The organism is Paenibacillus sp. J5C2022, assembly GCF_025567625.1.
In the GTDB taxonomy this organism is placed as follows: Bacteria; Bacillota; Bacilli; order Paenibacillales; family Paenibacillaceae; genus Pristimantibacillus.
Genome location: NZ_JAOQJC010000023.1, coordinates 1 through 115,343, shown reverse-complemented (window position 1 = coordinate 115,343; position 115,343 = coordinate 1). Strand labels below are relative to the sequence as shown.

General features: G+C 52.2%; 96 protein-coding genes, 1 rRNA gene and 1 other RNA gene. 73 read left to right on the top strand and 25 right to left on the bottom strand.

Going from position 1 to position 115,343, the window contains the following annotated elements; all coding sequences use genetic code 11:
* Window positions 1-65: 65 nt before the first annotated feature.
* The 4 genes from M6D81_RS18825 to M6D81_RS18810 are packed head-to-tail and all read left to right on the top strand — an operon-like array spanning window position 66 to window position 4,351.
* A complete protein-coding gene (locus M6D81_RS18825; RefSeq protein WP_262678465.1) occupies window positions 66-1,676 on the top strand; it encodes a spore germination protein in 1,611 nt (536 codons plus the stop codon).
* Window positions 1,677-1,712: 36 nt separating this feature from the next.
* Window positions 1,713-2,909 (top strand): Ger(x)C family spore germination protein, encoded by a 1,197-nt coding sequence (locus M6D81_RS18820; protein ID WP_262678464.1) that lies wholly within the window; start codon window positions 1,713-1,715, stop codon window positions 2,907-2,909.
* A 1-nt stretch (window position 2,910) separates the two neighbouring features.
* Complete coding sequence (locus M6D81_RS18815; protein ID WP_262678462.1) at window positions 2,911-3,144, top strand: hypothetical protein; 234 nt, start codon at window positions 2,911-2,913, stop codon at window positions 3,142-3,144.
* A gap of 31 nt (window positions 3,145-3,175) precedes the next feature.
* A complete protein-coding gene (locus M6D81_RS18810; RefSeq protein ID WP_262678461.1) occupies window positions 3,176-4,351 on the top strand; it encodes a GerAB/ArcD/ProY family transporter in 1,176 nt (391 codons plus the stop codon).
* A 37-nt stretch (window positions 4,352-4,388) separates the two neighbouring features.
* Here the strand turns inward: M6D81_RS18810 and M6D81_RS18805 are convergent, their stop codons facing one another.
* The 6 genes from M6D81_RS18805 to M6D81_RS18780 form a co-directional block, all read right to left on the bottom strand.
* On the bottom strand, window positions 4,389-4,955 hold the full coding sequence (locus M6D81_RS18805; RefSeq protein ID WP_262678475.1) for a beta-class carbonic anhydrase: 567 nt from the start codon (window positions 4,953-4,955) through the stop codon (window positions 4,389-4,391).
* A 134-nt stretch (window positions 4,956-5,089) separates the two neighbouring features.
* Window positions 5,090-5,938 carry a 1,4-dihydroxy-6-naphtoate synthase gene (locus tag M6D81_RS18800; RefSeq protein ID WP_262678460.1) on the bottom strand — a complete coding sequence of 283 codons (849 nt, stop codon included), beginning with the start codon at window positions 5,936-5,938 and terminating at the stop codon, window positions 5,090-5,092.
* Window positions 5,935-6,639 (bottom strand): futalosine hydrolase, encoded by a 705-nt coding sequence (locus M6D81_RS18795; RefSeq protein ID WP_262678459.1) that lies wholly within the window; start codon window positions 6,637-6,639, stop codon window positions 5,935-5,937. Before M6D81_RS18795 ends, M6D81_RS18800 begins: the two co-directional genes overlap by 4 nt.
* Window positions 6,640-6,690: 51 nt before the next feature.
* The gene (locus M6D81_RS18790; protein ID WP_262678458.1) at window positions 6,691-8,985 is read right to left on the bottom strand and encodes a PAS domain S-box protein; all 2,295 of its coding nucleotides are present in this window, start codon (window positions 8,983-8,985) and stop codon (window positions 6,691-6,693) included.
* Window positions 8,986-9,076: 91 nt separating this feature from the next.
* The gene (locus tag M6D81_RS18785) at window positions 9,077-9,580 is read right to left on the bottom strand and encodes a hypothetical protein (RefSeq protein ID WP_262678457.1); all 504 of its coding nucleotides are present in this window, start codon (window positions 9,578-9,580) and stop codon (window positions 9,077-9,079) included.
* The gene (locus M6D81_RS18780) at window positions 9,580-10,224 is read right to left on the bottom strand and encodes a hypothetical protein (RefSeq protein ID WP_262678456.1); all 645 of its coding nucleotides are present in this window, start codon (window positions 10,222-10,224) and stop codon (window positions 9,580-9,582) included. The genes M6D81_RS18785 and M6D81_RS18780 overlap by 1 nt, the downstream gene beginning before the upstream one ends.
* A gap of 495 nt (window positions 10,225-10,719) precedes the next feature.
* On the opposite strand from M6D81_RS18780, the gene serS reads away from it, so the two are divergent.
* Window positions 10,720-12,009 (top strand): serine--tRNA ligase, encoded by a 1,290-nt coding sequence (gene serS / locus M6D81_RS18775; RefSeq protein ID WP_262678455.1) that lies wholly within the window; start codon window positions 10,720-10,722, stop codon window positions 12,007-12,009.
* Window positions 12,010-12,401: 392 nt separating this feature from the next.
* The gene (gene yidC / locus M6D81_RS18770) at window positions 12,402-13,202 is read left to right on the top strand and encodes a membrane protein insertase YidC (protein WP_262678454.1); all 801 of its coding nucleotides are present in this window, start codon (window positions 12,402-12,404) and stop codon (window positions 13,200-13,202) included.
* A gap of 132 nt (window positions 13,203-13,334) precedes the next feature.
* Here the strand turns inward: yidC and M6D81_RS18765 are convergent, their stop codons facing one another.
* On the bottom strand, window positions 13,335-13,466 hold the full coding sequence (locus M6D81_RS18765; RefSeq protein ID WP_262678453.1) for a DUF4023 domain-containing protein: 132 nt from the start codon (window positions 13,464-13,466) through the stop codon (window positions 13,335-13,337).
* A gap of 179 nt (window positions 13,467-13,645) precedes the next feature.
* On the opposite strand from M6D81_RS18765, the gene M6D81_RS18760 reads away from it, so the two are divergent.
* From M6D81_RS18760 to M6D81_RS18745, 4 genes are all read left to right on the top strand, one after another.
* Window positions 13,646-13,852 (top strand): cold-shock protein, encoded by a 207-nt coding sequence (locus M6D81_RS18760; protein ID WP_262678452.1) that lies wholly within the window; start codon window positions 13,646-13,648, stop codon window positions 13,850-13,852.
* A gap of 142 nt (window positions 13,853-13,994) precedes the next feature.
* Window positions 13,995-16,349, top strand: a complete 2,355-nt coding sequence (locus tag M6D81_RS18755) for an ATP-dependent DNA helicase (RefSeq protein WP_317259145.1) — start codon at window positions 13,995-13,997, stop codon at window positions 16,347-16,349.
* A gap of 380 nt (window positions 16,350-16,729) precedes the next feature.
* Window positions 16,730-18,484, top strand: a complete 1,755-nt coding sequence (locus M6D81_RS18750; RefSeq protein ID WP_262678451.1) for an ABC transporter ATP-binding protein — start codon at window positions 16,730-16,732, stop codon at window positions 18,482-18,484.
* A 23-nt stretch (window positions 18,485-18,507) separates the two neighbouring features.
* Window positions 18,508-20,529 carry an ABC transporter ATP-binding protein gene (locus tag M6D81_RS18745; RefSeq protein WP_262678450.1) on the top strand — a complete coding sequence of 674 codons (2,022 nt, stop codon included), beginning with the start codon at window positions 18,508-18,510 and terminating at the stop codon, window positions 20,527-20,529.
* 79 nt (window positions 20,530-20,608) lie between these two features.
* Here the strand turns inward: M6D81_RS18745 and trpB are convergent, their stop codons facing one another.
* Together trpB and M6D81_RS18735 are read right to left on the bottom strand one after the other, a co-directional pair.
* A complete protein-coding gene (gene trpB, locus M6D81_RS18740) occupies window positions 20,609-21,778 on the bottom strand; it encodes a tryptophan synthase subunit beta (protein ID WP_262678449.1) in 1,170 nt (389 codons plus the stop codon).
* 54 nt (window positions 21,779-21,832) lie between these two features.
* On the bottom strand, window positions 21,833-24,454 hold the full coding sequence (locus tag M6D81_RS18735) for a putative bifunctional diguanylate cyclase/phosphodiesterase (RefSeq protein WP_262678448.1): 2,622 nt from the start codon (window positions 24,452-24,454) through the stop codon (window positions 21,833-21,835).
* Between the two features lie 168 nt (window positions 24,455-24,622).
* Between M6D81_RS18735 and M6D81_RS18730 the strand changes: the two genes are divergently transcribed.
* The 19 genes from M6D81_RS18730 to M6D81_RS18640 all read left to right on the top strand — a co-directional run bounded on the left by M6D81_RS18730 (window position 24,623) and on the right by M6D81_RS18640 (window position 51,410).
* A complete protein-coding gene (locus tag M6D81_RS18730) occupies window positions 24,623-25,063 on the top strand; it encodes a MarR family winged helix-turn-helix transcriptional regulator (RefSeq protein ID WP_262678447.1) in 441 nt (146 codons plus the stop codon).
* 21 nt (window positions 25,064-25,084) lie between these two features.
* Entirely contained in the window at window positions 25,085-28,246 is a 3,162-nt protein-coding gene (locus tag M6D81_RS18725; RefSeq protein ID WP_262678446.1) for an MMPL family transporter, read from the top strand.
* Between the two features lie 134 nt (window positions 28,247-28,380).
* Window positions 28,381-29,487 carry an asparaginase gene (locus tag M6D81_RS18720; RefSeq protein ID WP_262678445.1) on the top strand — a complete coding sequence of 369 codons (1,107 nt, stop codon included), beginning with the start codon at window positions 28,381-28,383 and terminating at the stop codon, window positions 29,485-29,487.
* 952 nt (window positions 29,488-30,439) lie between these two features.
* Window positions 30,440-31,657 carry an ROK family protein gene (locus tag M6D81_RS18715; protein ID WP_262678444.1) on the top strand — a complete coding sequence of 406 codons (1,218 nt, stop codon included), beginning with the start codon at window positions 30,440-30,442 and terminating at the stop codon, window positions 31,655-31,657.
* Window positions 31,658-31,833: 176 nt separating this feature from the next.
* Window positions 31,834-32,667, top strand: coding sequence for a carbohydrate ABC transporter permease (locus tag M6D81_RS18710; RefSeq protein WP_262678443.1), 834 nt, complete (start codon window positions 31,834-31,836; stop codon window positions 32,665-32,667).
* Window positions 32,664-33,926, top strand: coding sequence for a beta-galactosidase (locus tag M6D81_RS18705; protein ID WP_262678442.1), 1,263 nt, complete (start codon window positions 32,664-32,666; stop codon window positions 33,924-33,926). The genes M6D81_RS18710 and M6D81_RS18705 overlap by 4 nt, the downstream gene beginning before the upstream one ends.
* A 62-nt stretch (window positions 33,927-33,988) precedes the next feature.
* Complete coding sequence (locus tag M6D81_RS18700) at window positions 33,989-35,356, top strand: extracellular solute-binding protein (RefSeq protein WP_262678440.1); 1,368 nt, start codon at window positions 33,989-33,991, stop codon at window positions 35,354-35,356.
* A 102-nt stretch (window positions 35,357-35,458) separates the two neighbouring features.
* The gene (locus tag M6D81_RS18695; protein ID WP_262678439.1) at window positions 35,459-36,370 is read left to right on the top strand and encodes a carbohydrate ABC transporter permease; all 912 of its coding nucleotides are present in this window, start codon (window positions 35,459-35,461) and stop codon (window positions 36,368-36,370) included.
* A 32-nt stretch (window positions 36,371-36,402) separates the two neighbouring features.
* Window positions 36,403-37,452 carry an SGNH/GDSL hydrolase family protein gene (locus tag M6D81_RS18690; protein ID WP_262678437.1) on the top strand — a complete coding sequence of 350 codons (1,050 nt, stop codon included), beginning with the start codon at window positions 36,403-36,405 and terminating at the stop codon, window positions 37,450-37,452.
* Window positions 37,452-39,563: a beta-galactosidase gene (locus M6D81_RS18685; protein WP_262678472.1), complete on the top strand. Its 2,112-nt coding sequence runs from the start codon at window positions 37,452-37,454 to the stop codon at window positions 39,561-39,563. Before M6D81_RS18690 ends, M6D81_RS18685 begins: the two co-directional genes overlap by 1 nt.
* A gap of 237 nt (window positions 39,564-39,800) precedes the next feature.
* Window positions 39,801-40,550 (top strand): sugar phosphate isomerase/epimerase family protein, encoded by a 750-nt coding sequence (locus M6D81_RS18680; protein ID WP_262678436.1) that lies wholly within the window; start codon window positions 39,801-39,803, stop codon window positions 40,548-40,550.
* 3 nt (window positions 40,551-40,553) lie between these two features.
* The gene (locus M6D81_RS18675) at window positions 40,554-41,624 is read left to right on the top strand and encodes a Gfo/Idh/MocA family protein (RefSeq protein WP_262678435.1); all 1,071 of its coding nucleotides are present in this window, start codon (window positions 40,554-40,556) and stop codon (window positions 41,622-41,624) included.
* A gap of 40 nt (window positions 41,625-41,664) precedes the next feature.
* Window positions 41,665-42,960 (top strand): sulfatase family protein, encoded by a 1,296-nt coding sequence (locus M6D81_RS18670; RefSeq protein WP_262678434.1) that lies wholly within the window; start codon window positions 41,665-41,667, stop codon window positions 42,958-42,960.
* Window positions 42,961-43,020: 60 nt separating this feature from the next.
* Complete coding sequence (locus M6D81_RS18665) at window positions 43,021-44,172, top strand: Gfo/Idh/MocA family protein (protein ID WP_262678433.1); 1,152 nt, start codon at window positions 43,021-43,023, stop codon at window positions 44,170-44,172.
* Between the two features lie 190 nt (window positions 44,173-44,362).
* Window positions 44,363-45,292: an ABC transporter permease gene (locus tag M6D81_RS18660; RefSeq protein ID WP_410795759.1), complete on the top strand. Its 930-nt coding sequence runs from the start codon at window positions 44,363-44,365 to the stop codon at window positions 45,290-45,292.
* 13 nt (window positions 45,293-45,305) lie between these two features.
* Window positions 45,306-46,196 carry a carbohydrate ABC transporter permease gene (locus M6D81_RS18655; RefSeq protein ID WP_262678431.1) on the top strand — a complete coding sequence of 297 codons (891 nt, stop codon included), beginning with the start codon at window positions 45,306-45,308 and terminating at the stop codon, window positions 46,194-46,196.
* 76 nt (window positions 46,197-46,272) lie between these two features.
* Window positions 46,273-47,919, top strand: a complete 1,647-nt coding sequence (locus tag M6D81_RS18650) for an extracellular solute-binding protein (RefSeq protein ID WP_262678430.1) — start codon at window positions 46,273-46,275, stop codon at window positions 47,917-47,919.
* A 161-nt stretch (window positions 47,920-48,080) separates the two neighbouring features.
* Window positions 48,081-49,649 (top strand): response regulator, encoded by a 1,569-nt coding sequence (locus M6D81_RS18645; protein ID WP_262678429.1) that lies wholly within the window; start codon window positions 48,081-48,083, stop codon window positions 49,647-49,649.
* 9 nt (window positions 49,650-49,658) lie between these two features.
* A complete protein-coding gene (locus M6D81_RS18640; RefSeq protein ID WP_262678428.1) occupies window positions 49,659-51,410 on the top strand; it encodes a sensor histidine kinase in 1,752 nt (583 codons plus the stop codon).
* Between the two features lie 167 nt (window positions 51,411-51,577).
* Here M6D81_RS18640 and M6D81_RS18635 read toward each other — a convergent pair whose 3' ends face one another.
* Complete coding sequence (locus M6D81_RS18635) at window positions 51,578-52,444, bottom strand: AraC family transcriptional regulator (RefSeq protein ID WP_262678427.1); 867 nt, start codon at window positions 52,442-52,444, stop codon at window positions 51,578-51,580.
* A 184-nt stretch (window positions 52,445-52,628) separates the two neighbouring features.
* On the opposite strand from M6D81_RS18635, the gene M6D81_RS18630 reads away from it, so the two are divergent.
* The 3 genes from M6D81_RS18630 to ppdK all read left to right on the top strand — a co-directional run bounded on the left by M6D81_RS18630 (window position 52,629) and on the right by ppdK (window position 61,918).
* Entirely contained in the window at window positions 52,629-58,370 is a 5,742-nt protein-coding gene (locus tag M6D81_RS18630; protein WP_262678426.1) for a 3-keto-alpha-glucoside-1,2-lyase-like domain-containing protein, read from the top strand.
* 59 nt (window positions 58,371-58,429) lie between these two features.
* Window positions 58,430-58,630, top strand: a complete 201-nt coding sequence (locus M6D81_RS31865) for an SGNH/GDSL hydrolase family protein (RefSeq protein ID WP_410795757.1) — start codon at window positions 58,430-58,432, stop codon at window positions 58,628-58,630.
* Window positions 58,631-59,146: 516 nt separating this feature from the next.
* Window positions 59,147-61,918: a pyruvate, phosphate dikinase gene (gene ppdK / locus M6D81_RS18625; protein ID WP_262678425.1), complete on the top strand. Its 2,772-nt coding sequence runs from the start codon at window positions 59,147-59,149 to the stop codon at window positions 61,916-61,918.
* Window positions 61,919-61,920: 2 nt separating this feature from the next.
* Here the strand turns inward: ppdK and M6D81_RS18620 are convergent, their stop codons facing one another.
* The gene (locus tag M6D81_RS18620) at window positions 61,921-62,481 is read right to left on the bottom strand and encodes a hypothetical protein (protein ID WP_262678424.1); all 561 of its coding nucleotides are present in this window, start codon (window positions 62,479-62,481) and stop codon (window positions 61,921-61,923) included.
* A 211-nt stretch (window positions 62,482-62,692) separates the two neighbouring features.
* Complete coding sequence (locus M6D81_RS18615) at window positions 62,693-64,561, bottom strand: LTA synthase family protein (RefSeq protein ID WP_410795756.1); 1,869 nt, start codon at window positions 64,559-64,561, stop codon at window positions 62,693-62,695.
* A 254-nt stretch (window positions 64,562-64,815) separates the two neighbouring features.
* Here M6D81_RS18615 and M6D81_RS18610 point away from each other — a divergent pair, with 254 nt between their 5' ends.
* Window positions 64,816-65,808 carry a M15 family metallopeptidase gene (locus tag M6D81_RS18610; protein ID WP_262678423.1) on the top strand — a complete coding sequence of 331 codons (993 nt, stop codon included), beginning with the start codon at window positions 64,816-64,818 and terminating at the stop codon, window positions 65,806-65,808.
* Window positions 65,809-65,871: 63 nt separating this feature from the next.
* Here the strand turns inward: M6D81_RS18610 and M6D81_RS18605 are convergent, their stop codons facing one another.
* On the bottom strand, window positions 65,872-66,027 hold the full coding sequence (locus M6D81_RS18605; RefSeq protein WP_262678422.1) for a DUF1540 domain-containing protein: 156 nt from the start codon (window positions 66,025-66,027) through the stop codon (window positions 65,872-65,874).
* A 92-nt stretch (window positions 66,028-66,119) separates the two neighbouring features.
* Here M6D81_RS18605 and cls point away from each other — a divergent pair, with 92 nt between their 5' ends.
* The 4 genes from cls to M6D81_RS18585 all read left to right on the top strand — a co-directional run bounded on the left by cls (window position 66,120) and on the right by M6D81_RS18585 (window position 70,828).
* A complete protein-coding gene (cls, locus tag M6D81_RS18600) occupies window positions 66,120-67,568 on the top strand; it encodes a cardiolipin synthase (protein WP_262678421.1) in 1,449 nt (482 codons plus the stop codon).
* 509 nt (window positions 67,569-68,077) lie between these two features.
* Window positions 68,078-68,473: a Fur family transcriptional regulator gene (locus M6D81_RS18595; protein WP_262678420.1), complete on the top strand. Its 396-nt coding sequence runs from the start codon at window positions 68,078-68,080 to the stop codon at window positions 68,471-68,473.
* Window positions 68,452-69,201, top strand: a complete 750-nt coding sequence (locus M6D81_RS18590; RefSeq protein WP_262678419.1) for a response regulator transcription factor — start codon at window positions 68,452-68,454, stop codon at window positions 69,199-69,201. The genes M6D81_RS18595 and M6D81_RS18590 overlap by 22 nt, the downstream gene beginning before the upstream one ends.
* 166 nt (window positions 69,202-69,367) lie before the next feature.
* The gene (locus M6D81_RS18585; protein ID WP_262678418.1) at window positions 69,368-70,828 is read left to right on the top strand and encodes a catalase; all 1,461 of its coding nucleotides are present in this window, start codon (window positions 69,368-69,370) and stop codon (window positions 70,826-70,828) included.
* Window positions 70,829-71,051: 223 nt separating this feature from the next.
* Here the strand turns inward: M6D81_RS18585 and M6D81_RS18580 are convergent, their stop codons facing one another.
* A complete protein-coding gene (locus tag M6D81_RS18580; RefSeq protein WP_262678417.1) occupies window positions 71,052-71,864 on the bottom strand; it encodes a hypothetical protein in 813 nt (270 codons plus the stop codon).
* A gap of 43 nt (window positions 71,865-71,907) precedes the next feature.
* Window positions 71,908-73,914 (bottom strand): M1 family metallopeptidase, encoded by a 2,007-nt coding sequence (locus M6D81_RS18575; RefSeq protein ID WP_262678416.1) that lies wholly within the window; start codon window positions 73,912-73,914, stop codon window positions 71,908-71,910.
* 110 nt (window positions 73,915-74,024) lie between these two features.
* On the opposite strand from M6D81_RS18575, the gene M6D81_RS18570 reads away from it, so the two are divergent.
* The 4 genes from M6D81_RS18570 to M6D81_RS18555 all read left to right on the top strand — a co-directional run bounded on the left by M6D81_RS18570 (window position 74,025) and on the right by M6D81_RS18555 (window position 78,177).
* Entirely contained in the window at window positions 74,025-74,540 is a 516-nt protein-coding gene (locus M6D81_RS18570) for a YwhD family protein (RefSeq protein ID WP_262678415.1), read from the top strand.
* A gap of 1,224 nt (window positions 74,541-75,764) precedes the next feature.
* Window positions 75,765-76,319: an RNA polymerase sigma factor gene (locus M6D81_RS18565; RefSeq protein WP_262678414.1), complete on the top strand. Its 555-nt coding sequence runs from the start codon at window positions 75,765-75,767 to the stop codon at window positions 76,317-76,319.
* On the top strand, window positions 76,316-76,924 hold the full coding sequence (locus M6D81_RS18560; protein WP_262678413.1) for a hypothetical protein: 609 nt from the start codon (window positions 76,316-76,318) through the stop codon (window positions 76,922-76,924). Before M6D81_RS18565 ends, M6D81_RS18560 begins: the two co-directional genes overlap by 4 nt.
* An 11-nt stretch (window positions 76,925-76,935) precedes the next feature.
* Complete coding sequence (locus M6D81_RS18555; protein WP_262678412.1) at window positions 76,936-78,177, top strand: hypothetical protein; 1,242 nt, start codon at window positions 76,936-76,938, stop codon at window positions 78,175-78,177.
* A gap of 24 nt (window positions 78,178-78,201) precedes the next feature.
* Here the strand turns inward: M6D81_RS18555 and M6D81_RS18550 are convergent, their stop codons facing one another.
* A complete protein-coding gene (locus M6D81_RS18550; RefSeq protein ID WP_262678411.1) occupies window positions 78,202-78,366 on the bottom strand; it encodes a hypothetical protein in 165 nt (54 codons plus the stop codon).
* 62 nt (window positions 78,367-78,428) lie between these two features.
* Here M6D81_RS18550 and M6D81_RS18545 point away from each other — a divergent pair, with 62 nt between their 5' ends.
* The 7 genes from M6D81_RS18545 to M6D81_RS18515 all read left to right on the top strand — a co-directional run bounded on the left by M6D81_RS18545 (window position 78,429) and on the right by M6D81_RS18515 (window position 83,730).
* Window positions 78,429-78,623: a hypothetical protein gene (locus tag M6D81_RS18545; protein ID WP_262678410.1), complete on the top strand. Its 195-nt coding sequence runs from the start codon at window positions 78,429-78,431 to the stop codon at window positions 78,621-78,623.
* Complete coding sequence (locus M6D81_RS18540) at window positions 78,613-78,912, top strand: hypothetical protein (RefSeq protein WP_262678409.1); 300 nt, start codon at window positions 78,613-78,615, stop codon at window positions 78,910-78,912. The genes M6D81_RS18545 and M6D81_RS18540 overlap by 11 nt, the downstream gene beginning before the upstream one ends.
* Entirely contained in the window at window positions 78,909-79,841 is a 933-nt protein-coding gene (locus tag M6D81_RS18535) for an S-layer homology domain-containing protein (protein WP_262678408.1), read from the top strand. Before M6D81_RS18540 ends, M6D81_RS18535 begins: the two co-directional genes overlap by 4 nt.
* 279 nt (window positions 79,842-80,120) lie before the next feature.
* Window positions 80,121-81,584, top strand: coding sequence for an amino acid permease (locus tag M6D81_RS18530; RefSeq protein ID WP_262678407.1), 1,464 nt, complete (start codon window positions 80,121-80,123; stop codon window positions 81,582-81,584).
* 170 nt (window positions 81,585-81,754) lie between these two features.
* The gene (locus M6D81_RS18525; protein WP_262678406.1) at window positions 81,755-82,354 is read left to right on the top strand and encodes a TetR/AcrR family transcriptional regulator; all 600 of its coding nucleotides are present in this window, start codon (window positions 81,755-81,757) and stop codon (window positions 82,352-82,354) included.
* Window positions 82,355-82,519: 165 nt separating this feature from the next.
* Entirely contained in the window at window positions 82,520-83,089 is a 570-nt protein-coding gene (locus M6D81_RS18520) for a hypothetical protein (RefSeq protein WP_262678405.1), read from the top strand.
* Window positions 83,086-83,730, top strand: a complete 645-nt coding sequence (locus M6D81_RS18515) for a GNAT family N-acetyltransferase (RefSeq protein ID WP_262678404.1) — start codon at window positions 83,086-83,088, stop codon at window positions 83,728-83,730. The genes M6D81_RS18520 and M6D81_RS18515 overlap by 4 nt, the downstream gene beginning before the upstream one ends.
* A gap of 95 nt (window positions 83,731-83,825) precedes the next feature.
* Here the strand turns inward: M6D81_RS18515 and cyoD are convergent, their stop codons facing one another.
* From cyoD to cyoA, 4 genes are read right to left on the bottom strand one after another with little or no spacing between them, the layout of a single operon-like run.
* A complete protein-coding gene (gene cyoD / locus M6D81_RS18510) occupies window positions 83,826-84,167 on the bottom strand; it encodes a cytochrome o ubiquinol oxidase subunit IV (RefSeq protein WP_262678403.1) in 342 nt (113 codons plus the stop codon).
* A 1-nt stretch (window position 84,168) separates the two neighbouring features.
* Entirely contained in the window at window positions 84,169-84,813 is a 645-nt protein-coding gene (gene cyoC / locus M6D81_RS18505; RefSeq protein WP_262678402.1) for a cytochrome o ubiquinol oxidase subunit III, read from the bottom strand.
* The gene (locus tag M6D81_RS18500) at window positions 84,813-86,801 is read right to left on the bottom strand and encodes a cbb3-type cytochrome c oxidase subunit I (RefSeq protein ID WP_262678401.1); all 1,989 of its coding nucleotides are present in this window, start codon (window positions 86,799-86,801) and stop codon (window positions 84,813-84,815) included. The genes cyoC and M6D81_RS18500 overlap by 1 nt, the downstream gene beginning before the upstream one ends.
* Window positions 86,802-86,838: 37 nt before the next feature.
* Entirely contained in the window at window positions 86,839-87,723 is an 885-nt protein-coding gene (gene cyoA, locus M6D81_RS18495; protein WP_262678469.1) for a ubiquinol oxidase subunit II, read from the bottom strand.
* Window positions 87,724-88,136: 413 nt separating this feature from the next.
* On the opposite strand from cyoA, the gene M6D81_RS18490 reads away from it, so the two are divergent.
* Genes M6D81_RS18490 through M6D81_RS18480 form a run of 3 tightly spaced genes read left to right on the top strand, consistent with a single transcriptional unit; the run spans window position 88,137 to window position 91,241 of the window.
* Entirely contained in the window at window positions 88,137-89,192 is a 1,056-nt protein-coding gene (locus M6D81_RS18490; protein ID WP_262678400.1) for an ABC transporter substrate-binding protein, read from the top strand.
* Between the two features lie 34 nt (window positions 89,193-89,226).
* A complete protein-coding gene (locus tag M6D81_RS18485) occupies window positions 89,227-90,234 on the top strand; it encodes a FecCD family ABC transporter permease (RefSeq protein WP_262678399.1) in 1,008 nt (335 codons plus the stop codon).
* Entirely contained in the window at window positions 90,231-91,241 is a 1,011-nt protein-coding gene (locus M6D81_RS18480; protein WP_262678398.1) for a FecCD family ABC transporter permease, read from the top strand. Before M6D81_RS18485 ends, M6D81_RS18480 begins: the two co-directional genes overlap by 4 nt.
* Window positions 91,242-91,297: 56 nt before the next feature.
* Here the strand turns inward: M6D81_RS18480 and ytxJ are convergent, their stop codons facing one another.
* A complete protein-coding gene (gene ytxJ, locus M6D81_RS18475; protein WP_262678397.1) occupies window positions 91,298-91,660 on the bottom strand; it encodes a bacillithiol system redox-active protein YtxJ in 363 nt (120 codons plus the stop codon).
* Window positions 91,661-91,895: 235 nt separating this feature from the next.
* Here ytxJ and M6D81_RS18470 point away from each other — a divergent pair, with 235 nt between their 5' ends.
* Entirely contained in the window at window positions 91,896-92,243 is a 348-nt protein-coding gene (locus M6D81_RS18470; RefSeq protein ID WP_262678396.1) for a DUF1360 domain-containing protein, read from the top strand.
* Between the two features lie 74 nt (window positions 92,244-92,317).
* On the opposite strand, the gene M6D81_RS18465 is transcribed toward M6D81_RS18470, so the two are convergent.
* Window positions 92,318-92,608 carry a hypothetical protein gene (locus tag M6D81_RS18465; RefSeq protein WP_262678395.1) on the bottom strand — a complete coding sequence of 97 codons (291 nt, stop codon included), beginning with the start codon at window positions 92,606-92,608 and terminating at the stop codon, window positions 92,318-92,320.
* Window positions 92,609-92,719: 111 nt separating this feature from the next.
* The gene (locus M6D81_RS18460) at window positions 92,720-94,747 is read right to left on the bottom strand and encodes a transglycosylase domain-containing protein (RefSeq protein ID WP_410795758.1); all 2,028 of its coding nucleotides are present in this window, start codon (window positions 94,745-94,747) and stop codon (window positions 92,720-92,722) included.
* A 274-nt stretch (window positions 94,748-95,021) separates the two neighbouring features.
* On the opposite strand from M6D81_RS18460, the gene speE reads away from it, so the two are divergent.
* Together speE and speB are read left to right on the top strand one after the other, a co-directional pair.
* Window positions 95,022-95,849: a polyamine aminopropyltransferase gene (speE, locus tag M6D81_RS18455; protein ID WP_262678393.1), complete on the top strand. Its 828-nt coding sequence runs from the start codon at window positions 95,022-95,024 to the stop codon at window positions 95,847-95,849.
* Between the two features lie 19 nt (window positions 95,850-95,868).
* Window positions 95,869-96,738 (top strand): agmatinase, encoded by an 870-nt coding sequence (speB, locus tag M6D81_RS18450; protein WP_262678392.1) that lies wholly within the window; start codon window positions 95,869-95,871, stop codon window positions 96,736-96,738.
* 193 nt (window positions 96,739-96,931) lie between these two features.
* Here the strand turns inward: speB and M6D81_RS18445 are convergent, their stop codons facing one another.
* The gene (locus M6D81_RS18445) at window positions 96,932-97,282 is read right to left on the bottom strand and encodes a metal-sensitive transcriptional regulator (RefSeq protein WP_262678391.1); all 351 of its coding nucleotides are present in this window, start codon (window positions 97,280-97,282) and stop codon (window positions 96,932-96,934) included.
* Window positions 97,283-97,396: 114 nt separating this feature from the next.
* On the opposite strand from M6D81_RS18445, the gene M6D81_RS18440 reads away from it, so the two are divergent.
* Genes M6D81_RS18440 through argS form a run of 3 tightly spaced genes read left to right on the top strand, consistent with a single transcriptional unit; the run spans window position 97,397 to window position 100,123 of the window.
* Window positions 97,397-97,933, top strand: a complete 537-nt coding sequence (locus tag M6D81_RS18440) for a DNA-deoxyinosine glycosylase (RefSeq protein WP_262678390.1) — start codon at window positions 97,397-97,399, stop codon at window positions 97,931-97,933.
* A gap of 58 nt (window positions 97,934-97,991) precedes the next feature.
* Window positions 97,992-98,435: a YwiB family protein gene (locus M6D81_RS18435; protein WP_262678389.1), complete on the top strand. Its 444-nt coding sequence runs from the start codon at window positions 97,992-97,994 to the stop codon at window positions 98,433-98,435.
* On the top strand, window positions 98,432-100,123 hold the full coding sequence (gene argS / locus M6D81_RS18430; RefSeq protein WP_262678388.1) for an arginine--tRNA ligase: 1,692 nt from the start codon (window positions 98,432-98,434) through the stop codon (window positions 100,121-100,123). Before M6D81_RS18435 ends, argS begins: the two co-directional genes overlap by 4 nt.
* 40 nt (window positions 100,124-100,163) lie before the next feature.
* Here argS and M6D81_RS18425 read toward each other — a convergent pair whose 3' ends face one another.
* Window positions 100,164-101,294 carry a S8 family peptidase gene (locus M6D81_RS18425; RefSeq protein WP_262678468.1) on the bottom strand — a complete coding sequence of 377 codons (1,131 nt, stop codon included), beginning with the start codon at window positions 101,292-101,294 and terminating at the stop codon, window positions 100,164-100,166.
* Window positions 101,295-101,651: 357 nt separating this feature from the next.
* Between M6D81_RS18425 and rpoE the strand changes: the two genes are divergently transcribed.
* From rpoE to M6D81_RS18345, 16 genes are all read left to right on the top strand, one after another.
* Window positions 101,652-102,215: a DNA-directed RNA polymerase subunit delta gene (rpoE, locus tag M6D81_RS18420; protein ID WP_262678387.1), complete on the top strand. Its 564-nt coding sequence runs from the start codon at window positions 101,652-101,654 to the stop codon at window positions 102,213-102,215.
* A gap of 251 nt (window positions 102,216-102,466) precedes the next feature.
* Window positions 102,467-104,074: a CTP synthase gene (pyrG, locus tag M6D81_RS18415; protein WP_262678386.1), complete on the top strand. Its 1,608-nt coding sequence runs from the start codon at window positions 102,467-102,469 to the stop codon at window positions 104,072-104,074.
* A 178-nt stretch (window positions 104,075-104,252) separates the two neighbouring features.
* Entirely contained in the window at window positions 104,253-104,651 is a 399-nt protein-coding gene (locus tag M6D81_RS18410) for a response regulator (RefSeq protein WP_262678385.1), read from the top strand.
* A gap of 482 nt (window positions 104,652-105,133) precedes the next feature.
* Window positions 105,134-105,988 carry a class II fructose-1,6-bisphosphate aldolase gene (gene fba / locus M6D81_RS18405; RefSeq protein WP_262678384.1) on the top strand — a complete coding sequence of 285 codons (855 nt, stop codon included), beginning with the start codon at window positions 105,134-105,136 and terminating at the stop codon, window positions 105,986-105,988.
* A 118-nt stretch (window positions 105,989-106,106) separates the two neighbouring features.
* Window positions 106,107-107,360, top strand: a complete 1,254-nt coding sequence (locus M6D81_RS18400) for a UDP-N-acetylglucosamine 1-carboxyvinyltransferase (protein ID WP_262678467.1) — start codon at window positions 106,107-106,109, stop codon at window positions 107,358-107,360.
* Between the two features lie 113 nt (window positions 107,361-107,473).
* Window positions 107,474-108,811 carry a transcription termination factor Rho gene (gene rho, locus M6D81_RS18395; protein ID WP_262678383.1) on the top strand — a complete coding sequence of 446 codons (1,338 nt, stop codon included), beginning with the start codon at window positions 107,474-107,476 and terminating at the stop codon, window positions 108,809-108,811.
* A 21-nt stretch (window positions 108,812-108,832) separates the two neighbouring features.
* Window positions 108,833-110,074: a radical SAM family protein gene (locus M6D81_RS18390; protein ID WP_262678382.1), complete on the top strand. Its 1,242-nt coding sequence runs from the start codon at window positions 108,833-108,835 to the stop codon at window positions 110,072-110,074.
* Between the two features lie 108 nt (window positions 110,075-110,182).
* A complete protein-coding gene (gene rpmE / locus M6D81_RS18385) occupies window positions 110,183-110,380 on the top strand; it encodes a 50S ribosomal protein L31 (RefSeq protein WP_262678381.1) in 198 nt (65 codons plus the stop codon).
* A gap of 83 nt (window positions 110,381-110,463) precedes the next feature.
* The gene (locus M6D81_RS18380) at window positions 110,464-110,865 is read left to right on the top strand and encodes a hypothetical protein (RefSeq protein WP_262678380.1); all 402 of its coding nucleotides are present in this window, start codon (window positions 110,464-110,466) and stop codon (window positions 110,863-110,865) included.
* 85 nt (window positions 110,866-110,950) lie between these two features.
* Window positions 110,951-111,219, top strand: an RNA gene (gene ffs / locus M6D81_RS18375) — signal recognition particle sRNA large type.
* A gap of 201 nt (window positions 111,220-111,420) precedes the next feature.
* Window positions 111,421-113,208 carry a DNA polymerase III subunit gamma/tau gene (gene dnaX / locus M6D81_RS18370; RefSeq protein ID WP_262678379.1) on the top strand — a complete coding sequence of 596 codons (1,788 nt, stop codon included), beginning with the start codon at window positions 111,421-111,423 and terminating at the stop codon, window positions 113,206-113,208.
* A gap of 24 nt (window positions 113,209-113,232) precedes the next feature.
* On the top strand, window positions 113,233-113,544 hold the full coding sequence (locus tag M6D81_RS18365) for a YbaB/EbfC family nucleoid-associated protein (protein WP_262678378.1): 312 nt from the start codon (window positions 113,233-113,235) through the stop codon (window positions 113,542-113,544).
* Window positions 113,545-113,596: 52 nt separating this feature from the next.
* Window positions 113,597-114,196, top strand: coding sequence for a recombination mediator RecR (gene recR, locus M6D81_RS18360; protein ID WP_262678377.1), 600 nt, complete (start codon window positions 113,597-113,599; stop codon window positions 114,194-114,196).
* A 190-nt stretch (window positions 114,197-114,386) separates the two neighbouring features.
* Entirely contained in the window at window positions 114,387-114,632 is a 246-nt protein-coding gene (locus tag M6D81_RS18355; RefSeq protein ID WP_262678376.1) for a DUF2508 family protein, read from the top strand.
* The gene (locus M6D81_RS18350) at window positions 114,629-114,892 is read left to right on the top strand and encodes a pro-sigmaK processing inhibitor BofA family protein (RefSeq protein WP_262678375.1); all 264 of its coding nucleotides are present in this window, start codon (window positions 114,629-114,631) and stop codon (window positions 114,890-114,892) included. The genes M6D81_RS18355 and M6D81_RS18350 overlap by 4 nt, the downstream gene beginning before the upstream one ends.
* Before the next feature lie 305 nt (window positions 114,893-115,197).
* Window positions 115,198-115,343, top strand: a 16S ribosomal RNA gene (locus tag M6D81_RS18345); the annotation flags it as partial.

The window sequence follows — 115,343 nt, the reverse complement described above, 5'->3', positions numbered from 1 at the left end:
TGTCTAAACGTGTCGAATATGGACAATAATGGATAACTAGCAACTACAAGCCGGGGGAGACAGAGATGAGTTCCAATTCCAATGCCAATTCCAATGCCGGTTCCAATCCGGGTGCAAAGGGCGGGCAATCCGCAACAGCAACAGCCAAGCTGAACAGCAGTCTTGCCGCCAATGTGGACAGGATAAAGAAGACGCTGGGCAACAGCAGCGATATCGTTATCCGTGAAGTAGGCATAGGGAAGTCTGGCGAGCAGCGAATGGCTATCATCTATACAGATGGCTTGGCGGATAAGGACGCCGTAGCCAGCTTTATCATGGAATCGTCGATGCTGGACATAGAGCAGACGGATACGGCGGAGAGGTTGTCGGAAAGCGGGAGCGCCCTGCAATTTCTTCAGGACAGCACTCTGACGATAGGAGAAGTGAAGCCCATAGCCGACTTCGACGGTCTTCTTCACAGTCTGCTGTCGGGGGAAGCCATCATCTTGCTGGACGGGTATGCGGAAGGGATAGCTGCAGGCACTCGGGGGTGGAAGGACCGGGGGGTATCGGAGCCTGCCGCAGAGTCGGTCATTCGAGGGCCGAGAGAGTCGTTCTCGGAGACGCTGCGCACGAATACGGCATTGCTCCGGCGCAAGATCAAGGACCCCAATCTGTGGCTGGAGACAAGACAGATCGGCCGCGTGACGAAGACGGATGTATCGGTCATGTTCATTAATGGCATTGCGAACGACGGCGTCGTGGAGGAGGTGCGAAGCCGTCTGGACCGCATCGATATCGACGCGATATTGGAGAGCGGATATATCGAAGAGCTCATCCAGGACAAAACCTACACGCCATTCCCTACTGTATATAATTCCGAGCGGCCGGATGTGATCGCTGCAGAATTACTGGAGGGGAAAGTCGCGATACTTGTCGACGGTACCCCGTTCGTCCTGATTGTGCCGGCGCTGTTCGTATCGTTCCTGCATGCGGCGGAGGATTATTACCATCGGGCGGATATCAGTACGTTAGTCCGTATATTGCGCTATCTGGGCGTGTTCATTGCCCTGTTCGGTCCATCCCTGTATGTGGCGATTACGACGTATCATCAGGAGATGCTGCCGACACAATTATTGATCAGCTTGGCTGCCCAGCGCGAAGGTATCCCCTTCCCCGCGTTCATTGAAGCGATCATGATGGAAGTGTCCTTCGAAATATTGAGGGAGGCCGGATTGCGAATGCCGCGCTCGATCGGCTCGGCGGTATCGATTGTCGGCACGCTCGTTATCGGACAAGCGGCGGTGGAGGCGGGCATCGTATCCGCAGCTATGGTCATTGTCGTAGCGACGACGGCGATAGCCAGCTTCGTCTTCCCGGCCTACAGCCTGGCCAACACGATCAGGATGCTTCGCTTTCCGCTCATGGGACTGGCCGTATCCTTCGGACTGTTCGGCATTATTGTCGGCGTATTCGCGATTCTGCTGCATCTATGCAGCCTGCGCACATTCGGCGTTCCTTACTTGAGCCCCTTCGCACCCTTGATTCCGGAGGATCATAAAGACACGTTCTTCCGACTGCCGCAATGGGCGATGACGACGCGTCCCCGCCTGATTAGCCAGAAGAATATTAAGCGGGAGCAGAGCCCCGATCTGGCCAAGCCGCAGCCGCCACAGCCATCGCAGCCATCTTCATAATGTCGCGGATTTTTGGAGAAAGGAGCACAGCCTCTCATGAGCAGAATTTCGTCGCTTATCGCACTCTTGCTGGCTGTCGCCTTATTGTTAACGGGTTGCTGGAACCGCAGGGAGCTGAACGATTTGTCCATCGTAGCCGGTCTGGGAATCGACAAGAGGAAGGACAAGTATCTTCTCACCGTACAGGTGGTGGACCCCGGGGAAGTGGCGGCGAGGAAAGGGGCCAGCGGCCGTTCGCCAGTGACAACATATTCGGCCACGGGGGCAACCATGTTCGAAGCAGTACGGAAGATGACGACCGTCACATCACGCAAGCTCTACTTCTCCCATCTTCGCATTATCGTCATCGGTGAAGAGCTGGCCAAAGAAGGCATTGCGGAGACGATTGATCTGTGGTCGCGCGATCCAGAGACCCGAACCGACTTCTATCTGCTGGTCGCCAGAGGGACGAAGGCGCAGAAGGTGCTTGAAGTGCTGACTCCGATGGAGAAGATACCGGCGAACAAGCTGATGGCATCCCTGGAAGTATCGGAGAAAGCCTGGGCGCCGACGGTATCTATTCAACTGGATGAGCTGATCTCGGATATCGTGAGCGAAGGGAAGGAGCCTGTGCTGACGGGAGTAAGCATTCTGGGCAATCAGGAGGAAGGAACCAAGATGGACAATGTGCAGACGCCGAATCCTGCCGTCAATCTGAGCTATAAGGGGATAGCCGTATTCAAGGAAGACAAGCTCGTTGGCTGGTTGAATACCGAGGAAAGCAAGGGCTACAGCGATCTGACCGACAAGTTGGACAGCACGATCCTTGAGGTCGCCTGCCCGGAAGGGGGGAAGCTGGCCGTCGAAATCATTCGCGCCAAGACCAAAGTGAAAGGCAAGCTGAGAAACGGGGAGCCGGAAGTGGATGTCGCTATCCGGAGTGAGGCGAACGTAGGCGATGTGGAATGCAGAATCGATCTGATGCATATGGAGACGATTGCCTATCTGGAGATGAAAGTGGAGGAAGCGGTCAAAAATCATGCGGGTTATGCATTGAAGAAGGCAAGAAAGCTGAAGAGTGACATTTTTGGCTTTGGCGAGGCTATTCATCGCGCCGCTCCAAAGTATTGGAGCACGCATAAACAGAACTGGACGGAGATATTTCAAGATCTGCCTGTAAATATGAAGGTTGAGGTCAGAATCAGGCGGCTCGGAACGATTGGCGATACCTTTATTAATAAAATGAAGGAGTAGGATGATGGCCATCTTCGGGATTGTATCGGCTATTGCGCTATTGGCAGTCATTGAGGTGCCCTTCTTGTGGAAGAAGCGCATGAGTAAGGAATTAACCATTTATACGGGCTTGATGATATTCGGAATGGTGCTGGCGATTATGAAGAGTATGGATCTGCCCTTGCCCAATCCGCTGGATTGGGTCGCGTATATTTACGGGCCGGCCAGCAAGCTGGTGGACAAGGTTCTTCCATAACGCATAGCGGCGCAGAACGGGAGCGATGCACATGAACAGGGAGCAAAAAGTAAGTCCAAGGCAGTTCGGCATACTTGCCGTCTTATACTCGATCGGCACCACGATTCTCATTAGCCCGGCTGTTCTGACTGCTGAAGCAAAGCAGGACGCATGGCTCGCGGCAACGCTCGGTGTGGGATTCGGGTTGCTGCTGGTATTGCTATACAATAAGGTAGGCAGCCTCTACACGGCGAAAAATTTGGTGGAATTGATGGAGACGCTGCTTGGCAAGTGGCTGGGGAAAGCCATTGCGGTTACGTTTGTTTTTTTCGCATTCGTGACTTCTGCGGAACTGCTCTACCTCTTCGGTAACTTTATAACAACGCAAATTATGCCGGAGACGCCAATTCAGGCCGTAAACATCCTGTTCGCCAGCATTATCGTCATCGGTTCCCGTCTGGGCATTGAAGTACTTGCCCGGTTCGCGGAGTTGCTGTTCCCTGTGTTTATCGGTCTCTTTCTCGTGCTGGTCGTCTTCGTATCCCCGAAGATCCACACCGACAATCTGCTGCCCATGATGGAGTCAAGCGTCGGCACTATCGTAGGTACCGCGATATACTTTACGAGCATATTCTCCTTGTCTATAGTCGTGATGCTGATGATCTTCCCGGAATCCATCAGCCGTCCGGGAGCGGCGCGGAAAGCATTCTTCAGAGGGACGCTTATCGGCGGCATCATCTTGCTGGTCGTCATTCTGCTGAGCCTGCTTGTGCTCGGTGTGGATGCAACAGCCAGGCAGATCTATCCCAGCTATTCGCTGGCCAAGAAGATTAATGTGGGCAATTTCCTGCAGCGCATTGAAATTATAATGGCCATGATGTGGTTCATCTCCATCTACTTCCGGCTGTCCTGCTACTTCCACGCTGCCGTCAAGGGGCTGGCTCAAGTGCTGAATGTGAAGGATTACCGCTTCCTGGTCGTGCCGATGGGCATAACCATGATTACATTATCGTTAATCGTGCATCCCAATATATTGCATTCCGCCATGTACAACCGTGAGACTTGGCTTGTCTACGCCTCCACATACGGTCTGTTGTTGCCCCTGTTGCTGTTGGCCGTGCATGCGGTGCGGCAGAAGTTCGGGAAGGGAGGAAGCGGCGGCGCTGGCAGCGGGCCGCAGCAGCAGTTGGAGCAGGGCGATGCCGCTTCCGGCGGCAACGAGCAATAGCGGAGCCTGCGGCTCCGCTATAGAAAGGGATCTGCGATTATTCTTCCCGGTAGTCCTCTACCAGCACCTCAAGCTCGCCCGTATCGGGATGCATGACGAAGCCGTGAACCGGAATAGACTGCGGGAACAGCGGGTGGTTGCGAATCAGCTTGACGCTGTGCATGACGCCTTCCTCCGGGCTTCTGAAGCCGCGCAGGAACTTGTCCATGCGAATGCCGGACTTCTCCAGCGTCTTCACGACGATAGGATCGATGCCGTGGTCGCCGAACTTGTCCACGATGCTCTGCGTGTTCAGGTTGGTCATGCCGCAGCCGTGATGGCCGATGACGAGCACTTCGCGGGCTCCCAGCTCATAGACGGCGACCAGTATGCTGCGCATGGCGCTTCCGAACGGCTGGGTCAGTATGGCTCCCGCGTTTTTAATGAACTTGGCGTCGCCGTTGCGCAGATTGAGCGCCTTGGGCAGGAGCTCCATCAGACGTGTATCCATGCAAGTGAGAATGGCAAGCTTCTTCTCGGGGAATTTATCGGTTAAGTAGGCTTCGTATTGCTTCTCCTCGACAAACTTCTTATTGAATTCTATCAACTCTGATACGGTAGACATCATTCATTCCTCCTCTGGCTGCGCTATCGCTCTCTCCTTGGCGCTCATCATTATACGTACTCGATAAAAGGTCTTCTAAATAATTATTCACACAATGACCCCATACGTCAATGCGGTGAATGATGGAGTAATCGTTAAGACCGAAGTAGAGTCGGATCGAAGGAAGGGACCAGCCCTTCATCGGCCGCACGCAACAGCAGCGATTCCACGGCGGCATAGCCTTCCTCTCCAAGATTATGGCTAAAGGTATTGACGTAGAGCGCGATATGCGACTTGGCGACGTCAGGCGACATCTCCTGCGCATGCTCCATCACGTAGGTTCGGGATGCGTCGGGATTGGCCCAGGCATAGACCAGCGAAGCCTGAATCCAGCTGCTGACGCCGGTTGCCTCCACCGTTCTGCGAGCGATAATGGCGCCGAGCGGAATGGGGAGTCCGGTATCCGACTCCCACCATTCGCCCAGGTCCGTCACCATATGCAAGCCGTAGGAAGCGTAAGTGAATCTGGCTTCATGGATAACCAGGCCGGCATCGATCTTGCCGTCTCGAAGCGCCGGCATGATCTCATGGAACGGCATGACGATAATATTCCCTACTCCTCCAGGTACATGCTTCGCGGCCCATAAGCGGAACAGCAGATAGGCGGTAGACCGCTCGCTGGGCACAGCGACAGTCCGACCGGATAGAGCGGCTCCTCCAGCAACTGCAGGATGGCTCTCTCCGGTCAAGACAAGCGGACCGCAGCCGCGGCCCAACGCACCGCCGCAAGGAAGCAGCCTGTAATGCTGCAGCACCCAAGGCAAGGCGGCATAGGAAATCTTCATCACCTCGGGTCCTTCCCGATCGGCCGCCAGCCGGTTGGTTACATCTATGTCGGCATATGTGACGGAAAGTTCCGGAGCGCCGGGCAGCAATCCTTGCGCCCAGGCATGGAAGATGAAGGTATCGTTAGGACAAGGGGAATAAGCGATATGAACGGTCATTGGTCCATCTCCTTCGCAATGAATCGGATTGCCGAGAACGCGTTCTCCAACGCCTGCATCGCATCGCCGATCCGCCAGGCGGCGCGGTCGCGCGGTCCGACGGCATTGGAGATGGAGCGGAGCTCGGCGAACGGAACTTCCAGCTTGGCTGCAGCCTGGGCAACGCCGTACCCTTCCATTGCTTCGGCGGCAGCTCCCGGAACGAGTTCGGCACGCAGTTCGGCTGTCTCGGCAGTGCCCGTTACGGTGGAGACAGTGAGCACCGGGCCGATATGGAGGGGCAGTCCGGATTGCCGGATGATACCGTGCAGCCGCTCACGCCAAGCTTCGCTGACGGGAAGGGAGGCGGTTCCGAAGCCCAGCTCATCGAGGGGGATGAACCCCTCCGCCGTCTCGGCCCCAAGGTCAGCGGCGATAACGGCATCGGCCAGTACGAGCGTGCCAAGCTCCGCCGCTCCGCTGAATCCCCCGCCGATGCCTGCGCTGATGACCAGCTCGTAGGAAGGGGAGGCCGCCAACTCCAACGCGGCTGAGACCGCAGCTGTCGCCGGTCCGACCCCTCCCGCAATGACGGTGAAGTTCGTGTCCCCATCCAATCCGCGCAGCACGGCATCCCGTTCCGCGTCGACAGCCGTTACGACAAGGATGCGGGGGACGCGGCCATTTTCAGCTTGAGTACATTGATTCTTCTGTTGTGTCATGAGGTTCTGAAGCTCCTTCTCAGGGAATTGAATAAGTGCAGGAGCGCGACGCTATGCCGACTGCTCCTGCTGCATAACGGGCAAGGCGATCTCTACAGTAGTGCCTTGTCCAAGCTCGCTGTCGAATGTTAGGCTTCCCTTATGGTTCGTAATAATCTGCTGGCAGACCATCAAGCCCAGCCCGCTGCCGCTCTCCTTCTTCGTGAAGAACGGCTCGCCGATCCGGACCTTGTCTTCGTCCGAGATGCCGCAGCCTTGGTCGATGAAGCGGATGACGACGGTGTCGCTCCCTCTGCAGGACAGTTCGATGACTAGCTCCCCGCCGTTCTCCGCCATCGCTTCAATGCCGTTCTTCAGCACGTTCACGAACACTTGCTTCAGTTGGTTGCTGACTCCGTATATCGGCGGCACATCCCGGTCCTCGACATTGCGGTAGACCAGATCGACATTGCCAAGCTTGGCGGAAGAGTCCAGCAGCATTATAATGTCGCAGATCAGCTCCTCCACAATGACGCGCTCGAAGCGGTTCGCCTGAGGCTTGGCCAGCACGAGGAACTCGCTGACGATCATATTGATCTGATCCAGCTCCGCCATCATGAGATTCAGATGAAGCGGCGTCAATGCTCCATTCTTCTGATGCAGCTGAACGAATCCGCGGAGCGTCGTTAACGGGTTGCGAATCTCGTGGGCGACGCCTGCCGCGAGCTGACCGACGACGGACAGCTTCTCCGACCTTCGAATCATCTCTTCGGCTTGCTTGCGGGATGTAATGTTGCGGGAGATGGATGCGACGGCGACAATCTGTTCGTGCTCATCCCGCACCGGAGATACCGTAATGCTGACGTCGATCGATTGCCCGTCCTTCGTATAGCGTGTCGTCTCATAGTCTGTGACGGAGCCGCCATTCAATATTTTGATAAGCAACTGCTCATAAGCAAGACGCTGGTCCTCGGGAATGTTGGGAAGCGGGTGTCCGAGAATCTCGCTCTCGCTCCAGCCGTATATCGTCTCGAAGGCATCGTTCACCTGAACCACATTGCGGTCCAGATCGATGACATGAATGGCGTCCGACGTATGATTGAAGAAGGATTCCAGGTATTGCTTCGTGCTGCGCAGCTCGCTTGCCGTATCCTTCAGCTGTGTCATATATTGCTGCAGGTTCATGCCCATCGTATTAATGCGCGTAGACAGCGTACCCAGCTCGTCCCTCCGGTCGATCGACAGCTTGTAGGTGAAGCTGCCGGAAGCAATATCGTTCACCTTGTGCAGAATTTGCTGCAGCGGTCTGATCATATGTCCGGCCACGCTATAGCTGAATAACATAGTCAACAGGATGAGCACCAGCGAGATTAGCGCATGCATGAGCAGTTGTTTCTGGACAGGCTCCTGAATGATGCGATTGTCGAAGGAGACGCCAATGACATAGGGCCTGCCGGCGACTTCAATCGGAATATAGCTTCTGACCAGATCCAGCCCATTGATCTTATCATCGAAGCTGAGAGACTGCCTGCTGTTGAGCGCTTCCGTCATGCGATCGAAGTCTTTCTTGTGATTCGGGTAATGATAGGTGCCGAACGGGATCGCCTTTACGTCCAGGTTATGGACGGGAATGCCTTGCTTCATTTTGATAATGGGCTCTTCGCCGAAGAATTCGGGATCGAATGCTGTAATTTCCAGCAATCCGCTTTCCTGAGACAGCATCTTATGAATGACGTTGTTCGTGCCGTTCAGAAAGTCGAATTGCGAGTTTGCTGCAACATTGACCATCGTATTGATCATGTAATTGGTCGTGCCGTCGTAATAATATCCCCACTTGTTAATGTCGGAGGGATCGGAGAAGGCGTAATTGATGGGACCGGACCAGTAATAAGGGGCGGTTTGTCCCTTACCTGCGTTGACTTTTTTCATAGCGAATATGTCATGCAGGGCCATATTCCAATAATCCCATGTTTTCGAGCTGATATGAAGCTCATCGGGATTGGAGGATCGGACAACTACGTTTTCTCCGTCTATTTGCTGCCACAGCGTAATATCGTCTATTTCGATTTCCTGGGCGAGCGAGACAAGCTGCTCATTGGTAATGGCGGCGATATCGGGGTCCAGCTTGGCTTTCGCAAGCAGAGCCGCTATGCGTAGCTTCCTGCCCAATTCGTATTCCATCGACATTTTCATCTGCTCCGTCGATTCAATCGTGACGACGAGCTGCTCGGCAATCGTATGAAGCTGCTGCTCCAGCAATTCCTCCCGGGCGGATTTGGACGACATATAGTGAATCCCAATGTTCAAGAATAAGATAAAGGCAACGATACCGGATATGGATAACGAGAGTTTCGATTTGATAGACACACTTTTTTCCCCCCGCTGTCTATGATGTATCTTACTTTAATTAGACATCGGGGGGAGGAAATCCTGTCTGATTTTGTCCAATCGGGGCTGGTTAATCTTGTTTTTTCTTCAGGAGAAGAATGGCTGCTCCTCCGAGGATAAGCAGGATGGGCAGGAAGGGGATGTCGTTCAGGAAGCGGTTGTACAAGGAGCCCAGTGTAAATACGGCGAAGAACAAGAGCGATATCGCTGTCAAAATGCTGATGGGAATGAGCAGCGCTCTCTGGCGGCCGCCAAACCAATAAAACTCCAGCAAGCCTACTGCGGGCGCCAGAATGAATCCCGGCCACATATATTCCCAGTTGTTGAACAGCATGGCGACTTGGCAAATAAAGCCGACGGTCAATAGAATGCCGCCCGGAATGAGCAGTCCGACTCCGCGTCTGCCCGTATAGCTGAAGTAGAGCCAATGCATGAACAGCCCGACGGGAAGAACGAACAAGGAAGGCCAGAAGTAGGCGAATATGTGGCCGGGACCGAAGTCTCTGCCTTGATTGAGCAATAAGGCGATGCCCAGAAGCAAAATGAATACTCCTGCGAGTGTCCGTACGTTCATTAGTCATCTTCTCCTATCGATACGAATTGAAATAATGGGTCGTTCGGGAACGGCGAGCTTCCTTCCGCCGCTGCTGCTGCGGAAGAAGCCGCAAGGGCGCAGCGGTTCGACTGCATAAGCCATAAGATGCCGCCAAGGAACCATAAGAGGGTCACATACAAGCTCATCGAGAACCATGAGTAAGGTCCGTCGAACGGCAGCAGCAGAACAAGGGCCGTTCCGATGGCCAGCATAGCGAACTTGTATGGCGTCACAAGCGCGGGCGACGATGCATGACGCATGCGCGGCAAGTCCGGGGCGACCGCTCTGCCGCCTTGCGTCCGCATAGCCAGCAGCCGCACCCTGGGCAGGGCCATCAGCCATATCCAAGACAGGCCTGACAGCACGGAAGCCGTACGCAGCAGAAGGGCTGTCATATGCGCGGGTGAAGGCACGCGAGCGGTCAGCGCAAGATTGCATACGACATAACCGGCCGACATGAGAGCGAACAGTATGCTCCAGCATTTCAATCGGCGGACATGGCTATGAAGCGTCCGCTCCGAACCGCTTAGTATCAGTCTTGATGACAAGTATGCAGTGTACAAGCTGACGGCAAGCAGTGCGAGCAGCGCCGGCAGTTCGATTGAATTGGCTATGCGATACATCCTCTGTCCTCCTCGCCTTGATCATTTCCGTGGCTTCTTATCGTCTTACTCATCGTATCCCGAATAAGGGGGAGCGAGGAACAGCCGCTGGACTTAACCTGTACTGGACTAAAGTCGGGGAGAGGGGAAACTCAGGCGTTGGCTCATGAAGCAAGAAGCCGGCAGCAAGGAGCGGCAACAGCCGAATACAGCAACAGCCTAAGCACTTGAAGCGGGACGTCGTATGCGATATAATACGGTCAACCAACTTCATATGAAGGATTATGCCTAAGAAGAGAATCCAACTCGGAGGCGTTCTCGTCAAGAGAATAATAGGACTTGTAGCGATGGCTTCAAGCCGACATTCTCCTAAGTTAACCGGGTCCGCCCGTTATTGCGGAATGAAGAGGATCAGACAGCCGTCTGGTCAATTTGGGTGGCACCGCGAGAACAGCGCTCCTCGTCCCATGTGGGGATGAAGGGCGCTTTATTATTATCGCGAAGGAGAGCGGTGTCATGCTGGATATGAAATGGATACGGAACCATGCGGATGACGTACAGAAGGTAGCAGTGAACAAGGGAATGGCGCTGCAGGTTGACGATCTGCTGCGGCTCGATCAGGAAAGAAGGGAGCTGCAAGCTAGCATCGAAGAGCTGCGCGCGGCGAGGAACACACTGTCGAGTTCAATTGCGGAGCTTGTGAAGGAGCGGCGGTACGAAGAGGCGAACCGGCTCAAGGATGAAGTGCGGGAGCGGAACGGGCAATTGACCCAGCTGGAGCCTCGGCTTCGGCTCGCAAGGCAAGCGTTCGACGAGCTGTATGCGCTTGTGCCGAACATGGTCTCGCCGGATACGCCGATCGGGAAGTCGGACCGGGACAATGTTGAAGTGAAGCGAGTGGGAGAGGCGCCGAGCTTCCCGTTCGCCGCCAGAGATCATATTCAGCTGGGGGAACTGCACGGCTTGATCGATACGCAGCGCGGCGTGAAAGTGTCGGGCAGCCGATTCTACTACTTGAAGGGAGCCGGCGTCCTGTTGCACCGGGCGGTGCAGGCGCTGGCGATGGATGTGCTGCTGCAGCAAGGCTTTACGCCGCTGGATGTGCCGCTTATGGTACGGCCCGAAGCGATGCGGAACACGGGGTTCTTCCCGTTGGGACAAGATCAGACGTATCGGCTGGCGGATTCGGATCATTACCTGATCGGCACATCGGAGGTGTCGTTGATCAGCTATTACGGCAATGAGATTGTCGAGGTGGATGAGCCGATCAAGCTGGCGGCGGCATCCATGTGCTTCCGCAGCGAGGTGGGCTCGGCAGGCAGGGATGTGCAGGGCCTATATCGCGTTCATCAATTCGCGAAGGTGGAGCAGGTCGTCATCTGCCGCGGGGATACGGCGCATTCGGATGTCCTGCTGGAAGAGATTACGGGCCATGCCGAGACGCTGCTTCAGCGGTTGGAGCTGCCGTACCGGCGCATGGCAGTATGTACGGGGGACATGTCGCAGAAGACTTATAAGCAATATGATCTGGAGACGTGGATGCCGAGCAGGGGCGAATACGGCGAGACTCACTCGTCGTCGAATCTGCACGAATTCCAGGCGCGTCGCTCGAATATCCGCTATCGCGACGAATCGGGCGAGCTGCGCTTCTGCCATACGCTGAACAACACGGCGGTGGCCAGCCCTCGTATTCTGATCCCGCTGCTGGAGAATCACCAGCGGGAAGACGGATCAGTTGCGATTCCCGCCGCACTGCAGCCATATATGAACGGAGTGAAGGTATTGGAGCCGTCAGCCCGGCTGTGAACGTGAATCAGCAAGCTGCCAACAGTTAACTGCTACTATATGCAGCCGCTATACGTATTCATACAAATAAGATGAAATTGGACGAGAGAGGGGTGAGAGTGGAATGGAGCTGGAGCTTCATGAATGGCTTGTCTATCTGATGTCGCTGGGCTTGCTGTGTTCCTTCTTATGCGCCTATGCGCCTGCCGTATACGGCGAGCTTTACAAGTATGCCAATCGCCTATTGCCGGATGAGGGGATAACCATTTGCGTTGCTGCGGAGCTGCCGCTGTATTTTTATTTGCGGAGCCGGCTGGTGCGCAGGGTGAAGCGGAAGGAATCCCCGGAAGATGACGACGGCGAGTGCGCCGCCTCGTTGGTTTCGATTGACGAACCTAACGAGGAGGCTAACCATGATCAATCTATACAGGAAGCAGTTCACTTTCTCTCTGCGGCTATCGCTTATCGCCATGCTGCTGTTGTTCCCGATTGTGCTGTCCGGCTGCGGAATGCCGCAAGGCGCCGTCGACGAGAACACGCCCGGCTTGTTCAATCATTATGTAGTCTATCCGTTGTCCCTGACGCTGCAGTGGATGGCGTCCATCGCGCATGACAACTACGGACTGGCGGTCATTGCGATGACGATTGTTATACGCTTGCTGCTGTTCCCGCTCATGCTGAAGCAATATCGTTCCAGTACGGACATGAAGGCGAAGATGGCCGGCCTGCAGCCGGAGCTTCAGCAATTGAATAAGAAGTACGAAGGCAAGAACGATTCCGACGCCGCCATGAAGCGGCAGCAGGAGACGATGGAGCTGTACCGGAAGCATGACGTTAACCCCTTCCGCATCGGGTGTCTTCCCATGCTGCTTCAGATGCCGGTGTTGACAGGGCTGTATTATGCGCTTCGAATGACGCCCGAGCTTGCCGAGCATCCCTTTCTCTGGTTTCAGATGGGGCAGCCCGACAGCTGGCTGCCGCTAATTGTCGGCTGTCTCTATTGGTTCCAATTCAAGGTGTCGTCACAGCAGCAGCAGATGCCTGCAGGAGGTTCCGGCGGGGCTGTGAAGGGGTTGGCATTTATAGGTTATATCTTTCCCGTTATGATGATGGTGTTCGCCTGGAATGTACCGTCCGCAATCGCGCTGTACTGGGTGGTAAGCGCCGCGTTTACGATTGGGCAGTCCTTGCTGTTCAGGAGACTCTACGGGTAAGGCCATACGCCTGCTATTGACGCTCCTTTCCACGCCAATACGGGCAGGGAGGAACGGCGAGGGTTGTTCGCATAGAGGGATGGAACCGGGGCTCCTGCGGCTGCAGCGAATGCGGCACGCAGGAGCTCCTCGTCATTTGTTCGTGCTGTGCTGCTTGTTGCCGAGCCGGTTGGCGGGAGAGCCGTTGCCGTTGCGCCGCTTGTTTTTTTCTGCCTTCTGCTGCGTATCATGGACTTTGTCGATGAATTGGGAAGTATCCTCCATAGCGTGTTCTCACCTCCACTATCCACTATCCCCGACTTGAAGCAGTTCCATGAAAAAAGTGAGTGGGAAATATAGGATGACAGGCATATTTGCTTAAAGGTGGTTGTATATGGTAACATGGCAGTGATTTCAAGTTAGTGTTGTTGTTGCCGCTGAACTTCTCAAGAAGGAGGCTGGCCATGTACAATCGCAAAAAACCTGCAGAAGAAGTGCCAATGGTGAAGACCAAGGTATGGGCCTGCGAGTCGGACGGCTGCAACGGCTGGATGAGAGACAACTTCTCATTCCATCATTCGCCGGTATGCGTCATGTGTGACGGGCAAATGATAAGCGAGGAGCGCATGCTGCCCGCCCTGGTCAATACGATTGGAGATTTGAACCGTTAACCCATAGGCTCGCGTACGGCGATCGCCCCTGGAACAAGAGATTATTCTTGCTCCTCGGGGCGATTTGCTTTTTGCACTTCCTTTCCATTTTTGTTCATGGTACAATGAATTTACTATAAGGGGAACAAGTGTTCCGTTAATAATGAAGGCAAGCTGGCTGATTCGGCGGCCATGCCGCGAGGTGATTATGCTAAAGCCAATAGAGGTTGCCCTGCCCGTCAGGCAACTGGTTGAATACGTGCATGCAAGCGGCCATATCGAGCCCCTCTCGCCCGGGGCGACGGAGCTGCTGCAGGAAGGAACAAGAGCGCATCAGCGCGTTCAGCAGGGCTATGGAGACGGCGATCAGAAGGAAGTCTATCTGAGCGCGGACATCCCCTGCGAGGAGCTGCTATTCCGCCTGGACGGTCGCTGTGACGGGCTGCTTGCTGTCGGGAAGCAGGTGACGATCGACGAGATCAAGTCGACGGGCGGGCCGCTTGAGACGATTCCGGAAGAAGGCATCCCCGTGCATTGGGCGCAAGGGGTCTGTTATGCCTACATGTACGCTCTGGGGCATGGCCTGCAATCCATAGGCATACAATTGACTTATGTGCAGAGAGTTACCGGCGATATTCGCCGCTTGCAGCGCGAGCACGCCTTCCATGAGCTGGAGCTTGCCGTGCAGGAGATGCTCAGGAGGTATGCTCCTTACGCCCGGCTGCTCGGTGCGCATGCGACGAAGCGGGATGCCAGCATAGCGGAACTGCCCTTCCCGTACTCCCGGTACAGGGAGGGGCAGCGGCGCCTTGCGGGGGCCGTTTATCGTTCGGTCGAGGAAGGTGTGTCCCTGTTCGCGCAAGCGCCTACCGGCATAGGGAAGACGATATCGACGCTGTATCCCGCCGTGAAGGCGGTTGGGACGGGGCACCTGCGGCGGGTCTATTATATGACCGCCCGAACGACGACCAGAGCGTCTGCGGAGGAAGCGCTGCGGCTAATGGCGGAGAAGGGGCTTCATATTCACGCCGTTACCATTACGGCGAAGGAGAAGATATGCCCGCAGGAAGAGATGATATGCCGGAAGGAGCATTGCCCCTATGCGGACGGCTATTACGACCGCATCAACGGAGCCATGCTGGATATGTTGGATCGGGAGACGCTCATTACCCGCGAGGTGATCGAGACTTATGCTCACAAGCACAAGGTATGCCCTTTCGAGATGTCTCTGGATGCCGCTTATACCGCAGAGGTAGTTATTGGCGATTACAACTATATTTTTGATCCGCGCGTATCCTTCAAGCGGTTGAACGGCGAGACGAAGAAGCGGACGGCCATACTTGTCGACGAAGCGCACAATTTGCCCGATCGGGCCAGAGCGATGTTCTCGGCCGAGCTGCATAAGGCGCCGTTTCTTGCGTTGCAGCGCGAGCTGAAGGACAGACATCGGGAGGGCTACCAGGCGGCTAAGGCGGTGAACGATTATTTCATCGCACTTCGCAAGCTTCAAGCGGGGGAAGCACGCCGCGTGGAAGCGGAGCCGCCGGATCGGCTGCTGAAGCTGCTGGAGACGTTCCAGTCGGCGGTCGAACCGCTTCTGGCTGATGAGGTGAGCGGCATGCTTGAGCTGTATTTCGAGGTGCAGAGCTTTCTGCGGACAGCCCAACTTTACGATGAGCGCTATGTGACGTATACGGAGACAACGGGCAGCGCCGTAACGATCAAGCTGTATTGTCTTGATCCTTCCCATCTGCTGCGGCAGACAGCGAAGGGCTACCGTTCCATTGTGTATTTCTCCGCTACGCTGACGCCGGTCTCTTATTACCGCGATACGATTGGTGCGGATGAACTGGATTATGCGCTGACTCTGGGGAGTCCGTTCAAGCGGGAGCAGCTTGCCGTCCGCATCGCCCCTATATCGACGCGATATCGCGACCGGGGCGCCTCTTACGGACCGATCGCGGAACTGATCATGGAGCAGGTGCGGAGCCAGCCGGGCAATTACTTCGTATTCTTCCCCTCTTATGCCTATATGAACGCCTTGTACGATTGCTTCACGGCGGAGCTGAGCGGAAGCTCTCAACGGAACGGGAGGCGAATAGAGGCGCAATTGCAGCGGTCGGATATGTCCGAGGAGGAGCGGCAATCCTATCTGTCGACGTTCCAGCCGGATGAGGAGCGAAGCTTGATCGGGTTCGCCGTCATGGGCGGCGTGTTCTCGGAAGGAGTGGATCTGCCCGGGGAACGGCTTGTCGGCGTCATTATTATCGGGGTCGGACTGCCGCAGCTGGGGCTGGAGCGTGATCTGCTGATGGACTATTATGAGCGGAAGGGGTATAACGGCTATCAGTACGCTTATGTCATCCCCGGTATGAACAAGGTGCTGCAGGCGGGAGGCAGGCTCATTCGCTCGGAGACGGACAGAGGCTCGCTGACGCTGGTCGATGACCGGTACTTGAGACGGGAATACGAACGGCTTTTGCCTGGGGAATGGAGACAATCGGACAATCATGTATAGATTGTTTAAATTGTTTTTGTGGTTGACAGGAAATTCATGCGGTGATAAAGTGGCAAATAGATTTTATCGAGAGGAGGATTACGTAGCATGAAATTTCTTAACGATATGGATTATCATGCGGCTAGCGCCAATAATAACATATCACTTATGCACGTAGTCTCTCCGCGCGTTATTGTCCATTAGTTCGGCATGGATCATGCCGATAATGAAAGCGCGAGGATTACGTTGCCGTAATCCTCGCGCTTTTTTTTCTGCATGCAAGGGGCGTTCCGGCCATTCCGCCGGTTACCTCCTGTATCGTATGCAGAACAAGCGTGTCGCTTACGGCGGCATGCTTTTTTTTGTAAATAGATAGAAACCGGAAGGTGTGGTAGTGGACAATGTTCAGCGTACTTGTGAAGTTGAAGTGGTTCTTCGGCATGAACTGGAAGCGATATACGCTAGCGATTACGCTTCTTGTAGTAACAGGCATTATCGATATTATTCCGCCGTGGCTGCTTGGGTATCTTATTGACGGTATTAGCCAGAATACGCTGGGAACCGATGATTTCCACCGGACGATGGTATTCTGGATCGCGCTGACGATCGTGGGATATCTGATTACTTATGTGTGGCACTACAAGCTGTTCGGCGGGGCGTTCGTCCTGGAGAGGCTTCTGCGCTCCAATCTGATCGGACACTTCCTGCGCATGAAGCCGACGTTCTATGAGCGCAACCGGACGGGCGATCTGATGGCCCGTTCCACGAACGATCTGAATGCCGTTGCAACAACGGCGGGCTTCGGCATCCTTACGCTCGTCGATTCGACGTTATTCATGATTACGATTCTGATCGTAATGGCAGCCGGCATCAGCTTGAAGCTGACACTCGCTGCGCTGCTGCCGCTGCCGATTATGGCAATCGCGATGAGTTATTACGGGAAGAAGATTCATGAGCGCTTCATGGATGCGCAGAATGCGTTCGGCGAGCTGAATGACGGCGTGCTGGAATCGGTGTCCGGCGTTCGCGTCATTCGCGCATTCGTCCGGGAAGAGGCGAGTGCGAAGAGCTTTGGCGCCAAGACCGACGAAGTGCTGGAGAAGAATATTGCGGTGGCCCGCATCGATGCGTTATTTGAGCCGACGCTCAAAATTCTGGTCGGCTCAAGTTATCTGATCGGCCTCTGCTATGGCGGCTATCTCGTATTTCATAGCGAAATTACGCTGGGCGAGCTTGTCTCCTTTAACGTCTTCCTGGGCATGCTGATCTGGCCGATGTTCGCGATCGGCGAGCTGATCAACATTATGCAGCGGGGCAATGCGTCGCTGGACCGGGTGGAGGAGACGCTCGGTTATAAGCCGGATGTGAAGGAATCGGAGCGTTCCGTCACTGTCGGAGAGCCGACGGAACTGGACTTCCGGCATGTCACCTTCCGCTATCCTTCGTCCGAGACGGACAATCTGCGGGACGTCTCCTTCATGCTGCGCAAGGGAGAGACGCTCGGCGTTGTCGGCCGTACGGGTAGCGGAAAGACGACTCTGCTGAGGCAGTTGCTAAGGGAGTATCCGGTCGGCAAGGGGGATATTGCCGTCTCGGGCGTGCCGCTGCAGCAGCTGAAGTTCGATGAGCTGCTGGGCTGGATCGGCTATGTGCCGCAGCAGCCGATACTGTTCTCGCGGACAGTGCGCGACAATATCTACTTCGGCAGCTCGGATGGTGCGGGGAATGAAGAGGACTTGCAGAGGGCGCTGAAGAGAGCGGCCTTCGCGAAGGATATCGAGCTGCTGCCGGACGGTCTGGATACGATGGTCGGAGAGAAGGGGGTTGCCCTGTCGGGCGGACAGAAGCAGCGTGTCAGCATTGCCAGAGCGCTGATCGCCGATCCCGACATTCTGATGCTGGACGATGCCTTGTCGGCGGTAGACGCGAAGACGGAGGCGGAGATAATCGACGGCATCCGGACGGAGCGAGCAGGGAAGACTACGCTGATTACGACCCATCGGCTGTCCGCCGTGCAGCATGCGGACTGGATTATCGTGCTGGATGAGGGGCGCATTATAGAGCAAGGCAAGCATGAAGAGCTGCTTCAGCGCGGCGGCTGGTATCGGGAACAATATGACCGTCAGCAGCTGGAAGCGGACATTGAACAAGAGTAAGGGGAAAGGAGGCTGCGATAGATATGGGAACGACAGGGAAACGACTGTTTCAATATGCGATGCTGTACAAGAAAACGATATTGGCCGCATTGCTGCTGCTTGTGCTCGCCGTATGCGCAGAGTTGACGGGGCCGCTCATTGCCAAGCGAATGATTGATGACAACATATTGGGCATTGAGAAGAAATGGTACCAGGTGCAAGGGGAGCAGCCGAAGGCGGCAAGCTACAAGGGCAATTGGTATAAGCGCGAGGACCGCTTCGCTCCGGGCGAGGAGAAGGGCAGGGAGGTTCGCGTGCTGCAAGTAGGCAGGAGCTATTACTTCCTGAATGAACCTCTTCGCTTCGAGGGCGGGGGCCGGGAAGTTAGCGGCGAACGGCTGACTGTGACCGACGGCGATTCCGGCAAGCAGGAGAGCTACTCGGCAGAGAAGCTGAGTGTGAAGGAACTGTACGCATTCTATGAGCCGGAGGTGCCGGCTCTGATGAAGCTGGCGGCCATCTACTTCGGACTGCTTGTGCTCGTCGCCTTGTTCGCATACGGGCAGCGGCTTATGCTGCAGACGTCGGCGAACCGGATCGTGCGCCGCATGCGCAACGATGTGTATGCGCAGACGCAGAGGCTGCCTGTTCAATATTACGACAATCTGTCGGCGGGACAGGTCGTCTCGCGGATTACGAACGATACGGAGGCTATTCGGGAGCTCTATGTAGGCGTGCTTGCGAACTTCTTCACGGGCACGATCTATATGGTGGCGATATTCGGCGCGCTCTTCCTGCTGGATGCCAAGCTGGCTCTCGTTACACTGCCGCTGATTCCGATTCTGATCCTGTGGATCATCGTCTACCGGAAATTCGCGGCGAAGTATAACCGCATAATTCGTACGAAGCTTAGCGAGATTAACGGCATGATCAATGAATCTATCGGCGGCATGACGATTATTCAGGCGTTCCGCCGCGAGAAGCAGACGACGAAGGAATTCGACGAGCTGAACGATCACTACTTCAAATACCAGAACAAGCTGCTCAGCTTGAACTCGTTAACGTCGCACAATCTGGTCAATGTCGTCAGGAATGTGCTGTTCCTGATCGTCGTGTGGATGTTCTGGGGCGGTACGCTGGGGGCGATGGTCACAGTAGGGGCGTTGTACGCCTACATCGACTACATGAACCGGATGTTCGCGCCGATCGTCGGCATTGTGAACCAGCTGTCCAATCTGGAGGTGGCCCGCGTATCGGCGGAGCGGGTGTTCAAGCTGATGGACGAGGACGGAACGGATGTGGAGACGGGTTCCATAGAGCGCTACAAGGGCGATGTCCAATTCCAGGACGTATCCTTCGCCTATAAGAAAGATGAATACGTGCTTCGCAATATCAGCTTCCATGCCAGCCAGGGGGAGACCGTCGCTCTGGTAGGCCATACGGGGTCGGGCAAGAGCTCCATTCTCAATCTGCTCTTCCGGTTCTATGACATTAAAGAAGGGCGGATTACGATCGATGGGATGGATGCCAGCGGGATGCCGAAGCAGATGCTCCGTGAGCATATGGGAATCGTCCTGCAGGACCCGTTCCTGTTCACCGGCACGATCGCGTCGAACGTCAGTCTGGACAATCCGGACATCAGCCGGGAGAAGGTAGAACAGGCACTGAGAGATGTCGGTGCGTACGACATGTTCAGCAAGCTGCCAGGCGGTATCGATGCGCCTGTCATTGAGAAGGGGAGCACGCTGTCGGCCGGGCAGCGGCAGCTGATCTCCTTCGCCAGAGCGCTTGCCTACGATCCCGCCATTCTTATCCTGGACGAGGCGACGGCAAGCATCGACACAGAGACGGAAGCCATTATCCAGCGCGCGCTGGATGTGCTGAAGCGAGGGCGCACGACGTTCGTCATCGCCCATCGCCTGTCGACGATTCGGGCGGCGGACCAGATTCTTGTGCTCGACCGCGGCGTAATCGTGGAGAGGGGCAATCACGATTCCCTGATGGAGAAGCAGGGGAAATACTATGCGATGTATCAGCTGCAGCAAGGTGCCGTTCAGCCGGCATAACAACGGAGAAAGGGCCTATGCCTTCGGAGACGTGAGACGGCTCTGAGGGTATAGGCCCTTATCGATAGTGGCGTGCTTCTTACTTCTTCAGCATATGGAATACTTGCTCGACGTCCTTGTCTCCGCGGCCGGACAGATTAATGATGATGATGGCATCCTTCGGAAGGGTCGGCGCCAGCTTCTTCGCATGAGCAACGGCATGCGAGCTCTCCAATGCCGGTATAATGCCCTCCAGCCGGGACAGTTCCTGGAACGCATCCAGCACTTCTTCGTTGCTTACGGTTACATATTCCGCCCGTCCACTAGTTTTCAGATGGCTGTGTTCGGGACCGATGCCGGGGTAATCCAGCCCGGCTGCGATGGAGTAAGTAGGCTTCGGATTGCCCTCCTCATCCAGCAGCACAAGACACTTGAAGCCGTGGATGACGCCGGGTACGCCTTCCGACAGCGTAGGAGCCTGATCCGGCTCCACGCCGATCAAGCGGACCGACGGCTCGTCCAGATAATGGGCGAACGCCCCGATGGCGTTGCTGCCGCCTCCTGCGCAAGCCAGCACGACGTCTGGCAGTCGGCCTTCCTTCTCCAGGATCTGACGCTTCGATTCCTCGCTGATGATGGACTGGAAGTGCTTGACCATCGTAGGGAACGGATGGGGCCCCACAGCCGAGCCTAACAGATAGAAGGTATTCTTGTAGTTGGCGACCAGATCGCCGAGCGCTTCGTCAACCGCATCCTTCAGGCGGCCTTGGCCTTTGGCTACGGGCACCACCTTCGCGCCAAGCAGCTCCATGCGGAATACGTTCAGCGCCTGGCGGCGCGTATCTTCGGCCCCCATATAGATGACGCATTCCATATCGAACATGGCGCACGCCGTCGCCGTTGCCACGCCATGCTGGCCGGCGCCTGTTTCCGCGATAATGCGCTTTGCTCCCATGCGCTTGGCCAGCAGGATCTGACCGATAACGTTATTGATCTTGTGGGCGCCGGTATGATTCAGGTCCTCGCGCTTCAGGTAGATCTTCGCGCCGCCCCATTCCTTCGTCAGACGATCCACATAGGTCAGTGGATTCTCGCGGCCTACATATTCTCTCAGATAATACTGGTATTCCTCTTTGAAGTCGGTATCGTCCTTGAATATGTTGAATTGCTCCGTCAGGTAGTTCATCACTTCCTGCAGCTCTGGCGGGATGAAGCTGCCGCCGAACTCGCCGAAGTAGCCTTCCTGATTTTGTGCGATTTGCTGGTTCATGTAAGCGCCTCCTATATTGTTATAACACAATCTTAGATGGAGAGCGCAGGCTTGTCAAAGCCTTATTGGAAGGAACCGCTCCTCCAGATCGGCGGCGGTCAGCGGCTTGCTGAACAGGTAACCTTGCAGCTCGTCGCACTTCAGCATTTTGCAGTATTGGGATTCCTCTACCGTCTCTACGCCTTCGGCGACGACCTTCATGTTCATGCTGTGAACCAGTTCGATGATCGCTTTCACGATGGACGATTTCTTATCGTCGTTCGTAATGCCGCGGATGAAGGAACGATCCAGCTTCACGTCAGAGATTGGCAGCCATTGCAGCTGGTTCAGCGACGAGAAGCCGGTGCCGAAGTCGTCGATCGATATTTGAATGCCCAAGCCGCGGAGATAGACGATCGTCTCGATAACATGGTCTGACTGGCGCATGAAGACACCCTCTGTTATTTCCAGGCTGACATATTGCGGCGAAAGACCGGTATCGTTCAACGCTTCCGTAATCATGGCCTTCAGATCGCCTTGGTAGAAGTGTCTGGCCGATATGTTGATGGAGACGGGAATCGGCTTGTAGCCGGCGTCCTGCCACGCCTTGTTCTGGCGGCAAGCTTCACGGAACACGTAGCGGTCAATCTCCAGAATGAAGCCGGATTCTTCCGCGAGTGGAATGAACTTGTCGGGCGGAATCATGCCAAGCTCGGGATGATGCCAGCGGATCAGCGCTTCTATCCCGCACAGCTCTCCCGTAGCGGCGTACACCTTCGGCTGATAATAAAGCGAGAAGTGGCCATCCTGCAGGGCTTTATACAGCCCGTTCTCCAGCCGAAGCTTCTCCGACATGGAAGCGGCGTCGCCGGAAGCGAAGAAGCGGTAGCTGCCGTCGCCTTCCTTCTTCGCGTTGTACATGGCGATGTCCGCATTCGACAGAACGGATTCCGTGTCCGGTCCGTCTTGCGGATAGATGCTTATACCGATGCTCACCGTAAGGAACAGCGGCAAGTCGCGCATAAGGAACGGTTCCTCCAGCAAGCGGCAGATCGATTGGGCGAAGCGGGTCAACTGGTCGTGCTGCGTATAGCTGCATAGGAATACAAATTCGTCTCCCCCCAGACGGAAGAGGGTGTTCTCCTTGGAGGACAGACGATCCAATCTTGTTCCCACTTGCCGCAGGAGAGAGTCGCCGGCGGAATGTCCCAAGGCGTCGTTGATCTGCTTGAAGCGGTTAATGTCAATAAGCAGAATGGCTATGCCGTGACCGTTATCGGGACGGCTGAGCGCGATCAGCTCCGAGAACTGCCGCGAGAAGTGAAGGCGGTTAGGCAAGCCCGTCAGGCTGTCGTAATAAGCGAGCTGGTGAAGGCGTTCCTCGGATTGCCTTAACAGCTGGGCTTGCGCGGCCAGTCGCTCGGCATTGGACTGCGATTCCCGGAACAGCTGCAGCAAGCTGCCGGACATGAACCGAATGTTGGCGATCAAGCCGTCGATTTCCTTGATTCGGCTTGCGGGCAGATCGACGATATGCTGCTGCTTCAGTCTGTGCGGAAGGTCTGCCGTCGATTGGGCGAGCCGGTTCAGATCACGTACGATGAGCCGGTTAATAAGCAGTGCGGCAAGAGCGGCCGCAAGCGTAAAACCGAACAGATAGGCGAAGTGATACAGGTACTTGTTGAACAAATGCTCACGATAGTTCTCCAGCGGAATATCCACTATCATGTGGCCGATCCCTTCGATTGGCTTCACATATACGAATGATTCGTTATGCCAGATATAGCTTTCCCACATCGAGAACCGCTGCTTATGACGGGTTAGATAATAATGTTCGCTCAGCTTGATGTATGAGCTCGCTTCGGCCAAGTAGCCGATATGGCCGGCAGCCTCGGAATCGCTTGAAGCGATAATTTTGCGATTGGAATCGAGAATGCTGACAATGTACATATCCGTATCGTAACGGCCGAGAAGCTGCCGGATTTGCTCCAGCCCTTGGGACGCATCCTCAAGCCGTTCCTGTTCCACTGCGTGGACGGCTTGTACGGCCAATTCTTTCGTGTAAATATGAATTTCCTTGAATGAACTGACACTGTTGACGAATATGTTAAGCAGGAACAGAATCATAACGATACCGATGGTAAAGTACAGCAAATACTTGCGAAGCGACAAGACGGATTGCTCCGTCTCTCCGTTCGTTGAACGGATCAGGCTGCGAATCGGCAAGCATTGATCGATGATCTCCGCGAACAGGGCGTTGGCCACGCTGTTGACGGTAATGATACAGGAGATCAGCAAGGCGTCATTCGTTGTTGTGCCATCCTGCGTCAGCAGGAACAGGTACAATACAGCCATGCCCAGAGGCAGCCAGAACAGGAGCGCGCAGTAAAACAGACGGCCTTGGAACTTGCGCAATAGCAGCCCGATGGCAACCGTCTCGAGAAGTCCGATTAAGAAGAACAGCGGCTCTTCCAATAAGAAGATTCCGACTGCGTGAGCGGCGAAGGCGATAGGCAGACCTCCGCGCAAGCCGAATAACCGTACGCTTAAGTATAGAAATACGCTTGTTAACGTAAGGCTCGCCCCGAACAAAAAGGGGATACTGATCCACTGCGCCAGCAGTGCCAACGCCAGACATGCCAGATAAGCGGCAATGGCAACTCCTTTATGGCGTGATAGCTCTAAAAGTCGATACACAAGCGTCCTCCTGATGCCGTAACCATTTCCCCTATTATTCGACAATTTTCATGGCGTTCCTTCTTTTTCCTTGGATTTGATTGCGGCTGTTGAAAATAGGATTCATCTCTGATAAAGTTTTATAATGTAATAGTTCGACAGTGAAACTAACAAGAAGGAGAGGGTGGCATGCAGCCGATCATACTGAAAGATCTTATACATCGCTACGAGGAGGCTGACTTCATCGTTACCCGCCGACTGAATGCGCTCATTCGGGAGCTTATGCCGGAAAGCATTACGGTTGATCAGTACGCTACTTTATGCTATCTGAATAAGCGAGGCAGGTGCACATCGACGGAACTGGCGGATATATTCTGCGTGGGCAAGAGTTCCATTACGGCCATCATTACGCGATTGTCAGACAAGGGATATATTCAGCGAATGCCGGAGGAGAAGGATCGCAGAATCATTCACCTGGCCTTGACGGAGCAAGGGGAGGAGATGTGCCGTTTGCTTGAGGAGAAAGTGGAGGGGCTGCTAGGGCAACTCATTCAATTTTTCACCCAGGAAGAGGCTATTCAATTTATTGAGACCTACGAGAAGCTGGCAGAGAAATTGACCAAGATATAAGTCGGGAGTGGATCGATAACGATGAAAGCAATATTGAAGATGAAATGGTTCGTGCTTCTGTTCTGGGTGGTGGCCGTCGCCGGGCTCCTGTTCACTGCACCGGATATGGCGGGGCTCGTAAGGGAGAAGGGACAGATTACCGTTCCGGAAGGCTACTCGTCCGCCATCGCCGACGAACTGGCGAAGGAGATCGGCGGCGAGGAGACGGCGGGCATGACGACTGTGCTGGCGTTTCATCGCGATGGCGGCATCGGGAACGATGCAATGGAGGAAGTGCGGCAGGGTATAGCCAAGCTGCAGAGCGAAGCCGATGAGCTGGGCATTCTCTCCGTCATGACGCACTTCGATACGCCTGAGCTGGCGGAGCAGATGGTGTCGGAGGACGGGAGCACCGTCATATCGCTGCTGCAGGTCGAAGCCGGCGGGCGTGAGCTGGCAGAGGTGAAGGAGGAGCTGTATGCGGCACTGTCGGATGTGGACGTGGAGCACTATTACACCGGCAACTGGATCATTACGGAAGATGTCATCATCAGCTCGGAAGAAGGGCTGAAGAAGACGGAGTATATTACGGTCGGATTTATTCTTATTATTCTGTTCGTCGTCTTCCGTTCGGCTGCAGCGCCGCTGGTGCCTCTGCTAACGATCGGATTCTCGTATCTGGTATCGCAGTCGGTCGTTGCATTCCTTGTAGAGTATGCGGACTTCCCGTTATCCAACTTTACGCAAATATTCATGGTGGCGGTCATGTTCGGCATAGGGACGGATTACTGCATTCTGCTTATCAGCCGTTACAAGGAGGAACTGGGCAGGCTTGGCGACAAGCAGGAGGCCATCGTTCATACTTATCGTACCGCAGGCAAAACGGTCTTGTATTCCGGCTTGGCTGTCTTCGTCGGATTCGCATCGATCGGCTTGTCGACCTTCATTCTGTACCAATCGGCCGTTGCGGTAGCCGTGGGCATCGCTATTATGATGCTGGCGCTGTTCACGCTCGTGCCGTTCTTCCTGTCGGTGCTCGGCAACGCCTTGTTCTGGCCGGCGAAAGGCTCCATCGAGCATAAGCAGAGCAAGCTGTGGGGAACTGTCGGGCAGTTCTCGCTGAAGCGTCCCCTGCTCGCGCTTGCCATATTGGCTGTACTGATCGTGCCGTCTCTGGTGGCATACAAAGGGGCAATCTCGTACAATACGCTGGAAGAGATCGGAGAAAGCTATGATTCCGTGAAAGGGTTCAATATTGTCGCGGATAGATTCGGACCGGGCGAGACGCTGCCGACCAGCGTCATCCTCAAGAGCGAAGAACCGTTCGATACGCCGGAGGGACTGGCAACGCTGGAAGGTGCGGCACGCGAATTAATGAAGGTGGAGGGCGTGCAGGCCGTGCGCGGGGCAACGAGACCGACCGGGGAGGAGATGGATGAGTTCCTCGTGTCCGATCAGGTGGTCGCGCTGGAAGACGGGCTTGACGAGAGCGGAGAAGGGCTTGGCTCCATCAGTGAAGGACTGGCGGAGGCGAGCAGCGCGTTGAACGACAATACGCCGAAGCTGGCTGAAGCGGCCAAGGGGGCGGGAGATCTGGCGGCCGGAACGAGGCGGCTGCAGTCCGGCATCGGCGAGCTGGAAGCCGGACTGAAGGCGATCAGAGCCGGCTTGCTGGACGGCTCGTCAGGAGCGAAGGAGCTTGAGGCGGGTCTCCGAAGTGCCAAGGAGAGCGCCGACCAACTGGCGGCGGCAAGCAAGGAGCTGCTTGCTGGCTATCAGGAGATGGGCGGCGGATTAACGCAGTTGACGGCGGGCTATGAGGCGATCGCAGCGGAGCACGCGAAGCTGGCGCAAGGACTCGGCAACGTAGCCGCGGGAATTGGCAGCTTGCAGGAGAGCTATCCGGAGCTGAAGGAGGACGCAGCCTATCAGGAGGCGCTGGGCGCTCTGCAAGGCATGCAGCAAGGAGCAGAAGCGCTTGGAACGCAGCTGCGGGGCATGAATGAGCAGCTGGCGGGCGTATCGCAAGGCATGGCGGGCGCGAATGCAGGCCTTGCCCAAGCCATTGAGGGACAGTCTGCCCTGGCGGCAGGGCTGGAGAGTCTGGCCGACGGCCTTGCGAAGCTGCAGCAAGGCGTGGCGCAAGCGGCGTCCGGGCAAGGAAGCATTATCGCGCAGCTGCCCGGGGTCTCCGGAGGTCTGGCGGAGCTTGCGGCAGGGCAGGAAGAGCTGAAGAGCGGCTTCGACTCCTTGAGCAGCCAGCTCGGCGAGTTGACAGGAGGATTGGATCAAAGCGTAGACGGCTTGAATCAGGTGACGGACGGTCTTGCTTCGGCAGGCGGTTATCTGCAGGGATTGGCTCAGTCGCCGAATAAGGAAATGACGGGATGGCATATTCCGCCCGAAGCGATTGCAAGCGAAGAGTTCCAGGCCGCGCTCGATGTCTATCTGTCTCCGGACCGGCGGACGGCGCAGTTGGACGTGATCTTCGAGAGCAATCCGTATTCGCAGGAGGCGATGGAGGAGATCGATGCGGTGAAGTCGGCCGTCCAGCGCGCGCTGCAGAATACGCCGTTCAGCCAGTCCGATGTGGCGATAGGCGGCGTCACCAGCATGAACCATGATCTGAGCAACATATCGGAGGCTGACTATTCACGGACCGTTGTATTGATGCTGATCGGCATACTGGTCATTCTGCTGATCTTGTTCCGTTCCGTCATCATCCCGGTCTATGTCGTTATCTCGCTGCTTATTACGTTCTATACGTCGATGGCCGCGACCGAGCTGATCTTCGTGGAGCTGCTGGGTTACTCCGGCATCAGCTGGGCCGTTCCGTTCTTCGGCTTCGTCCTGCTCGTCGCACTCGGCGTCGATTACAGCATTTTCCTGATGGACCGATTCCGGGAATATCGGCATCTGGAGCCGAAGACGGCCATATTGGAAGCGATGAAGAACATGGGCCCGGTGATCGTGTCTGCCGCGATTATACTGGGCGGCACATTCGCGGCGATGCTGCCTTCCGGCGTGCTGTCGCTGCTTCAGATCGCCACGATGGTGCTGTGCGGACTGTTCCTGTACGCGCTCGTCATGCTGCCGCTGTTCATACCGGTTATGGTGCGGACGTTCGGAGCTGCGAACTGGTGGCCGTTCATGGAGCGTGATGGGCAAGCCGCAAGGGAGCAGTTCGCCGCCACTCGCGAATAAGCAAGACCGCTCGGCACACAGTACTGCCTTCATAACAGGGAATGTTAGCGATGTTGGCAATGAACTGTATTTGTCCGCACCATTCGTGGTATTCTAACCCATGAGAGATATGCGGAAGAAGCATAGAGCAAGTCATGGTTACAGAAAGAGTGGTAGCGGCAATGAAGCGAATATTGGTTGTGTTTACAGGCGGTACGATCGGGAGCAAGGCAAGCGGTGATTCCATCAACGTACATGGAGACGGCGCTTATGCCTTGCTGGAGGCCTACGAGGGAAGTACGGCTGCCCGAACGGATGTGAGGCTGGAGACGATTCAGCCGCTCAATCTATTAAGCGAGAATATGACGCCCGGAGACTGGAGCGTGCTGGCGGCGAGCGTTCGCCGTCAGACGGCCGGCTCTGCATATGACGGTATTCTCGTCACGCACGGCTCCGATACATTGGCGTATACGGCGGCGATGATGGGCTATCTGTTCGCGGATATCGCCATTCCTCTCGTGCTGACGGCAAGCAATTATCCCATTGCGGATGCAAGAAGCAACGGGCTGCGCAACTTCTCGAGCGCGATTGATTTTATTGCGGGAGCGGCGCTCCCGGGAGTGTTCGTCGTCTATGAGAACGCTGCGGGCATCAGTCAGGTATACCTTGGCACACGCATTATGCAGTGCGAGCCGTTCACGGATCAGTTCCGAAGCCCGTACGATCTGGTATACGGGCACATGGAAGATCGGCGCTTCCGCTGGCATGAGGATGCGCGCAATCCCCTGCCGGATACGCTGCGGCCCGTGCACTCCCCGTTAAGCCGGGGCGGCGATGCATCGGACATCGACTCGGCCATTGTGTACGTGAAGCCGTATCCGGGACTGGATTATTCCCTGTTTACGTGGACGGATCGCAGGCCGAAGGCGATTCTGCACGATCTGCACCATTCCGGCACGGCATGCGGGCTTGAAGACGGGGCTTATTCTCTGCCTGCCTTCATCAAGCGCTGTGCGGTTGACGGCATCGACGTGTATATCGCTCCTGTGAAGAATGCGTCGGATGCGATGTATGCTTCATCGCATGAGCTGATCGGCGCCGGCGCTGTCATGCTGGCGGGCATGTCTGTGGAAGCGGCTTTGACGAAGCTGATGCTCGCTTATGGCGCTTGCGGAAGTGACGGAGAGCAGTCGAAGTCGAAGTCGAAGGAACAGCTTCATCGGCTTGTGAGGGACACCAATTGGTATTACGAGATTCATTAAGCGGAGAACTTTTTTCATGGCGGTCCAGCTTTCACTTCCCGGCAATCCTTCTTGAAGGACTGTTGCAGGGATGGGAGGCGTGGCTGCCTTTTTATTGTATATAAATCGTATAAAACTCAAGTTGTATATCCGAAGTTAGTGGTTAGCCACATGCGAGCCGAAATAGTGTATGAATCCTACACTGGAGCGCCGAAAGGGGGCGTGCGAGCCGAAATAGTGTATGAATCCTACACTGGAGCGCCGAAAGGGGGCGTGCGAGCCGAAATAGTGTATGAATCCTACACTGGAGCGCCGAAAAGGGGCGTGCGAGCCGAAATAGTGTATGAATCCTACACTGGAGCGCCGAAAGGGGGAGTGCGTGCCGAAATAGTGTATGAATCCTACACTGGAGCGTCGAAAGGGGGCGTGCGAGCCGAAATAGTGTATGAATCCTACACTGGAGCGTCGAAAAGGGGCGTGCAAGCCGAAATAGTGTATGAATCCTACACTGGAGCGCCGAAAGGGGGCGTGCGAGCCGAAATAGTGTATGAATCCTACACTGGAGCGTCGAAAAGGGGAGTGCGAGCCGAAATAGTGTATGAATCCTACACTGGAGCGCCGAAAGGGGGAGTGCGAGCCGAAATAGTGTATGAATCCTACACTGGAGCGTAGAAAAGGGGCGCGCGAGCCGAAATAGTGTATGAATCCTGCACTGGAGCGCCGAAAGGGGGTGTGCAGCACATAAACATTGAATGGTAGGCCGTAGGCGATGTGACCTTGGTTGCAGAGCGGACTGAAGGCTGAAGTGGGGCTGTAAGCGATGTGACCTCGGTTGGAGAGTGGAAAGTGGGCGAATATGCAATAGATACACAATGGATAAGTTTCAATGAAATTCTTTTACAAAGAGATAATTTCTGTTATTATTTTAGTTAAGTTAAGTAATTAAAATCCGATAGACAGGCGAGGGTGTATATTGAAAAAGGTAGCAGGAAATCAGAAGCTCATTCGTTCGACCAATTTGAACTTGATCATTGACCTGGTAAGACGTCAGGGGCCGATCTCCAGAGCCGACGTGGCGAAAATATTAAAGCTGAGCGCCCCTAGCGTCTCCTCCAATATCGAGCAGTTGCTTGCGATGGAAATATTGGAGGAAGTGGGCACACGGGATATCGTAAGCAGTGGAAGACCTCCTATATTGCTGCGGTTCAATAGACATTACGGATATATTATCGCCATTGACCTGGCCGGCGATCGCATTCGCATGGCGGTCGGCGACTTGATGGGAGAAATCATCGCTCAGGACGAGGTGTCGTTCTCGTTGAAATCCAATATTACCGCAGACGATTTCTATTCGGTGATGAACAAGATGAAGGAACTGCTTGGCAGCAAGCATATTTCACAGGAAAAGCTGAAGGTCGTATGTGTGGGAACGCCGGGCATTATCAATAAAGAAACCGGTTATTTCAAGGCCGCTCCCAGATTCAAAGAGTGGGACACGATCAATATTCATCAGTTGATGAAGCAGGAGATGGATGCCGATGTGATGGTCATTAACGACATGAATCTTAATGTCATCGGAGAGAACCGTTACGGCGCGGGCAAAGGGTTCAAAAACCTGCTGGGCATCAATATCGACTTCGGCATCGGCGCCGGACTGATTATCGACGGGAGGCTGTACGAAGGGAGCAGGCTTGCTGCTGGGGAAGTCGGCTACTGGGTATGCGGAAGTCCGAACTTCGACGAGCCGGGACAGCTGAAGAACAATTATCTGGACTACTATTCGTCGTTGTACGCTTTAATGAATACTGTGAAAAGGGACTTGAGCAACGGCGCAGAGAGTAAAATCACGGACTACTGCAAGGGCAACCTGGAGATGGTCGATTTCGAGGCGTTCTGTAAAGCGACGGCTGACGGCGATCCTTACTGCATGCAGAAGACGAAGGAGCTGGTGCAATCCCTTGCCATCGTGCTGGCCAACATGAGCGTGCTCCTTGATCTGGAGCTGATTATTGTAGGCGGTGATATCGTAAAACTGGGCTACAAGTTTATTCAGCCGCTCAGAGAGCTTGTCAACGGCATGGTTCCTCTGACGACGACGATTGTATTCTCGGAGCTTGGTGAACGATCGGGCATTTACGGCGGATTTGCGGTAGCCCTGGATCGTGTGATGCAAGAAATTCTGCCCCAATAATTCGCAAAAAAAATTAGCTTGACGAGCGAACGAACAGAATCTATTATTAAGTTAAGTTAACTAATTAAATTGCGCAAGTGATGAGCAAGAGATGCATCTGCTCGTTATAGCGATTCTGCAAACGCTTATATTGCGCTTGCAAGTTGCTATTTAGACTAGACGAGAGGGGGTTGCGCATGTCAAGAAGGTGGTCGCCTGGAAGGGCGCTGATTCAAGTATTGTTCATGCTGTACGCCATTTCCATTATTTATCCGTTCATTTGGATGTTCCTTAATTCGCTTAAGACGGGCCCGGAATTTTATGCCGACATCTGGTCGCTGCCCGATCAGTGGCGATGGAGCAATTACGAGAAAGCGTGGGACGAGGCGGGGCTGGGTCAGTACTTTCTGAACAGTATATATATAACCGCCATAGGTACGCTTCTCGGTGTCATGTCCGCCGCGACTTCGGCTTATACCGTTGCCAAGTACAAATTTCCCGGAGGAAATATCATTTTCTTCTTCGCGGTATCCACGTTCCTGATTCCTACGGTAGGTTCCTTGGCGGCGTTGTATAAGCTGATGATCGATTTGAGCCTGTTCAACTCGCATATTGGGCTGCTGGTGCTGTATTCGGCCGGGCTCGGCATGAACTTCATTATTTTGTACGGATTCTTCAAGGGTGTCTCGTGGGAATACGCGGAGGCGGCCTATATGGACGGAGCGAACGATTGGCAGATTTTCTTCCGGATTATGCTGCCGATGGCCAAGCCGGGATTGGCTGCGGTAGGGCTCATTACCATGATCAATATATGGAACGATTACTTCCTGCCGTATATGTTCCTGCAGGAGCAGAAGCTGTTCACCATCTCGGTCGGTCTCTACGATCTCGTTCTGAAGCAGCAGTATGCCGCAGACTGGACTACATTATTCGCTGCGCTGACGCTGTCGACAGTCCCCGTCCTGATCGTATACTTCTTGCTGCAGGACAAGCTGATTAGCGGATTGACGACAGGAGGGCTGAAGGGATGAGAAGAGCGATTGGCGCGCTGGCGGGCATAGCTCTCCTGCTGACGACGGCAGCGTGCAGTGGACAACAGGATAAAGGAGTAGAAGCAGAAATGAAAACGTTTCCTATCGGACTATGGGTGTCCCCCCCGGCAAATGAAGTGACCTTGGAGCGTTACGAGGAAATGAAGGAAGCGGGCATAACCTTCGTAACGGGCTTTAGCGAGTGGGAAGGCGGGAGCGAGACGATGATGAAGTCTCTCGATTATGCGGAAGCAACGGGAATGAAGGTGATATTGCGGGACCCGCAGATCGGAGAGCTGGCCGATGGGGAATTGTCCGGGATAGGAGAATTGACCGCTCCGTACCGGGATCATCCCGCTTACATGGGCCACGTGTTCTACGATGAGCCGTCGCTTACGCAGTATGACCGCCTGGCGGCCATGAAGGAAGAGTACAAGAAGGATGCGCCTGATGGCCTGCCCTATGTCAACTTATTCCCGACTTACGCTTCTCTCGACCAGAAGGGAGGCACCTACACCGAGTATCTGGATCAATATATTCAGAAGTATAAGCCGGAGCTGATCTCCTATGACCACTATCCCTTCCTGACAGAGGCGAAGGGCGGACCCGGTGCGATTACCGAGGATTACTTCTACAATCTGGAGCTGATTCGGCGCGCATCGACCGAGCATCAGCTGCCGTTCTGGCTATTCATCCAGACGCTCTCCTTCAATACGACGCACCGCGATCCGACAGAAGAGGAAATCCGGTGGCAGGTGTTCACGAGTCTGGCCTACGGAGCCAAGGGCATTCAGTACTTTACGTATTGGACACCGCAGTCGGGCAGGGAGACGTTCGGCAGCGGCATGATTGATCTTCAGGGCAACCGCACCCGGCATTATGATGAGGTGAAACGAATTAATGCGTCCCTGCAGGAGATAGGTCCGCGGCTGATGGAGCTGCAGTCCGAAGGCGTTATTCACTTCGGCGACCAGCCGGCATTATTGGAGGAGTCCATGAAGTCCTTCGGCCCGATTGCATCTGTCTCGGGAGACCCCGCCATTATAGGCTGCTTTACCGATTCGGAGGGAGTACAGAGCGTGCTGGTCGTGAACGCAAGCTTTCAACAGCCGTCCAGTACGGAGCTGAAGCTGGAGGGAGATGTGAAGCGGGCAGCGGTCTGGAACGGCGGACAAGTGCAGTCGCGCAAGATTGCCGGCGGCGCCATGCAAGTCGAGCTGGCGCCGGGCGGCGCCATGTGGATCGCATTCAACGGATAAGACGATATCCCAGGATATTGTTTTAGATACATGAAACTATAATCTTAAGGGGTGTACGAACAATGATGAAGAGAAGATGGAACAGAATGACATGGCTAACGGCCATGCTGATTGTCGCAATGATGCTGGCAAGCGCTTGCGCCAACAATTCAAATAGCTCGGAAGAGCAAGGCGGGAAAGAGAACAATGCGCCTGCGGGAGAGAAGAAAGTACTGAAGGTAGCGTTCTTCCAAGGGGGCTTCGGCGATGCATGGTTCAAGGAATTGAAGCAGCAGTTCGAAGCCAAGCATGACAATGTAACGGTGGAGCTGGAAGGCGATCCCGGCATTATGGAGAAGATGGGCGCCCGCTTCGAATCGGGGGCGAATCTGCCGGATGTAGCGTTTCTGACGAATACCCACTGGCAGATGTGGGCTGCGCAAGGCTTCCTGGCGGATCTGACCGACTTGTACGAGGGAACAGACTCTGACGGTGTGACGATCAAAGATTCCTTGAATGAAGCTGCCCGCCAATATGCGATATACAAGGACAAGGCTTATATCATTCCGTGGTCCGACGGCTATCTGGGACTGGCTTACAACAAGGGCATGTTCGAAGAGAATGGATGGGAAGTGCCGAAGACATGGTCGGAGTTCGCCGAATTGACGGAGAAGATCAAGGAGAAGGGGATAGCCCCTATCGTCTATCCGGGGAAAGTGATCGGTTACTGGGACTTCGTCGTGAAGCCGATGATGGTGCAGGCGGGCGGATTCCAGTATTTGAATGAGCTTGTGAACATGGACACACCGGAGGTATTCCAGGACCCGGCCCGCTTGGCCGCATTGGAGCAATTCGAGCAGCTGTTCCAGAAGGATTGGATGCTGAAAGGTTCTGAAGCTCTCAATCATACGGAAGCGCAGATGGAGTTCGTGAACGGCAAGGCCGCCATGATTCCTAACGGCAACTGGCTGGAAAATGAAATGAAAGCATCTACGCCGGAAGGCTTCCGCATGGCGATGATGCCCGTGCCTGCCGTAGGCGGCGCCAAGGAGGAGAACATCTTCTTCAGTCTGGTCGGCGATATAACGGTTGTTCCCGCCAAGTCCAAGGAGCAGGAGCTGGCGAAGGCATTTATCGCATTCGCATCCTCCCAGGAGATGAATCGCAAGTTCACTGAGCTGACAGGGAACTTCCGGCCGTTCAACTACTCGCTGGAAGGCGTGGAGGTGTCCGAATTTACACAGAGCGTAATGGACATTATGCAGAACAACAAGGCTTTCACCTTTAATTCCAACAATCCTCTATTCGCCAAAATGCAGCTTTACCCTTCAGGCGACGCTTACGGCAATATTGCGTTCGGAGCGAAGACGGCAGAGCAGCAATTCCAGGATGACTATGCCTTTGCAAAAGACAAATGGGAGGCGTACAAGAAAGAAGTGGGAATGGAGTAGGGGGAATAAGACGGCTTCCGTACAATTGCTTGCGCCGCAGTCGATGCGGCGCGAGCCGGAGCCGCATGCATGAGGTAAGCTTCTTGGAAAGTAGGGGATATAGTGTCTATATTGCAAAATCGAAAGAAAAGAATGCGATTTCTCTTCATCTTGTCCATGGTCATTTATCCGGTAGCGCATTATCTGATCTTTACGATTTACGTGAATATCAATACGTTCGTCTACGCATTCAAGCGTTGGAATATGTCTACCGGCAATATTGACTGGGTAGGCTTCGATAATTTCAGGGAGATCACGGAGAGAGTGATACATGATCCGGCGTACAAGTATGCAGTCCTCAACACCCTGCTTTGGATTCCGCTGAATGTATTGATTTTGCTGCCATTGTCGCTTTATGCGGCCTATCTGTTCTCCAAGAAGATAAAGCTGCATCATTTTTATCGTATTGTGTATTTCTTTCCTTCCATTCTGTCCATTGTCATAATCGCGATGGCTTTCTCGTTCATGGTGAACCCCAACATCGGGGTGGTAAATCCCATTCTGGAGTTCATTGGCTTGGAGAGCTTGACGAGAGCCTGGCTCGGAGACCCTTCTACAGCACTGGGTACGGTGTTCTTCTTCTGCGTATGGGCGGGAATCGGATTCAACTCGGCGATTCTGCTGGGAGCGATCGGACGCATTCCGCACGATCTGTATGAGGTCGGGGAATTGGACGGGATCTCCCGAATGACAGAGCTTCGGAAGGTTGTCGTGCCGATGATATGGCCTACAATTTCCACTCTGATCATTATCGGCACAAGCGGTGCGTTCACCTTGTTTTTGCAATCCAAGCTGCTGACGAATGGAGGCCCCAACTTCGCCACGAATACGGCGGCGCTTCAGATTGTGGATCTGGTGTCCGACGGGAATTACGGCACGGCTTCCGCTTTCGGAATTCTGTTGGCGATCATTGGATTCGCCGTGACGACAATAATCAAGCACTTTCTGGATAAGAACACGGCTGTCGAATATTAATTGCACGTATTCACAGACGAGGAGGAACGGTCATGAATCAGAAGCGGCAGATAGGGGAAGCGGTTGTCATGACGAAGCAGGACAGCCATGCGTTGCGCTATGTCCCTGTGCGGCCCGGAAGCTTGAGCTTGTACGAGAGGGAAACCGGGGCTGAAGGCGAAAGGGTGAGGGGAAGGCTGTTCCGTGAGGGACGCGATTATGTGGTGGATTGGGGGGAAGGGCGGCTTCGCCGAACGGCCGACAGCCGGATACCGGATTGGGCGCGGCATAGGTTCTTCGGGAAGGGGGCATTCGATCAGACGGGGCTGAACGATTACGGGAATGAGAGCTTCACCGTCTATGCCGACTATGACTATGACGCGGGGGCTGCTGGCGGGAACGAGGCGGCAGAGGAGGCTTCAGCGACGGCAGCCTCCCTGTTGCCGGGCTGCGATGAACGGCATCGGATGGGGCTTCCAATTACCTATGTCGTATACGGAGACAGCATCAGTACGGGGGCGGAAGCTAGCCACCATCGTCATAGTTATTCTTACCGGCTGTATGAACAGTTGAAGACGCTCTTCCCAGCTAGCGAGATCCGGTATGAGATGAGAGCGATTGGCGGCGAGACGAGCATGGACGGGTGGAAGCGATTGCAGCGCGATGTCATTCCACTGAAGCCGCATTTGATTACAATCGCTTATGGCATGAATGATGCGAACCGATTGCGGGGGCATGTGAATGAAGTGCCGGTGTCTCGCTTTCAAAGCTATATTGGGGAGATGATTGCAAGCTTGAAGGAGAGAACGGAGGCTGATATCATCCTGGTCACCCCTTGCGAGCCTAATCCCATGTGGAAATTCTGCAGCGGCGAGATTCATCACTATGCGGAGGCGATGAAGGAGACGGGGATGCAGTACGGTGTGCCGGTAGCCGATGTGCATACGCTCTGGCTGGAAGAGCTGGGAGCCGGCAAGACGCCAGAAAGCTTGCTGTTGAATAATATTAACCACCCTAATGATTATGGGCATGACATTTATACGCGGGCGCTCAGCCGGTTGTTGGGGATGGAATCGGGAATGAGGAAGGAAGGGGAGTCGTGATGCGATCGAAATTCATAATGTCTCTGCTTGCCGTTGCGCTGCTGTCTGTAGGATCGTCGGGTATCGGTATGGCTTACAGCCCGGCTATTCAGCCTTTCCCTATCGGGATATTCTGGCCGCCTTCTCCTGCCGACACCACGAATGCGAATTATGCGGATATTGCGGGAATGAACGCCAACTTCATCGTAGGCGGGAATGGCGTAAGCGACTATGCGTCCAACGATGCGGCACTGGGTTACGCGGCTGCTCATGGCTTGACGCTGCTGGCCGATGACAGCCGATTGGCTTGGCGCAGTATGACGGTCGATCAGCACGCCACGGGACACGGGCTGTTCGTCAGCTCGTCCGTCACGCTTGGCCAGACCTTCAAGACGCCTCAAGGGACGGGCTGGGGACTCAATACGATAACCATGTATATCGATAAATTGAATTGGCCTGCAGGCACTGCATTGACACTGACCTTGTACGACAGCCCGTCGAAGCAGAGCGTACTGGCCTCGGATACCATTACAGGGCCTGTGCCAACCTATAATCCGACGTTCCAGCTACATGCACCCGTCTCGTCCGACACCTCCTATTACTTCGAGCTATCCAGCGATCAGCCGGGCGGAGTGGGATGGGTTGTGACCAGCTCCGCCGATGTTTATGGAGACGGCAGAGCCTATAGAGCCGGCGTGGCGCAAAATACGGATTTCTGGTTCGAGCTAGGCTTCGCCCAGAGAGCTTACAATGACGGGAATCAGCCCGGCAATAGCGACATCGACCAGATTGCAAGTCATTACCGTACGCATGCCGCCCTGCAAGGCTACCATGTGCTGGATGAGCCTTCGGTTCTGCAGATGACGATGATACAAGATACCATCCGCCGCTTGAAGAACGGTGATCCCGATCACATGTCCTTCGTCAACTTGTTCCCGAACTACGCGTCTGCAAGCCAGCTGGGATTGAATCAGATGACGGGAGAATACGTCACCTCGTCTGTTCCGCTTGGGCAAGCTTTCCGCACCAGGCATGGACAAACGTATATTGAAACGGTGCAATGGTGGATCGATAAGAATACCTGGGGAGCGGGAGAAGCCTTGACGCTTTCACTATGGGACTCCAGCGCCAAGTCGAGCTTGATCGCCAAGCATACATTGAACTCACCGACTACGGAGTGGCCGCAATTCCAGTTGAATGCCCAAGTATCCGGCAATACGGAATACTATATGGAGCTTACCCATAACGGCTGCGGGAACAACTCGGTGGGCTGGGTTGTACGAGCGAACACGGGGGATGATTGGTACAATGACGGGTCTGCTTATATTGCCGGCAATGCCATTGATGCGGATTTCTGGTTCACGCTGAATCAGAACATTGTCGGCGGCTCCTATGAGGATTATGTGTACCGGTGGATGTACACGGAGCCCGATGTGCTCGTGTTCGATCATTATCCGTATCTGGCGAACGGGACGCTCAGAAGCGATTACTACGCCAATCTGGAAGTGATTCGCCGGCAAGCGGACTTGGGGGGAGTGAACTTCTGGTCGTATATCCAGTCCGTCGGCGTCAATGGCGCATGGCGTGTGCCCAGCGAGAGCGAGATGAGGTATCAGGTCTATTCCAATCTGGCTTACGGCGCCAAAGGTTATATTTACTTTACGTACTGGACTCCGGCGTCCAGCGGAGGGGAGAGCTTCAACAACGGCATTATCCTGCCTGATGGAACGAAGAACAGCTCTTACACGTGGGCGCAGCAATTGAATGCGGATGTGATGAATCTCGGAGACACGCTATTGGGGCTGCATTCGGAAGCGGTCTACCATGCCGGGGGAATTCCCGCAGCGGCAACGGCATTGCCTTCGTCGTTCTTCTGGCAGCCGGACAATAGCGCCATTCCGCTATTGCTGGGCTACTTCCAGGACGATGCCGGCAACGATTATTGTCTCGTCGTGAACAAGAATACGAGCCAGTCGCAGCATATGGCCTTTACGATTGCCACGGGTTATGCATCTGTGCAGGAGATATCCAAAGCGACAGGACAGCCGGCAAGCACCAACTATGACGCCGGGACGGGCAGCATGTCCACGAATTTCCAGCCTGGCGAGGGCAAGCTGTTCTTGCTGCAGTAATTTGTGGAACGAGAATAAGGCATCGATGGGTACAGGGAACTGTATCCGTCGATGCCTTTTTGCTGCTTGACAGCACAATTGACAGAAGAATGAAAGTTATCAGTCTATCGCGAAGTCGCGGGAGTATAAATAGGAAATCGTAAATTCGTATGATTATTCGCTAAGTATTTAATATCGATTTAAATAGACCGATGTTAGAGTCGATATGAGGACGGATTACAGAAGGGATGAGTGGTCATGTCATTTTCAGTAGGGATTCAACTGTTTCAGTTGCAGGACGAAATGAAGCGTGATTTCGATGGCGTCATGGACGCATTGGCTGAATTGGGGGTTATGGGGGTGGAGCTTCATGAAAGCTTGGATTTGTCCCGTATTGGCGATGCTTGCAAGGCAAGAGGCATTGAGATCATCGGTACGCATGTATCGATGGAGTCGCTTCAAAACAATCTGGATGGACTGATCGACGAACAATTGAAATTAGGCGGCAAATATGTAACTTGCGCATATCATGCATTTCATAGTATGGATGATATTGAAAGAAATGCGCAATTTTACAATCGAGTTGGCGAGATCATCGCTGAGAACGGGATGATATTTTGTTACCATAATCATTTTAAAGAGTTCACCACGATCGACGGCCGCTATGCGCTCGATCTTTTATTTGAACATACCAATCAGCAATATGTAAAAGCGGAGTTGGACGTATATTTCATGAAAGAAATGGGCATCGATCCCGTGCAATACATTAGACCATACAAGAACAGATGCCCATTGCTGCATGCGAAGGACATTCGCCGTACTGGAGCCGAGAATGAGGTTGTGGCTTTAGGCACCGGAGAGCTTGATCTTCAAAATGTCTTGCAGGCGGCGGATGACATCGGTACCGAGTGGATTATTATTGAGCTAAGCAAGGCGGCGTTAAAACATAATCCGCTGGGATTAATTGAAACAAGTATTCAAAATTTCAAAAACACAGTGGGGGGATAAGCTTTGGGAGCACTAGACACAATTCGAGTAGGAATCATAGGTTGCGGCACGAACGCAATCAATAAGCATATCAAAAATCTGCGGCCGCTTAAAGATGTGGAGCTCGTTGCCTTCTGCGACGTCAACAAGCAGCAGGCAGAGGAAGTAAAAAGGCTGTACGGCAGTTCTAATGCCAAAGCATATACGGATTATAGAAAAATGCTTGAAGACCAATCGATTGATGTGATTCATATCGCGACACATAACAGATTGCATGCCGAGTTAAGCATAGCTGCGATGGAAGCCGGCAAGCATGTGATGTGTGAAAAGCCAATGGCGATGAGTACGTTGGAGTGTCGTCAAATGCTGGATGCTTCTGAAAGGACAGGACAAAAAATCACGATAGGCTACCAATATCGTTTTCGAACGGATTTATTATACCTTCACCATCTGCGGAGGGAAGGCGCCTTGGGCCGTGTCTATATGGCGCACAGCCACTTTTATTCGAACAGCGGAGGTCCCGGCAGAGGGTTGTTTTATAGGAAAGAAGAACAGGGAGGCGGACCTTTGATTGACCTGGGCTCACATGCGCTCGACGCCACCCTATGGGCAATGAATAACTATAATGTGAAAAGTGTATTCGGGAAAACAAACCATGGACTTATGGAGAAAGAAAAGCGATATGATCATATTAAAGAGATTTCGGTGGAAGATTCGGGAGTAGCCTTTATTAACATGGAGGATGGAGCGACTATTATTCTGGGAGCCAGTTGGAGACTCCATCTAGCGCAGGCTGGTGCTCCGGCCGTCACATTAGTCGGAGAGGACCAAGGGGCGAGTTGTTATGGGAATATGATAATAAATGGAGTGGGCAACGGGGAGCCATGGGTGAAAGAAATCGGTCAAGAGGAAATGTCGCAAGCCCTGAATTTGGATCCTTCAGAAAGTCATGCCTGTCGTCAAATCAAACAATGGATGACTTGTATCAGAGAGGACAAAGCGCCTCTTGTTACGCCTGAGCAGGCTATGAAAGTTTCACAAGTGCTTGAGGCCATATATCAATCTGCGGAATCAGGGAAATTAATAGAATTATAACTCCATTAGGATGAACTGATGAAAAGAGGTGCCGGGTTACATGAATATCATATATATCCATACCCATGATACAGGACGATATATACAGCCTTATGGCCATCCTGTATTTACTCCAAATTTACAGCAATTCGCGGAGGAGGGGATGTTGTTTCGCCAGGCCTTTTGCGGAGGACCGACATGTTCCCCAAGCCGCGCAGCTTTGCTCACAGGGATGTGTCCGCATTCCGCCGGTATGCTGGGCCTTGCGCATCGCGGGTTTCAGATGTCTGACTACTCCAGGCATCTTGTGCGCTATTTGAACAGCAATGGCTATGAAACAGCCCTGTTCGGAGAGCAGCATGAGGCTCCTCGGACGGAAATGATCGGATATCACAAGGTCGTGAAATATTCCCACGAGGATTCGGTTAAGCGGGACATGCTGCATGCTGAAGCGGCTGCCGATTACATTGGAATGCATCACGATAAACCATTGTTCCTGTCGTTAGGTTTATTTAATACTCATCGCGATTTTCCGGCGATTGGTTCAGACATCAATCCGGACTATGTCATGCCGCCATCACCGCTATATGACACTAAGGAAAGTCGGGAGGATTTTGCCGGGTATTTGACTTCGGCGCAATATGCGGATAAAGCATTTGGAAAAGTAATGGATGCCCTGAAGGAGACGGGCAAAGATAAAAATAGCATAGTCATTTTTACGACAGATCACGGAATTGCGTTTCCATTCATGAAATGTAATTTATATGATACGGGAATTGGTGTATCGCTCATCATGAAATGGCCTGGTCGGAGGAAAAGAGCGGTTTCGGACGCATTAGTGTCGCACATTGATATTTTCCCAACGTTGTGCGATTTGTTGTCATTGCCTAAGCCGAATTGGCTCCAGGGCAAATCTATGCGTCCATTAATCGAAAATCATACAGAGAAAATAAGAGATGAGGTCTTTTCCGAGGTGACTTATCACGCGGCATATGAGCCCATGCGCTGTGTTCGCACCGAGCGATATAAGCTGATAAAAATTTATGGTTCCGGACAAAAGATCGTGCCCGCCAACATAGATGATGGTCAGAGCAAAACGTTTCTAACCGAAAACGGATTTTTGGAAACGGAGCGTGAATCTATGATGTTATTTGACTTATATCTCGATCCAATGGAACGGCGCAATGTAGTGAATGATCCTGCTTTTAAAGAGATTTATACAGATCTGGACAACCGTCTGCAGACATGGATGGAGGACACCGGAGACCCTCTTCTCCTTGGCCCTGTTGCGAAGCCGGAAGGGGCGCTTGTAAATAAAACGAGAAGCTTAAGTGCAACTGTGAAAGACTTTGAATAAACGATTCGTAAAATATGACGAATCCCGCGTGCTCCAACTTCACAACGGGTGGTGAATACAATGACTGTTAAAACAGCCGTGATCGGACTCGGTTTCATTGGCATGGTTCATATCGAAGCTTTAAAACGACTAAATGGGGTTGAGGTTGTGGCCGTCATGGGTTCCACAGCGGAGAAAACGAAGCGGAAAGCGAAGGAATTAGGAATCTCTAAATGCTTCTCGGACTATTTGACGCTGCTGAAGGATCCGGATATTGAAGCTGTGCATATCTGTACACCGAATCATATGCATTATGAGATGGCCAAGAAGGCTTTGCTGGCCGGGAAGCATGTGATTTGCGAGAAGCCTTTGACGATAAGCATTGAGGAAGCTGAAGATTTGAACAAGCTGGCGACGAGTAGCGAACTCATCCATGCAGTTTGTTTCAATATTCGTTATTATCCTATGCTGCAGCAGTTGAAAGAGATGATCCGGCAAGGAGAACTGGGAAGGATCTATGCGGTAAACGGTTCTTACTTGCAGGATTGGCTGTTATTTGATTCGGACTACAACTGGCGAGTGGAATCCGCATATTCGGGCAAGTCGCGCGCGGTTGCTGATGTGGGCTCTCATTGGATGGATCTGCTGGAAAGCGTGACCGGATTAGGCATAACCGAGGTGATGGCGGACTTCTCTACGGTTCATAAGACGAGGAAGAAGCCGTTGGAGGCTGCTGAGACATATGCCGCAATTGTGAATTCAGAGGCATCCCGATATCAGGAAGTCCCCATTGATACCGAAGACTATGCCAATATTCTGTTTCGTATGGGGAATGGCGTTCGGGGCTCATTCACAGTAAGTCAAGTGCATGCAGGACGTAAGAACAGATTGTACATCGAGATTGCCGGCACTCGACAATCGGCCAGCTTCGATTCCGAGCATCCCAACTACTTATGGATTGGGAATCGAGACGGCAATAATCAAGTGATGATAAAGGATACATCGCTCCTTCACCCGGAGGCGCGCCGCTATGCGGATTATCCGGGAGGTCATAATGAGGGGTATCCCGACACCTTCAAACAGCTGTTTAAGGATATTTATCATGCCATGGCCTCAAATGAATACCGCGATGGAATTTCCTATCCTAGCTTTACCGATGGTTTGCGTGAACAGACGTTATGCGAAAGCATTAACAAGAGCCAACATGAACGTAAGTGGATTGCGGTACTGTAGTCAATCGCGAAAAAGCTCTTCTTAGTTGAAGGGCTTTTTTTGATTACAGGTAAAAATTACGACATCGTTCCATAGTTACAATTTTCGTTGTTTTTATGAGTTTTAGCCTCCTAATTAGGCCACTTATAATAGATGACAGGAGGGGTTGAAAATGAAACAGCGTATAAATACAGCTGAACAAACCATTCAGATGACGGGACAAAGATCACTCTTTAAGCAGTTCATGCTGCAATGGGAATTACAATTATTCGTATTAATACCGCTCATGATTCTGTTTGTTTTTCAGTATATCCCGATGTGGGGGGTGCTGACGGCATTTCAGGATTTTAATCTGCATAAAGGCTTCTTAGGAAGTGAATGGGTGGGTTTAAAACACTTTTACATGTTTTTTAATGCTCCGGATTTTTGGCAAATTATGAGGAATACGATAGCAATCAGTTTTCTAAAACTGTTGATCGGATTCCCCGCGCCTATTATCCTGGCGCTAATGCTCAATGAAATTCGCCACGCATGGTTTAAACGTTGGGTTCAAACTATCAGTTACTTGCCCCACTTTATGTCATGGGTCATTATATCCGGGATGGTGGTTTCCATTCTTTCCGTGGATAACGGCAGTTTGAACTTGCTTTTGGAGAAGCTGAATGTCATTGATGAACCGATTAGCTGGCTGTCATTACCGGAATATTTTTGGACGATCCTAGTGACGACTGGAATTTGGAAAGAGATTGGTTTTGGAGCGATTATTTATTTGGCCGCTATCTCCGGGGTTGACCAATCTATGTACGAAGCCGCGCATATTGATGGAGCTTCAAGGTTGAAGCAAATTGTCTATATTACCATTCCGAGCATAGCGCCGATCATTATTATATTCCTTATTTTGGATATTAGTAAAATTTTGAATGCGGGCTTTGAAGATATCTTGCTGTTGACCAATCAGGGACAAAATGCCGTGTTGAGACCAGTCTCCGAGGTTATCGACACGTATGTGTACAGGGTTGGTATTGAAAATATGAGGTACTCGTACGCTACGGCGGCAGGATTGTTTAAAGCTGTAGTCAGTGTAGCACTTCTGGTTATTGCTAATTCCATAGCGCGCAGATTAGGGTCAAGCTTATGGTAAAGGGGGGGCGGAAATGAGACGCAACTTAGAAGATAAAGGATTAGATCTGATCATTTATTCCAGCCTTATTATTTTGGCTTTTCTCACCTTGTATCCGTTTTGGAATTCGCTGGCTATTTCATTTAACGCAGGAGCGGATACGGCGAGGGGAGGAATTACATTCTGGCCAAGGGAGTTCACGTTTGCGAATTACGAATATGTTTTTGATGATGAGCGCTTAATTAATGGCTTCATGATTACCATTATACGAACTGTACTGGGCACCTTGTTGTCGATATCATTCACCGCCGCTTTCGGTTATGCAATGGCGAAACGGGGATTAATCGGAAAAAAATACTATATGATTTTTTGTGTCGTCACCATGTATTTCCATGGAGGTCTGATCCCAACCTATTTATTAATTCGTGAATTGAACATGATGAATACGATTTGGGTAATGGTCATCCCGACGATGATTAACGTTTGGCATATGATCATTTTTCGCACCTTCTTTCAGCAACTTCCGGATGGCTTGGAGGAATCCGCAAAAATAGACGGCTGCAGCAATGCCGGGGTGTTTTTCAAGATTGTTGTTCCTGTTTCGGGTCCTGTTATTGCGACATTGTCGCTTTTCACAGCTGTTTTTCATTGGAATGCCTGGTTTGATGCTGTAATTTACATTACTAAAGAGGACTTGGTTCCGCTTCAAACTTTGCTAACGCAAATTATTAATTCCGTCATGAATGATACGATGGATCAATTGTCCAATACGGAACAGGAAATGCTTGATCAATTAAATGCTGTCACCCACAAGTCCGTTGTCATGGCAACCATGATGGTAGCGACGATTCCGATCATGATGGTGTATCCTTTTGTACAGAAATATTTTGTCAAAGGTGTATTGATTGGTTCACTGAAAGAGTAGCATCAAAGGTATCTTTGGTTTAATGGCTGAAATCAGCTTTAAACATATAAAAGGGAAAAGAAAGGGGTTATGCAAGATGAAGAAGTGGTTTTCTATACTGATGGTTCTGATGATGGGAGTTGGCCTCGTTTCCGGATGCGGCAATTCTGAGTCTAATTCTAAAAACAAGGAAACTCCTCCGGTTTCATCACCAGAAAAAGAGGATTCTCAAAGTAACGAAACAGAAGAGAAAGAGCTGTCATTCACTTTTTTCATGAACAGAGACGTAGCTGATCCGCCGTGGGGAGAGGATTCAACCTCTAAATGGATTCAAGAAAACAAAAAGGTGAATATCGATTATATTCCTTCCAACGGTAACGCCAAGCAGAAATTAAATACACTGATCGTCGGCGAGGATTTGCCGGATGTTATACGAATGCATATTAAGGATGTTGATCGTTTCATTGAAGCGGGTGATATCATTCCATTGGACGAATTTATAACAGAGGATACAAATCTGTATAAATGGGTTGGCAAGGAGTTATTGGATATGTTGCGCGCCGAGGACGGCAAGCTCTACACGATACCAAACTGGTTTATTGGCGGTAAGCAAGGCAACGGTAATGGCGGTTGGATTGTCAATCAAAAGATCTATAAAGAACTTGGTTCGCCAAAATTGGAAACCACAGACGATTTGGAAGCCTATTTGCGTATGGTGAAGGATAAGTATCCGAATGTTGTTCCATTAGAGATGAATGTTTCACAATTCAATAGCTTTGAGACACTTTATTCCGCATTCGGCGAAGATCGAACAAATTATTACTTCGGCAATTTATTTTATCAGGATGGAAATGATCTGAAATCCATAGTGGATGATCCGGCATTTAAAGAAATGGTCTTCTACGCCAACCGATTATTTAGAGAAAAGCTGATTACTCAAGACGTATTCACCCAAAAGTCGGATCAGGTGAAGGAAAAAGTGGAGCAGGAGCGGGTTGCTGTATTCGCTTCGGGAAATGTAATGTCAATTGGGGGTCCAGCTAATGCGGTGTTGAAGGCAAAGGATCCCGAAGGCGGTTACGACATGATTTGGCCGATTCATAAAGCGGGTCTGGACAAGGACAAGATTTATCCAAACTCCTATAATCGTCTTGGAGGGGGAGCGGGCCATGCCGTCATTACGAAGAATGCCAAAGATCCGCAAGCGATTTTCAACTTTCTTGACTGGGCGCTTGGTGAAGAAGGACAACGTGTGGCATTCTTCGGACCTCCCGGACTGTATTGGGATGAATATGATGAAGAAGGGACGCCCATTCCCAATGAGGCTTACCTGGAATCAGATTTCAACGAGCAAAAAGCACATGGCTTGCGACAATACGTAATTGTAGGAAATACGACTTATGTTGACAGAACAAAAATCAATATGGAACATATGCTCCCGGAAGAAAAGCGTGATTGGACTGCAATGGCCCAAACGAATGTCGCATGGAAAACTACCTACAATGTAACACCGTTTGCCAACACTGAACCGCCGACCAATTCCGATGAAGGTATTATTGCACAAGGCATCAAGGATATATTTGATCAAGCTTTTGCCAAAATGATATACGCTGAGAGCGAAGAAAAATTATTGTCTATCCTCGACAAAACAAAATCGGATATGGAAAAAGCGGGTATGGATAAACTGCTTCAATATAAGCAGAAAGTATGGGAGCAAAATAAGAAAGTATTGAAAATCGATTAATAGGACTGTGCAGAGCACTATCAACCGGAATAGCTATCGGTTGATAGTGCGCTTGTTCATTCAATCGCTTTCGCATTGCACGAGTGAATTGCTTGATCCTCCAGATGGAGATATACTTTTACTACGAGCATGAATTTGGCCAGAGAATTGAGGGGATCACGATGTATCAAGTATTGCTTGTTGATGACGAGCCCTTGGATCTGGAAGGATTAAAACGGTTGGTTCCTTGGGGGAAATTCAATATGCGGGTAACCGCCGAGGTTACCAGCGCATTCGCCGTATTGGAGTTTCTTGAGCAGCGGCAAGTCGATATTTTGGTTACGGATATAAAAATGCCGATCATGTCAGGTGTTGAATTGGCTGCAAAACTTCGAGAAAAATACCCTGAAATGAAAATCATTTTTGTAAGCGGTTACGATGACTTCCAGTATGCTAAAAAGGCGATCAATTTACAGGCGAGCTCTTACATTCTAAAGCCGATAAATGATCATGAATTGTTTCAGTGTCTTGAGCAAGTCAAGGACGAGCTTGATCAAGAAAAATCAAGGAATAAAGTCGAAGAGTATTATCATGAAACCTTGCCCTTGTTAAGGGATGAATTGCTCTTGAAATGGTTGCATGGGAACACTAAGCCTGAAGTCGCTTCTATTCTTGAGAACGAGCTGTTTAAATTCTCCGGGGATAATGGATACTTGGCAGTGCTTGAACTGGATGATCTCGTCTGGAAGCTGAAGCAATATTCTGAAGCTGAGAAAAGTAAATTAATGCATAAGGTGAACAGGCTGATTATCGAATATATGGAAGCGAATCAACTAGGCAGCTATTACAAATTGGACAACCAAAGGATAGCAATTATTCTATGCCGTCATGAACTTCCCGAGAACGAGCTGCAGAAGTTTGTTAACTATGTATCGGACAACTCACCTGTATCCATCACAATTGGATTAGGGGGCAGAACCGCCGATCTTCATGAATTTCCACGTTCCTATCGACAAGCTTGCGAGCTGCTGGCTGCAAAAATGTTTATCGGCAAAGGAAGGGTTATTACAAAACAGCAGTCAGAGCTTGGAATTAAACAGAATACCATTGATTTAGAACAAAAATTCTCCAAGCTGTTTGCCGCGACTGCAAAATATGAAACAGTGCAGCTGCATGATGATTTAGAGGATTTGTTCGATTATGTAAGAACTTTGGAAGATAAAATCAGCGTATATCATTTTTCTTTATATGTTATCTCCAAGATGGATGCGTATTTGAATGCAATCCAATTAAACTTATACGATATTCTGGGAATTGACTTCAAAGATTTAGATGAAGTATTTGATTTTGAAACAGTGGATGATATTGAATCATGGCTAAGAAGAAAATTGTATGCGATTTCCGAGCATATTTATTGGAATAAGCAAAAGCCTAATCATAAGCTCATAGAGGAAGTCGAAAAATATATTACGGAACATTTATCGGATAGTATAACATTGCGCAATGTAGCCAATATTTTTGGGTTTTCTCCCAATTACTTGGGATATTTATTCAAAGAACAAAATCAGGAGAACTTTAGTGATTTTGTTATTCGCAAACGGTTGGAAAAAGCCAAAACGCTGCTAAAAGAGCCAACCTTGAAAATCTATGAGGTTGCCGACCGGGTAGGTTACAACAATTTGACGTATTTCAGTCGACATTTCAAATCACGCTTTGGCATGACTCCGGGCGAATTTCAAAAGCAGATTTAGGGTGGACGTATGAAAATTAACGGTCAGAGAATATTTCCATTTGGTTATAAATTGATGATGTCATATTGGGTGTTTGTATTAATCCCTGTCATTGCGGTAGGTTACTTTTCCTATACCTTCAGTGTGGATTCGATTATTACGCAAACAGAAAAAAATATTACGGGAACCTTGCAGCAAACCCGGGATAACATCTTATATAAAACTGACGGACTGAATAGAATTATGGATCAAATTTTTTTCGATGAAAGCATGCAAATTATACTGAATCAGAATTTGGCAAATTATGAACGATACGAGAAAACAACCCAGTACCTCATCCCGAAGCTTTCTTCGGTTTTATATCAATCAAATGGCCGCGTTAATGTCAGTCTTTATTTGCAAAACGAATCGATTCCGGAAATTTATTATGAACAATCTGACGCAAACCCCTTGTTTAGAGGAAATTATTTTGAAATCTTCCACACAAGCCGAATTGAACGGAAGGACTGGTATCAAACGTTAAGCCTGTCCCGTAGTGAGGAAGCGGTGTGGAAACAGATTGAGAGTGATGCCGAACACGGTAATATATCCGTAATCAGAAATTTAATTGATTTTGGAAGCGGTGATCCAAAGGGCTTTGTTCGCATTGTAGGAAGTGTTCATGAAATTTTCGAGGCTGTAGATTATACGAAAGTTGGAGAAGAGAGCTATTTCATCGTGTTTAATGACCGAGATGAGTTGTTTTTGGAAAGTGGTTCTCAACCGCTTCCTGAACATTGGCAACGGCAATTAGATCAATTTTTGATCATTGATGAGGCTTTGCCTGGATTAAATTTAAAGCTTGCTGCCCTTGTTCCCTTGTCTGACTTAGAAAAAAACGCGGTCAGACTGCGAAATACAACGATTATCATCGGAGTTATCAGTTTTATTGTTCTGGCTATTGTGGGACTCCTGGTTGCCCGCTATTTCTCCAAAAGAATCAGGAAAATCGTCAGGTTATTGCAAGTCTTTCAAGAAGGTGAATTCAGTAAGCGTATAACGTACAGCGGCAAAGATGAATTTGCATTTATATCCATCGCATTTAACGATATGGCACAAAATATTCAGGAGCTGATCCAGAAGGTTTATATAGGTGAGATTGAGAAGAAGGAAGCGGAGCTAACCGCGCTGCAAGCGCAAATCAATCCCCACTTTTTGTACAATACGCTGTCGTCTATTAGCAGATTAGCCAAACTGGGCGAGGTGGATAAGCTTCATGAAATGATCATCGAACTATCGAAATTTTATCGTTTGACATTAAATGAAGGCAGACCGCTTGTTTCTATATATAATGAGCTGCAGCATGTTCAGGCCTATTTGGAGATTCAAAAAATAAAGTTCAGGAACAGGATGACTGTCACGATAGATGTTGACTCCAATGTCATCCAATACGATACGGTTAAATTAATTCTGCAGCCTTTTGTAGAAAATGTATTGGAACATGCGTTGTTTGGAGACCGGATTCATATTCGGATCACTGCGCATCTGGAGGACGCTACTATCATTTTCAAAGTCATCGATGATGGAATCGGGATGAGTCAAGAAACGATAGAGCAGATTTTCAATAAAAACGGTATACGGGTCGGATATGGCATTCGGAATGTCGATGAACGAATTAAATTGGAATTCGGTCAAGCGTTCGGCGTATCTATTCACAGTCGATTAGGCATAGGGACAACGATAAAAATTACAATTCCGGTTTATACAGAAAAGCAAAGGGAAGAGCTGGTGAACAGTGAGTAAAAATAGAGAGAGACGCGCCTCAGCCCTCTCTCTTTTACCACAATAGAATTTATAAGTTTCCGATGGATACGGAAGTACAAATTCTATTTGGCGATAAAAACTACCTCTGAACGCGGTCGCTCAACCTAGAAGGACTTCGATAAAAGTTTTTCTCATTTTGCCAAGAGTTATATTGTGAATTTCTTGATGAATTGCTTAGGGGTAATCGTTTTGTACTTTTTAAATTGTCTAATAAAATAACTGGAACTGGTAAATCCGATCATCATTGCAATCTCGGTAATATTCATATCCGTTGTAAACATCAGCTTCTCCGCTTCTCTGATTCTTATGCGATTCACGTAATCGTTAAAGGACTGCCTCATTATTTTATTGAACTGGGAAGAGAAGTAATTATAGCTCAGATTACATATGCCAGCCGCTTGTTTAACGGTAATATCTTCCCAATAATTCTGCTCTACATAGTCCAGAAGGTACTGGAAATTCGGGATGTTTTCTCTTGGGAGCTCACCGGGAGTTGCTAAATTCGTTCGTCTGTAACGTAAAATCCAGAGAATGATATGATTGATATACTTGTTCACAGCAAGCTCAAATCCGTATTTTTTTGATGTGTATTCTTTAAGCAAGTCATTTAATACGATCACGATATCAGTATTCGCTAATTCATTATTTCGAAATATTTGTTGACATTCGATTGATTTGGTCGTGAGCGGGAGGATATATTTAAATTCAAAAATCGTATTCCTTACCTGAAGCACCTCTGGATCGAATTGTAGGCACAAATGCTCTGTATGTACATGTTCATCGGAAACAAAATAATGGACATTCCCTGAATTGATAAGCACGAGATCTCCTTGTTGCACCATAAACTCATTCCCGTTTAAATACACCCTGCCGCTTCCAGAGAGAAAGTACAATAATTCAACATGATGATGCCAGTGCGGCCGCAAACGCTGGAATTGCGACTCGAATACTGAAAATGGGTAATGAAGGTTTTCGGTATATGGTTTGATTTGCTGCCGATGAGGTTTTTCCATAATCACACCTCTAAATAAATCGTAAATTCCTACTATTTTCTATATTATATCACATGAAAGTAGTTCAATAATTCGATATCGTTTCATAGTTACAAATTTCGTTGGATATGCTAGTTTAAGTCCTCCCTTTAGACCATTTACAATTTAAAATGACAGCGCTTTCAGATAAAAGAGGAGGAATGGAATGATGAAGAAAATACAAGGATTGGTGATAGTAGTTATTTCGCTTTTGACAAGCATCTGTTTTGTACCTGTCAATCCCTCGGTTGCATCTGCGGCTTCAAGCGATGTGACTGTAACCCTGAACAACTCATTTTCAGCTATGGATGTAGAATATACAGGCGGTAATCTTGGTGTGGCAAAAGACTGGCGAGATGGAAATATGGGTAAGTATTTGGGAGATAGTATGTATGATTTGGGAAGGATTTTCCCTACATTTGAATTTACGAACGATACGGTTTACGGTGATGGTGTAACCGATGCTGCAAGCTATGCAACTGCCAAGGATACTGTAAAAGCAAATCCCTTAACGAATACCTACATCAACTGGGAGATTATGCAGAGGGGCTTGCTGAATCCGGATGAGAAAGGCACGATGCATAATGATCTGGGAGTATCTTTGCTGGAGATGAATCGGCTAGGGGTTGAACCTTTAGTCGTGGTGCGTCCTCAGGATACGTTCAATATTCCCCAATGGCCTTCCAGAAGCTATGAAGGCTTATGGGAATGGTGGGAAAATTGTTTCGCATTTGCGTATCTCCTTTCAAAAAATTACGGAGTAACGGAATTTAATTTGATAAACGAACCGGATCACAGCCACAAGCAGTGGGATATGCCGGAATATCTGGATATATTAAAAGAAGGTGCGGACGCCGTAAGGGCCGGTGCTGCAGCAGCCGGGAAAACGGCGAGAATATGGGGCCCCACTCTTGTGAAAGAAAAGGCGAGCTGGGGAGACTATGTTATGGATCATGCGGATGATGTCGTCGATGTATACGATTATCATACGTATACGACTTCGGTGAATACGATTGCCAATGATCTTAACGCAGTTAAATCAAGGATACAGACCTACAATTCTGATGGCATAACGGAACCTATTTCTATTAGTGAGTGGAATTCCGCCCTGGACACATATATGTCAACTGAAACACATGACTTGATGAGTTATGCGATCACGAATGTCAGGCTTCTTAAGAGCATGGTTGATAATGGTGTTATAGCTCCGCTTCAGTTCAGATTTACAAGAGGCGGAATATTGGGCGGGAACCATCCAGCCAGCGCTAAATTCAATAATGGCTTAATACGTATTGATGATTCAACCAAGCTGCTCACTTCTCCGACGAAAGCCTATTATGCATTGAGAATGGCCAACCGGGTGATAAGGTCGCCTCGGGATAAAGTTGATTATACGGCATCAGGAAGTACCGCCGGACTAGATTTTATGGCAACCAGAAGCGACGACAGCTATTATGTATTATTTATAAATAGATCCTCATCGGACACGCATAACTACACAGTTGATTTTTCGAATCTGGGAATAACAAACGCTGTGGCTACAGTCAGGGAAACTTCAAATCTGAAAAACGACGAAGTTATCGGTACATACGCTATAAGTAACGGCGTGGTAACGGTAAACGATTTGCCGGCAGAGAGCTGCGTATTGTTTGTAGTGCCCAGAAACAGCAATACACCTGCTGCGCCGGTTATACACAGAGGTTTTTCAGATGCTCAGGGCATAGAATTATGGTGGAAAAACTCTGAAGGCGTGTCTTCGTATAAGGTTAAGCGCAAAGCGGCAGGCGGCAGCTACATGACAGTTGCCGATAGTGTGTATAGTTCCTTTTATAGAGATATTGAAGTGTCTCCGGGTACAAATTATTACTATAAAATCTCCGCTGTCAATGGTAACGGGGAAGGAGCCGATTCAGTAGAGGCGGGCCCGTTCCAGCTTGAAAATAACGATTATTTTTTGCCCTACATGTCAAATTTTGAGGATACCAGTGATGCCGGCTGGACAAAAGAGAGCGGAGCTTGGTCTGTTAGAAAAGTGGATGATGACTATGTTTATCATTCAAGCTCTGAATCGGGAAGTACAAATATAGCTACTGTCGGCAGCAGCGATTGGGGTAACTACTCTGTATCGGCAAAGACGGAAGTAGAGAGGATTGGTGAGGATGGGAAATTCGGACTGATAACCAGATACTCAGATTCCAACAATTACTATAAGTTTGAATATGATAGGACTACGAATAAAGTGTCGATCATCAAGAACAGTGCCGGCATTTTTACGACACTTGCCAGTGAAAGTCCGGGAATTGATATCAGTCCTCTTAAATATAGATATATGTTGAATGCGGTGCTGGACGGCGGGGATTTACATTTTTTCATTAATTATAAGCATGTACTGACTGCCACTGACAACAGCCCGTTAACTTCAGGAAAGGTTGGATTTGTTGTACAAGACTCGGCAGAAATAAATTTTGACGGTGTAAAGGTGGTCCCTACATTTAAGGATGATTTTCAGACCACTGAAAGAAGTGATTGGCAAGAGCAAGGTGGTGCGTGGTCCGTAACAGGTACAGGAGACAAATGGTATCAACAGAGCGATAGTACTGGTTCGGGTTATCTTAAGTCAATTAACGGGAGTGCACACTGGCGCGACTACTCGATTGAGCTTAAAATTAGACCTGATGAATTAACAGCTCAGAATGCCGCTATAGCGGTATTTTCCAGATATATTGACGATTCAAACTATTATAGCTATGAATTAAATACAACCGATGGCGTCGTAATTAATAAGAAAGTGGATGGCAATGAGACGATCTTGGCAACTGAGCCTTATAGCATAACGGTAGGAGATATCTATACGGTCCATATAGAAATCGCTAAAAATGCGCATAGCGTATATATAAACGGGAATCTGATCGTCCAGGCGGATAGCTATGAGCCTCTGCTTGAGTCGGGGAAATTTGCTATCGGAACCAATAGTGCAAAGGCGGGCTTTGACGAAGTTGCCGTCAATCATTTGCTGCGCGAAGCAACCCCTGTTTTAAATCGCGTTACGTCAGCCGGAAATGGTACCGCAACTGTTGCTTTTTCAGAAGTTGAAGGTGCATCAAGCTATAACATAAGATATGGAATTGATTATTATGGAGAATACACTAACACGATAACGGGTATAACAGGAAGCCCATATACGATATCTGGTTTGAATGAAGGATCAACGTACTATTTCTCAATAAGTTCAAATCATGAGTCAGGGACAAGCCTATACAGTGAACCCAAGGCGATAACGATAAATAACCAATATTTGAGAGATGATTTCGCATCAAAAAGCTTGAGTAACTGGACACCGGTGAGCGGTAGTTGGTCTATAGGAAAAGACGGAGCATTCAGAGACGATTTTGAAAGCGGTGATGCTTTAAAATGGACAGAGGAAGCCGGTACATGGTCAGTCGTCACCGACGGGGCTACGAGGATGTATTATCAGAGCGATGATATCGGATCATCTAGAGCTATCGCCGGTGATAGTAGCTGGGATAATTACACCGTGGAATTAAACGTGAAACCGGATGCATTCTCCTCATCAGGCAGCTTTGGCATCAATTTCAGGTATGTGGATGCAAATAACAAGTATTATGTAACTTATACAAAGAGCAATCAGACATTACATTTGAAAAAGATGGTTTCGGGCTCGAGTACGACCCTTGATAGCGCCAATATTACACTCAATGCCGGAATGGTATATGCATTCAAAATAGTAGCCGATGGAAGCCGATTTGACGTATTTGTAAATGGAGCACATATGTTATCTTCTAGCGGAGACACCACATTTACAATGGGCAAGATATGCTTATCAACCTATGATTCCAAGATCAAGTTCGATGATATTAACGTAAGTCCCACCGTTTATTTAAATGATGATTTCGAGTCGGGAAGTACATACAAATGGTACACTGAAGGCGGAGAATGGTCTGTTGTTACTGACGGATCAAACGTCGTTAAGCAAGCTTCATCCGGCGGCGGAAGGCTGACGATCGGCAACGGCACTTGGAAGGACGTAGAGGTTGAGGCAAAGTTGAAGGCCGATTCCGTCACTACCGGAATAGGAATTTCATTCAAGTATAAAAACAATAATAACCATTATTATGTGAATTATAAAAAAATCAATGACACGATTAACATCATCAGCAAGGTAAACGGTAAGGATACGATTCTTGCCAGCAAATCATTTGTATTGAGTACGGATACATGGTATACGTGGAAAATTGCGTCAGTTGGAAACGAGATCAAATTCTATATAAACGGTGTTGAAGAATTAACTGCCGTCGACACGGTACAGGCTTATGCAGTTGGAAAAGTTTCATTGCATATGAATACGGCAGTGGCCGCGTTTGATGATGTCAAGATTAAACTGATCGATACAAATGAAACCTCCTATAACGTCAGCCAGCTTAATAGCAGCGGGGGAAGACTGACCGGAGGCAATCCGGAATGGAATGATTATTCGGTATCTGCCGGTATCAGACCGCTAAGTTACGGCATGGCATCCGGGCGTGTAGGACTGGGCTTCGGATACAGGGATGAAAATAATTATTATAAGGCTCTGTATGACAATGGAACAGGTAAACTGTATTTGGAGAAAGTGGAGAACGGAACGACAACAATTTTGGCTGAAAAAGCTTTCGATAAAATTTATCTGGAAAAACAGCACGAGCTAAGTGTTGTGGTTTTGGGCAACCTCATCGGTTTATATGTGGATGGAATCAAATATTTGTCGGCAGCGGATACCGATTTGATTTCACCGGGAAAGATTGCACTGGAAACACAAAATGCAAAAGCAACGTTTTATGATGTGCGCGTTAAGCCTTCAGCAGTACTCGTTGACGACTTCGAAGACAACGATGCCAATGGCTGGAATGCAACGCAAGGGAATTGGTCGATTGTGACTGACGGTACTAAAGTGTACAGGCAAACGAACGGCAGCGGAGGCAAAACCAATATCGGCGACGGACGCTGGACGGATTACTCAGTGGAGGCAAAGGTCAAAGCGATAAGTTTTGATGCCAATGGAGGAAGTATCGGACTGGGCTTCAGGCATCAAGATGACGTAAATCGATATTTTGTCAAATATGTCAGTTCGACAGGTGAAATTGCGATCAGCAAAAATGTAAACAATAGTGAAACTTTATTGGCCAGCAAAAGTTATCCAATAATTGCGGACACAGAATACACGTTCAAGGTTGTAGCAAAAGGAAGTCAGATCGATTTCTATATTAATGGAGTAAAAGAACTTAGCGCAACCGATACAACTTTCAAGAATGGGAAAATAAGTTTGAGCATGTGGAATGCGATAGGTCAATTCGATGAGATAAGTGTGAAACCGATTCAATTGCTGACAGATGATTTTGAAGATGGCGATGCGTCAGACTGGACTGATCAAAATGGCACATGGTCTGTTATTTCCGACGATACGAAAGTTTTTAGGCAATCTGGCAGCAGTGGAGGAAGCGTTTCTCATACATCCGGCCAAACTTGGACGGACTACTCTGTTGAGGCGAATGCAAAGCTGCTAAGTGTGGATACAGCCAATGGAGGAACAATTGCAATCGGATTCAGATTTCAGGACATCAGTAATGGTTATTTTCTGACATACTCAAGTATTGATGATCGACTACGGATTATTAAAAGAGAAAACGGCAGTGAAGTTACGCTGGGATTTTACAATGGACTTAAAATAATTGGGATGAATGAAATATTTACAATTAAAGCTGTTGTACAGGGCAATAAAATTGAGGCCTATGTAAATGGACAAAAAAAGATTACGACGATGGATGAGACTTTTGCAGAGGGAGGAATTGCGCTTGAAATGTACAATGCTACAGGCGAATATGATGACGTCGCTGTCAGAAGTATATATTAATTACTGACGAGGGCAAGCTGTTCTTGCTGCAGTAATTGTGGAACGAGAATAAGGCATCGATGGGTACAGGGAACTGTATCCGTCGATGCCTTTTGTGTGTTGGTTGCGAGCTGCTGGCCGACATCGATGCGTCATGCTATGTGCTTGATTTCCACGTCAGTGTAGCTACTGCAGAGGAGCTGGAGTTGGTATATGAGCCGTTCTACCGCATTCTCCGAGCGAAGCGTCCAGGCACTCCGATTGTAATGGCGACTCCCTAGCTGATGCCTACGTTGACGGTCTTCACCCCAACGATATCGGTTTTCGCCGAATAGCGGACGGCTTGAAGGGGATTCTAAGCGAAGTGACAGTTCATCGGAGTAGAGGATGTTCGCTTAATGGGATGCGATGTGGACAAGGAACGGAAGGTTGATAAGATGGTCGAATAAACCAGAGTCTGTTGAGATATCTCAGGACGCCTCCAGGCGTCCTTTCTTCGTTGTTATTGCATCGAAGCATCGACCGGAGGTATAGAGCGGAGGCATCGAACGGAAGCGTCGTATGAAACGTCCGAAGTACGAGCGGCGAAGCTTGTCACTCAACATTTTCGAAAAATATATTGCATCATATATAGGTATGTGATATTTATATAGTGTACTATATATTTATATAACGTCATATATAAGGGCGTGAATGGTAGTCCCATTTGTATGTGACGTTATAATATTCGACATACTGGGATGTTTAGTTCAACAATTGTAGTATGAGACATCATAAAAGGATGGAGAGGGTAAACGATGAATCAGGGCGTACAAGGGCAAGCTGGTCTGAAACTGTCGTCCGGCGAGCAAGCGGCTATTGTTGCAGGGAGAAAGGTATTGCATTTCCAAGAGGGCCATGCTGGCATGCGCGAGCTGCTGGGAGGCAAAGGCGCCAATCTGGCGGAGATGACAACAGCGGGTCTGCCCGTTCCCCCGGGCTTCACAGTGACGACCGAGGCTTGCAGGGAGTTCTTCGAGATGGGCGGGAAGCTGACGGATGAGCGGTTCCGGGAAATAGGCGACGCGATGAAGGCGTTGGAAGCGAAGAAGGGACAGCGCTTCGGTAATCCGCATAACCCTCTCCTGGTCTCTGTACGCTCAGGCTCCGTCACGTCCATGCCGGGCATGATGGATACGATATTGAACCTGGGCTTGAACGATGAGACGGTGCAAGGGCTAGGCAGTCTGACTGGACAAGAGGCATTCGCTTACGATTGCTACCGCCGGCTGATTGCGATGTTCGGCAATGTGGTGTTCGGAATTGAAGGTCTCTGGTTCGAGCGCAAGCTGCACAAGCTGAAGGAGGAGTGCGGCGTTGAAGAAGACCGCGACGTATCGGCGGAGCAGTGGAAGTTATTAATCGGGCAGTTCAAGCAAATTGTCGTGGAGCGGGCCGGAAAGCCGTTCCCGCAGCAAGTGGGAGAGCAGCTGCGGCTTGCGGTGGAAGCGGTATTCGCTTCCTGGAACAATCAGCGGGCCCAAATCTACCGCCGCATCCATCGCATTCCTGACGAGCAAGGCACCGCGGTCAACATTCAATCCATGGTGTTCGGCAATATGGGCAGCGATTGCGGAACAGGCGTCGTCTTCACGCGCAACCCATCGAACGGAGAGAAGCGGCTGTTCGGCGAATACTTGCATAATGCGCAAGGCGAGGACGTCGTAGCGGGCGTGCGCACGCCGCTGCCGATCGGCGAGCTGGAGAAGGATATGCCGGATGTGTTCGCTCAACTGAGCGCCACGGCGGACAGATTGGAGCGGCATTACAGAGATATGCAGGACATCGAGTTTACGGTAGAACGAGGCAAGCTGTATATTCTGCAGACAAGGGGAGGCAAGCGTACGGCGCAGGCGGCAGTGAAGATTGCGGTAGACATGGCGTTGGAGGGCGTCATTACACAGGAGGATGCGGTGCTGCGCATTGAAGCAGAGCATCTGGACCAGCTGCTGCATCGCGCGATAGATCCGGAAGCCTCGCTGGATGTGATCGCCACGGGTCTGCCGGCATCGCCTGGTGCGGCGACGGGCCAGGTAGTGTTCCATGCCGATGCCGCCGACGAAGCGGCCCGCAGCGGCAAGAAGGTTATTCTCGTGCGGCAGGAGACGACGCCGGAGGATATTCACGGCGTGCTGGCTGCCGAGGGCGTATTGACCAGCCGGGGAGGGATGACCAGCCACGCAGCCGTCGTAGCTCGCGGCATGGGCAAGCCGTGCGTATGCGGATGCGAATCCATCCGGATCGGGGATGGACAGTTCGCGGCCGGGGAGCAAGTCGTGAAGGAAGGGGACTGGATCTCGATCGACGGGGCGACGGGGAGAGTCATCCGGGGCCATGTCGCGCTGAAGGAGCCGGAGATATCCGTGGAGCTGACGCAGCTCCTGGCATGGGCTGACGAAGTGCGCAGTCTGGCCATCTACACGAATGCGGATACGCCTCAGGATGCGGCCAAGGCGAGGGAGCTTGGCGCGGAGGGCATCGGGCTGTGCCGTACGGAGCATATGTTCTTCGCCCCCGAGCGGCTCCCGGTCGTACAGAGCATGATATTGGCCGAAGGGATAACGGAGCGCAAGGAAGCGCTGGATCAGTTGCTGCCTATGCAGCAGAGCGACTTCGAAGGGTTGTTCCGGGCGATGGACGGCCTGCCGGTTACGATCCGATTGCTTGATCCGCCGCTGCATGAATTTCTTCCGGAGCTGGGCGAGCTGCTGAAGCAGCAGAGCGCGCAGCGGCAGGAGATCGAGGCACTGGAGCAAGCAGCGGTACCGAATACGCGCCTTGCGGGTGTGAAGTCACAGCTGCTGGAGACGGAGCGGCTGATCCGCAAGGTCCGGCTGCTGCACGAGGTTAACCCTATGCTGGGTCAGCGCGGCTGCCGGTTGGGCATCCTGTACCCGGAGATTTATGCTATGCAGGCGGAGGCAATCTTCCTGGCGGTGAAGAGCTGCCGGCTGGAGCGCGTCACGGTGAAGGCGGAGATCATGATCCCGCTGGTCGGTCATGTGAACGAGTTGAAGCGGCTGCGCAAGCTGGTGGAAGAGACGGCCGAGGCCGTGCTAGGCGATGAGCTGGCGTCGGTCGACTATCGCATCGGCACGATGATTGAAGTGCCCCGCGCAGCGATCACTGCGGATCAGATTGCGGAGCATGCGGAATTCTTCTCCTTCGGTACGAACGATCTGACGCAGATGACTTACGGATACAGCCGCGACGATGCGGAAGGGAAGTTCCTGACCGCTTATGTGGAGCAGAAGCTGCTGCCGGCCAATCCGTTCCAGGAGCTGGATCGGGAAGGGGTCGGCGAGCTGATTCAGTGGGCCGTACAGCGCGGACGCGGCGTGAAGCCGCAGCTGAAGACGGGAATATGCGGCGAGCATGGCGGAGACAAGTCGTCCATCTTCTTCTGCCACGAGCTGGGGCTTGATTATGTGAGCTGCTCGCCATATCGTGTGCCACTGGCGCGGATTGCCGCTGCGCAAGCGGCGATAACGCTGCGGGATGCGAAGAAGGAAGAGGCGGCCGGCTCATGAACCTATCGTACCTCGAAGGAGATGAACTCATCCGGCCATCTTGCGGCATGGTCTAATCGCTCGCAGGCGCCGCTCAGCGGACTGAAGCGGTAAGCGACCTGCTTGCCGTCAACGAGCAGGTAGATGTAATAGGAATGGCTTGTCGTCTTCATGGACGTGTCGCTCCCGATAGCGAGCATGTCGCTTCTGTAACGGGGCAGCTGCAGCTGCACGCGCTGCCCCGACAGAGCGGCGGAAGCTGCGACGGCATCCGCAGCCTGTTCATAGGTGTATTTGGGCAGGCCGTTATAGTAATAAGCGGAGATTGCGCCGAAGATGATGAGGGTAATCATATAGGTGAACAGCAATTTCCTGATTTTGGATGTGCGAAGGAACGTGCAGATCAGAATCAGACCCAGGACGCTCCAGGCACAGCCCATCATATAGAAGCTGTCATTGTTCAATATCCCCATATACTTGCGGTCAGGCCACGCAAAGACAAGTCGTCCCCCAACAGCAATCAACAGCACGTATAATATAGTAAGCGCATACATAGTGCGATGCGACTTGCTTCTCTGTTGCATGTTAAGCTCTCCTTCATATAGGCCTTCGCAAACTTAAACACCGAAACGCGATGAAAAGTAGCAGCAGGAACGGAATATGGTTCCAGGAGACTAATGAATGTTCTGTCAGCGGGGGTTCAAAAAAGTGCAGTTGTATCATGGTATGCAGGATTGCGCGGAAAGGTGTTAAAACAGACAAGCCCCTCGCTCCAAAAGAGCGGGGGGCTTAACGTTATTCGGTCTTCCAGTCCGGAAGCTGATTCACATAGCTGTCGGACAGCTTCAGCAGCTCAAGTGCGCTCGTATACTCCTCTTCCGTCGTCTCCTGCTGCGAGTTGCCGTCTCCTGCAAGCGGGTAATGCTTGCCGTCGGCGAAGCCGCTGCCGGAGAGGAACAGCTCCTGACTGCTCAGGAAGGAACCGGTCGGCAAATAATAGCGCTGCGGCAAAATGTTATACGCCGATTGATTGTACAAATCTTGCCCGAAGTGAATCTGATTGTCGAGCGGCACGCCCATCAGGTTGGCGATCGTCGGCAGCAGATCCACTTGTCCGCCAAGCTGCTCGAATACTTGCGGCCCGGTCTGGCCGGGATTAACGACGACAAGCGGAATGTTGATCATGTCGGTGTAGGTATATTCCTTGCCGCCATATATTTCTTGCATCAGTTCCTTGTCATCCCGGTCCAATGAATAGATAGGCAGTCCCAGGTGATCGCCGTACAGCAAGATCAGGCTGTCTTCCCATATGCCGCGCTGCTTCAAGTCCTCGATGAACGCTCCAAGCGCATAATCGGCATAATGCTGAGCCATCAGATAATCTCCGACAAGCGTATTCTCGTAGCGCTCAGGCAATGTCATCAGATGCTTGTCTTCCGGAATGGTGTATGGATGATGCGCGGTCATGGAGATGACATGCGCGTAGAACGGCTTGCCGTTCTCTCCCATCCGCTCCAGTTCATCGGCCGTTTTCTTGTAGAGCATTTCATCGGAAGCGCCGAAGAATACGGTATCCTCTTCGCCGAAGAATTCAGCGTCATAATAACGGTCGAAGCCAAGTGCCTTATACAGCTCCCCGCGATTCCAGAACTCTACGACGTTGGTATGGAACGTCGTTGTATCGTAGCCTTTCTGTTGCAGCAGCTTCGGCAAGCTCGGCAGCTCCTTGCCGGCATACATTTGAGTCGCCGCGCCGCGAGGTGGGATGTAGAGCGACGTATTGACGACGAATTCGGCATCGGACGTATTGCCCTGACCGACCTGCTGATAGAAGTGCTTGAAGTAGTTGTTCTCCTTGGCCAGCTTCGTGAAGTTCGGCATGATTTCCTGTCCGTCTACTTCAAGTCCTACGAGGAAGTTTTGCATGGACTCCATTTGGATAATGATCAGGTTCTTGCCCTCTGCGGAACCTTGCAGTATCGGTGCCGCCGGTTCATTTATCTGTTTAATCTGTTTGATGTGGTCCTGTGTGATCTGATTGGAATCGACCAGCTCGGTGTTCTTGCTGGACAGCAGCGTGTAAGCCTCATAGTTGAGAATGCCCATCTGCTCCGCTTTCACAATCTCATTCATGCTGGCCCGATTCGGCAGCACGTTGAACAGACAGAGCACCAGAGATACCGAGAGTATCCCGAGAATGACGCCTCTATGCTCTTTGCGCATACTTAGCTTCTTCCACTCGATCGCTCTCTTCCGCCGCATCATAAGAAAGGCAATAATGACAATGTCGGTGAAGATGAACAGGAAGTAAGGGTCCATCAGCGAGAATACGCTATTCTTCACCGCCGTAACCTGATTCACTTGTGCCAATGCGAAATAAGTGACGATGACGCCGTAATACTTGTAATACATGATGACAGCAAATAGAATAGTAGTCATGAGAAGATTGGCGATCAGATAATAAAGGAGCTTGCGCTTGCTGGCGAACCATTCGATCAGACTATAGACGACCAGTGCGAACGGCAGCTCCTTGAGCAAGGTAGTCCAAGAGGGTCCTCCCTCGAAGATAACCATCCAGGCCAAGTAGCTTTTGAGAAGCATAACGAACGAAAAGAACAAGATGGGCCTAGCGCTAAACAGCCGATTAGACTTAAATAATGACACGTTACCTCCTACCTTTCCATAATGAAACGTTTTCTCTCTGTGTGGTGAAGCTTTCAGTATGATCTCGCTTTAACAATTTATAAATATTTACTGCAAAATTAATTATGCTACTTCTGGTGGGTAATTGTCAAAAGGCAAAAGGCCCCGGTTTAGGATAGAAGCTATGTATTCAGGTATGATTTGGCCGTCAATCGGATTCGTACTACGTCAGGCTTCATCAATCTAGCTTTTTTGTCATAAAGGAGTTCATGGACATGAAAAAAGGGAAATTATTGCTGTTGACGCTGGCGATTGCGGCAGTGGCGGCCGGAAGCTATGCGCTGTCTGAGAATACATGGAAGGAAGAGCGATCCGGCCAGGAAGAGGCGCCGCGTCTTGCCGAAGGATTGGACGAGCCTGCGAAGGGGCAAAGCGGACTTATCGACGAAAGCAAGGGGACAGGCGCTGTCACAACCCCATCCCGAACTGGTTCCAAAGACTCAGAATCCGGCGGGAATGAAGCAAATGGAAAGGCCGATGAGAGTGGGGAGAATTCGCAGCCTGACGACAAGCCTGACAAGACAGCCCCGGCTGAAGTGCCGTCCGATAGTGAGGGCCAGGGGGCAGCGAATGCAAGCGAACAAGCCTATTCCAGGGGCGAGGATGATGAGATCGCCGTATTGGCCGAGCCGGACAGCGTGACGGCGCTTGTCAATCCGCATAATAAGCTGCCCGAGGATTACAATCCGGACGATCTCGTCTATCCTGAGGTGAAGTTCATCTTCTCGGAGAAGCTGGAGAAGCGGAAGCTGCGCAAGGAAGCGGCCAAGGCGCTGGAAGAGATGTTCGAGGCAGCCGAGAAGGACGGCCTCTATCTGGCCGGTGTATCGGGCTATCGCTCTCATGCTACGCAGAAGGCGCTGTTCGATCGTTATGTGAAGCGAGACGGCTATGAGAAGGCGCGAACGTACAGTGCGCTGCCCGGCACGAGCGAGCACGAGACGGGACTTGCGATCGACGTGAGCGGCAGCGATGGCAAGTGCGCGGCGGCCGATTGCTTCGGAGATACGAAGGAATCGGAGTGGCTGCGGGAGCATTCTGCGGAATACGGCTTTATCGTACGCTATCCGGAGGGCAAGGACGATATTACCGGTTACCAGTACGAGCCATGGCATCTGCGCTATGTAGGCCAGGAGCTGGCGAAGGAGCTTGCAGACGAGGATTTGACGCTGGAGGAGTATTATAACGCTGTTCCTGTATCACAATAAATAAGCGGGCGGCTTGGGTGTCACAATGCGCCAAGCCGATCCGCTTCCCGTGAGCCCTTTCCTTTAAAGCTTTGGCTCGAACGTCTTGCAGTCCGTTTCTTCCGAGTTGGCAGCGTTTTTGCCGCGATTGCTTACGACATAGATCGAGCTTGCGGCACATTGATTGCCCGCAGCCCAGAATTTGCAAGAATTCACTTCACATAGTACATCCTTGGCCATTGGATTCACCTCCTTGTCTATAGGATGGTCCATATCGGGCCATGAATATACTTAGTAGTAACTGATCTCCTAATGGGGGGGACTTTCAGCACATGAGCTTACTTCAAAATTTATCGCTGCTGATTATGCTTCTTAATATTTCGCTTGCCGTTACGATCATCTTCCTGGAACGGCGCAATGCCACCTCAACCTGGGCATGGGTCATGGTGCTGTTCTTCATTCCTGTATTGGGCTTTATTATGTATCTTATACTGGGACAGAAGATCAAGCGACGGAAGCTGAATAAGCTGCTTGGCGACAATCAGCGCATCATCGAAGAGGAATACGGCAAGCAGATGACGATGTTCGCCGGCAGGGAATATCCTTTCGAGGATCGTGATTTTGCGAAATACCAGGATATGATCTATATGAATTTGCTGTCCAGCTATGCGCTTTATACGGATAACAACGAGATTGACATCTATACCAACGGCAACCGGAAGTTCGATGCGCTGCTGGAGGATATCGCGGCTGCCTCGCACCATATTCATCTGGTCTACTATATCGTAAGGGATGATGCGCTGGGGCGCAGGCTGGTCAAGGCGCTGGCGGAGAAGGCTGCTCAAGGCATCGAGGTCAGATTCCTTTACGATCATATCGGAAGCTCTGCGCTGCCGAAGCGGTTCTTCCGCGAGCTTCGGGCTGCGGGAGGCATGGAGGTAGCCTTCTTCCCGTCCAGAATTCCGTATCTCAACTTGAAAATCAATTATCGCAATCATCGCAAGCTTGCGATTATTGACGGCAAGGTCGGGTATATCGGCGGATTCAATATCGGAGACGAGTACTTGGGGCTGAATAAGCATTTCGGAGAGTGGCGCGACACGCACCTGAAGGTGAAGGGCAACGCGGTGCTGCAGATGCAAGCCCAATTCCTAATGGATTGGAATCTGGCATTCTCCGGAAAAATCGAGCTGTTGGAGCATTATTTCCCAGTCAGCGATGAGATGCCGGGGCGTATCGGCATGCAGCTAGTGGCCAGCGGTCCCGACTCCGAAGAGCAGCAGATCAAGAACGCCTATGTGAAGATGATCTACTCGGCAGAGCAGACGATATGCCTGCAGACGCCGTACTTCGTACCGGATGAAAGCCTGTTGACCTCGCTTCGCATTGCCGCCCAATCCGGTGTCGATGTTCGTATCATGATGCCGAGCAAGCCCGATCACTTCTTCGTCTATTGGGCATCGCGCTCTTATATGGGCGAGCTGCTGGCCAGCGGCATCAAAATTTATTTGTACGAGAGGGGCTTTCTGCATGCGAAAACGCTTGTCATAGACAGCAAGGTGGCGTCGGTAGGAACTGCCAACTTGGACATTCGCAGCTTTAAGCTGAATTTCGAGATGAATGCATTTATCTATGATCGCGACACATCGAATCGTCTGATGGACATATTCCGACAGGATGAGAAGGAATGTCACTTGCTGACGGCAGAGGAGTATGCGGCTCGTCCGTTGTTCCAGCGGATGAAGGAGTCCGTCTCGCGGCTGCTTAGTCCCATTCTGTAACACGATAAAAGGGATTCTGCTTATCTGCTGATAACCAGAATCCCTTTACTTTCTTGACTTGCAGCTATTCAATTTATTCAGACGCTCCAATCCACTGCTTGTACAGCACTTTAATGTAATTTTACTGCTAAGGTGTTTCCCAACTTTCTTCAATATTCCTTGCTCTCATCAATATTCCTTGCTTTCCTCGATACTTCGCGATACTCCTTGCTTTCCTCCATATTCCTTCCGATCTTCATTATTCCTTGCCTGGTATTCACATCTCGATTTTCTGGCTGAATCGGGTTCCCGCATGCCCGTTATGGTTGTTACTCCTTTCCCTTGTGATAGGGCACGCTTCGCTAACTTACTTCAATGGACTATCCCCTTTCGTTTAACTTAGGCTCATTATATATTATTATTTTAATTTTGTAAATATTCAGAAAATAAAAAATGCTGTCGAAAGTTGACGGTCGCAATATATAGATTTATACTTAGTCTAAATTAAATGATAAAGGCGGCATGAACTTATGGCTGGCAAAATAAACTTAACTATACAGCGAAAAGCAATCTATGAAGTGGTTCAGCAGTCCCATGATCACCCTACTGCAGCGGACATTATCGAACGGCTGAGGGAGAAAGACTTTCACTTCGCTTACGGTACCGTCTACAACTCCTTGCGTTACTTGGCAGACGCCGGGCTTATCCGCGAATTGAAGCTGGGAGAGGCGACCAGCCGTTACGACGCAAGGGTGGAGGACCACGGCCACATCGTCTGCAAGCAGTGCGGCCGTGTGGACGAAGTAATGACGGAGCTGCCGGGCGATTGGCTCAAGGAAGTGCAGGGGGAGACCGGATACAAGGTGCTTCATGCGCAGGTACTGGTGGAAGGAGTGTGTCCGCAATGCGCAACGCCAACGTCATGACGGCTTCTTCCGAAGGCGCCCTATGCTCTGCGACAAGACGGATCATGCTGATCAGCCCGATGCCTAACCGGGTAAGGAATCTGCTTGCGGCGCTTACGGATCATTGCTTCGATGTGTTCTCCCTGCATGAATGGGATGACGGGATGCTGGACAGCTTGAAGCCGCAGCTCGTCATCTATGATGCGTTGCCGATTGCCTCTCAGCCGGATGCCTACAACCGCTGGAGGGAGCAGGAGCTGCAGAAGGCTTCATCCCGGATGAATATTCCCTTGCTGCTGTTAATGCCGGAGGAGGAGCGGCAGAGCTTGGAGAACAAGGCGAGCGTACATGTCATGCGCTGGCCTTCGGAGCCCGAGGCGGCATTATTGGAGATTAAGCGGATTGCGGAGCGTGCACAGGATGTCTATGACTCCCGAAGAGCGGGGGAGAGCATTGTGTTCAAGGATTTGACAATCGATCCGGGGAAGATGATCGTGACGAGAGGGCCGGAGCAGATCGGGCTGACCAAGACGGAATACGATCTCTTGCTGCATTTCATTACTTCCGACGGGTCTGTGCAGACGAGGGAAGCGCTGCTGGATATCGTATGGGGACAGCAATTTTATGCCGGCAGCAATGTAGTTGACGTTCATATCAAAAGCTTGCGAAAGAAATTGCAGGACAATGCGGTCTCACCGCGATATATCGCAACCGTGCGTGGCGCCGGCTACAGGCTGGCCGACCAATAGCTTATGGCTTCGTTCGCCGGCGCACATCGTGGAAACCTTAAGAGGGTGGTTCATCAGATTTTCACACACCGTTCATCTGAAATTCATGAACGCCAAGTTTCAGTTGAGTACAATTAGGTTATAAATTTAGATCAAGTCTAATTATAATACTAATGAGGTGTTGACGATGGATAAAGGGAACATGACGACAAATCAAGGCGCGCCGGTAGGGGATAATCAGAACTCGCGAACGGCCGGACAACGGGGGCCGACGCTGCTGGAGGATTACCATCTGCTGGAGAAGCTGGCCCACTTCGATCGGGAACGCATACCGGAGAGAGTCGTTCATGCACGGGGAGCAGGGGCTCACGGCGTCTTCCGCACCGAGCGGGAGATGAAGGATTATACGAAGGCGCATTTTCTGAGAAGTGCAGGCGTAGAGACACCTGTGTTCGTCCGCTTCTCTACTGTGATTCACGGTACGGGCTCGCCGGAGACGGCTCGCGATCCCAGAGGCTTCGCCGTGAAGTTCTATACGCAGGAAGGCAACTACGATCTGGTCGGCAATCATCTTCCGGTGTTCTTCATTCGCGACGCGATGAAGTTCCCCGATATGGTGCATTCCCTGAAGCCCGCGCCGGATACGAACATCCAGGACCCGGCACGCTATTGGGACTTCATGACGCTGACGCCGGAATCGACACACATGCTGACGTGGCTGTTCTCCGATGACGGGACGCCGGCTACCTATCGGGAGATGGACGGCTTCGGTGTTCATGCCTTCAAGTGGATCAATGGGGAAGGCAAGGTTGCATATGTGAAGTATACGTGGAAGTCGAAGCAGGGCGTGCGCAACTTCACCGCGAAGGAAGCGAGCGAGATGCAGGCGAAGGACTTCAATCATGCGACCCGCGATCTCTATGCGGCGATCGAGCAGGGCGACTATCCATCCTGGGAGCTGCATGTGCAGTTGATGCCTCCGGAGCATCTGGACCGCTATGCGTTCGACCCGCTTGATCCGACCAAGATATGGCCGGAGGATATGTATCCGCTCATGAAGGTCGGCACGATGACGTTGAACCGCAATCCTATTAATTACTTCGCCGACGTGGAGCAATCGGCATTCTCGCCAAGCGTTGTCGTGCCGGGCATTGAGCCTTCGGAGGACAAATTGCTGCAAGGGCGGCTATTCTCCTATCCCGATACGCAGCGCTACCGCTTGGGCGCCAATTACTTGAATATCCCCGTCAATTGTCCTTATGCGCCGGTACGGAACCATCAGCGAGACGGGGCGATGACGATGAAGGCGGATGCTTCCCCGGTCAACTACGAGCCGAACAGCTCGGCGGGCAGTCCGGCGGAATCGCCGGATCATATGGACTCTAACGTACCGCTGCAGGGCTCGGCAGGGCGGCGGAAGATCGACAAGACGGACGACTTCACGCAAGCGGGAGAACGCTATCGGGCATTGTCCGAGGAGCAGCAACGGAATCTGGTCGCCAATCTGGCCGGTGATCTTCAAGCGACGAACGATGACATCCGCATGCGTGCGATCTGCAGTTTCTATCGGACAGATGCGGAGCTGGGCAAGAAGCTGGCAGGAGAACTTGGCGTCGATATCTCCTCTTATATGCAGCATGGCGGCTGATGGGAGAAGGGCTTCCCGCCATCGATAGGCAGAGTCGAACAACCACATATTGGTCATAATGCCCACCAGTACTCTTATTCTGGTGGGCATTATTGCGTAATGAGCGGTATTCAGAGTATGGATACAAGGTCAGACCGCTTCTCATCGGCAAGGGTTACATATGGAAAGGGCGCGGACCGAAGCCGGTCCGCGCCCCCGATGGCCGCCGTCGAGTAAGAGGCTGCTACTTCGATTGCAGGCAATTATACTGCGAGGCGACCGTCCATACTTTGATCAAGGTGCGTAGAAGCGGGAAGCTCTGATGCAAGATGAGGGCGATCAACCCCGCAATCCATACAGACAGGCCGGATATGGCCATGCCGAGCAGCAGCCCGATTCCCCACATCAGCAGGGAGAGAGACGCATAGGATAGAAATCGGCTGACGGCCCGGCCCAGTGTGCGGAATATGCCGTCGCCGGTGACGGCGCCGAGTTGCATGGCGAGGAAGAGAAGCTGCAGCAGTCCTGCCCACAGCAGCCAGCAGGCGGCGCCCAGCAGTATGCCCGTCGCCAGATCTGCAAGGGACGTACTGTGCAGGACGAGCTCCAGGCCCTTCGGCAGGAGCCAATAAGCGGGAGCCAGCACCAGCGCACTCTCCAGCCAATAGAGCAGCATGACCGGCTTCCAGGCTCTGCGGATGCCTTCCAGGAAGCGGGTGCCGCCGCCATCCCGCATCTCATGATGCAAGGAATAGTACAAGCCCGCATTGAACAGCGGGGTGATCAGCATGCGGGCAGCGAACAGGCCGCCAATGACCCAGAGATAAGGGGTAATCAGCTCTGTCTTGAACAGATGGAACTGAGCTTCCGTCATGAAGGGCTGCAGCGCATGCTGGGAGGAGGGTGTGCCGGGAAATCTCCTGAGCAGCGGAGCTACCGTCGAGTCGATCAGACGGTACAGAACAACGCCCCATAGCAGCTGGTAAAGGAACAATAGCAGCACAAGGTGCATATGCCTCGATGCAAGCCGCCAGCCTTGCGCGATATGCGATCTCATAATGATCACTCCTGTCGGGAAGAGTTGGTGAATGGCATCGTATCTACCAGCCGAGAGAGCGGAGCAGACTCTCCAGCACCTTCGCGGCGGCAAGGCTCCAGCGTGTGCGCGATTCCGTCTCCAGCTCCGCCATCATGAAGTTGTTGATCAGCTTGTTATCCAGCACATTCGTATGCTGAGGATCGATGGATACCCATTCCAGAGGCGACGAGGACAATTCTGTATATTGAATATGGGATTCTTCGGCTCGCCATTCCTTCGTTACTTGCGTTCCGTCTGCGAACCGCATCACGATGGGGATAGAACGATTGCCGCCGCCGTTGCGCTTGATGAGCACGGTCGATTCATAGAGCAGCTTGCCGTCTTGCGAAGTCTCTCTGGTCGTAATCGCCTCTACGGAGAAGTCGGCCATTCCGTCGCCATAGACGAATTGATTGAAGTACTCCGTCCATTTCGTTTTGGTCACTTGCTCGACCGTGCGCTGGAAGTCCGCCGTGGAGGGGTGCTTGAATTTGTATTTTTGGAAGTAAGTGCGAAGTATCCGCTGCATCATCTTGCTGCCGACCTGCCGCTCCATGTCCAGCAGCACCAGCTTCGCCCGAATATAGACATTCTCCGCGTACTGGGAGTGGGAGTCATATGTCCACGAGGTCTGCTTCAGCGGGGCCGGATCGGTCATGTAGCTGGACTCTACCCTGAGATTGGGTGTGACGCCGTAAGCGGCTTCCATGACTTTGTCTTCCGCATACGAAGTGAATCCTTCGTCCAGCCAGGCTTCCTCGAATTCGTTGGAGGCTACCATACCGTACCAGTATTGATGACCGATCTCGTGGACGATTGTGCGCTCCAGCTCGTAGCCGGGATTGTCCTTATCCGCGGCGAACGCCGTCACGAGTGTGGGATATTCCATTCCTCCCGCGCCGCTTGCTCCCTTGGGAGGGACGACAATGGACAAGGTGCTGTAGGGATAGGCGCCGTACCACTTCGCATAGTTGGATAATGCGGACTTGGCGGCGTGTATGTACCGTTCCTTCAGTTCGGCATGCGCTGGATCGACATACAGCTTGATCCGTACGCCAGGGATGCCTTTATCGGAAAAGGCGACCTCCTCGTAGACGAAGTCCGGCGAGGCGGCCCAGGCGAAGTCGTGCACATCCTCGGCGTAGAATTGGAAGATCTTCGAACCATCTTGCGTAATGGCTGGCTTTGTCTGAAGCCCCGTAGCCGCCACCGCATAGCTCTCGGGGACGCGGATGCGTACGCTGTATACGCCGAAGTCGCTGTAGAACTCCGAATTGCCGTGATATTGATGGACATTCCATCCCTCCGTCGTCCGATTGCGAACCCCTTCCGTCTCATAGACGGCGATCTTGGGAAACCATTGACCCGCCATGACGAAATTGCCGGAATACCCCATGCGGGCGAACACTTCAGGCAGCTTCACCTCGAAGCTCATGCGCAACGTAACGGACTTGCCCGGCGGCACCGCTTCGGGCAGCCGGAGCCTGGCCAGCGTATAATCATGAGCATTGCCGTCGTCCGGACGTGTGTATTGCAGCCTTGGCAGCAGACTCTCTCCTTCCAGCGTCTGAAGCGTAAGCAGCTTGATGTGACTGCGGCTGTCCGGCGTCGCCCGGTCCTGCCGCAGCCTGCCCCCTGATTCGCGCATGAAGGTGGATTTGCCCGACTGGAATGCGTTAGGATACAGATGGAAGTAGAGCTCGGACACTTCTTTTTTACCCGGATTCGTCCAGGTGACGGATTGCTCGCCATCCAGATGCTGTCCATCCTCGCGCAAGCTTACGCTCATGTGGTATTCCACGACACGCTTGCTTAGCGGCTGGAGCTGTGCCGTCTGATCCGGCGAAGGCGCCTTCGACGGCGGACCCGCCGAACTCGGAGAGGGCGCCTGCTTCGTCTGGGCTGATGGGGCGAGGGCGTATGTATACTTGGACTGCCATGCGGTTCCGAAGCCGGATTGAATGGATAGAATGAGCATGATCACTGCAACTGCTCCGATTGCAATTGATTTGACATGGTTTGGAGACATTCACGATTCCCTCCCGTTGACAAGCATCTACAGCATGTATATGTTTGCATTTCCAAGATTATTAGCTAAAATGGAATTATTGTACGGGAAAGGCGGGAGATGAAGAACGTATGACTGAAGAGCAGAACAACACACCAAAGACAGAGAAGAAGTCACTGTCGCTGAACGTCGTTAGCGGCAAGAAGCATAGAGGATTCGGCGCCGGCTCCATTGACCTCAGCAATGTAGCCTGCGTCATGATTGATAATGGCGAAGCTTATATTGACGTAGGAGCGATGCATGCGAAGAGCAAGATCGAGCGCGGCATCAAGTTCACGCCGAACAAGGAGGACACGCCGAACGGCCGTCAATGCTGGATCGTCTGGGTGGCGGTGGACCGGGACGAGGAGGGCTCCTTCTACGCAGGAGCGACAGCGTGCGAGATGCTCATTGACAGCGAAGCTCGCCGCGGCTGGAAGATTCTCGCCGATCATGTGAACCGGCTGGATTACTCCATCAAGCGCAGATTCATGCTGGATAATCTGGGTGAGGGCGATAAGGCGGCGCTGCGCAAGCTGCTGATGGAGCATAATGCGGAATGGTGGGAGCATTCGCCGGATGAGCTGAAGAATGCTCTGAACGGGTAAGCGAATGTGGAGCGGGCCTGACGGCGAGAAGCCGTTGGGCTTTTTTTGTCATTAAAGAATTTACAAGCGATCCTCATTCCGCCGAAAAGCAGGAGCCATCGCTCAAAATGATCACATAGACTCGGAAAAGTAATGGAAAGTGTGCGCTATCGCTCATTTTGGTCACATAGCCCCGCCAAGCAATCCTCGTACTGCTGAAAAGTAGGAGCTAGCGCTCAAGTCCACATAATCCGTCAAGCCTATCTTGCCTTGTCGCCAGAAAAATGATGTGATTTAACTTTCACATTTGCAAATGTACATCACTTGACGGGGTGCAGTTCAAGCGCAGAACAGCCCCTTTTGTACGATTTATCGTATAAAAGTGCCTGGGACCCTCGGTGAGCGAGAGTTTTGTATGATTTTTCATACAAAGCACCGGGATGATAGCGCAGAACAGCCCCTTTTGTACGATTTATCGTATAAAAGTGCCTGGAACCCCTCGGTGAGCAAGAGTTTTGTATGATTTTTCATACAAAGCACCGGGATGATAGCGCAGAACAGCCCCTTTTGTACGATTTATCGTATAAAAGTGCCTGGAACCCCTCGGTGAGCAAGAGTTTTGTATGATTTTCCATACAAAGCACCGGGATGATAGCGCTGAATAGCTCCTTTTGTACGATTTATCGTATAAAAGTGCCTGGAACCTCTCGGTGAGCAAGAGTTTTGTATGATTTTCCATACAAAGCACCGGAAAGTTAGCCCTGAATAGCCCTTTTTGTACGATTTTTCATATAAAAGTGCCCGGAAGCCGTCAGTAAGCGTGGAGATTGTGCGACGTTCGTTCAACAACGACCGATTTAGGTGAGTTTGTGCCATAAAGAGCCGCGGAATCGCCGGTTTGTAGAATCATCAGTTTGCGGAATCACCAGTTTGACGTGAGGCAAGCTTTCTCTGCGGTTAATTGAGCGGTGTGAGGAAGCGTGGTGCGGCTATTGGTTATGTGCGAAGTATGATCCGTGAAACGAAAAAAGTGCAGCAGATCCAACGAAAAAAGTACAGCAGATGCAGCGAAAAAAATGCAGCAGATCCAACGAAAAAAGTACAGCAGATGCAGCGAAAAACAATATGCTGTAGATGCAGCGAAAAAAATATGCAGCAGGTGCAGGGGAACATGTGACGGATGACGTCTATTAGGACGAGAAGGGAGGGAGCGATATCGTCGACAATACGGATTGGATCAGGGCGGTGCGCGACGGCGGTCCGCAAGCTTACAGGCCGTTCGTGCAGGCGTATGGTCCATATTTGTACCGTACGGTGTACGCTGTGCTGCAGTCGCCGCATGATGCGGAGGATGTGACACAGGAAGTGCTGATGCAGATCTATCGCTCCCTCCCGGACTGCAGGCTGGACGGCTTCAAGACGTGGATTACCCGCATTGCGGTCAATCGGGCGATTGACTTCAAGCGGAAAAAAGCGCGAAGGCCGGAGCAGCTGATGGAGGATGGAGAGAGTGGTTGGGGGGCCGACATAAAAAGAAGAGAAGCGGTTCCCCCTCCGCAAGTGCTGGAAAGGTCGGCCGAAGACATGGCGATCAGCCATGACGAACGGAGCAACATTAGAGCTCTTGTGGAGCATCTCCCGGCCAACTATCGTGAAGTGGTATACGCCTACTATATGGAAGATAAAAGCTACGAGCAGATTGCGGCGGAAACGGGATTGGAGCGGAAAAGCGTGGAGTCGAGACTGTATCGGGCGCGAAACTGGATGAAGCGGCATTGGCGGAAGGAGGATTTCGAATGAAGGACAACGTGATGCATTCGCATATACCGATGGCGGATATGCTGAAGTATCGGGATGGCATGCTGGATCGCGCTTATCGGGATAAGGTGGACGGCGCACTGGCGTCATGCGAGGAATGTCTGGCCGTATTCATGGCGGTTCTGGAAGCGAAGGATTCCCGTCGGGGCGATGAGAATGACGAAGCGGTCAATTCACCTTGGATACCCGCTATGCCCGACATGGAGAAGATGGCGGATTCCGTGATCGACGGACTGTTATGCGAAGAGGGCGAACGGCTTGGAAGCGATGAATATGCGGAAGGCGGGAACAGGCAGGACAACTGCGACAGCCCGATTGCCCGCACAACGGTCAGACGCCGGACTTGGCTGCAGCATCCAGCTGCCCATTACACTATAGCGGCTTCCATTACCCTGATGCTGCTGGCATCGGGGGCATTCGCCGGATTGTCGGAGAAGCTGCGCGAGCTGGATATGGCATCGGGCAATGTTCCTGGCTATGAAGCGGTACATGAACCTCAAGAGATACCGGAGCCGTCTTGGTCGGAGCGTATGCTGAACCGAACGGGAAGCTGGATTGACCGTATTCAGTCCGCCAGATTTCAATAGAAGAAGAGAGGATGGAAATGATGAAGGTGCCGAAAAGTCCGTTAGTCGCATTTTGGCTTTCTTTTATACCCGGCGCAGGCCATGCCTACCTTGGACGTATGTGGCGATTTTTGCTTTATGCCGGAGGCTTCTTTGGTCCAATAGGTTTGGGGTTTCTCGCCCTGCTCGTTAGCGGAGGGGATATCGGAGGAGACGTTCTCGCGTTCCTGCTGTTCGTGGCGGCTGTGTTCGCCATTGTCAATATGATCGATATGATTGTGACCATCATATCCGGGAAGGTAACGTCTGTGGAAGGAGAACGCATCGTTCCGCCCGCGCCTGCCGCTTACGCCGCGAGTGCATACGGATCTGCGTCGAGCGGGGGCGTTGCATACGGGTCGGCGCAGAATGGCGGCACTGCGTACGGTGCATCGCATGGAATGCCGCATACCTCGCATGCAAGCGGCCAAGCCTACGCCTACGAGCAAGAAGAAAAGACCCGGGTGATCATGCTGTCCATTATACCGGGAGTCGGTCATATGAGCCTGGGCCTTATGCAGAGAGGGATTACGTTCTTGATTTCCTTCGTCGGGCTGTTGTCTATAATCCTGTTCCTCAGTGTTGTCATGGGTTCCGGTGCGGTGCTGATCTTCTTGCTGGCGCTGCCGGTCATATGGGCATACAGCATATTCGATGTTATCAGTCTCGTGAACGCCAAACAGCGCGGAGAGGTGCTGGAGGACCGCTCCCTGTTCGTACAGGTGGAGAAGCATATGTCCGGGCAGAAGAACAGAGCGCTGGCTATTGCGCTTGCGGTCTTCCCGGGAGCGGGCCATCTGTATCTCGGCCTGCAGAAGAGAGGGCTTCAACTGATGGGCGGGTTTCTGCTGGCGATGTTTATGATGGACAGCTTGCGGCTGTCGCTGTTTTTGTTCCTTCTGCCGTTATTCTGGTGCTTCGCTTTTTTCGATGCCGTGCAGATGACAGCCCGCTACGAGAGGCAAGAGCTGCAGGATGAGCCGATCCTCTCCCAGTTGGTGCCTTATCAGCGCTGGTTCGGCGTATTGCTTATTTTGTCCGGCGTTTATTATTTGTTCGACCGCATTGCGGCGGAGTTGATTACGCAGTACTTTCATCAGTTCCAGAATGAGTATTACCGGTTCAAATATATGCTTCCCACCGTCATAACCGCATTCATTATTATCGTTGTCGGCCTGCGCCTCGCCTTCGGCGGGAAGCGTGCAAGCGCGCAAGCTGACAGGCGCAAGGGCTGAACCTCAGCACGGGAACCTGCTCAGCTATTCAGCCTTGCGCTCCAGACCTAATCGGACATATTGCTCTTCCGGGGCGTCATACTGTCGCATCAGCTTGATCATATGCCTGATCATCCCGGTCTCAATCTTCTCATTGTTCAAGGGATGCAGCTGCTGTGGGTCCTGAAGCAAATCGAACAGCAAGGTCAAGGTTCCTTCCTCGAAGGCATAGTGTGAGCTTCGCTTACCGTTGAAGAGGGAGTCCGCAGCAGTTGGGTTCTATTCGAGAAAGCGAATGGCGGGTGCAATCGCAAGTGATGAAGCTCATCTATCGTGAATCTGGAACGCATATGGGTGGGCATGAGCGTATAGTTGAACAGCAGACGATTGTCCTTGCCGGCCGGTGCGCGCATATAGATATAACGCCCGTCCGTGCAGTTCACATGACCGCAGTGTATGCCGAATAAGGCGGCTTCTCTGACGGATTTGTCGGCGGCAATTACAGCTTGCAGCGGATGGCCCGTCATATATAATGAGTCAAGTGCTGACACGTTTGCGGGAAGCAGCGGAGCCGCTGTTGACGATAGAAGCCGTGATGCGGAAGGGCTGGCGCAGGTGCAGCTTCCGATAGGTTCGCTGCTGAAGATCCAGCAGGAATTGCCGGACGTGGTCATTGAAGTCGAGCTGAATGGATCGAGTTATCAACTTGTGATTTCAGCATTGGATCTTCCCGGTGGGCAGCCGAGCTTGGTGTGAACGCGCAGGATGTGAAGCTGACAATCAGCGTGGAACGCGTAAATGAGGAGGTGGCGGAAGAGGTCGCTGAAATGGCGGCGGCGAAAGGGCTGTCGCTGGCAAGTGACGTAGTGGAATTTAAGCTGAGCGTCGAGGCGAATGGACAGTCATTGGAAATTAGTGAATATGGCGGAGCCTATATGGCGAGAGCCATCGTGACGCAGGAAGACAGCGAACGGCTGATGGGGGTATGGGTTGACCTTGATGCCGGAGCATTTGTCTTCGTGCCGTCAGAAGATGCCGCGCGATCCACCGGTGAACGGGAGATCGTGATGCATGTGCCGCATAACAGCCTGTATGCGGTAATAGAGCGAGAGCCGGTTCGCTTCGCCGACATGGGCGGCCACTGGGCCGAGCGGGAAGTGGAATTGTTGGCTTCCTATCTGGTTGTGCAAGGTGTCGAAGATGATCGTTATGCCCCTGACCGCATGATTACCAGGGCGGAATTCGCCGCTCTGCTCGTTCGTTCCTTGGGCATAGCGATGGGGACGGGCGATGGCGGTTCGAGCTTCAGCGACGTGGACGCGCGAGCGTGGTATGCGCCGGTCGTTGCGGCGGCAGCGGATATCGGGTTGGTGAGCGGGGTTGGAGGGGAGCGATTCGCCCCGGATGCGCGCATCACCCGAGGGCAGATGGCCGTGATGATGAGCCGAGCGATAGCATTCATCGGGCATGAGCTTCCTGCAAGCGATCCAGATGTTCTGGCTCCGTTCAAAGATCGGGACACCGTTCCGAATTGGGCGACGGATGCCGTAGCGGCGCTGGTGCAAGAAGGCCTGATGGGTGGCATGTCAGCGGATCGGCTGGCTCCGGAAGCAGAGGCCACCCGCGCGCAAGCGACGGTGGTGTTAGCGAGATTTTTGATCGATGCCGGGTTTATTGCCGAATAAGTGATGTAAGCAGCTGTCCCGCCAAGCCGAATGCCGGCTCGCGAGACAGCTGTTTGGCGTTTGCAATCAAGAAGCGCTCGGGTTCGGAGCTTCCAGCAGTACGCTGAACGACGCCCGCGTCGTTACGTCCGTCGCCGGAACCCAGCCCATGTATGTCGTATCACACGGGCATATGGTTGTATATGTGCGAACTGGGAAAAAGTAAAATGGAAACCGTTCGGGATTGGCACTATAATAAGAAGGTTGAAAGCTGGAATGAAGGTTAGAGAGGAACAAGCAATGAGCAACCAGAGCAGTCAGAAGAAGCAAGGTAATGGGCAATTGGTGCGCGGGCTGAAGGCCCGTCATATGACAATGATTTCGCTGGGCGGGTCGATCGGCACAGGACTGTTCCTTGCCAGCGGCGGCGCCATCCATAACGCGGGTCCGGGCGGAGCGCTTCTCGCCTATGCGGCGATCGGATTTATGGTATATTTTCTTATGACCAGTCTGGGGGAGATGGCGGCCTATATGCCGGTGTCGGGCTCCTTCAGCACTTATGCCGGACGGTTCGTCGATCCGGCGCTCGGCTTCGCGCTGGGCTGGAACTATTGGTTCAATTGGGCGATTACAATCGCTGCCGAGACCTCTGCAGCAAGTCTTATCGTGAAGTATTGGCTGCCGGAGTCTTCGACTCTGTTATGGAGCGCATTATTCTTAGGCATTATGGTGTTCATTAATTACTTGTCGGTGCGCTCGTTCGGCGAGTCGGAATATTGGTTCTCAATGATCAAGGTCGTCACCGTCATCGTCTTTATTGTGGTAGGTCTCCTGATGATTGCCGGCATTATGGGCAATAACGCACCGGGCTTGCATCGGCTGACGGAAGGGGACGCGCCCTTCCATGGCGGATTTCTGGCGATGCTCGGCGTATTTATGGCGGCAGGCTTCTCCTTCCAGGGGACCGAGCTGATTGGCGTGTCTGCCGGGGAGAGCGAGGACCCGGCGAGGAATGTTCCGAGAGCGGTCAAGCAGATCTTCTGGCGGATACTGTTGTTCTACATTATGGCTATCTTCGTTATCGGCGCTCTAATCTCGTATAACGATCCCATGCTATTGAATGTCAGCGTGACGAATATCGCGGTCAGTCCATTCACCATCGTCTTCGAGAGAGCGGGATTCGCCTTCGCGGCCTCCGTCATGAACGCTATTATCCTCACGTCGGTGCTATCTGCGGGCAGTTCCGGGCTGTACGCTTCCACCCGCATGCTGTGGGTGCTTGCGAAGGAGGGGAAGGCGCCGGGATGGCTCCGCTATTTGAACCGGGGAGGCGTCCCTGTAGCCGCGCTGGCCGTGACAGCCGCCATCGGCATGCTGGCATTCCTTGCTTCCCTGTTCGGAGACGGCGTGGTGTACGTCTGGCTGCTGAACGCATCCGGCATGTGCGGTTTTATCGTATGGCTGGGCATATCCATTAGCCATTACCGCTTCCGCAAGGCGTTCGTGGCGCAAGGACATCGGCTGGACGAGTTGCCGTACCGGGCAAGATGGTTCCCATTCGGCCCGATCGTCGCCTTCTTCATATGTTCTATTGTGATCGTCGGACAAGGCTACTCCATGATCCGGGACGGGAGCTTCAATATATACGGGCTTATAGCGACCTATATCGGTCTTCCGATTTTTATCGCCGTATATGTCGGCTATAAGGTGAAGTATCGCACTCGCGTCGTTCCGTTGGAGCAATGCCGTTTCGGAGACGACTAACCTTGGTTCAGCCGCAGATGCTGGTATCAACGTGAACGATCAGAGGCTCTGCAGCGAATGCAGAGTCTCTTTTTGCATGCCGTTATGTACGGAAGCGGGGGGATGCTCATCGCTCCGATGCAATTGAATCGTTGACGAAGTTCGGCTACACTACTAGTGAGGTGAAGAGAATGAGTGGTTTTGAGCGTCGCAAGCAGATGAAGATGGAGCAGATTTTTCAAGCATCGGCCCAGTTGTTCGCCAAGTATGGCTACGAGAAAGTGAGCGTGAACGAAATAGCGGAGCGCGCCAGTGTATCACCGGCTACGATTTACAATTACTTCGGGACGAAGGACCGGCTGTATGCGGCAATGGTCAAGGGGGGGATGGAGAAGCAGCTGCAACAATGCGAGTCTATCCTACAATCGAAGATGAGCTATAGGGAGAAGACGAAGGCGATTATGCTGCTGGATGCACAGTCTTTGCAGCTGTTATCGGAGGATGCGTCCGCTGCGGATGCACTTCGTCATCACGGGGTTATGACAGCGATGGAGGAATTTTATGAGGAGGCCATAAAGCCGTTCTATATCCGTTATCTGGCACTTGGCAAGCAGGAAGGCTACATCGGCTCAAGCTTGTCGGAGGATATGGCGATTCGCTACTTGCGGATGTTCATGAACGAATTGGGCCGTCAGTGGTCGGGTGACAAATCAGCCTTCCATAGCGGGAGTGAGCTGGATAGCATGCTGGAACTGTTTTTCTTCGGATTGGCGGGACAATGCGAAGACTAACGGCGCAAGCCGAGTAATGGCGCAGGCTGGATAAGCTTCCATTCATGAAGGGTGGACTAGCTATGCGATAATTATGTAGTAAATGTATTAAATAACTATAAAACTATTGAAATTTAAGAATGACTCCTATATGCTTGTAGTAACAACCAATAGGAGTGATCCCAAATGAAGACAGTTAAAATTCCCGGATTTCTGCATGATGTGTTTGGTGAAAAACAGACTTGGGCGACAATTATTACGATTTTCGCATGCAGTATAGCATTGACGGGCACGATTTATTTCTTGTACCCGGAAATGGTAGAGGGCATTCCATTATGGCGCTCCCTCATCGCCTTGATATTGATGTGGGATATATTCGCCGGCTGTGTGGCCAATTTCACCGCTTCAACCAGCAATTTCTATGCGGAGCGTCCGCTTAACCGCATTGTTTTCATATCCATCCATGTGCATATTCTCGTTGTAGCCTTCTGTCTGAATGAGGACATCGGTTATGCGACTGCCGTCTGGGCCTTCACCATTGCCGGAGCCTTCCTGGTCAATTCGCTCGTTCAACCGCAAAGACAAGTGTTCCTGGCGGGATTGCTGTTGACGATCGGCATAGCCGGACAGCTGTTGTGGCGAGATGTGGAGCCGTATATGCTGGTGACGGGCATGCTGTTCATGCTGAAGGTGCTGTACAGCTTCTCGGTTAATCATTATGGGCATTCAGCACAGAAGAAGGGCGGCAGAGGATGAACACGACTTATCGAGTGGCGAAGCTGCAGCCCGGCGATAAGGAACAATTCATTGAGGCATTTCTATCCGCGTTCCGCAACGATCCGTTAATTGTACACGCATTCGGACATGAACGCAGTGGTGATCCGGCGACCGATAGGCGCATACGGGCATTCCTTGGCTTTCTGTTCGATAAGGGCATGCTGCTGGATGAGCCGTTATGGGGAATCTATGACGGGACAACGCTGCTTGGCGGATACATTGCGGAAGGAACGGCGGACCAGCCGTCATCCGGAGGATGGGCGAAGCAGTTGCGTCTCTCCTGGAGAATGCTGGCGCTGGCGCGTCATATCCCGATGCAAGCACTTCGCTTCCTGAGCGACTACTCCCGCATGACCCGGGCTGTCGTGCCAGTTCTGCAGCACCGCTACTTGACGATGATTGCCGTCAGGAGAGAAGCGCAAGGCTGCGGATTAGGGAAGAAGCTGCTGCTGCACGTATTAAGAACGGCAGAAGAAGTAGGGATGGGCGTTGCGCTGGATACGGAGAACCCGGACAATGTCCCTCTGTACGAGCACTTCGGCTTCAAGCTGATCAAGGAGATCAGGGTAGATGGCGTTACTGTGTATTGTATGTTCTGCGATACCTCCGCCGTATCATAGGCGCATGGCGTAGTGGCTGAACGATATATAAGATGAGCAATATAAAAGGCTGCCCTTCAGCGGAAGGGCAGCCTAATCTGCTTATTCGGTATAGCTTAAGCCGCCACCTGGTTGTAGGTCATAATCCAGATCGAGCCTGCGACGATTGTAAGCATGATGATCAAGCCGAAAATCAACGCGATCAAGTTGAAGCGCGGCTTCTTCTCATCGCGGATATGCATGAAGAACAGCAGCTGTACGCCGAATTGCAAGATGGCCATGACCAGAATCAATACGGTAGTCGCCTGCTTGCTGAACATGTCGTTCATGACCGCCACAAGCGGAATGATTGTCAGTACGATGGAAAGCAGGAAGCCGGTGACGTAAGCCTTGATAGAGCCGTGTCCGCCATGCTCGTCGTGCTGTTCATGCGTAGCGTGATTCGTATGGTTCGCCATTCTACATCACCCCCATCAGGTACACGATCGTGAAGACGAAGATCCAGATGACGTCAAGGAAATGCCAGTACAAGCTGACAATGTTCACTTTTCGCTTCGTTACCGTCGTAATTCCCCTGCGGGACAATTGAATAATGAGCGCGGTCATCCATACCAGTCCGACCGATACGTGCAAGCCGTGCGTGCCGACCAGCGTGAAGAAGGCAGACCAGTAAGCGCTCGTGCCAATCGTCGCGCCCTCATGCACGAGGTGCAGGAACTCTGTCACCTCCAGATAGATGAAGGATGCGCCCAGCAGCGCCGTAACGGCCAGCCAGAAGATGAGGCCTTTCTTGTTGCCCTTGTTCATCTCCAGCAGCGCAATGCCGCTCGTGAAGCTGCTTGTCAGCAGGATGAATGTCGAGATAATAATGCCGGTCATCTCGATCAGCTCGCCGCCGGTAGGACCGGCGGCCGTATTGTTGCGAAGAACGATGAATGTGGCGAACAGGACGCCGAACAGAATAACGTCGCTGATCAGGAACAGCCAGAAGCCGAACGTCTTCATCTCTTCTTGCTCATGGTGATCATGATGATCGTGGCCGTGGCCGCCATGACCGTGATGGGAGCCGTGAGCGGTCGTCTTCTTCATCATTGCCTCTGCCATTAGTGAGCCCCCCTTGCAGCGGCTTCCGTCCGCTCGATTTCTTCTACAGGGATATAATAATCCGTATTATACGTGAACGATCTGACAAGCATGCATACCGCGACGCCGATCAGGCCCGGAATGGCCATCCAGGTCCAATCCCATACGAAGCCGAAGCCTGCGATGAACCAGAAGATGGACATGATGAACGCATTGCCCGACTTGCGAGGCATATGAATCGGCTCAAGCGGCGCTTGCTCAGCCGCAGCAACCTCTGGCGCATCCGGTTCGCCGCGCAGCTTGCGCTGCTTCTTCTCCCACCAGTCGTCCTGATGCGTCACGACAGGCAGGCGGGCGAAGTTGTACATCGGTGCAGGAGACGGAATGGACCATTCCAGCGTTCGTCCGTCCCAGTTGTCGCCGGTTGTTTCTTTCTTCAGGAACTTGATGCTGTGCGCAATCTGCCATACCTGGAAGATGAACGCGATACCCATCAGGAAGGCGCCGACGGTCGATACGACGTTCAGCGGCTGCCAGCCCATGTCGAAGTTGTACTCGTTGAAGCGGCGTGTCATGCCCATGAATCCAAGCGCGTATTGCGGCATGAAGCACACATAGAAGCCGATGTTCCAGAACCAGAATGCCCATTTCCCCAGCCCTTCATGCAGCTTGAAGCCGAACAGCTTCGGCCACCAGTAATACAGGCCCGCGAAGTAACCGAATACGACGCCGCCGATCAGCACCTGATGGAAGTGAGCGATCAGGAAGTAGCTGTTGTGGTATTGGAAGTCAGCCGGCGCGACGGATAGCATGACACCGGTCATGCCGCCTATGACGAAGCACGGAATGAAGGCAATCGTCCACAGCATAGGCGTCGGGAAGCTGAGCCGCCCCCTGTACATCGTGAATAGCCAGTTGAATATTTTCACGCCCGTCGGTATCGCAATCAGCATCGTCGTTATCGCAAAGAACGCATTGACGTCCGCCCCGGAGCCCATCGTGAAGAAGTGATGCGCCCAGGTGAAGAAGGAGAAGAAGCTGATGGACATAAGCGCGAATACCATCGATTTGTAGCCGAACAGCTTCTTCTTGGAGAACGTCGCGACGATCTCGGAGAAGATGCCGAATGCCGGCAGGACAACGATATAGACTTCGGGATGTCCCCACATCCAGATCAGGTTAATATACATCATCGGGTTGCCGCCGCCGTCCAGCGTGAAGAAGTGAGCGCCAAGATAGCGGTCAAGGAACAGCAGGAACAACGTAACCGTCAGAATCGGGAAAGCGAACAGAATCGTGACGGATGACGACAATACCGACCAGCTGAACATCGGCATCTGCATCAGCTTCATGCCCGGAGCGCGCATTTTCAATATCGTGACGATAAAGTTAATGCCTGTCGCAAGCGAGCCGATACCGGATATCTGAATGCCCCATATATAGAAGTCCTGGCCGACGCCCGGGCTTCCCGACAGACCGGATAGAGGCGGATAAGCCAGCCAGCCTGCGTCAGGCGAGCCGCCGATGATGAAGGACAGGTTGAACAGCATCGCTCCGAAGAAGAACATCCAGAAGCTGAAGGAGTTCAGGAACGGGAATGCTACGTCCCGTGCGCCGATCTGCAGCGGCACCATAATGTTGAACAAGCCGAACATAAGCGGCATGGCCATGAACAGAATCATAATGACGCCATGCGTCGTGAAGATCTGGTTGTAATGCTCCGCGTTCAGGAATTCCATCCCCGGTGCGGCCAGCTGTACACGCATAAGCAAGGCGTCGACGCCCCCGCGGAACAGCATAAGCAGGGAACTGATAATGTACATAATGCCGATCCGCTTGTGATCGACAGTGGTCAGCCACTCCGTCCAGAGCCAGCGCCACTTCTTGAAGTAGGTCAAGGTGAATACAATCGCTACCAGCGTCAAGGCAATAGACACTTGAGCTCCCAGAATGAGAGGGTCGCCCGTAACGAAAAAATCGGATGAAAATGCTTTGATTTTATCCCACATGGTTATGAGTAATTCTCCTTTCGTTAACGGTCAATTGTTAGTCGTTATCGCCATTGCCGCTGTCTTCCGCTTCATCCTGCTTGTTCCCTACGCCGTGATGGGCATGCGGGTTGGCTGCGCCGTCTTCGACATACTGCGTCACAATATGCTCGAACAGTCCTTCAGGGAAGCTGGAGAACGACTTCACATCGGATGTGCCCGGCGTGCGCATATCTTCATAGTCCTGTATGGCCAGCGCAGGGGAAGTTGCCTTCACCTCGTCGATCCATGCCTTGTATTCCTCTTCCGAGACGGCGTCCGCCGTGAATGTCATCTGGGCGAAGTCCTTCCCGGTGAAGTTGGCGCCGGAGCCATAGTAGCTTCCTGGTTCATCCGCCTGAAGATACAAGGTCATTGCCATTCCTGACATGGAGTAAATCTGTCCGCCCAGCTGCGGAATCCAGAAGGAATTCATTGCCATATCGGATGTGAGCTGGAAGCGTACCGGAACGTCCTCCGGGAACTTGATATAGTTGACCGTTGCTATGCCCTCATCCGGATAAGTGAACAGCCACTTCCAATCCATCGAAGTGACTTGGATCGTAATCGGCTCTTTATCCGAGGCCAGCGGCTTGGATGGCTCCAGCTTGTACGTATAAATCGCTGTAATGATCGCCAGAATCAGAATGACAATGATCGGGATGGTCCACCAGGTCACTTCCAGCTTCGTATTATGCTCCCAGTTCGGCTTGTAGGCAGCCTTGCTTCCGGGACGGTCTCTGTAACGCCATACGATCACGGCTGTCATAATAAGGACAGGGACGAGTATGACCAGACACAGGACGGTTGTGATAATAATCAAATCCTTCTGATCCTGTCCGATCGGTCCCTTAGGATCCAGCACAATGTACTCTCCGCTGCAGCCCGCAAGCGTGAAGGTCATCGCCAGGAACAGTACAGTTGCCAGTATGCGATAATAAGGTCTCATCAACGGTTCCACTCCTTGGGTAATAATTGCTTACGATTAACATATCAGATTGAAGCGCTTCTGACTGCGGCTTTAACAATAACGTAAACAATTAGACTTCATTCCGACAAAGTTTATTCACCAGTTCGCCATAAGGAAATTTTTGCTGATCGTGCAAAAATCCAGCGATTGGAACAAATGAAGTTTATATTGACAGTGAAGGTATACTCGTTTAGAATCATTAACGTTAATTGATTATCATTATCACTGTATAAAAAGTCACATCAATTCTCACGTTGTGCGGATAGTCACTTTTCTAGATACATATGAGAATGATAATCGGGCAGAATTATCTATTATTTAGGCATGAATAGAAAGGGGCAGTCATCATGTTAAGAGGGAAAGCGACGTTATGGGTTGTGGCGGGAATGGTCCTGCTGATGACCGTGCTTGCCGGGTGCGGCGGCGGGAATGCGGCCAAGAAGGAGAACGGGGCCGTACAGGAGGAGGCGTCCTCCAATGCCAATGTTGGCCAAGAAGGCGACGCATCGGCTAAAGGAGACAGCGCTGCCGGCGATGTGCGCGAGATCAAGCATGCAATGGGAGAGACGAAAATCGAAGGAACGCCTCAGCGTATCGTTACGCTCTATCAGGGGGCGACGGACGTGGCTGTCGCGCTTGGCGTCAAGCCTGTAGGCGCTGTAGAGTCTTGGGCGCAACAGCCGATGTACGACTACTTGAAGGAAGAATTGGCGGATACCGTGATTCTGGGAAGCGAAGCTCAACCGAACGTGGAGGAAATCGCCAAGCTGAAGCCGGATCTCATTATTGCTTCCAAGCTGCGCAATGAGAAAATCTATGAGAACCTGAAGGCGATCGCGCCGACTGTGGCGCATGAGACGGTATTCCAATTCAAGGAGACGGTTGAGCTGATGGGTCAAGCGTTGAACAAAGAGAAGGAAGCTGCGGAGCTGCTGCAGGCCTGGGATGCGAGAGTAGCGGATTTCAAAGGGAAAATCAGCGCCAAGCTAGGCAGCGAATGGCCGGTTACCGTGTCCATCTTGAACTATCGCGCAGATCATGCGCGCATCTATGTAACGGGCTATGCGGCCAATATTTTGAATGAACTGGGTTTTATTCGGACGGAATACCAGCAGAAGGAAGCCGATGAGGGCAAAGTCGTCATCAGCTTGACGGATAAAGAAGCGATACCGAGCATGAATGCAGGCACGATCTTCTATTTCATAGGCGGATTCGGCGAGGACGAGGCTGTGAACAAAACTTATGAGGAATGGACCACGCATCCTCTATTCCAACAGCTGGATGCGGTGAAGAACAAGCGGGTATTCATGGTGGATGAGATTGCGTGGAATCTGGGCGGCGGCATCTCCAATGCCAATGTGATGCTGGATCAGCTGTATGAGCATTACGAGCTTGAGAAGTAGGGAGCATACTATGGTTGGCAAGGGGATTTGACGAATGCCTTTATTGAAACGAACTTCCGCCAAGTGGTGCGGGTTGGCTGCTGGGATGGCAGTGCTGCTGCTCGCCTTCACGGCGAGCATAGCGTTCGGACAGACCAGCATGCCTCTGTCGACGGTTTGGACCGCATTTTTCAGCTACGACCCGGAATCCGCCGAGCATGTCATTGTGACGACGACCCGCTTGTCACGCGCGATCATCGCACTGGTCATCGGAGCAAGCCTGGCTATCTCCGGCGCGCTTATGCAGGCGCTGACCCGCAATCCGCTTGCGTCACCCAGTCTGTTCGGCATTAATGCAGGGGCAACGTTATTCGTAGTCCTTGCTATTACATTCTTCTCCGTCAATTCGTTATCGCATTATATGTGGTTTTCCCTCCTTGGCGGCACGGTCGCCGCGGTGATGGTCTTTGCTTTGGGGTCGCTGGGGAAGGGAGGCGCATCGCCGCTCAAGTTCGTATTGGCGGGCGCGGCGGTAACCGCCCTGCTCCTGTCTCTGACACAGGGCTTCCTCGTCATCAGCGCCCCGGCTATTCAAGGGGCGTTGTTCTGGCTTGCCGGCTCGGTAGCAGGCCGGACGCTGGAGATGCTGCTCCCTATTCTGCCGTTCCTGCTTGCAGGGTGGGCGGCTGCACTGTTCATGGGCAAGTCGGTGAACATTCTGACCGCAGGAGATGAAGTCGCGACCGGATTAGGTCAGCGCACATTCTTGCTGAAGGCCGCTATGGCCGTCATTATTGTGGTGCTGGCGGGGGGCTCGGTATCGGTGGGCGGCTCCATCGGCTTCATCGGACTTATCGTGCCGCATATCGTCCGCAGCCTGGTAGGAGCGGATTACCGCTGGATTATACCGTACTGTGTGCTCGTAGGCGGTATCGTCTTGCTGCTAGCGGACATCGGAGCGCGATTCATGATCAGCCCGGAGGAGCTGCCGATCGGCGTCATGACCGCTCTTGTCGGAACGCCGTTCTTCATCTATCTTGCTCGCAAGGGGGTTAACCGATGAAAGCAACCTTGAGATATCGAAGCTCTCTCGCCCAGGCAAGATCGTTCACGGCGCTCCTTGCAGCGCTGCTGCTTGTCCTGCTGTTGGGATTGTGCATCGGAAGCACGATGATTTCACCGCTGGAAGTAATCGCTCATCTGCTGGGCAAGGAGAGCGACAACGCGTTCACGATCGATACGCTTCGGCTGCCGCGCTTGCTGCTGTCTGTACTTGTAGGCGCTGCGCTGGGCGTATCGGGCTTGATTATGCAGGCGGTTATTCGCAATCCGCTCGGCTCTCCGGACATTCTAGGCGTGACGGGAGGCGCCTCGCTCGGAGCGGTGTTCTTCATCACGAGTCTAGCCGGCACGATCAGCCTGAAGTGGCTGCCGCTGGCCGCCATTATCGGAGCGGCGGCGGTGTCCATCCTGATATACCTGCTGGCGTGGCGCGGAGGTGTTACTTCCATCCGTCTCGTTCTTGTCGGCATAGGCATGGCCGCTGCGATGGGAGCGCTGACGACGATGGTCATCGTATTCAGCGACGAGCATTCCACCGTACAAGCTTATATATGGATGGTAGGCAGCGTGTACGGCGCCAATTGGGTGGATGTGCGAGCCATGCTGCCTTGGGCGGTCGTCATCCTGCCGCTGGCCATGCTGTTCGCGCGGACGGCGAATGTTCAGGAGCTGGGTGATGAGCTGGCAACGGGACTGGGCGTCAGAGTTCAGCTGTCGCGTCTCATTCTTCTTGCGATCAGCGTTGCGCTGGCAGGCTCCGCCGTCGCTTATGCCGGGGCAATCGGCTTCGTCGGCTTGATCGCTCCGCATATTGCGCGCCGATTGGTCGGGCGCAAGTTCACGCGGCTCATTCCCGCGACAGCGATCATCGGCGGGATCATCGTGGCAGCAGCGGATACGATTGCGCGCACCGCCTTCCTGCCGCACGATCTTCCCGCCGGCGTATTCGTATCCGGTATCGGTGCTCCGTTCTTCATGTATTTGCTGTATCGCAACCGTCATCAATGAGCAGTGCCGGGCTGTCGCGTTAGATATCCAAGGCCGATTGATCCCAATATACAAGTTTATGTCCGGGAGAGTGGGAGGGACTGGAGGGCTCTCATTATATTCGCGCCTTGGATACGCTGATGAGAAGCATGCCAGACCGCCCTTCCGAGGTGAATAATCAATACTTGGGGCGAGACATGCTTGACCGACAGCCGATCTGCAATTTCTTCCGACAGCGCCTTGCATTCTCTCACCTTTACCATGGCATATATAATGTTTAATCTCATCGCTTTCGTCTGATTCATAACCATCTGCAGCCTGTAGTGAGCGGCATGACTTGTGCCGCATTTTGTGCTGTGCTTATACAGAATGACAGGTGCGTAATGCGATTGTGCGATAAGTGTATTCAGTTCTTCGTTGGATTGAAGAAGTTGCAGCATGCTTTCATCCCCCTTTCTGTAAGCCCGGTGCGATTATTCTAATGAATAAATTTGTATCATATATTGAAATTACACTGTGCATTTGGTTTCTTAATAAGGACTTTAACGTTTTTAGACCGATTTTTAAGCTCTCTATACGATATGCCGCAGCCTGACAAGTAGTACAGGCAATGTCATCAATGCCTTAACCCAAAGATTCGTAAGAAGAATGCAAGGATGGGAGGGGGAAGAAGCGATGGAGCATCTGACGTGGCTGCAGCTTGCAGTACTCGTCCTGGCCGCTTACAGATTGACGCGACTGCTTGTATTTGATGAGATTACGGCATTTCTAAGAAGACCTTTCCTTGAGGAGAGCTTTCAACAGGATGAAGAGGGGAGACTAGTGGCGGTCGTTGAGGAGAAAGGAGGCAGAATACGCTCGTTTTTTCGTTATCTGCTTACCTGCTACTGGTGCATGGGGATATGGTGCGCGACGATTGTCGTCGTATTGTATTTGCTCTTCCCTTCGTACATGTATCCTCCCTTGCTCATTCTGGCAGTAGCGGGAGCTGCGGGTGTATTGGAATCCTTTGTGAAGGGATAGGCGGACATGAAGAAAGCCCCTTCCTCCAATGGGGGAAGGGGCTTTCTCGGTTGCGGAGATGAAATCCCGTTCTGTTACGGCTGGTTGTCGTAGTCGGCGTTCGCATTCGTCGCGCTGCCGTTCAGCCGCGCATGCACGAGGCCGATCGCCGTGCCGATGACATAGATGTGAACGCTGCCGACCAGGAAGCCGATGCCAACCATAAGCCCGACATTTCTATCGCTGAAGTGGTTCAGATTAATCAGGCACAGCACGACGCCGATGCCCAGAATGGCCCATGCGATGGCCGTCATCACGTTAACAAGCTTTCTTACTTCCGATTTAGTGGGACGCAGTCCGCTGATTCTTGCGGTTTTTGTCGTCATATTGAACACTCCCCGTGCGTTGTAAGTGCTTTCTTTGTCCTTACTATACCACAGGTTATGCCTGATGTTCAAAGAAAATTCACTTTTTGAACATAATTTAGACAAAAAGCATCAATGCGTCCACCATCGCTTGAAGTCCTCCCACCAGGAACGATGCCTGCTCTTATCCGGTGACTGCTGCGGCGAATCGGATTCATCGCCGTTCCGGCTGCTATCGGATGCCTCATGCCCGCTGCATACTTCCGTCGGCTCGGTGCCTGCCAGGAAGCTTTCCAGCCGCTTCTCCGGGCATCCGTCTCCGGCCAGCATGCCGGTGTCCGGATCGATGAAGACGCTCACGACGCCGTCCGGCATCGGGAAGAGCTTGGGCGGCACGGTCGTCAGTGCATCCTCCAGGAAGCTAGCGAAGATGGGAGCGGCGCGATGGGATTCCGCAACGGTCAGCAAGCGGTCTCTGTCGTAGCCGGCCCATACGGCTGCCGCCAGCTCGGGCGTATAGCCGACCATCCAGGAGTCGGTCGCCGTCGTGCCCGTCTTGCCCGCTACGGGACGCTTGATGATGGGAGCGACCCGGCGGGCCGTGCCTCCTTCATCGAATACGCTCTCCATCAGGCTGGTCATCACATACGCCTCCGCCGGCGTAATGACTTGCTCGGCGCGGGGCTTGGCTTCATATAATATGCGGCCCTTTCGATCTTCGATCCGCAGGATGGCTGTCGGTTCATGCAGCTTGCCGTCGCCCGCGAATGCGCTGTATGCCGAAGCCATCTGGAACGGACTTATCGGGAAGGTGCCGAGCGCCAGCGACGGAACGGGCTTCATCGTGCTGGTGACCCCAAGCCGTTTGGCCGTATCGATCACCTTCTCCGCGCCTACGGTCATGATCGTATTGACGGCATAGATGTTGTCGGAGCCGGAGATGGCGCGGCGCATATCGATATAATCTCCCACATACTTGTCGGCGTAGTTGCGCGGACGATAGCTCTTGCGCCCTTCATCATAGGTGAAGACGGTCGGCTCGCTCTTGAAGCGGGTAACGGGCGACATATAGCCGCTCTGCAGTGCTGCAAGGTACAAGAACGGCTTGAAGGTGGACCCCGGCTGGCGTGTATCGGCGAAGACGCGGTTATATTGGTTGCTCTTGTAATCGCGTCCGCCGACCATCGCTTTCACATAGCCGTTGCGAGGATCGATCGCGATCAGCGCCGCTTGCTGCTGCGAGCTTTCCGGCATGCCGTTCTTTACGGCTTCCTCGGCCGCGCCTTGAATATGCTGATCCAATGTGGTGTATATCGTAATTCCGCCTTCGTACAGCAGCTCTTCTTGAATGCCCAGCTTCTCAGTGGCAATATAGCGAACGTAATCTCTGAAGTAAGGTGCGAAGCCGTGTTGCTCATCGTCGAGCGGCTGGAAGTCCAGCACTTCGGCGTAAGCGGCCTCGGCTTGCCTCTCGGTAATGGAGCCCCCTTCGGCCATCGCATGCAGAATAAGGTACTGTCGATCCTTGGCATTTTTCATATTCATATAGGGAGAATAATATTTCGGTCCTTTCGGAATGCCTGCGAGCATGGCGCTCTCCGCCATAGACAGCTCGGAAGCGTGCTTGTCGAAGTAAAGCATCGCCGCCGCTTCGATGCCGTAGGAGCCGTGCCCGTAATAGATCTGGTTCAGGTACATCTCCAGTATGTCGTCCTTATCGTATTTCATCTCCAACTGGGCGGTATATACCGCTTCCTTCAGCTTGCGCTGCCAGGTCCGTTCATGGCTCAGATAGAGATTGCGGGCGAGCTGCTGGGTCAAGGTGCTGGCGCCTTGCCTGGCGGACATGCTCTGCATGTTCACCATGACGGCGCGCGCCATTCCTTTCACATCGAATCCATGATGATCGTAGAAGCGGCGGTCCTCGATGGCAAGCGTGGCGTCGATGACATGATGCGAGATTTCCTTCAGCGCCACCGACCGCCGGTTCTCGCCTGTATGGAACGTATCGATGACCTGGCCTTGCAGATCCAGCATTTGCGAGGTCTGGCTGACAGTCGAGACGGGCAGCGCTTGCGAGCGCAGGTAGAAGAATAGTCCGACACATATAATGAAGAAGGCTGCGGCGGTCAGGGCCGCCCTGCGGAGCCATTTCCTCATGGCCGGTAGACGCGGGAGAAGGTACTCCGATAGCCGGGGAGGGACCAGCTTAAGCAGCTTTTTCCTCGGTCCATTGGAAGCCTGATTCATGAAGCCAACTTCCTTTCATGCGATGCTTCGCTTTTCCTTAGTATGGAAAAATGGACGGGAGGCTATTCAATTGCAAGAAGAGGGAATAAATATTTTGTAGAGGGGCTGCAGAGAGGTTGCTTTTTTGGCTCCAAATACTATAATACAGGTTGAACCACCTTAGGGAAAGAAGGGAACGAACACCATGGAATTGTGGTATACGGAGAAGCAGACCGAGAGCTTCGGCATCACGGCAAAGATTACGAAAACATATGTAAATGAGCAAACGGATTTTCAAAAGCTGGATATGATTGAGACAGAAGAGTTCGGCACGATGCTGGTGCTCGACGGCATGGTCATGACGACGGTAAAGGATGAGTTCGTATACCATGAAATGGTGGCGCACCCTGTTCTGTTCACACATCCCAACCCGGAGAACGTGCTGGTCGTCGGCGGCGGCGACGGTGGAGTGATCCGCGAAGTCATGAAGCATCCCAAGGTGAAGAAGGCTGTACTCGTCGATATCGATGGCAAAGTGATCGAATACTCCAAGAAGTATCTGCCTTCCATTGCCGGCGAGCTGGACAATCCCCGTGTAGAAGTGCTGGTAGGGGACGGCTTCATGCATATTCATGACCATAAGAATGCATACGATGTTATTATGGTAGATTCCACCGAGCCGGTGGGGCCAGCGGCCAATCTGTTCACGCGCGGCTTCTATCAAGGCATCTATGAGGCGTTGAAGGAAGACGGCATCTTCGTGGCGCAGACGGACAATCCGTGGTTCAAGGCGGACCTGATCCAGAGCGTGAACAAGGATGTGAAAGAAGTGTTCCCGATCGTCCGCGTATACGGCGCGAACATTCCGACTTATCCAAGCGGACTGTGGACGTTCACGATGGGCAGCAAAAAATATGATCCGCTTCAGGTGGACGAAGCGTCCATTCCCGAGCTGGATACCAAATATTACAGCCCGCGCTTGCACAAGACGGCATTCGTATTGCCGAAATTTGTGGAAGACATGGTGAAGTAAGAGAGGACGGGCACAAGAGATGAAATTGGATCAGAAATATTCCGGCAATGTATTCATTCTCAGTTCGGAAGACTATGAGGCGTCGCGTGCGGTCATCTACGGCATGCCGATGGACTTCACGGTAAGCTTCCGTCCGGGCTCGCGCTTCGGACCGCCTCGCGTGCGCGAGGTGTCGATCGGGCTGGAGGAATACAGCCCTTATCTGGATCGCAGTCTGGAGGATATTGCCTACTTCGATGCGGGCGATCTGCTGCTGCCGTTCGGCAATGCGGCGCGCAGCCTGGAGATCATCGGCGAGTTCGTACGAGGGGTGCTGGCAGACGGCAAGATGCCGGTCGGCATCGGCGGCGAGCATCTGGTATCGTGGCCGATCTTCCAGGAGGTATACGCGAAGTACCCGGATCTGGCGATTATCCACTTTGATGCGCATGCGGATCTCCGTGAATCCTATGAAGGAGAGCCGCTGTCCCATTCCACGCCGCTTCGCAAGGCGGCGGAGCTGATGGGCGGCAACAACATCTACCAGTTCGGCATCCGTTCCGGTTCCCGAGAGGAGTGGCAATATGCGCGCGAGAACATCAACTTCCATCCTTACGAGGTGCTGGAGCCGCTGAAGCGAGTGCTGCCTGAGCTGGCCGGCCGTCCCGTCTATCTGACGATCGACATCGATGTGCTGGACCCATCCGCTGCTCCGGGTACAGGTACGGCGGAGGCGGGAGGCATCACGTCGAAGGAGCTGCTGGAGGCCGTACACGCCATTGCGCGCTCCGAGGCTAACGTCGTCGGCTGCGACCTGGTGGAGGTAGCGCCCGCATACGACCCTACCGAGCAGACGCAGATCGTGGCGTCCAAGGTGATTCGCGAGATGCTGCTGGGGTTCATCAAGTAATGCCAATAAGCCGCAATGCGGCCTTGCCATTCCCGAGCGCAGGAGATTCCAAGTACGGGCGATACCGTGCCGAGGGGGATCTCCCGAAATCGGAGGCGGGCCGTATTGCGGCTTTTTTGTACGCCAGCATTTATCCCCGCAAAGCCCTGCTTTGTGGGTTTATTTTGCTGCCTGCTTGCAGTTGGCGCTGTCATCACTTCATCAATTTGTTCACGGTTGTCAGCAATTCCGCTACCACTTCCGTATCGCCTTCCTGAATGCGCTCGATGACGCAGCTCTTCAGGTGATGCTCCAGCAGCAGCTTGCCGACTCCGTTCAAAGCCGACTGTACGGCTGCAATCTGATTCAACACATCGTCGCAATACGTATCCTTCTCGATCAGTCCCTTAATGCCGCGAACTTGTCCCTCGATTCGATTCAACCGGTTGATTAGGCTGCTCTTTACCTTGTCGGAATGATGGCTTCTCCGTTCGTGCTCGCCATTCCCGCAGCCGGCCGAGTCGGAAGCCGTCTCCTCTGCAACCGGATTCCGTTCATCATTCATCCTGTATCCGCCTCCTTCTTCTTGATAGCATTATACAATAGGACTTCCTCCGCTCCAAGCTTGCAAGTATCGCATGCAGCCTTGCCGGGAGGGTATAATGGAGATAGAAGGCAGGTGTCTATCAAAATGCGTATTCATTCCTTTCCGCCCGTAATCGACGACCATGCGAGAGTGCTTGTCTCGGGCACGGCGCCGAGCGTGAAGTCTCTGGAGTTCGGCCAGTTCTATGGCCATCCGAACAATTACTTCTGGCGAATCATCTATCGGCTGTTCGGCAACAGTGAGGGCGGCATGCAGCCCGATCCGGCATACGAAGACCGGGTCGCCTTCCTCCAGCGGCACAGGCTCGCTCTATGGGACGTCATTGCCTCATGCGAGCGGCCCGGCAGTCTGGATGCCAATATTCGGAGCGAGGTGCCGAACGATATTCCGGGGCTGCTGGAAAAGTATCCCGGCATCGTCTGTCTTGCATTCAACGGGAGCAAGGCTTACGATACGTTCTGCAAGCATTATCGCCATCATGAAGCGGTGCGGGGTCGAACCCTTCTGAAGCTGCCGTCTTCCAGTCCAATCCCGACAAGGGCGATGCGAACGCTGGAGGATCGGGTGGGGGCATGGCGAATTGTCGTGCCATATGCCACTAATCGTTGAAATTGACGGGCTACCTGTATATAGTAGTAACAGATGATTATAGAGGGAATGCGGGAGAATGATGAAGAAGAAAAAAGGGAAAATCCGAATAACACTAATCAGCGAACAGGACGGCACTTCCCACACGTTTTCTTACCGGGGAGAATGGTTCCTCAAGGAACGCTCCGTCTATGTCCGGTACATAGAGTCGGACGAGAATGACGAGGTGCGCGCGCTTATCCGCTATTGCGAGGGAGAACTGTCCTTGACCCGACGGGGAACGGTGCGGTCAGAGCAGCTCTTCGTGAAGGGAGAGCGGCGCAGCGGTCATTATCGCTCGCCGCACGCATCCCTGGAGTTGGAGGCCGACACGACCGAGCTGCGCGTGCATCGGCAAGGGGATGGAGAAGGATTGCCGATTCCGCCGTTCATGCTGGAATGGAAGTATGACCTAATATCAGGAGACATCAAGCTGGGACGGTTCCACAATCGTCTCTATATAGAGGAGGAGCAAGGATCATGAGCAGCAATAACGGAAATGTACTGGAAGGCATGTATGCCAAGCTGAAGGAGGCTATCGCGGATGCGGTTGTAGCGGCGGGGCTCGCTGCCAGAGAAGAGCTCCCTGTATTCGTACTGGAGGTGCCGAAGGATAAATCGCACGGCGATCTCGCCACCAATGCCGCGATGCAGCTGACGAAGCTGGCCAGACGCAATCCGCGCCAGATTGCCGAGGCGATCATTCAGCATCTGGATGCGAAGGGGGCGTCTGTTCAGTCGGCGGAGATTGCAGGTCCCGGCTTTATCAATTTCCGCCTGGACAAGAGCTATCTGTATCCCGTCATCGGCGAAGCGCTGGAGGCGGGCGAGAGCTACGGCCGTACGAGCAGCGGGGACGGCAAGCGGATTCAGGTGGAATTCGTCAGCGCCAATCCCACGGGCAGTCTGCATCTGGGCCATGCGCGCGGAGCGGCCGTCGGTGACGCGCTGTGCAATGTACTGGACTTCGCAGGCTATGAAGTGACGAGAGAATACTATATTAATGACGCGGGGAAGCAGATCGAGAATCTGGCATTATCCATTGAGGCGCGCTACAAGCAGCAGCTGGGTCAAGAGGCGGAGATGCCGGAGGACGGCTATTACGGCGAGGATATCGTCGGCTTCGCCAAGCTGCTGAAGGAGCAGGAAGGCGACCGTCTGCTGTCGCTGTCTCAGGAAGAGAGATTCAAGTTCTTCCGCAGCTTCGGGCTGGAGCGAGAGCTGGACAAGATCAAGCGTGATCTGGGGCGCTTCCGCGTCGGCTTCGACGTGTGGTACAGTGAGACCTCTCTCTACGAGAGCGGCAGTGTGGAGAAGGCGCTGGATGCGCTTAAGCGCTCCGGGCATGTGTACGAGGAAGATGGCGCTACATGGCTGGCGACGGAGCCGCTGGGCGACGACAAGAATCGCGTCCTGGTGAAAAATGACGGTTCCTATACGTACTTGACGCCAGACATCGCGTATCACCTCGACAAATACAGCCGCGGATACGACGAAATGATCAATATATGGGGAGCGGACCACCACGGCTATATTCCTCGGGTGAAAGCGGCGATGGCGGCTCTGGGCAACGATCCCGCCAAGCTGACGGTGCTGATCGCCCAGATGGTCAGTCTGTTCCAGGACGGCGAGAAGGTGAAGATGTCCAAGCGTACAGGCAAAGCGGTGACGATGGAGGATCTGATGGATGAAGTGGGCGTCGATGCGATCCGTTATTTCTTCACGATGCGGAGTATGGATTCCCATCTGGACTTCGACATGGATCTGGCCATATCGACTTCGAATGAGAATCCGGTCTATTATGTACAATACGCGCATGCCCGAATCTGGAGCATATTCCGTCAGGCGGAAGAGCAAGGCATTACTACGCCGGGCGACGGCAATTCCATCGATTACAGCAAGCTGAATGCGGAATCGGAGTACGAGCTGCTGCGCAAGATCGGGGAGCTGCCGCAAGAAGTGGCCGAGGCGGCAGGCGGCTATGCGCCGCACCGCTTGATTCGCTACGTGTACGAGCTGGCCTCCCAGTTCCACAGCTACTACCGCGCAGAGCGCGTCATTACCGAAGATGAGGCTCAGACGGCAGCTCGGCTTGCGCTGCTTGGCGCCATTCGTGTGGCCATCGCTAATGTGCTTCGTCTGGTGGGCGTGTCTGCACCGGAACGCATGTAACGCTTATCCATACGACGCAGAGATGCGGACTGCCGAGCGCTTAACGCTTCTCGGCAGCCTGCAGCATACGCCATACGTCCAGCTCGCCGATCGTTCGGCGGGCTTTGTTGCTTCTTAGCGGCTGCATGGAACGCTTCAGCACCGCTTTAATCTCGGCGGGCGACATGCCGGGATAGAGGGAGAGAAGAAGGGCGATGGCCCCGCTCACATGCGAAGTGGCCATGGAAGTGCCGCTCATCTCGTTATAATGGCCCCGGAGCCAAGCCGACATGATTTTGTCGCCTGGTGCATAAATATCAATATATGCGCCTCTGTTGCTGAACGGCGCAATTCTTCTGAGCCTGTTAGTCGCTCCCACCGAGATCGTCTGCGGATAACGGGCGGGATAATCGACAGTGCGCCTCTTGCCGTCGTTGCCGGATGATGCGACAATAATCACTCCCGCATTGTAGGCGTTTATAACGGCGGTCAGCAGAGCTTTGCTGCGATTGCGCATGCCGAAGCTCATGTTGATAATGTCCATTTTGTTGCGTACACACCATTCGATGCCCAGAATAATATCGGAGACGAAGGCGCTTCCGTTGTGATCGAATGCTTTCACGGGCGCAATAAGCGCTCGCGGAGCGACCCCGATCATGCCGTGCATGCCGTTGGCTGCGGCTATCGTGCCGGCAATGTGGGTGCCATGCCCGTTGTCGTCGCGGGGAGGCCTGCCTCTATGAATCAGGTTGATGCCCCGAAGCAGCGAGTGCTGGAGATCGGGATGCTGGAAGTCGACACCTGTGTCGATGACGCCTACCTTGACCCGATGTCCCGTTGTCGTACCCCACACCTGGGGCGCTCTTACATGCTGGACTCCCCACGGAATGCCGTTGTCCATGGCGCCCGCTTTATAAGGGGACGGGCGAACGCTGATCTTGCAGTCCTTCTCCAGCCATACTTGTCCCTGGAATGCTTCCAGTGACAATCCAGCCGGCAATTCGCAAGAGATAGCGCGGATAAGCGGAATCGGCTTGATTGACTTCATAGCGTCGGAAGAAGTATTCTGCTTTAAACGTTGAAGGAAGCGCCGATAATCGCTGCCATGTTGAAAGCGAATGATTTCCTTGCTTGTTCTGGGCGCAGCGGTCATAGCATGTTGCAACCAGCGTTGTAATGCGGCGATATCCATCAATGGCTTCCCCTCCCGAAGGACGATGCTGCACTATTGTATGAAGGGGGAGGGATGCTCGCATGAGCAACTGGCCTTTTTTTGCAGAAATAGGCCTCAGACCGTGACAAATTGCCGTGATTCACATACGATGAAGGAAGAGCTGCCAATGCTCTTGCATCTCCGATGGCGCTGCCGATCGGCGTTGTCGGAAGGATACAGTCAAAGCGAAGGGACCCGTCCCTTCGCTTTTTGTATGGACTGTTGCTCGCGCGCTTGCTTTTTTGAATAAAATAGGTTTTACTATAGTGTGACTAACATAAACCATGAAGAAAGCGTTGTACATATTTACCAAGCGCTAGGAGAGGAAGTGTTGATATGAGCAGCAGCTACACGTTAAAGCTGGATCCGGAACGGATTAAGGAAATGCCTATGGTTGATCTGGCCTTTGAAGTGCTCAAAGCGGCGAATACGCCTTATTATTATCGCGACTTGATGATGGAGATCGCGAAGATACGCGGCTTGTCCCAGGACGGGATTAACCAGTTCATCGCTCAAGTATATACGGAAATTAACATCGATGGCCGGTTCGCCTGCGTCGGCAGCAATATGTGGGGATTGAAGCGCTGGTATCCTGTGGAGCGCTCCGAGGACCCTGTCGGCAATGCCAAGCGTACGCGCATCATTAACGACGATGACGATATCGAAGACGATGAGGTGTACAACGACGAGGAAGACGACAGCTACAGCGGAGACGAAGAAGACTTCGACGCTTATGACGAAGACCATGAGGACTTCGAAGACAGCGACGACGATTCCGAAGTCGATGAAGAAGTGGAAATGGATGATGAAGACCTCGAAGATGAAGATGAAGAGGATGAAGACGAGGACGGCGATTCGGACAACGAAGATGCGGATGATGAGGACGACTTCGACAGGTAATATTTCGCCCTTCACTTTCGCTTGACATGTCCTATTACGGCAGAGTAAACTATTCCATGGGCTTTAAAGATCGGTTAACAATATCGCATGATTGCTATGCATTTTAGAAAAGTGCCCCCGTTGCAACGGGTGTCACTTTTTTTGTTTGTTATTGCCAACTGTTTCTAATTTTTCTTCTTGCGGCAGGGGATGGAAAGGCGACAGGTGGCAAACCTAACTATTATTACAGGAGCATGGAGGGTTTTATCACAGTGACCAAATATATATTTGTGACAGGCGGCGTCGTCTCCTCCCTCGGCAAAGGGATTACGGCAGCTTCGCTAGGCAGATTGTTGAAGAACAGAGGCTTGAAAGTGACGATTCAGAAATTCGATCCATACATTAACGTTGACCCCGGAACGATGAGCCCGTATCAGCACGGGGAAGTGTTCGTCACGGACGACGGAGCCGAGACTGACCTTGATCTTGGTCACTATGAGCGCTTCATTGATATCAATTTATCCAAGAACAGCAATGTAACGACGGGCAAAATTTATTCCAACGTCATTACGAAGGAACGTCGCGGCGACTACCTGGGCGGTACGGTGCAAGTGATTCCTCATATTACGAATGAGATCAAGGAGCGGGTATTCCGTGCAGGCAAGGAAGCCTCGTCCGACGTCGTCATTACGGAGATCGGCGGTACGGTAGGCGATATTGAGAGTCTGCCGTTCCTGGAGGCGATTCGTCAGATTAAGAGCGATATCGGCCGGGACAATGTCATGTACATCCATGTAACGCTTATTCCATACATTAAAGCCGCAGGCGAAGTGAAGACGAAGCCGACGCAGCACAGCGTGAAGGAATTGCGCAGCATCGGCATTCAGCCGAATGTCATCGTCTGCCGCACGGAATATCCGCTGGCTGAAGACTTGAAGCGGAAGATCGGCTTGTTCTGCGACATCGATGCCAATGCCGTCGTGGAGTGCCTGGACGCTTCCACATTGTATGAAGTGCCGCTTATGCTGCGCGAGCAAGGCTTGGACGAGATTGTCGTCAATCATCTGAAGCTGGAAGCGGGACAGCCGGACATGAGCGAGTGGGAAGCGCTCGTAGCGCGTGTGAAGTCGCTTCATCGCTCTACCGAGATCGCCATCGTAGGCAAGTATGTGGCGCTGCATGATGCTTATCTGAGCATCGTGGAATCGCTTGGTCATGCCGGCATTGCCGCCGACTCGGAAGTGAAGATCCGCTGGGTGAACGCAGAGGAGCTGACGGACGAGAATGTGGCGGACAACCTGCAGGGCGTCGACGGCATCCTGGTGCCTGGCGGCTTCGGCGATCGCGGCATTGAAGGCAAGATCAGCGCAATTCGCTATGCCAGAGAGCAGAAGATTCCGTTCTTCGGCATCTGTCTCGGCATGCAGGTTGCCGTTATCGAATTCGCCCGCAATGTGGCTGGCCTGGCCGGTGCGAACAGCTCCGAGATCAACGCCTCCACGCCTTACCCGGTCATCGATTTGCTGCCCGATCAGAAGGATGTTGAGGATATGGGCGGCACAATGCGTCTAGGCTTGTATCCGTGCAAGATATTGCCGGAGACGACGGCGGCCCGCGCATACGGGGATGAGCTTGTCTATGAGCGCCATCGCCATCGCTACGAGTTCAACAATGAATATCGTGAAGCGATCGAGGCGGCAGGCCTGAAGATTTCCGGCACGTCGCCTGATGGCCGACTGGTAGAGATGGTTGAGCTGCAGGATCATCCATGGTTCCTGGCTGTGCAATTCCATCCGGAGTTCACATCGCGTCCGAACCGTCCGCAATCGCTATTCCAAGGTTTCGTGAACGCGGCGCTTGCTTCTGCCGGCAAGCAATAAGATCGGCGGAGCGTACCAATTGATGGGAATGGGCAAAGAATAGATTTCTATCAATTTAGTAAGTTTTTGTATGTGCTAGAAGGATTATCTCCAAGCCCATCGAATATAGTTATAAATGACGGGAGAGCTGTCCCAATTCGATTAGGCAATTAGCTCAGCCGCGGGGGGTAGATGAAGCTTGGAGAAGAAGAAGGTTCTTATTGTTGATGACCAGAATGGCATACGGATATTGTTGTTGGAAGTGTTCAGCAGTGAGGGGTACAACACTTATCAAGCATCCAACGGCAAGCTTGCCCTTGAAATCGTGAAGAGGGAGTCGCCGGATTTGGTGCTGTTGGATATGAAGATACCTGGTATGGATGGACTGGAGATCTTGAAGCATATTAAAGCGATAGACTCGTCCATCAAGGTCATTATGATGACGGCGTACGGCGAGCTCGATATGATTAAGGAAGCGACAGACCTGGGTGCGCTCATGCACTTTACCAAGCCGTTCGATATCGATGAGCTGCGAGTGGAAGTGAACAGACAGCTTCAGAGCGGCGGTTCGTCCGGTCAAGTAGCCGTAGGCTCCTGATGCTGCATGAGTGAAGCCATCGCCACATGAGGGGCGATGGCTTTTTTACCACAATAGCGTATAAGTTTCCAGCTTGGCTAGAACTGAAATTCTATTTGGCGATAAACCTACCTTATGCTTACGAAGTGAGTTTGCTTTGCAAACTTTTAGTTCGCTCATCTTCGAATGGCCTCGATAGAGGTTTTCTCACCGCGATAACATCCGCCTTATCCTTCCGAAGCGAGTTTGCTTTGCAAACTTTAGGTCGCTCATCTTCGAATGGCTTCGACAAAGGTTTTCTCATTAGTTTCGGGGTCCCCGCAAAGTTATGGAGTATACATCGAATCAAAACCTCACTTTGTGGGGGTATTAAGGTGGACTTTCCGTATTCGGGAGGTCCCGATAGCAGTTTTCGCAATGTTTAGTTATGTGGTATAATGGCTCAGAATGACAAGTCGGAACGGGCTTGAGTTTGAAAGTGATCAATAGGAGGAATACAGATTATGCCATTGGTGTCGATGAATGAGTTTTTGCCGAAGGCGAAAGCGAACAAGTTTGCGGTAGGTCAATTCAACATGAACAATCTGGAGTTCGCGCAAGCAGCCGTTGAAGCGGCTATCGCGGAGAAGTCGCCATTTATTTACGGAGTGAGCGAAGGTGCTCTAAGATATATGGGCATTGAATTCACAGTAGCGATGGCTGAAGCGGCTGCGAAGAAGTCCGGACTTCCGATTGCCCTTCACCTGGACCACGGCAGCAGCTTCGAAGTTGCGATGAAATGTATCCGTGCGGGCTTCTCGTCCGTTATGTTCGACGGATCGCATTACGGTCTGGAAGAGAACATCGCCTTGACGAAGGAAGTTGTGAAGGCTGCTCATGCAATGGGCGTATCCGTAGAAGGCGAGCTGGGAACGATCGGCGGCGTAGAGGACGACCTGGAAGTGGACGAGGCTGACGCCAAGCTTGCCAAACCGGAAGAGGCGATCCGCTTCTACGAGGAGACGGGCGTAGACTGCCTGGCTATCGCAGTGGGCACAGCTCATGGCATGTACAAGGGCGAGCCTAAGATTCACTATGATATTATTCAGAAAGTATCCGATGCGATTCCAGTTCCGGTCGTGCTGCATGGCGGTTCCGGCGTTCCTGACGAAGCGATCCGCTTGTCCGTTCAAGCCGGTGTCGGCAAGATCAACGTGAACACGGAGAATCAAGTCGCTTTCACGAACACCATTCGCGAGAAGCTTGCTGCTGATAGCAACGTGATCGATCCGCGCAAATATTTGACGCCTGCCCGCGATGCGATGGTAGCTGTCATTCGTGAGAAAATCCGTCTGTTCGGAAGCAGCAACCAAGCGTAATACGGAAACAAGGGAAGCAACCGTCATGACAGACGGCAGGTCTGCTTACGCTCATAACTGGACTTGCTCTCGCCATGGCGGTTTTTTCTCTGTTCTCTTGCGGGAGGGACAATAAGTGATGGAGAAACTGATGGTACGAGGCGGTCGTCCTCTCCGCGGAACCGTCGGAATCAGTGGCGCGAAGAACAGTGCGGTTGCGCTTATACCGGCTGCTCTGCTGGCTGAATCCGAGGTTGTGCTGGACAATCTGCCAATCATAAGCGATGTAGCGGTATACAGTGAAATACTGCAGGAGCTCGGGGCGGAGGTTCATCGTGTGGGCGATACGATGAGGATTAATCCGGCCGACTTGAAATCCTTGCCCATGCCTAACGGCAAAGTGAAAATGCTTAGAGCCTCCTATTACTTGATGGGAGCAATGCTTGGCCGCTTCGGCGAAGCGACCATAGGCTTGCCGGGAGGCTGCAACTTCGGTCCAAGACCGATCGATCAGCATATTAAAGGCTTCGAGGCGCTGGGCGCAGTAGTGACGAACGATCATGGATCGATCAGAATTACGGCCAAGCAACTGAAGGGAGCCAAGATCTACCTGGATGTAGCAAGTGTCGGTGCGACAATCAATATTATGCTGGCGGCCTCAAGGGCCAAAGGCTCGACAATTATCGAAAATGCGGCGAAAGAGCCTGAAATTATAGATGTAGCCACCCTCCTTACCGCAATGGGCGCGACGATTAAAGGCGCAGGCACGGAAACGATCCGCATCGAAGGGGTCGACGGGCTGCGCGGTTGCCGCCATTCCATTATTCCCGATCGCATTCAAGCAGGTACGTATATGATTGCTGCCGCTGCAACAGGCGGCGACGTTCTTATTGATAATGTCATACCGAAACATATGGAAGCGATAACGGCCAAGATGGAGGAGATGGGGGTCGAAGTCCAAGAGCTCGACGAGGCGATACGGATCATAGGTCGGCCGGAGTATCAAGCGGTGGATGTAAAGGCGCTTGTCTATCCTGGGTTCGCCACAGATCTTCAGTCTCCGATGACTACGCTGTTGACGCAGGCCAGAGGAGTCAGCATTCTGACGGATTATGTGTACGGAACTAGATTCAAGCATATTCCGGAGCTGGTGCGCATGGGTGCAAATATACGCGTAGAAGGCCGTTCTGCCATTATTGAAGGCACGAAGCTGAACGGCGCCAAGGTGAAGGCCGCGGATTTGCGGGCCGGAGCCGCTCTGGTTGTAGGGGCGCTTGCGGTGCAAGACGACGTTACGGAAATTACAGGTGTCGAGTTTATTGACCGCGGCTATGATTCTCTCGTTGACAATCTCAGGATGCTTGGCGCGGACGTATGGAGAGAGACTGTATAGTAGTCTCTCTCGTTCCGCTGTATCGGCACGAATAGATGTCATATAATTGGGCAATGATGAGTTAATAGTAACTTGCTATTCATATAAAATCTATTAAAGTGGTGAATAAAAACATGTCGGATCTTCAGATTGCAGATCTGGAAGGAATGAAGCTTACCGAGCTATACAAGCTCGCCAAGCAGTATCAAATTGCCTATTACGGACAATTGAAAAAGAAAGAGCTGATCTTCGCCATCCTAAGGGCGCAGGCGGAGAAAAGCGGTCTAATGTTTATGGAAGGCGTGCTTGATGTGTTGCAGGAAGGATTCGGATTTCTGCGTCCCATCAACTACTTGCCCAGCAAAGAGGATATTTACATTTCGGCTTCGCAGATACGCAGATTCGATCTAAGAAGCGGAGACCTCGTCTCCGGCAAGTGCAGGCCGCCGAAAGAGAACGAGCGATATTTCGGTCTGCTCCAAGTGAATGCTGTCAATGGCGAAAATCCTGATACTGCCTCGGAACGACTCCATTTTCCTGCTCTGACTCCTCTCTATCCCGAAAAGAAATTAGTGCTTGAAACATCGAAGAACAAAATTTCTACACGTATGATGGATTTGCTTGCACCGGTTGGATTAGGTCAACGGGGATTGATAGTGGCGCCTCCTAAAGCGGGTAAAACGTTGCTGATTAAAGAAATCGCCAACAGTATTTCCGAGAATCATCCCGATATTGAACTATTTGTACTGCTTATTGACGAGCGTCCGGAGGAAGTGACGGACATGCAGCGTTCCGTAAAAGGGGAAGTTGTATCTTCTACGTTCGACGAGCTTCCGGAAAATCATATCAAAGTGGCGGAGCTTGTGCTGGAACGCGCATTGCGTCTAGTGGAGCACAAGAAGGATGTCGTGATATTGCTGGATAGCATAACGCGGCTGGCCCGCGCGTACAATCTCGTCATACCGCCGTCCGGGAGAACGCTGAGCGGCGGTATTGATCCGGCGGCGTTCCATCGTCCGAAGCGCTTCTTCGGCTCGGCCAGAAATGTGGAGGAAGGCGGTAGCTTGACGATTCTGGCTACGGCTCTTATCGATACGGGCTCGCGAATGGACGACATCATCTATGAAGAATTCAAAGGAACGGGCAATATGGAGCTTCATCTGGACCGCAAACTCGCGGAACGCCGTATTTTCCCGGCGCTGGATATGCGCAGATCCGGCACCCGCCGCGAGGAGATGCTGCTTACCAAGGAAGAGCTGGATAAGGTATGGGCCATTCGCAAAAATCTGCAGGAAACGCCTGAATTCGTGGACAGCTTCCTGAAGAAGATGAAGGATACGGACAATAACGAACAGTTTCTTATGTCCCTGGATCTGTCAACAGAGGGCAAGCAGGAGCGCTCCTCCATTAGAAACGGATCTGCCTCGCATGCCGGCCGCAGACCGGTAAGCCGGACAACGGGAAGCTCTTAGCGGGAATGGAAGGAGGACATCATGAATCTCGTATACGCGGATGAGCACGGCAACGTGTTCGACCATTCCAGCCTGATCGGACTTGGACGCAGCGGCAACGACATTGTGGAGCTGATGGAGGAGGAGCTGATTCCTCTTCCGGAAGGCGCGACGCTTGTCAGCCTCCCCTACACCAGACCGATAGGACTGAATCAGGATACCGGCGAGATGGAAGCTCTGGCTGACGGAGCGCAAGCCGTAGGGGCTTTGCTGCCGCAAGGCTTTACCCGTCTGTACTTGCCGGGTTATGTGAAGTCGGATAAGGAGCAGAAGCTGCCGCTGTTCGGATATACGGCTGTTGTATGGAAGGAAGACGGCTTCTATGTGGCGGCTGAGCAATGCGACGCCCCCGATCGGTGGGACCCGCTCAATTGCGATAGAGACGAGCTGAAGATCGGCGTGGATCGGCTGCTCGCCCAATATCCGGACAACCGTTTGTATCAGCATCTCTCGCATTGTGCGTTGGGCTACGAATGCTTGACAGCCTCCAACACTTTTCTGAACCGCTGGGAAGGCGCGGTACCGGTCTCCTACTCCTGTAATGCAGGCTGCTTCGGCTGCATATCGGAACAGCCCGACGACAGCGGATTCCTTGCTCCGCAGACGCGCATGAATTTCAAGCCGACTGTAGAAGAAGTCGTTCAGATTATGCTGGAGCACCTGAAGGAGCCGGAATCTATTATCAGCTTCGGGCAAGGCTGTGAAGGCGAGCCTTCCACACAGGTGAAGATTATCGTGGAAGCAATGAGGCAAGTGCGGAGCCAGACATCGCTTGGTTATATTAATATCAATACGAATGCAGGCATTACGGATTTCATTAAAGCGATCGTCAACGCCGGTCTGGATCTGATGAGGGTGAGCACGATCAGTGCGCTCGACGAGCATTACAACGCCTACTACAAGCCGCGGGGCTATACGCTAGCCAATGTGGAGAAGTCGCTGAAATACGCGACAGACAAGGGTGTATACACATCGATCAATTACCTGATCTTCCCCGGCGTGACGGATCGGGAGGAAGAGATGGAAGCGATGATCGGCTTCGCCAAGCGGACAGGGTTGAAGCTGATCCAGATGAGGAACCTGAACATCGATCCGGAGAGCTACCTGGAGCTGATTCCGCAGCCGCAAGGCCATATTTATGGCATGAAGCAAATGCTGGAGATATTCCGTGAAGAATTGCCGGATGTGGTCATCGGCTCCTACACCCACGTTCCACCGCGTTGATCGCTATATTTGCCATTGCAAATCGTGAGACATTCATGCTATAATCCGGCTATGTGTGATTTTAACTCTGGGTCCGCATGAGGCTCAGGGCAGAAAGAGGTGAACGAGATGAAACAAGGTATTCATCCGACATACCATGCTGTGACAGCAACCTGCGCATGTGGCAACACATTCGAGACAGGTTCCATCAAGTCGAACATTCGTGTAGAGGTTTGCTCCTCTTGCCACCCGTTCTTCACGGGTAAACAGAAGTTCCTTGATGCAGGCGGCCGCGTGGATCGTTTCAAAAAGAAATACGGCATGTAATTTGTACCAAGCATTCAGCCTTTATTTGGCAGAATACAAGAACCTCCCCAAGCCATCCTATGGTTAGAAGGGAGGTTTTTTTGTTGCAGCATTTATCCCGATTGTGCCGGAAGTCGATGCTGGTTGCTGTTGTGTTCTTCGCGGTGATTAGTCTCGCGGGCTGCTCCAGTGAATCGAAGCAGGAGATGAAGTCTTACGGTCATGATGGTTATATGGGTTTCTCCAATAGCAATCCCAATACGGTGAACAGGCATTCCTCGCTGTCGTATCAGAGGGATGTGGAATTAATTAGGCAAGTGCTCATGCCGCTGCAAGGCATACATCGCACGGATATCAGCTTTAACGGCAACGATGTGCATGTGACGGTCGTGGCGAAGAACAGTATGAATCGCGAGCAGATCAAGCAGCTTAAGGCGAAAGTGCAAGCCATTGTGCAGGAGAACCTGCCTCTGTACGATGTACATGTGAAGGTTGCAAAGGGATAGCGTGCCGCTTTCCAGCATATGGCCTTCACTGCCACTTTCCACCGGATGTTGCGCTTTGACTCAGAATGTACTATACTTGTCTATGCCGTGCTAGATGGGGAGGTAGCGGTGCCCTGTTACTCGCAATCCGCTATAGCGAGGTTGAATTCCTACACTGAGGTTATGATGATGTGAGGTTTGGCGCATGCAAGCAGTGTTGACAGTTGGGTCCTCCGCAATGGACGCTTGTGAACCTGGTCAGGTCCGGAAGGAAGCAGCCATAAGCAAGTTAGTTCATGTGCCGGAGGAGTGCCTGACTCGAGCTGTGCAGCATGAGTGCCGCTTGGATCGCATCAATCGAAGGTAGGTGCACGGTACTAACGGTTTTTATGAAGAAGGAATGTACACATACCTGTATTCGCAGAATTGGCGACGATGCTCGCCGTCACGCGATTGCAGGTGTTTTTGTATCCGGAGCTTCTGCATATGTTTCTCGGAACCGTGTTGTAGTATACTATATAAGAATAGGAATGCACGAAGAGCTTCCAAATTGGACGTTAAAGGGGAAGAGCCGCCTTGTCACATATAGCCTTATACCGTGCCTGGCGTCCGCAGACGTTCCGGGATATGGTAGGACAACAGCATATTATTCAAACCTTGCAGAATGCGATCCGTGAACAGAGAGTATCGCATGCTTATCTGTTCAACGGTCCCCGCGGGACGGGGAAGACGACTACGGCGAAGGTATTCGCCAAGGCGGTCAACTGCGAAAGCGGACCGGCGGTGGAGCCATGCAACGAATGTGAAGCTTGCAAGGGCATTACAGCCGGCAGTATTATGGATGTCATTGAGATCGACGCCGCTTCCAATCGGGGCATTGACGAGATCAGGGATATCCGTGACAAAGTTCGGTATGCGCCGACCGATGTCCGTTACAAGGTGTATATTATCGATGAGGTTCATATGCTTACGGCGGAAGCGTTCAACGCCTTGCTGAAGACGCTGGAGGAACCGCCGGGACATGTCATCTTCATTCTCGCCACGACGGAGCCGCACAAGCTGCCGGCGACGATTATCTCGCGCTGCCAGCGCTTCGACTTCCGGCAAGTGTCGTTCGAAGAGCAGACGAAGCGGTTGAAGGAGATATGCGAAGAAGAAGGGATAGAGGCGACGGAAGATGCCTTGTTCTACATAGCACGCCTGTCCGAAGGCGGCATGAGGGACGCAATCAGCCTGCTGGAGCAAGTGTCCGCATTCGCGGCCGGCCGGATTACGCTTGAAGCGGCAGTGGATGTTACCGGCGGCATGGCCGCCGATCAATTCTATGAGCTGGCGGAGGCGATCAAGAACCGGAATGCGGCTGTCATGATGCCGCTTGTGGAAGGCTTGATGCAAGCTGGCAAGAGTGCTGACAAGTGCATGGAGAATCTGATCTACTATTTCCGCGATCTGCTCGTCTTGAAGCTTGCCCCCGGCGAGGGAGCGGTTACTGAACGGATCGTCGATCCTGAGCGGTTCCGTGACATGGCTGATGCGTACAGCTCGGACCGCCTATTCTCCATGATCGATACGCTGAACAAGTATCAGGTGGAGCTGAAGCATGCCTCGCAGCCTCAGACTATGCTGGAAGTGGCATTGATGAAGTTGTGTACGATGCAAGAGGAAGCCTCGGCCGGCAAGAGCAGCGCCGTGAATGCTTCTTCCGGTACGGCTGACGGTGGAGGAGCGGGTTCCTCGGCAGCGGAGGTGCAGAAGCTTAGGCAGCAAGTAGAAGCGCTGGAGCGCAAGCTGGAGCAAGCGCTTAAGAACGGCGGCGTCTCGGTCGGAGCGTCGGACAGCGCCGGAGGAGGAGCTGCGCCGAAGAGCGCTGTCCGCGGACCGTTCGGCGGAGGCGGCGGCAAGATGCGTCCGAAGGTGAAGCTGGAGCCTTATCTGGCTGCAGTCAGCAGCGGGGATACGAATCATGCACGCATGAATTGGGGAGAAGTGCTGCAGCGTGTGAAGGATGAGAAGGTGACCCTTCATGCCTGGCTGAAGGATGGAGAGCTTGCAGCTGTTGCCGACGGGAATCTGCTGCTAGCCTTCAAGAACGATATTCATCGCGAGACGACGGAGAAGCCTGCTCACCGCGAGATAATTGAACGTATCGCCGGGGAGATACTGGGCAAGTCTCTGCAATTGGTTACTGTGATGCTAAAGGATTGGCAGAGCGCTGTTGACGGGTCCGACAAGTCCGTAGGTGAGCCGCTTGAGCTGGTCCCGGAGGATGCTGAGGAATCTAATAAGGCCAGAGAGCCTGAATGGGTAGAGGAAGCAGTGAAGATGTTCGGCGAAGACCTTGTTGTCGTTGAAGACAAATCTTAAACTAATCTCATGGGGTGAATAAATATGAATAATATGAATCAGATGATGAAGCAAGTGAAGAAGATGCAACAGCAAATGATGAAAGCGCAAGAAGAGCTGGAGACCAAAACAGTTGAAGGCACAGCTGGCGGTGGTGTCGTGACAGTTACGGTGAATGGTCACAAGAAGCTGCTTGACATTGCGATCAAGCCTGAAGCGGTTGATCCTGATGATGTTGAAATGCTGCAGGATCTCGTCTTGACGGCAGTTAACGATGCGCTTGTGAAGGCCGAAGAGCTGGCAAATAAGGATATGGGCAAATTTACAGGCGGAATGAACATTCCGGGCTTGTTCTAATTGCGGATACTTATCAGGCTGCCTCTAATGTTTGAAAGGAGCTGTACCCTGTTTGTATTATCCGGAACCCATTGCGAAATTGATTGACGCATTTACCAGACTGCCCGGGATCGGGCCGAAGACGGCGGCGCGGCTGGCATTTCATGTGCTCAGGATGAAAGAAGACGACGTCATCGACTTTGCGAAAGCGTTAGTCAGCGTAAAGCGCAATTTATTCTACTGTTCGATATGCTGCAACATCACCGATACCGACCCATGCAGAATATGCTCGGACAAATCGCGTGACGGTTCAGTTATCTGTGTCGTACAGGAATCCAAGGATTTGGTTGCTATGGAGCGCACAAAGGAATTTGACGGTGCGTACCATGTGCTGCAAGGCGCCATATCTCCCATGGAGGGTATCGGCCCTGAAGAAATTCGCATCGCCGAGCTGCTGCAGCGGTTAAGCGATGAGAAGGTGCAGGAGCTTATTCTGGCCACCAATCCAAATATTGAAGGCGAAGCGACGGCGATGTATATTTCCAGGCTGGTGAAGCCTTTCGGTCTGAGAGTTACTCGTATTGCCCATGGGCTTCCTGTAGGCGGTGATTTGGAGTATGCGGATGAAGTGACGCTGTCCAAAGCGCTGGAGGGGCGTCGTGAACTGAGCTGATAGCAGAAGATTCAGGCGAACAAAAGTCGTTTGTCCGATGTGGAAGAGTTGTTTCCACATTGGGCGAGCGGCTTTTTTGCTTTGCGGCAGCCAAGCTCGAAAGGGATACTCAGAGGAAAGGTTCTATTTTGGCGTACAAGCTTATAAACATTAGAAATAGAGGTGATTATTCGAAATTGGTGGTGGTCGCGTGAGTTGGAGCATGCAGCAGAGTGACCGTGAGAACAAGGAGATGGTTCAACTGAAGGAAGAGATAGCCGATGCGCTTCGCGAATGGGAAAATGCCAATCGATATTTCAACTATTCGATAGGCAAGGAGCAGATTGATCATGCGATATTTGCCATCATTACAGCAGAGAAAAGGTACGGCATGCTTATGAGCCGTGCGAAACGTCTCCATGTGGAATGGCCAGAGTGGAAGGAGGAATTAAGATGAAGTGGTTATGGTTGTCCGTGTTGATTGGTTCGTCTGTTCTTCTGCTTGGCGTGATTTTGAGACATAAGCTGAGTTGGGGATGGGTGAAGGGATTTGCGCTTCATTTGGTTCTGGCTGCAGGACTCCTGTATGTCCTTAACTATGCTGGTATTATGCCGGGACTCTTTATTCCGATTAATCCTGTTACCGTTGGAACGATTGTTGTATTGGGATTGCCTGGGGTAGCTTTGCTGGCGGGATTGCAATGGTTTGTTGTGTGATTCTTTATAAATGATTGAAGTTATCGCATGAGCTGAATGCTGCGTAATAAAGTGATTGACGCTGCGTGAAATGTGTGATACATTATTCCTCGTGCCCGAAGCGTTTTTGAGAAGAAAAAAACTTTTAAAAAAATGCTTGCAATGTTCTAGGCACCTGTGATATATTATAAAAGTCGCCGCTGAGACATGGGCGGCACACAAGAAAAGAGATTGTTCCTTGAAAACTGAACAACGAGCGAAACTGCCCCGTTGATCCTAACGGATTAATGGAAAAGCAATACAAGTAATGAGCAAGTCAAACTACTTTTATGGAGAGTTTGATCCTGGCTCAGGACGAACGCTGGCGGCGTGCCTAATACATGCAAGTCGAGCGGACTTTCGGGAGTGCTTGCACTCCTGAAAGTTAGCGGCGGACGGGTGAGTAACACGTAGGTAACCTGCCCCTAAGACC

Coding starts and splice junctions, on each gene's coding strand:
- M6D81_RS18750 (WP_262678451.1), top strand. CDS start 16,730: ATGTTCAGCGTACTTGTGAAGTTGAAGTGGTTCTTCGGCATGAACTGG.
- M6D81_RS18685 (WP_262678472.1), top strand. CDS start 37,452: ATGCGATCGAAATTCATAATGTCTCTGCTTGCCGTTGCGCTGCTGTCT.
- M6D81_RS18720 (WP_262678445.1), top strand. CDS start 28,381: ATGGTTACAGAAAGAGTGGTAGCGGCAATGAAGCGAATATTGGTTGTG.
- M6D81_RS18665 (WP_262678433.1), top strand. CDS start 43,021: ATGACTGTTAAAACAGCCGTGATCGGACTCGGTTTCATTGGCATGGTT.
- M6D81_RS18680 (WP_262678436.1), top strand. CDS start 39,801: ATGTCATTTTCAGTAGGGATTCAACTGTTTCAGTTGCAGGACGAAATG.
- cyoD (WP_262678403.1), bottom strand. CDS start 84,167: ATGGCGAACCATACGAATCACGCTACGCATGAACAGCACGACGAGCAT.
- M6D81_RS18465 (WP_262678395.1), bottom strand. CDS start 92,608: ATGACGACAAAAACCGCAAGAATCAGCGGACTGCGTCCCACTAAATCG.
- M6D81_RS18530 (WP_262678407.1), top strand. CDS start 80,121: ATGAGCAACCAGAGCAGTCAGAAGAAGCAAGGTAATGGGCAATTGGTG.
- M6D81_RS18745 (WP_262678450.1), top strand. CDS start 18,508: ATGGGAACGACAGGGAAACGACTGTTTCAATATGCGATGCTGTACAAG.
- M6D81_RS18705 (WP_262678442.1), top strand. CDS start 32,664: ATGAGAAGAGCGATTGGCGCGCTGGCGGGCATAGCTCTCCTGCTGACG.
- M6D81_RS18660 (WP_410795759.1), top strand. CDS start 44,363: ATGACGGGACAAAGATCACTCTTTAAGCAGTTCATGCTGCAATGGGAA.
- M6D81_RS18800 (WP_262678460.1), bottom strand. CDS start 5,938: ATGACCGTTCATATCGCTTATTCCCCTTGTCCTAACGATACCTTCATC.
- M6D81_RS18435 (WP_262678389.1), top strand. CDS start 97,992: ATGATGAAGAAGAAAAAAGGGAAAATCCGAATAACACTAATCAGCGAA.
- M6D81_RS18555 (WP_262678412.1), top strand. CDS start 76,936: ATGGAAATGATGAAGGTGCCGAAAAGTCCGTTAGTCGCATTTTGGCTT.
- M6D81_RS18655 (WP_262678431.1), top strand. CDS start 45,306: ATGAGACGCAACTTAGAAGATAAAGGATTAGATCTGATCATTTATTCC.
- M6D81_RS18610 (WP_262678423.1), top strand. CDS start 64,816: ATGAAAAAAGGGAAATTATTGCTGTTGACGCTGGCGATTGCGGCAGTG.
- M6D81_RS18585 (WP_262678418.1), top strand. CDS start 69,368: ATGGATAAAGGGAACATGACGACAAATCAAGGCGCGCCGGTAGGGGAT.
- M6D81_RS18525 (WP_262678406.1), top strand. CDS start 81,755: ATGAGTGGTTTTGAGCGTCGCAAGCAGATGAAGATGGAGCAGATTTTT.
- M6D81_RS18350 (WP_262678375.1), top strand. CDS start 114,629: ATGAAGTGGTTATGGTTGTCCGTGTTGATTGGTTCGTCTGTTCTTCTG.
- M6D81_RS18630 (WP_262678426.1), top strand. CDS start 52,629: ATGATGAAGAAAATACAAGGATTGGTGATAGTAGTTATTTCGCTTTTG.
- yidC (WP_262678454.1), top strand. CDS start 12,402: ATGATCAATCTATACAGGAAGCAGTTCACTTTCTCTCTGCGGCTATCG.
- M6D81_RS18400 (WP_262678467.1), top strand. CDS start 106,107: ATGGAGAAACTGATGGTACGAGGCGGTCGTCCTCTCCGCGGAACCGTC.
- M6D81_RS18580 (WP_262678417.1), bottom strand. CDS start 71,864: ATGAGATCGCATATCGCGCAAGGCTGGCGGCTTGCATCGAGGCATATG.
- M6D81_RS18725 (WP_262678446.1), top strand. CDS start 25,085: ATGAAAGCAATATTGAAGATGAAATGGTTCGTGCTTCTGTTCTGGGTG.
- serS (WP_262678455.1), top strand. CDS start 10,720: ATGCTGGATATGAAATGGATACGGAACCATGCGGATGACGTACAGAAG.
- M6D81_RS18810 (WP_262678461.1), top strand. CDS start 3,176: ATGAACAGGGAGCAAAAAGTAAGTCCAAGGCAGTTCGGCATACTTGCC.
- M6D81_RS18820 (WP_262678464.1), top strand. CDS start 1,713: ATGAGCAGAATTTCGTCGCTTATCGCACTCTTGCTGGCTGTCGCCTTA.
- M6D81_RS18390 (WP_262678382.1), top strand. CDS start 108,833: ATGAATCTCGTATACGCGGATGAGCACGGCAACGTGTTCGACCATTCC.
- M6D81_RS18575 (WP_262678416.1), bottom strand. CDS start 73,914: ATGTCTCCAAACCATGTCAAATCAATTGCAATCGGAGCAGTTGCAGTG.
- M6D81_RS18485 (WP_262678399.1), top strand. CDS start 89,227: ATGCCTTTATTGAAACGAACTTCCGCCAAGTGGTGCGGGTTGGCTGCT.
- ytxJ (WP_262678397.1), bottom strand. CDS start 91,660: ATGCTGCAACTTCTTCAATCCAACGAAGAACTGAATACACTTATCGCA.
- M6D81_RS18755 (WP_317259145.1), top strand. CDS start 13,995: ATGAAGGCAAGCTGGCTGATTCGGCGGCCATGCCGCGAGGTGATTATG.
- M6D81_RS18500 (WP_262678401.1), bottom strand. CDS start 86,801: ATGTGGGATAAAATCAAAGCATTTTCATCCGATTTTTTCGTTACGGGC.
- M6D81_RS18540 (WP_262678409.1), top strand. CDS start 78,613: ATGCCGAATAAGGCGGCTTCTCTGACGGATTTGTCGGCGGCAATTACA.
- M6D81_RS18670 (WP_262678434.1), top strand. CDS start 41,665: ATGAATATCATATATATCCATACCCATGATACAGGACGATATATACAG.
- M6D81_RS18365 (WP_262678378.1), top strand. CDS start 113,233: ATGAATAATATGAATCAGATGATGAAGCAAGTGAAGAAGATGCAACAG.
- M6D81_RS18425 (WP_262678468.1), bottom strand. CDS start 101,294: ATGGATATCGCCGCATTACAACGCTGGTTGCAACATGCTATGACCGCT.
- cyoC (WP_262678402.1), bottom strand. CDS start 84,813: ATGGCAGAGGCAATGATGAAGAAGACGACCGCTCACGGCTCCCATCAC.
- fba (WP_262678384.1), top strand. CDS start 105,134: ATGCCATTGGTGTCGATGAATGAGTTTTTGCCGAAGGCGAAAGCGAAC.
- ppdK (WP_262678425.1), top strand. CDS start 59,147: ATGAATCAGGGCGTACAAGGGCAAGCTGGTCTGAAACTGTCGTCCGGC.
- M6D81_RS18765 (WP_262678453.1), bottom strand. CDS start 13,466: ATGGAGGATACTTCCCAATTCATCGACAAAGTCCATGATACGCAGCAG.
- M6D81_RS18760 (WP_262678452.1), top strand. CDS start 13,646: ATGTACAATCGCAAAAAACCTGCAGAAGAAGTGCCAATGGTGAAGACC.
- M6D81_RS18460 (WP_410795758.1), bottom strand. CDS start 94,747: ATGAGGAAATGGCTCCGCAGGGCGGCCCTGACCGCCGCAGCCTTCTTC.
- M6D81_RS18690 (WP_262678437.1), top strand. CDS start 36,403: ATGAATCAGAAGCGGCAGATAGGGGAAGCGGTTGTCATGACGAAGCAG.
- M6D81_RS18445 (WP_262678391.1), bottom strand. CDS start 97,282: ATGAATGATGAACGGAATCCGGTTGCAGAGGAGACGGCTTCCGACTCG.
- M6D81_RS18795 (WP_262678459.1), bottom strand. CDS start 6,639: ATGACACAACAGAAGAATCAATGTACTCAAGCTGAAAATGGCCGCGTC.
- M6D81_RS31865 (WP_410795757.1), top strand. CDS start 58,430: ATGGGTACAGGGAACTGTATCCGTCGATGCCTTTTGTGTGTTGGTTGC.
- M6D81_RS18595 (WP_262678420.1), top strand. CDS start 68,078: ATGGCTGGCAAAATAAACTTAACTATACAGCGAAAAGCAATCTATGAA.
- M6D81_RS18645 (WP_262678429.1), top strand. CDS start 48,081: ATGTATCAAGTATTGCTTGTTGATGACGAGCCCTTGGATCTGGAAGGA.
- M6D81_RS18470 (WP_262678396.1), top strand. CDS start 91,896: ATGGAGCATCTGACGTGGCTGCAGCTTGCAGTACTCGTCCTGGCCGCT.
- M6D81_RS18490 (WP_262678400.1), top strand. CDS start 88,137: ATGTTAAGAGGGAAAGCGACGTTATGGGTTGTGGCGGGAATGGTCCTG.
- M6D81_RS18480 (WP_262678398.1), top strand. CDS start 90,231: ATGAAAGCAACCTTGAGATATCGAAGCTCTCTCGCCCAGGCAAGATCG.
- M6D81_RS18785 (WP_262678457.1), bottom strand. CDS start 9,580: ATGAACGTACGGACACTCGCAGGAGTATTCATTTTGCTTCTGGGCATC.
- rpmE (WP_262678381.1), top strand. CDS start 110,183: ATGAAACAAGGTATTCATCCGACATACCATGCTGTGACAGCAACCTGC.
- M6D81_RS18635 (WP_262678427.1), bottom strand. CDS start 52,444: ATGGAAAAACCTCATCGGCAGCAAATCAAACCATATACCGAAAACCTT.
- rho (WP_262678383.1), top strand. CDS start 107,474: ATGTCGGATCTTCAGATTGCAGATCTGGAAGGAATGAAGCTTACCGAG.
- M6D81_RS18570 (WP_262678415.1), top strand. CDS start 74,025: ATGACTGAAGAGCAGAACAACACACCAAAGACAGAGAAGAAGTCACTG.
- M6D81_RS18730 (WP_262678447.1), top strand. CDS start 24,623: ATGCAGCCGATCATACTGAAAGATCTTATACATCGCTACGAGGAGGCT.
- speB (WP_262678392.1), top strand. CDS start 95,869: ATGAAATTGGATCAGAAATATTCCGGCAATGTATTCATTCTCAGTTCG.
- argS (WP_262678388.1), top strand. CDS start 98,432: ATGAGCAGCAATAACGGAAATGTACTGGAAGGCATGTATGCCAAGCTG.
- trpB (WP_262678449.1), bottom strand. CDS start 21,778: ATGAACCAGCAAATCGCACAAAATCAGGAAGGCTACTTCGGCGAGTTC.
- M6D81_RS18805 (WP_262678475.1), bottom strand. CDS start 4,955: ATGTCTACCGTATCAGAGTTGATAGAATTCAATAAGAAGTTTGTCGAG.
- M6D81_RS18700 (WP_262678440.1), top strand. CDS start 33,989: ATGATGAAGAGAAGATGGAACAGAATGACATGGCTAACGGCCATGCTG.
- M6D81_RS18590 (WP_262678419.1), top strand. CDS start 68,452: ATGCGCAACGCCAACGTCATGACGGCTTCTTCCGAAGGCGCCCTATGC.
- M6D81_RS18825 (WP_262678465.1), top strand. CDS start 66: ATGAGTTCCAATTCCAATGCCAATTCCAATGCCGGTTCCAATCCGGGT.
- M6D81_RS18520 (WP_262678405.1), top strand. CDS start 82,520: ATGAAGACAGTTAAAATTCCCGGATTTCTGCATGATGTGTTTGGTGAA.
- M6D81_RS18710 (WP_262678443.1), top strand. CDS start 31,834: ATGTCAAGAAGGTGGTCGCCTGGAAGGGCGCTGATTCAAGTATTGTTC.
- M6D81_RS18815 (WP_262678462.1), top strand. CDS start 2,911: ATGATGGCCATCTTCGGGATTGTATCGGCTATTGCGCTATTGGCAGTC.
- M6D81_RS18650 (WP_262678430.1), top strand. CDS start 46,273: ATGAAGAAGTGGTTTTCTATACTGATGGTTCTGATGATGGGAGTTGGC.
- M6D81_RS18515 (WP_262678404.1), top strand. CDS start 83,086: ATGAACACGACTTATCGAGTGGCGAAGCTGCAGCCCGGCGATAAGGAA.
- speE (WP_262678393.1), top strand. CDS start 95,022: ATGGAATTGTGGTATACGGAGAAGCAGACCGAGAGCTTCGGCATCACG.
- M6D81_RS18560 (WP_262678413.1), top strand. CDS start 76,316: ATGAAGGACAACGTGATGCATTCGCATATACCGATGGCGGATATGCTG.
- M6D81_RS18640 (WP_262678428.1), top strand. CDS start 49,659: ATGAAAATTAACGGTCAGAGAATATTTCCATTTGGTTATAAATTGATG.
- cls (WP_262678421.1), top strand. CDS start 66,120: ATGAGCTTACTTCAAAATTTATCGCTGCTGATTATGCTTCTTAATATT.
- M6D81_RS18620 (WP_262678424.1), bottom strand. CDS start 62,481: ATGCAACAGAGAAGCAAGTCGCATCGCACTATGTATGCGCTTACTATA.
- M6D81_RS18605 (WP_262678422.1), bottom strand. CDS start 66,027: ATGGCCAAGGATGTACTATGTGAAGTGAATTCTTGCAAATTCTGGGCT.
- M6D81_RS18780 (WP_262678456.1), bottom strand. CDS start 10,224: ATGTATCGCATAGCCAATTCAATCGAACTGCCGGCGCTGCTCGCACTG.
- rpoE (WP_262678387.1), top strand. CDS start 101,652: ATGAGCAGCAGCTACACGTTAAAGCTGGATCCGGAACGGATTAAGGAA.
- cyoA (WP_262678469.1), bottom strand. CDS start 87,723: ATGACCTTCACGCTTGCGGGCTGCAGCGGAGAGTACATTGTGCTGGAT.